Here is an 89,018-nt window from a genome sequence, read left to right on the forward strand (position 1 = left end):
CCGCCCCCCCCCCCCCCCCCCCCCCCGCGCCGGCGATCGCGAAGTCACCGTGGCGGCGGGCGAGCTCCTCGACGGCGTGCCCGGTCCTGCCGCGCCAGGCGGGGAAGTTCACGGCGGTGAGGATCTCGTCGTCGGCGAGGGCGGTGCTCCAGGTGCCGAGGAAGAACTTCTCGGCGGGGATGGTGCGCGCCCCGCGCGGCGAGACGGTCTCCAGCTGCGCGTCGAGGGCGAGCGCCACCGCGGGGAACTCGGCGGCGGGGTCGGCGTGGGCGATCGCGCCGCCGACCGTGCCCCGGTTGCGGATCTGGAAGTGGCCGATGAGCGGGGCGGCGCGGGCCAGCAGCGGGACGGTCCTGGCGAGGTCCGCGGACGACTCGACTGCGGTGTGGGTGGTGGCGGCACCGATGCGGACGGTGTCGCCCTGATGGTCGATGCCGGCCAGCTCGGGTATCCGGCCGAGGTCGACGAGGTGGTCGAAGACGGCGAGTCGCATCGCGAGCATGGGAATCAGGCTCTGGCCCCCGGCCAGGACCTTCGCGCTGTCACCGTGCTCGGCGAGCAGAGCAAGCGCCTCAGCAAGAGTGGACGGCGCATGGTAGGCGAACCGTGACGCTTTCATTGCCGTGGCGGCTCCGGACTTGTCGGGTCGACCTCGATCTCCAGCGAACGGAAGAACCAGGCCATGGTCTAGTAGAGGACGACGGTGAGAACGACGTCGAACAGCTCCGTTCGGCGTCAGGTTCGCTCACGGTGCCGCCGCCGAGGTGTTCGTTCACGGCACGGATCAGTGTGGTCTCCACGGGGTTACTGAACGACCGTACAAGCTTCACCGGAGACCGAGCAAGTAGGCCTGGACCAGCACAGGCCGGTCTCCCGTCGGCCCTACGGAGCGGAGGAGGGACCGGGGACCTCCGAGCGCCCCGCCCCGCCCCGTGAACGGCGATCCTGCCCGCGTTCTGGTTGACGCCACGCAGCCGTGATGCTGAACTAGCGTTTAATGCCCAGGAGGGCTGGCTTCCCGTACCGCTTCGGCGCCGGCGCGAGAGGACGCGATCGAGGCGCGGAGGCGCCGATGACGCGTCTTTCCGGCCTCGACCTCGGCCCCGAGGAACAGTCGGCCAGCTGCGGACCTCCGGCCTCGGCACACACCACGGTCCCGGTACCGCGCTGGCCCGCCTCGAAGCCAGGGTGGCGCTCCAGCAGATCCCTGTCCACCTCCCGTGATGGAAGGTGGACCATCAGCCAAGGAGACGCAGATGGGAAAGCTCGACGGCAAGGTCGCGTTCATCACCGGCGCGGCACGCGGTCAGGGTCGTAGCCACGCGGTTCGGTTAGCGCAGGAGGGTGCTGACATCATCGCGGTGGACCTCTGCGCCCAGATGGAGTCGGTGCCTTACCCGATGGCGACTCCGGAGGACCTCGAGCTGACCGTGAAGGCGGTCGAGGAGACGGGACGGCGGATCGTCGCCCGGCAGGCTGACGTCCGTGACGTGGCGGCGTTGGGGAAGGCGTTCCAGGACGGCGTCGCCGAGCTGGGCCCGGTCGACATCGTGCTGGCGAACGCCGGTATCGGGCCGGGTGGGGCGGCGTCGGAGGACGAGCAGTGGGCGGACGTCGTCGGGGTCAACCTCACGCTGTCGGGCGCGACGCGTCAGGGCGTGTCCGCGGCGCCGGGGGCTGAGGGCACACCGGCGGTGGGTTGACGCCGGTCGAGCAGCCCGGCCAGGACCTCGAGCGCGTCTCTCACCCGCTGGATGTCGGCCGGGTCGGTGCTGCCGATCGCGGCGGCGAGGGTGTCGTCGATGGGCGCCGAGGGCCGGTCCTCGGCACGGCGCAGCGCCTCGGCCGAGGGACGGACGAGTGTCCTGCGACGGTCGTGGGGGTCGCTGACGGTCTCCAGGGCCCCGACCTCGCGCAACCGGGCGACGCACGCCGAGACCTGGCTCTGCGGGAACCTGACCCGCGCGGTGATCTCCGAGATCGAGCTGTCGGGGTTCCCGAAGACGTCGAACACGACCGCGCGCGTCGGACCGGACATCCGGTGGAGCCCCATCTCCGGGATCGCCTGCTCGCCAAGCTTCATCAGCCTGCGACCCAACTGGAAGAGCTCGAATCCGTCCATGGCAACCTTACAGCAACAGCGATGCATCTCTCAGAGATGCATCTATCTTGATGGAGGTGGTCCTGTCCGGCTAGTGTTACAGCCGCTCAGTCCGCGTACGGTCCGCGGCCCACCCGACCGCCCCTGTGAGTCTTCGTGCTGATTCGCCTGCTGCTGCGCTATGCGCGTCCGTACCGACGGGCCACAGCTCTGGTGGCCATCCTCCAACTCGTCCAGACCGCGGCGGCGCTCTACCTTCCCGACCTGAGCGCCGACGTGATCGACAAGGGTGTCCTGACCGGCGACACCGGCCACATCTGGCGGGTCGGCGGCGTCATGATCGCGGTGTCCCTGGTGCAGCTCCTGTGCGCGATCGCCGCCGCGGTGCTGGCGGCCCGGGTGGCGACGTACCTGGCGCGTGACATGCGCGCCTCGCTGTTCGGCCACGTGCAGTCCTTCTCCTCGACCGAACTGCACCTCTTCGGCGCTCCGTCGCTGATCGTCCGGACAACCAACGACATCACGCAGATCCAGGTCCTCGTGCAGATCACCCTCGCGTTCATGATCACAGCACCGATCATGTGCGTCGGCGGCGTCGTCTTCGCGCTCGGCCAGGACGTCCCGCTGTCGCTCCTGCTCGTCGTGATCGCCCCGCTGCTGGGCGCGGCGATCCTGGTCATCCTGCGCCGCATGACACCGCTGTCAGCCACGCAGCAGAGCACGACGGACTCGGTGAACCGCATCATGCGTGAGCAGATCACGGGGCTGCGTGTCGTCCGGGCCTTCGTCCAGGAGGACCACGAACACGCGCGCTTCGCCGCGGCCAACACCCTGCTCACCGACGTGTCCGTACGGGCCGGCCAGCTCATGGCTCTGATGTACCCGCTGGCGACCGCGGTCGCGAGCCTCGCCGGCGTCGCCGTCGTGTGGTTCGGCGCATTGCGCATCGACTCCGGGGCGATCGGCGTCGGGACGCTGTCGGCGTTCCTCGGCTACGTCATGCAGATCCTCGGAGCGGCCATCATGGCCACCTACCTGCTGCGCATGCTCCCCCGGGCGGAGGTCTGCGCCGGACGCGTCCGCGAGGTGCTCGGCACCGCGAGCACCGTCGTCCCGCCCGCCACAGCCGTCCCGCCCGCCACAGCGGTGCCGGCTCTCACCCGGCGCACGCACGTCGAGCTGCGTGGCGTGGGATTCCGGTATCCGGGCGCGGAGGTGGCCGTGCTCAGTGATGTGAACATCACCGCGGGCCCCGGCGAGACAGTCGCGATCATCGGCAGCACCGGCAGCGGCAAGAGCACGCTGCTCAGCCTGATCCCCCGGCTGGCCGACACGTCCGAGGGCATGGTTCTGGTGGGCGGCGTCGACGTCCGCGCGCTCGACCGGGCGCTGCTGAGCCGGACGATCGGCTATGTCCCGCAGCGGCCCTTCCTGTTCTCCGGAACCGTCGCCACGAATCTGCGTTACGGCGACCCCGAGGCCACCGACGACGAGCTGTGGCGGGCCCTCGGCATCGCCCAGGCCCGGGCGTTCGTCGAAGCGCTCTCCGAAGGTCTGGACGCACCGGTCTCGCAGGGCGGCACGAATCTCTCCGGCGGCCAGCGCCAGCGGCTCGCCATCGCACGCGCCCTGGTCGGGCGGCCGGCGGTGTACCTGTTCGACGACTCCTTCTCCGCCCTCGACAACGCGACCGACGCGCGGCTGCGGTCGGCGCTGGCCCGCGAGACGGCGGAGTCGGTGGTCGTCATCGTGGCCCAGCGGGTGAACACGATCCGCGGTGCCGACCGCATCGTCGTGCTCGACGAGGGACGGGTGGTCGGCGTCGGCACCCACCACGCACTGCTCGCCGGGAACGCGACCTACCGCGAGATCGTGCTGTCACAGATGACCGAGGCGGAGGCCGCATGAGTCGGAATCGCGCCGCCCGGAATCACCCCGCCCAGGGCCTCGGCGCCGCGACGGGCGGCCCGCGCCGGCCCGACAGGTCCGCGGACTCCCGCGGCACCGTGCGCCGGGTGTGGCAGGCGATATCCCGGCAGCGAGGACTGCTCGTGGGCACGGCCGTCTCCGGTGTCGCCAGTGTCGTCCTGACCGCTTCGGGCCCATGGCTGCTCGGCCGCGCCACCAACCTTGTCGTCGAAGGCACGCTGGGCCGCCAGCCCGACGCGGCGCGGTCTCCGGCCGGTGTCACCGACGGCGCCGCGGCAGCCGGTTCCGGCATCGACTTCGACGCGGTCGGACGGGTGCTGCTGTACGCGACCGCGGTGTACGTGGCCGCCGGGTTGTGCGCCGTGGTCCAGGCGTGGACGGCCAACCTCGCCGTGCAGCGGGTCACCCGGCAACTACGCGAGGACGTCGCCATCAAGATTTCCCGGGTGCCCGTCTCCTATTTCGACCGCCAGCGCCGCGGCGAGATCCTCAGCCGGGTCACCAACGACATCGACAACCTCGGTCAGAGCCTGCAGCAGGTGTTCGGGCAGTTCGTCATCCCGCTGTTCAGCATCGCGGGAATGCTGGCCGCGATGTTCTGGATCTCATGGCTGCTGGCGCTGATCGCGCTCGTCACCGCCCCGCTGTCCCTCGTCGCGGTGACGGCGCTCGGTAAACGGGCCCAGCCCTTCTTTCTGGAGCAGTGGAAACAGACCGGGCGACTCAACAGCCACATCGAGGAGATGTACACCGGCCACGCCCTGGTCAAGGCCTTCGGGCGCGACCAGCAGGCGATGGACGTCTTCATGGAGAGCAACGACGAGCTGACCGGGGCGACCTACCGGGCGCAGGCGGTGTCGAGCGCCATCCAGCCGGCCATGATGTTCATGAGCAACCTGAACTACGTCCTCATCGCGGTCGTCGGCGGGGTGCGGGTCGCCGCCGGCGCGCTGACGATCGGCGACATCCAGGCGTTCATCCAGTACTCCCGCCAGTACAGCCAGCCGCTGGCGTTCCTCGCCAGCATGGCCAGCACCGTGCAGTCCGGCGCCGCCTCGGCCGAACGGGTCTTCGAGATCCTCGACGCGCCCGAGGAGTCACCGGACCCCATCGAGGCGAACCAGCCGGCATCGACCGTCACGGGTCGGGTCGCGTTCGAGAACGTGTCCTTCCGGTACACCCCGGACAAGCCACTCATCGAGAACCTGTCGCTGACCGCCGAGCCCGGTCACACCATCGCCATCGTGGGCCCGACCGGCGCGGGCAAGACCACGCTGGTCAACCTGCTCATGCGCTTCTACGACGTCGGCGAGGGTCACATCACCCTGGACGGCGTCGACATCGCCACGATGGCGCGGGCCCGCCTGCGTTCCAGAGTCGGCATGGTCCTGCAGGACACCTGGCTGTTCAGCGGAACCATCGCCGAGAACATCGCCTACAGCGCACGGGGAGCGACCCGCGACGAGATCGTCGCCGCGGCGACGGCCGCCCACGCCGACCGGTTCATCCGGACCCTGCCCGACGGCTACGACACAGTGATCGACGACGAGGACTCCGGGCTCAGCGCCGGCGAGAAACAGCTCCTCACCATCGCCCGGGCGTTCCTCGCCAGACCCGCGATCCTCATCCTCGACGAGGCCACCAGCTCCGTCGACACCCGCACCGAAGTTCTCATCCAGGAAGCCATGGCCCGGCTACGGGAAGGGCGCACGGCCTTCGTCATCGCCCACCGGCTGTCCACCATCCGTGACGCGGACACGATCGTCGTCATGGAGGACGGTGCCATCGTCGAGCAGGGCACGCACGATCGCCTCGTCGACGCCGACGGCGCCTACACCCGCCTGTACGCCGCGCAGTTCGCCGATGCGGCGGCCCGGATCGGCTCGGACTGACCTGGGCCTACCGGCCGCTGGAGCCAGTGGTCCGGGCCAGCAGGCCGCCGGTACGGCACACACCACGCCTGGTTCAGGGCCAGGCGATGAAACCTTCGTGGCGGATGGTCCAGCTGCCGTCACGGGGGAAGCCCGGGAGGTCGGTGCCGGCGCCCTCCCAGCCAGCGACCATGAGCGACACGGCCGCGAGCAGGCCGCCGTTGGCGGGAAGATAGACGGGGAGGAAGCTGCCCATCTGCGGGCAGTGGCCGGTGGGCAGGTACCGGTTCTTCGGACGGTCCATGAGGAGCGCGTCCACCGCGAGGTCGGGGCGGCCGATGCGCGTCGCCGTCATCGCCATGACCGGGAAGTCCCAGCCCCACGCGGAGTCCCACTGCCAGGTGTCCCGGACGGCGAGGAGCGTCGTCTCCATGGTGGCGGCGTCGATGAGGGGGGTCACGGGCACGACACCGAGAGCGCACAGCATCGAGGGATGGTCGTCGCGCCGCAGATAGGGCTCCGTGGCGATCGCCGAGTAGACGCCCGCCTCCTCGCGGGGCGGCGCCATGCCGTCCTGGATCTGCTGCCACTGTGCGTTTCTTCCCAGGCCGAGGCGTTCGCGCCACCGCTGGGCGATTTCCAGGCCCCACCACCAGTAGGCCAGCTCGAAGGTGGGATCTTCGGTGGTCCTGGCGTCATAGAACTCCTGGGCGGGGACCAGCGGGGCGGGCAGGTGGTAGGTGCCTGAGCGGTCCTCGACGAAGGAGGCCATGAACAGAGCCGTCTCCTCGACGAGCTCGGCGAAACGAGCCACCAGCCGTTCGCGTTCCGGCCCGGTGCGGCTGCGGTGGAGCAGCTCGAGGAGGTAGAGAAGATGAGGCTGCTGCCAGATGAGCAGCGCCCCGATCTCGGAGGGGCTCTCCCTGCCGTCCGGACCTACCTGCTTGGGCCAGCGCGCCCCGGCGTAACTCTGTCGCTGTGCGGTTGCGCGGGCCGAATCCAGGATTGACAGATACCAGTCCAGGCTGCGTTCCAGGAGATCGGGACGGCCCCACGCGGCGAAGTGCGCGGCATGCCACCAGTGCATCTCGAGGTGGAACTTGCCCTGCCAGGAGTTGGTGACCAACCCGGTTTCCTGCGGCGGGACGGTACCGGAGCAGTTGACCGCGGTCAGGTACTGGGACAGCACCACCCGCCGTTCCAGCTCGGCCGCTCTGGGATCGGTGCTGCCGGCGACATCGATCGCCGCCCCCGACGTCCAGAAACGGCGCCACGAATCCGCCGCCGCGCTCCGGACGGGCGCGAACTCCGCGCGCTCGTGCGCCCAGCTGTCGCCGGGAGCGAAACCGGCCACGAGCTCCAGCGCGGCGGACGACGCGGTCAGCACGAACTCGTGCGGCTCACCGGTCGGGCTGATCCGGCCCTCCGACCAGTCCAGGCGCAGCGTGTACGCGGTGTCGTCGAGTGTCCGGTCGAGGCGGCAGGACTGGTCGCCGAGCAGGTGCAGAGCCGTTGTGTGCCGCTCGGGTGCGCTCCAGTCCGAGGTCCGGAAGAAGTCGTCGCTGGCGTAGGGGAACCGGAGGACGACGGCGGCCCGGCCGTCGGCGAGCAGCTCGGATTCGATGCGGAACGCGACGCGGGAGTCGCGCGGATCGGCGACCGTGCTGACCCGCACCTCGTGCCCGGCGTACTCGAAGACACTGGCGAGCTCGCCCGACCACAGGTCGAGGCGCTGACGCGGATTCGTGAGCGCCCCGGGATCGCTCTCGGGAGCGGCGTCGGGATCCGGCCGCAGGACGAGTCCGATGCGGCCCAGATCGAGGCGCTGGGGATTACAGTGCAGCCAGGTTCCGGCGCGGTGCTCCTCGGCGATCTCGCCGGTGAACATCGCCATCATGTCGAACTTGTCGGGGTACTCCACCGGCCCGCGGGCGGTCTGGTAACCGGTCATCGCGTCGGCGAGCACGAACCCCTCGGGGTTGGGCATGGAGTGCCAGCCCCACGTCGACATCGTCGCGGTGTTCACGGCCAGGCGTTTCTCCGGGTGGGCGGCGGCCTGGTCGTGAAAGGCCGGGAAGGTCTGCATGCCGGTGATGTCGGCGGTGAAGGCAAAGTCGCCGTTGCCGACCGTGATCGCCGCCGCCGCGTCGGCCCGCACCAGCTCGACGTTGTGACGGCGGACGACAGCCTCTCGGTCAATCATGCTCAGCCTTTCCGCCCATGCAAACCCAATCGCGGGCCCCAGGCGCGCGACCCGTCGATACTAGCTCGCGCTAGTTTCCGTAGGCCACGCTATATTGGTGTCCTAGCGCACGCAAGCTGTCCATAATCCAGTAGGCGGCACGGCACCGCCAGGGACCCTCCTGCCGTCCGCCACGAGAAGCAACCCGTCCGCGCCCGGATCTTCTACCCTGGTACAGGGAGAGCATGAGACGGCCCTCCACAGCAGCCGCATCCGGTGCCGGGGTTGACGTGATCCTCGGCGTCGACGTCGGCACGACCGCCACGAAGGTCGTGGCCTTCGACCCGGACGGTCGCGAGCACGCCAGTGCGAGGGTCGGCTACCCCCTGCTCGAACCCCACCCCGGCGAGGCCGTGCAGGACCCCGACGTCATCAGGGGGGCGGTGACCGAGGCGGTCAGAGGGGCGGCGCGGCAGGCCGGGAACGCCGGTCACCGGGTCAGCGGCCTCTCCTTCTCCGCCGCGATGCACACGCTCATCGGCATCGGCGACGCCGGCCGGCCACTGACCCCGTCACTCACCTGGGCGGATGCCCGGGCGGCGACACAGGCCGAACGGCTGCGCGCCACCCACGGCCTGGAGCTGCACCGCCGGACCGGCACGCCGACGCACCCGATGTCCCCGCTGGCCAAGCTCGTGTGGTTCCGCGAGCAGGACCCGGAGACCTTCGCGGCGGTGCGCCGCTGGGTGGGGATCAAGGAGTACATCCTCGCCGACCTGTGCGGCGAGTGGCTCGTCGACCACTCGGTGGCATCCGCCACCGGGCTGCTCGACCTGGCCGCCCTCGACTGGGACGGCGAGGCGCTGGACGTCGCCGGCATCGACCCGGCCCGACTGTCCCGCCTCGCCGCGACGACCGAGGTCCTCCCCCGCCTCACCCCGGCCGCGGCCGCGGCACTCGGGCTGCCGGCCGCGACGCCGGTGGTTGTCGGCGCGAGCGACGGGGCACTGGCATCGCTCGGGGTGGGAGCGGTGCACGGCGGGGTCGCGTCCTGCTCGATCGGGACGAGCGCCGCGATCCGGGTGATGGTCGACCGGCCGACCGTCGACCCGTCCGGGCACCTCTTCTGCTACGCCCTCGCGCCGGAGCGCTGGGTGGTCGGCGGGGCCATCAACAACGGCGGGCTGGTGCTGCGGTGGGCACGTGACGCACTGGCGCCCGACCTGGAGGACGAGCCGGCCGTGCTGGACATCGCGGCCCGGGCCCCCGCGGGGTCCGACGGGCTGCTGATGCTGCCCTACCTGACCGGGGAGCGGGCGCCGCACTGGGACTCGCTCTCCCGCGGGGCCTACGTCGGGCTGACCCGGGGGCACCGCCGCGAGCACCTCGTCCGGGCGGCACTCGAAGGGGTCTGCCTGCAGCTCGCGCTGGTCGCCGAGTCCATCCGGGCCGCCGGGATCGAGGTGCGCGAGACGCGGGCCACCGGCGGTTTCGCCCGCAGCGCGCTGTGGCGGCAGATCCTCACCGACGCCCTCGGCATGGACGTCGACTTCCCCTCGACCCGTGAGGGCACGAGCTTCGGCGCGGCACTGCTGGGGATGGACGCCCTCGGCATGGTCGAGAACCTCGACGTCGCGGCCGACCTCGTGCAGGCCGGTGAGAGCCACCGCCCCGAGCCGGCGTCCGCTGCCACCTACCGCGCGCTGCTCCCGGTCTTCGAGTCGCTCCATGAGGCCCTCGTCCCGGCGTTCCGCACGCTGCGGGACGTCGCCCAGCGCCCGTCTTCTGCCTCGGCGAGCTCTGCCTCAAAAAGCTCTGTCCCGGAGAACCAGGTCTCGGAGAACTAGGTCGACTCGCGGCGGATGAGGGTGGCGCTCACCGGGGGCCGCCAGTCCGGCAGGGGCCGGCCTTCTGTCTGGTGGATGGCGTATTCGGCGAACCCGCGGCCGAGGGTGGCGGTGTCGAACCGGACAGTGGAAAGCGCGGGAACGAACATTGTCGCTATGGGGCTGTCGTCGTGACCGATGACGGCGAGGTCGTCGGGTATCCGTATCCCGATGCGGATCGCGGCGCTGACGACGGCGGCGGCGACGTCGTCGTTGAAGGCGACGACGCCGGTCACTCCGGCGCCGTGCCAGGCACGGACCGCGTCGTCGGCGGATCCGTCGCGGTAGTCGATGTACCTGATGTCGACGGGTGGCAGGTCGAGGCAGTGGGCTCGTTCCCGGGCCGCGTCGTGGCGGGCCTGGACGAGGGAGGACGGGAGGGGGTCGGCAAAGGCGGCGTAGGCGAGCTGGCGGCGGCCGTGTTCGTGCAGGTGCTCGACCTGGAGGCGGGGTCCCGCGCTGACGGCCAGGGAGAGGTCGAGGGGTTCCTGTCGGGCGGGGTCCGGGAAGATCCGGCGGATCCCGCAGCCGCGCATCGAGGCGATCTCGTCCGGGCTGAAGGAGGTGAACCCGAAGACACTGTCCGGGGTCAGGAGCTCCCAGAGGGGACGGGTCTCGCCGTGGGGCCGGCGGGTGTAGGTGACGAGCGAGTAGCCGGCCTCGTCCAGGACGCGGGACGCCTCGTCGAGGTAGATCCGGAAGCTGTACTCGACGGGCCAGTCCGGCAGGACGAACAGGACGATCCTGCTGCGGCCGCTGGCGAGGGCCTGGGCGGCGCTGTTCGGCCGGTAGCCGAGGCGCAGTGCCGCTTCGAGCACCCGCTCCCGGGTGCCCTCCGAGATCGTCTGCCCCCGGGTCCGGTTGAGGACGAAGCCCACCGTCGCCCGCGAAACCCCTGCGACCGCGGCAACATCCGTGGCGGTGACCCTTCGCTTCGCCGTCGCCTCTGACACGGCCACCGCCCCCCTCACTCAAGCCCACTTGCGCGCGCTAACAGCACGATGTTAGCTTGTCTACCCACGACGCTAGTACGTGCTAGTGGCCTGGGGCACCCGCCTTCGCGACCTCGGGTCACCTTTCGCGCGCAGGTGCCATCCGCCCGAATCCACGACGAACAAAGACTGCGTTGCCAGGGAGAGCTCGGTTGATCCGTTCATCCTTCAATGACGGCTGGTCCTTCCGCCGGAAGACCGACGCGTTCCTGGAGATCCTCGGCCGGGCCGACGCCCCCTGGCAGGACGTCCGGCTGCCCCACGACGCGATGGTCGGGCTCGAGCGCGACGGAGCCGATACCGAGGCGGGTCAGCGCGGCTACTACCCGAGCGGGGCATACCAGTACAGAAAGACGTTCTTCGCGCCGGAGGAGTACCGGAACCGACGGGTCACCCTCGAGTTCGAGGGTGTTTACCGAAATGCCCGGGTCTTCATCAACGGTGATTTCGCGGCGCAGTGCGCCTACGGCTACTCCAACTTCTACGTCCGCACCGATCACCTGCTGAAGTACGGCAGCGACAACGAGATCGTCGTGGAGGCGCACAGCGGCAACGACACCCGCTGGTACTCGGGTGGCGGGGTCTACCGCAACACGAAGCTGATCGTCGGCGATCTGGTGCACCTCGCACTGGACGGGGTGAGGATCACGACTCCGGCCGTGGACGACGACCTCGCGGTGGTCGCGGTGGCGACCGAGATACAGAACGAATCCCCGGTCACCCGGGCCCTCGAGGTGCTCACCGAGATCGTGGACGCCGACGGCACGGTCGTCGCCGGGGACACCGCTCCGGTCACCACGTTCATCGGCGACACACTCACCCTGCGCCAGCGGCTGCCCGTGCCACGACCGGAACTGTGGGGGGTGGACCGGCCCTACCTCTACCTCTGCCGGACCAGCGTCATGGCGGACGGCGAGCTCCTGGACCAGGAGACCACGCACTTCGGCATCCGTACGCTCACTGTTGATCCGCTGCGGGGCCTGCGCATCAACGGCGAGACGGTGAACCTGCGCGGCGCCTGCATCCACCACGACAACGGGGTGATCGGCGCCGCGACCATCGACCGCGCCGAACAGCGCCGGGTCGAGATCCTCAAGCAGGCCGGCTTCAACGCCATCCGCAGCTCCCACAACCCGATGAGCAAGGCGCTGCTCGACGCCTGCGACCAGCTCGGCGTTCTCGTGATCGACGAGCTGTTCGACGCGTGGACCCGCTCGAAGGTGAGCCAGGACTACGCCCTCGACTTCGCCACCTGGTGGGAGTCCGACGTGCGGGCGATGGTCGGCAAGGACTTCAACCATCCCAGCGTCATCCTCTACTCGATCGGGAACGAGATCCCCGAGACGGGCACCGCCGCCGGCGCGGCGATCAGCCGCCGGCTCGCCGAGACGATCCGCTCGATCGACAGCACCAGGTTCGTCACGAACGGCGTCAACGGACTCCTCGCCGGCGGCCCCGACCTGCTCGCCTCCTTCGCCGGCGAATCCCGGAAGAAGGACAGCGAGAGCCTCGACGTCAACGGCTTCATGACGCGGTTCCGTGAGTTCATGCCAATCCTCATGAGCTCCGAGGTCGTCGGTTCGAAGACCGCCGAGTCGATGGCCTGCCTCGATGTCGCCGGCTACAACTACCTCGAATCACGGTACGAGCAGGACGGGGCGCAGTTCCCCAACCGGGTGATCGTCGGAACCGAGACCTACCCCGCCGACATCGACACGAACTGGCGGCTCGTCCAGGACCACAGCCATGTCATCGGTGACTTCACCTGGACCGGCTGGGACTACCTCGGCGAGCCGGGGACCGGCCGGATCGAGTACGAGGGCGACAGCGAGACCACGAACTCCGCGCTGAACCACCAGGGCGGCTACCCGTGGCTGACGGCGTGGTGCGGGGACATCGACATCACCGGCCACCGCCGGCCCGCCTCCTACTACCGCGAGATCGTGTTCGGCCTGCGCGGCGAGCCCTACATCGCCGTCCACCGCCCCGAGCACTTCGGGCGGGCGGTCAGGGTCGCGATGTGGTGGTCGTGGAGCGACTCGGTCTCCAGCTGGAGCTGGAACGGCCACGAGGGCAGGCCCGTGCGGCTCGAGGTGTACTCCGCGGCGGACGAGATCGAGCTCCTGATCAACGGCCGGCGGGTCGGAACGGCCCCGGCGGGTGAGAAGAACCGGTTCAGGGCGGAGTTCGAGACCGTCTACGAGCCCGGCGAGATCGTGGCCGTCGCCTACACCGGCGGCCGCGAGACCGGCCGCACCTCGCTGCGGTCCGCGACCGGCGAGGTCCACCTCGACGCCGCGACCGACCGCACCCGCATCACCGCCGACGACACCGACCTCGCCTACGTCGCCCTCACGCTCGTCGACGGGGCCGGCAACCTCTACAACACCGCCGACCGCAAGGTGGCCGTCGAAGTGACGGGACCCGCCGTGCTCCAGGGCTTCGGCAGCGCGGACCCCAGGACGACCGAGAACTTCTTCGACACGGTCCGCACGACCTTCGACGGCCGGGCGCTCGCCGTCATCCGCCCGACGGCACCCGGCTCGATCACCGTCACCGCCACGGCGGAGGGCTGCGAGCCGTCCACCGTGCGCATCGAAGCCGAACCCTCGGGCCCCTCCGCCGAATGACCGGCTGACGCATCAGTGCTGATCACATCAGTAAGGAATCGACGATGACGTACGACGCCCCATTGACGCCTGAGGCCCGGGCGGACGCGCTTCTGCGGACCATGACGGTGGAGGAGAAGGCGCAGCAGGTCACCGGGCTGATGCCGATCGGGCTTCTCGGCGTGGACGGCCTGGTCCAGGCGCAGGCCGAGCGTCTTCTGGGCACCGGGATCGGCCACATCGCGCCGCTCGGGATGCTCAGCCACCGCACGCCCGCGAACCTGGCCAAGGGTGTCAACGAGATCCAGCGATTCCTCGTCACCCAGACCCGCCTCGGCATTCCCGCGCTCTTCCACGTGGAGGCGCTCAACGGTGTGGTGTCCCCTGGTCTGACCACGTTCCCGACCGCGATCGGGCTCGCCGCCACGTGGAACCCCGCCGGGGTGGCGGAGATGGCGGACGTCCTGCGCCGGCAGGCCCGGGCCATCGGTCACCCGTTCGTCCTGTCCCCGGTGATGGACGTGGCCCGCGACGCCCGCTGGGGCCGGGTGCACGAGACCTACGGCGAGGACCCGTACCTGGTGTCCGCGATGAGCGTCGCGTTCGTCCGCGGCATCCAGGGCGGCGACCCGCGCGAGGGTGTGATCGCGACCGGGAAGCACTTCCTCGGCTACGCCCTCACCGAGGCCGGGCAGAACATGGCCCGCACAGCCATCGGGGCCCGGGAGCTGTACGAGGTGTACGCCCGCCCGTTCGAGGCCGCCATCAAACTGGCCGGTCTCGCGGCGGTCATGAACTCCTACAGCACCGTCGACGGCGTCCCCGTCGGTGCCAACCGCGAGATCCTCACCGGCCTGCTGCGGGACCGCCTCGGCTTCGCCGGCACCGTCGTCTCCGACTACGAGACCATCCGTCACCTGTACAAGCGGCTCGGTGTCGCGCGTGATGCCGAGGAGGCCGGCCGGCTCGCCCTCGCCGCGGGTCTCGACGTCGAGCTTCCTGTCGCCGACGGCTACGGCCCCACGCTCGCGCGGGCGGTCCACGCCGGCACGGTTCCCGTCGATCAGCTGGACCAGGCCGTGTGGCGGGTCCTGCGGGACAAGTTCGCGCTGGGCCTGTTCGACCGGCCCTACGCCGACGAGGACCCCGTCGTCGTCAACGAGGTCGCCCGCCAGGGTGTCGACCTCTCCTACCGGCTCGCCCAGCAGTCGGTGACCCTGCTGGCGAACGACGGCACCCTGCCGCTGTCCCGGGACCTGCGCCGGATCGCGGTCGTCGGCCCGCACGCCGACGGGATCTCCTTCGCGTTCCCGCCCTACACCTACCCCGCCGCGCTGGAGATGCTCCGGGCCCGGTTCACCGGCGAGCGGGCCCACATACCCGGCACCGAGAACATGGCCGGTGACATCACCCCCGAGGCGGCCGCGCTGATGCGCCAGGAACTCGCCGGCCCCATCGGGACACCGATCGACGACTACATCCGCGACGCCTACGGCGCGCTGTCCCTCGCCGACGCCGTCCGGCAAGCCGCCCCCGGCGCGCGGGTGACCGTGGCCGCCGGCTGCGGGGTCCTCGACGAGGAGCCGACCGACATCCCCGCCGCGGTCGCCGCTGCCGCGGACGCCGACGTGGTGATCCTCGCCCTCGGCGGGCGGGCCGGCTGGTTCACCCCCCGGATCACCGAGGGCGAGGGCTGCGACACCGCCAACATCGACCTACCGGCGAACCAGGTCGCGCTCGTCGAGGCCGTCGCCGGCACCGGAACGCCGTGCGTGGGGATCGTGTACACCGGCCGGCCGATGGCCCTGACCCCGATCGTCGGGCTGCTCCCGGCGCTGCTCTACGGCTACTACGGCGGCCAGCACGCCGCCACCGCCATGGCCGACGTGCTGTTCGGCGACGTCAACCCGGCCGGCAGGCTCCCGATCTCCATCCCGCGGCACTCCGGGCAGGTGCCCGTCTACTCCGGCCAGCCCACCGGCACCGGCTACCGGCGCACCGACCAGGACATGCACCAGGGCTATCTCGACCTGCCGTCCGGCCCGCTGTTCCCGTTCGGCCACGGGCTGAGCTACACGACCTTCGACTACACCGACCTCACGGTCAGTTCGCCCGAGGTCGACAGCGAGGGCACGGTCACCGTCGGGCTGACCGTCCGCAACACCGGCGCGCGCGCCGGCGACGAGGTCGTGCAGCTCTACTTCTCCGACCAGGCCACCGGGGTCACCCGACCGGCCCGGGAGCTCGTCGGCTTCACCCGGATCAGCCTGGACGCCGGCGCGGCGGCGACCGTGGCGTTCACCGTGCCCATGAGCCAGCTCGGCTACGTCGCCCTCGACGGCGGATTCCTACTCGAGCCCGGCCCCGTCCAGGTTCTCGCGGGCAGCTCCTCCGACGACATCCGCCTGCGCGGCAGCTTCGACGTCGTCGGAAAAGTCGCCGAGCTGGACGGCCGCCGTTCCTTCCTCTCGGACGTCACCGTCAGCGACACACGCCCTTGAACCACCGGCCGCACCTATCAGGAAACCCGACCGCCGCCTTTCCGGGCCGGGTTCTCGCCGGGTGCCAGTCGCTGACCGAGGTCAGCGGATTCTTACGGAGATCTCCATGCTCACCTGCATTACCTGTGCACAGTTAACTGACCGGTGTTTGTCGTGAGCACGCCCACCGATCCGATGACGGCTGACGGTGCCGCCGAGGCCGGTGCTGTGCCGCCGCTGCCTGCGGCGGCGTCTGCGGCAGCGCCGGTGACGGCGGCACCGGAAGCGGCGCTGGCGGGGGTCGCGGCAGGGCTGGCAGCTGGGCTGATCGAGGCGGAGGCGCAACGGCGGGCGCAGCAGGCGGACTCGCGGCGTGAGGTGTTGTTCGCGGACGAGCTGCTGCCGGGTGTGGGCGGTGAGCGGCTGTCATTGCGGCAGGGGCTGACCGCCGGTGGTTCGGTGACGTTCCTGACGTTGATGACGCTGTCGGCGCTGGACGAGCTGGAGTCGGCGGCGCTGACGACGCTGGCGCCGGACATCCGGGACGCGTTCGGGTTGAGCGACGGCGCGATCGTGTTCATCTCCGCGGCCGCCGGGGCGTTCCTCGTGCTCGGTGCGCTGCCGATGGGCTGGCTGGCGGACAAATGCCGGCGTTCCCGGGTCATCGGCTGGGCGGGCGTCGTCTTCTCGGTGATGGTGCTGGCGAGCGGACTGGCGGCGAACGCGTTCCTGTTCTTCCTGGCCCGCTTCGGTGTCGGGGTGGCGAAGTCGAGCAACAACTCGGTACACGGATCGTTGCTCGCCGACACCTATCCGATCGGGGTCCGGGGACGGATCTCCGCGGCGAACTTCGGTGCGGCGCGTACCGCGGGCGCGCTCAGTCCCCTGGTGGTCGCGGGCATCGCCACGCTGGCGGGCGGGGCTGACGGCTGGCGTTGGCCGTTCCTGATCCTCGGCCTGCCGGCCCTGGCGGTGGCGGTTTTCGCCTTCCGCCTGCCGGAGCCGCCGCGCGGCCAGCACGAGATGAAATCGGTGCTGGGCGAGGTGGTCGAGGACGCCGAGCCGATGCCGATCTCGGTGGAGGCGGCGTTCGCCCGGCTGCTGCGCATCCGGACCGTCAAGACCGCGATCGTCGCGTTCTCCGCGCTGGGTTTCAGCCTGTTCACCACGAGCGTGCTGGCGAACCTGTGGGCTGAGGACCACTACGGGATGTCGACGTTCCAGCGGGGCCTGATGGGTTCACTCGGCGGCGCCGCTCTGCTCGTGGCCCTGCCGATCGTCGGGCCGCGGTATGACCGGCTCTACCACCGGGATCCGGCCCGGGCCGTGGCTCTGCTGGGGCTGTGCATTCTGCCGGGTGCGGTGCTGCTGCCGGTCCAGTGGTTCATGCCGAACTGGGTCGGTTTCATGCTGGCCAGCATCCCGGGCGCGGTGTTCTCCTCGGTCGCGTTCTCGATGGTGGGCCCGGTGATGCAGTCGGTCACGCCGTACCGGCTGCGCGGGCTGGGCCTGGCGCTGGCGGCGGTCTACATGTTCTTCATCGGCGCGACCGGAGGCGCCATCCTCTCCGGGCTGATCAGCAACGCCTACGACCCACGGGTCGCCGTGCTGGTGATCGGCATCCCCGCCACCGCGGTCGGCGGCCTCATGATGATCCGCAGCGCGTCGTTCGTGAAGAACGACCTTTCGCTGGTGGTGGCGGACCTGCGCGAGGAGCTCGCCGAACGCGACCGGCAGCGCGAGAACCCGGACAACGTCCCGGCGCTGCAGGTCAACAACATCGACTTCTCCTACGGGCCGGTGCAGGTCCTGTTCGACGTCGCCTTCGACGTGAAGAAGGGCGAGACCCTGGCGCTGCTGGGCACCAACGGCGCGGGCAAGTCCACCATTCTGAAAGTCATCTGCGGCCTGGGAACCCCGTCGCGCGGGGTGGTCCGCCTCGGCGGGCGGACCATCACCTACGTCTCGCCGGAACAGCGCGGGAAGTACGGGGTGCACCTGCTGCCCGGCGGCAAGGGCGTCTTCCCCGGGATGACGGTGCGCGAGAACCTGGAGATGGCCGCGTTCCGGATGCGCCGCGACGCCGCCGGCCGGGAGCGGCGTTTCGCCTACGTGCTCGGCCTGTTCCCCGACCTCGAGAGCCGGCAGGGCCAGCGGGCGGGGTCGCTGTCGGGTGGGCAGCAGCAGATGCTGGCGCTCGCGATGGTGCTGCTGCACGACCCCGAGGTCCTGCTGATCGACGAGCTCTCCCTCGGGCTGGCCCCGGTGGTGGTGCAGGACCTGCTGGCGATCCTCGAACGCCTCAAACAGGACGGCCTGACGATCATCGTCGTCGAACAGTCCCTGAACATCGCCCTCGCCATCGCCGACCGGGCCGTGTTCCTGGAGAAGGGCCAGGTCCGTTTCACCGGCCCGGCCCGCGAACTCGCCGAACGCGACGATCTCGCCCGCGCGGTGTTCCTCGGCCGGGAAGGCGGCTGACCCGTCATGGAACTGCCCACCACCCAACTGCTCTTCGACGGCGCGGTCACCGGGCTGGTCATCGGCCTGCTCGCGGTCGGCATCGTCCTGGTCCACCGCTCCACCCGCGTCATCAACTTCGCGGTGGCGAACATGGGCCTGGTCGGCTCGGCCCTCTTCGCGCTGCTCACGGTGCGTTACAACGTGCCGTACTGGATCTCGCTGGCCATCGCGCTGCTCGTAGGTGTGCTGTTCGGCGCCCTGGTCGACCTCACGGTGATCCGCCGGCTGTTCGCCGCGCCACGGGTGATCCTGCTGGTCGCGACCATCGGCGTCGCCCAGCTCGCGCTGACCGTCGTCACCTCGCTGCCCGACCTCGACGACTACCCGCGCGAGTCCTACCCGGTGCCCTGGTCGGGGAGCTGGTCGCCGGTCGGTGACCTCACGATCAGCGGGGCACAGCTCAGCGTCCTGGTCACGGTGCCCCTCGTCGCGCTCGGGCTCAGCCTGTTCCTCGGCCGCACCGTGCTCGGGCGGACGGTCAAGGCCGCCGCGGACAACCCCGAGCTCGCCCGCCTGCAGGGCATCAGCCCCAAGACCGTGTCGACCGCGGTCTGGGCGGTGGCGGGGCTGATCGGAACGCTGTGCCTGATCCTGGTCTCCGCGCAGAACCAGTCCCTGACCCAGATCACCACCCTCGGCCCCACCACCCTGCTGCGGGCCCTGGCCGCCGCAGTGATCGCCCGGATGACGTCGTTCCGCGTCGCCCTGCTCGCCGGGATCGTCCTGGGCCTGGCCCAGTCGTTCATCCAGTTCAACTGGCTCGACCAGCCCGGCCTCACCGATCTGACGATCTTCGTCGTGGTGCTGGCCGCGGTGTTCTTCGTCAGCCGCGGCCGTGACACCGAGTCGTCGTCGTTCTCCTTCGCCCCGAAGATCAAGCCCGTGCCCGACCGGCTACGCGGGCTGTGGTGGGTCCGCCATCTCGAACGCGCCCCGCTGGTCCTGCTCGGCCTGCTCGCCGTCCTCCTGCCCCTGATCGTCGCCCAGCCGTCGCGGCACCTGCTCTACACGGTGATCCTCGGCTACGCGATCTGCGCCGCCTCGATCACGATCCTGACCGGCTGGGCGGGGCAGCTCTCCCTCGGCCAGATGGCCTTCGCGGGGCTGGGCGCGCTGCTCGCCGCCGCGCTCAACCGCGGTCTGCGCCTGCAGGTCGGCGGCTCCGTCGTGGAGCTGAACGCCCTGCCCTTCCCGGCGGCCGTCGCCATCGCCACGGTGTTCACCGCGGCTCTGGCCGCCGTGGTCGGAGCGGGCGCGCTGCGGGTGCGCGGACTGCTCCTGGCCGTCAGCACCTTCGCGTTCGGGATCGCGGCCGAGCAGTACCTCTACCGCCGCGACGTGTTCCACGACGAGGGCGGCAACACCGCCTCGTTCCCGCGAAGCACCGTCTTCGGGATCGACGTCACCACCCAACGGGCCTACTACTACCTGGTCCTGATCGTCCTGGTCCTGGTCCTGCTCGTGGTGGCCCGGCTGCGCAGGTCCGGGATCGGGCGGACCACCATCGGCGTCCGCGACAACCCCGCCACCGCGGCCGCGTACACCGTCGCCCCCACCCGGGTGAAACTGCGCGCGTTCGCGCTCGCCGGCGGGATCGCCGGGCTCGGCGGCAGCCTGCTCGCCGGCGCCGTCCAGAACGTCCCCTACGCCGACAGGTACTTCCTCAGCCCCGACTCGCTGATCCTGGTCTCCATCGTGGTGATCGGCGGCCTCGGCTCGGTCACCGGCCCCCTGCTCGGCTCGCTGTGGGTCATCGGCCTGCCGTCCTTCTTCCCCGACAACGACATCGTCCCGCTGCTGACCTCGAGCCTCGGCCTGCTCATCCTGCTGCTCTACTTCCCCGGCGGCCTGGTCCAGATCGGGTACAGCGCCCGCGACGCCCTCCTCGCCTGGGCGGACGGCAGGCTCGGCACCACCCCACCGGTGAAGAGCGTCTCGACCGTGCCCCCGGCTCTCACCCGCACCACCCGCCAGCCACTCCCGGAGAACACCCCCGTCCTCGAGACCAGCGACATCCGGGTGCGCTTCGGGGGCCGGGCCGCCGTCGACGGCGTCTCCCTCACCGTCCTGCCCGGCGAGATCGTCGGGCTCATCGGCACCAACGGCGCCGGCAAGTCGACCCTCATGAACGCCATCGGCGGCTTCGTCCCCGCCACCGGCACCGTCACCCTGCTCGGCCAGGACGTCTCCACCGCCAGCCCGGCGGCCCGGGCCCGCGGCGGTGTCGGCCGCACCTTCCAGGCCGCCGCGCTGTTCCCCGAGCTCACCGTCCGCGAGACGGTCCAGATCGCGCTGGAGGCCCGCGGCCGCACCGGGCTGCCCTCCACCGCCCTGCACCTCCCGCACACCTTCCGCGCCGAACGCGCGAAACGCTCTGCCGCCGACGACCTCATCGGCTTCCTCGGCCTCGGCCGCTACGCCGACGCCTTCATCGCCGACCTGTCCACCGGCACGCGCCGCATCGTCGAGCTCGCCGGCCTGCTGGCCCTCGACGCCCAGGTCCTGTGCCTCGACGAACCCACCGCCGGCGTCGCCCAACGCGAAACCGAGGCGTTCGGCCCGCTCATCCAGGAGATCCGCCGCGAGCTCGGCGCCGCCATGCTCGTCATCGAACACGACATGCCACTGATCATGAGCATCAGCAACCGCGTCTACTGCCTCGAAACCGGCCAGATCATCGCCAGCGGAGCACCGGACGCCGTCCGCAACGACCCCAGGGTCATCGCCAGCTATCTCGGCACCGACGAACGCGCCATCGAACGCAGTGGAAAAGCCCCGGCGGCACCGGACCCCGAGGACCACCACACGCCGACCGACGCGGTCGTGCCCTCGTAACTCCGCCGATCCACCGGCGGCATCTCCCGTACCCATACCTCCAGAAATACGGAGCACCTCTGACATGACCTCGCACCACCGCTGGCGCCGTCCGCTCATGCTGATCGCCGCGGGAGCCGCACTCGTCTTAGCCGGTTGCAGTGTCGAGTCGGACGACCCGCCGGCCAGCAGCCCCACCTCGAACGCGTTCCCGGCCCCGCCGGCGCCGGCGATCTCGCCGGGTGTCACGGCCGACAGCATCAAGATCGGCTTCGTCTACCCCGACCTCGAGGTCGTCAAGCAGTACGTCAACATCGACCACGGCGACTACCAGGCCACCTTCAAGGCCCTGGTCGACAAGGTCAACGCCGCGGGCGGCATCAACGGCCGCAAGATCATCCCGGTGTACGGCGCGGTCGACGTCATCTCCCCCGCCGGCGCCCAGGAGACCTGCGTCAAGCTGACCCAGGACGAGAAGGTCTTCGCGGTGCTCGGCAGCCTCAACGCCGAGGACTCGATGTGCTACGTCCAGACCCACAAAACGGCGCTCGTGGGTGGTGATCTCACCGCGGAGCGCTACGCCAAGGCGCAGGCGCCGTGGGTCTCCGACCTGCGCGGCGGCGACGAGCTGGCCGACGGCATCGAGCTGTTCACCGCCGACAACGCCCTGGCCGGCAAGAAGCTCGCGGTCGTCGCCTACCGGGACGACCAGGCCTCCGTGGACAAGGTCGTCCTGCCGGCCCTGAAGCGTCTCCAGATCCCGGTGACCGAGACGGGCATCCTCGACGCCGACATCAGTGACGCGGCCGCGGTCTCCCAGCAGTTCAACGTGTTCATCCAGAAGTTCCGGGCCGCGGGCGTCGACACCGTGCTGCTGGTCGGCGGCTCGCAGACCCAGTTCCCCGCCGAACTCGAGAAGACCGACTACCGCCCCAGGCTGCTGTTCGCCAGCACCAGTCAGGCCCAGGCCTACCTGTTGAGTCCGGGTGACCATGACCCGGCCGTCGTGACCGGTGCCGCGGCCCTCGGGCTGGTCAACGACTACTCCGAGCCGGCCAACGCCGCGTGCATCGCCACCATCGAGGCCGCGCTGCCGGCGCTCACCGGCAAGCTGGTCGACCCTGCGACCGTGCCCTCAGGTCAGCCCGGACCTGGAACGTCCGAGGGTGTCGCCTGCCGTTACCTGACCCTGTTCCAGGCGATCGCCGAGAAGGCCGGCGAGGACCTCACCTACCAGTCGTTCCAGCAGGCCGCCTTCTCCCTCGGTTCCTTCCAGATCCCCAGCTACCGGGACAAGGCCACCTACGGCCGCGAGACCCCGCATGGCGCGATCCCGCCCCGCCTCTACACGTTCGATCCCGCGCGGAAGAACTTCTTCCCCGCCGCCGGCTGACAGCCGTCCTCGTCCCACGACAGCATCTGGCTCAGGAGATCCAACGACCATGAGCACATTCCCCGAGGGCTTCCTCTGGGGTGCGTCGACCGCGGCGCACCAGGTGGAGGGCGGCAACGTCAACTCCGACATGTGGCGCAGCGAATGGGCGAAGAACTCGACGTTCACCGAGCCGTCGGGAGACGCCTGCGATCACTACCACCGGTACCCGGAGGACATCGCGACCCTGGCCGGTCTCGGCCTGAACGCCTACCGGTTCGGGGTCGAGTGGGCGAGAATCGAGCCGGAGGAGGGCTATTTCTCCCGGGCCGCTCTCGACCACTACCGCCGGATGGTCGGCACGTGCCTCGAGCACGGAGTCACCCCGGTCGTGACCTACAGCCACTTCTCGACACCGCGGTGGTTCGCCGACGCGGGAGGGTGGAGCAACCCGGCGGCGGCGGACCGGTTCGCCCGGTACGCGGGCCGGGTGACCGAGCACATTGGTGACCTGGTGCCCTGGGTGTGCACGTTCAACGAGCCGAACGTCATCTCCCTGATGGTGCATCTCGGTGTCATCCCGGCCGCGTCCCGCGACGAGACCCTCGGCCTGTCGACCGGCAACGAGGGCCAGGATCCCGGCGAGGCGCGGTCAGGCGAGGCACTGTCGGGCGCGGCGTGGGCCGCCCCCAGCGTCGAGGTGATGGCGAACGCGCACCGCAAGGCCGTGGAGGCCATCAAATCCGGTCCAGGGAACCCGGCTGTCGGCTGGACGCTGGCCCTCATCGACCTCCAGCCCGCCGACGGCGGCGAACAACGCTGGCAGGCCGTACGCCAGGCGGCCCTCCTCGACTGGCTCGACGTCTCCCGCGACGACGACTTCGTCGGCGTCCAGACCTACACCCGGGAGCGCATCGGCCCCACCGGCGTCCTGCCCGTCCCCGCCGACACCCCCGCCACGCAGACCGGCTGGGAGATCTACCCGCAGGCGCTGGGCCACACCGTCCGTCTCGCCGCCGAACAGGCCGGCGTGCCGGTTCTGGTCACCGAGAACGGCATGGCCACCGACGACGACGACGCCCGGATCGCCTACACCACCGCCGCACTCGAGGGACTCGCGGGCGCCATCGCCGACGGCGTCGACGTCCGCGGGTACCTGCACTGGACGCTGCTCGACAACTTCGAGTGGACCTCCGGTTACGAGATGACCTTCGGGCTCATTGCCGTCGACCGCACCACCTTCACCCGCACCGTCAAACCCTCCGCCCGCTGGCTCGGCAAGGTCGCCCGCGCCGGCGGACTCATCTGAATCGAGGACGTCTCATGTCGTTGCGCTGGGCGATCGCGGGCACCGGCTCCATCGCGAACGGTTTCGCGCAGGCGCTCGGCCGGCTGCCCGACGCCGAGCTGGTGGCCGTCGGCTCGCGGCACCAGCGGACGGCCGACGAGTTCGGCGAGAAGTTCGGCGTGCCACGCCGGCGCAGGTACGGGTCGTACGAGGAGCTTGCCGACGACGACGGCGTCGACGTCGTCTACGTGGCCTCCCCGCACTCCCACCACCACCGCCACACGCTGCTGTTCCTGAATGCCGGGCGGGGTGTGCTGTGCGAGAAGCCGTTCGCCCTCGACGCGGACCAGGCCGCCGACATGGTGGCCACTGCCCGCGCGCGCGGGCAGTTCCTGATGGAGGCGATGTGGAGCCGTTTCCTGCCCGCCTACGTCCGGATCCGGGAGCTGGTCGCCGACGGCGCGATCGGCACCGTCCTCGCCGTCGACGGTGACTTCGGCTTCCGGCTCCCGATGGACCCGTCGCACCGGCTGTTCGATCCGGCCCAGGGCGGCGGCGCCCTGCTCGACCTGGGCGTCTACCCCCTGTCGCTGGCCAGCATGCTGCTCGGCGAACCGGACCGGGTCGCCGCGTTCGCCCAGCTCGGCGAGACCGGCGTCGACGAGCACACCGCCGTCATGACCGGCTACGACACGGGGGCGGTGGCGCTCGCCAAGGCCTCCCTGCGAACAGGTCTCGCCTGCACCGGCCGTATCACCGGCACCGCCGGCAGCATCGAGCTTCCCGCGATGATGCACTGCCCGGACGAACTGGTCCTGCGCGGCCCGTTCGGCACCGAGCACCTGAGCCTGCCCGCCGCCCTCGACCCCGCCGCCCTTACCGGAACCGGCCCCGGCGGCCCGGGCCCCGGCGACAGGGCCGGAGGCGGCCTGCACCACCAGGCCCGTCACATCCACGACCGGCTGCGCGCCGGGCAGCTGGAAAGCGACGTCATGCCGCTCGCGGAATCCGTGTCGGTCATGCGCACCCTCGACGCCGCCCGGGCCCAGATCGGCCTGCGCTACCCGACCAGCGAAGAAGGAACCCCGAGGTGACCCGCAGCACCCTGAGCCCCGGCAAGGTCCCGGACCTGGTGTCCCGGCTGACGCTGGACCAGAAGATCGCCCAGCTGACGGGGTTCGCGGTCACCGATCTCATCGTCCGCGGCGAGGGACCGCGCCCGGCCGGTCCGGACATCGACGTCAGCCGGGTGCCGTCACTGCGCCCGCACGGGGCCAGTCACCTGTCCCTGTCCTGGTTCCTCGGCCACGACGCGGCGAGCCTGCGGTCCGCGCTCGACCGGATCCAGTCGGCGGTGCGTGCGGTCGCCCCCTTCGGCATCGGGGCCCTCGCGCACAACGAGGCCGTCAACGGCTTCCTGCATGTCTCGGGCTCGCAGTTCCCGACCGCCTGGGCGCAGGCGGCGACCTGGGACCCGGCGCTGGTGACCCGCGCGGCGGCCGTGAGCGCCGCCCACATGCGGGAGACCGGCATCCACCTCGCCTTCTCCCCGGTCATGGACCTCGCGCGGGACCCGCGGTGGGGCCGCGTGCACGAGACCTACGGTGAGGACCCCGAGCTCGCCGCCCAGTTCTCGGTCGCCTTCGTCCGGGGTGTCCAGGGCCCCGAGGGCGACTCCGGCCTGCTCACGACGGGAAAGCACTTCGCCGGGTACGGCGCCTCCGAAGGCGGCCTCAACCAGGCGGTCACCCAACTGGGACACCGCGCCCTGATCGACGAGTACGCCGAGCCGTTCCGCCGCGCCATCACCGAGGCCGACCTGGTCGCCGTCATGAACTCCTACAACGAGCTCGACGGCGTGCCCTGCGCCGCCGACCGCTGGCTGCTCACCGACCTGCTCCGCGGCCAGCTCGGCTTCGACGGCATCGTGGTCAGCGACTACAGCGCCGTGGACATGCTGCGGACGATCTACCACACCGCGTCCTCGGAAGGGCAGGCCGCCGTCCAGGCGCTCAGCGCCGGCCTGGACGTCGAGCTCCCCGGCGACGTGAACTTCTCCCACCTGGCCGACGAGGTCACCAGTGGCCGTCTCGACGAACACGTCCTCGACACGGCGGTCGCCCGGGTCCTCACCGTCAAGGCCCGCGTCGGACTCATCCCGGGGATGGCGGCGCCACGCGCCGCGTCCGCCGCGGCGCCCCCGGACCGGCTCGACGACGACGCCCCGCTCTACGCCTTCGGGCACGGCCTTTCCTACAGCTCCTTCGACATCGCCCTCGACGAGTCAGCCGGACCGGCGGTCGAGGAGATCGACGGACTGCTGCGGGCGCGGCTCGTCGTGTCGAACACCAGCGCCGCCGACGGCGAGACCGTCGTACAGCTCTACGCACGGGACGAGGCCGCGACTGTCGTCCGCCCCGTCCGCCAACTCCTCGGTTTCACCCGCCTGGCCCTGGCCGCGGGAGAGACGCGGCGCGTTCTCCTCGAAGCCCCGGTCGAGCGGCTGTTCTACACGATGGCCGACGGCACCCGCGGCCTCGAGGCCGGCGACGTCACCGTGCTGGCCGCGCTCAGCAGTGACGACATCCACTGCTCGCGGACCGTACCGCTGTCCGCCCGCCGCGCCTGACGGCGCACGCCGGATCCCTTTCCCGTATCCCGACCGCGGAGGAAAGGCCGGCGTCGCCCTGGCCTGGCGACCACCCGGGATCTCCGTCGTCCTCACCAAGTACCGCTAAAGGAAACCCGCATGCGTTCACGCACCTTGGCCAGATCGTCCGTGGCAGCGGCGGCGGCCGCGATCCTCCTCGCCGTCACCGCCTGTTCCGCGCCGGGAACCCGGCCCGACGCGGCCGCGGCCTGCGACTCCCCCGGGGTGACACCCGACCGGATCACGCTCGGGTTCGTGTACTCCGACTCCGGAGGGGCCGGCAGTGCCTTCTCCTCCGCCCGCGCCGGTTTCGACGCGAGAATCAGCCTGGCCAACGCCGAGGGCGGCGTTCACGGCCGCCGGATCGTCTACCAGTGGCGCGACGACGAGAGCTCGGGCCCGGTCAACGCGAAGGTCACCGAGGGCCTGATCCGCACCGACTCCGTCTTCGGCCTGGTGATGAGCAGCGCCGTCACCGGCGACTCGCTGGACTACCTGACAGGCCAGGGGGTGCCGGTCACCGGGCTCGCCGCCGAACCGGCCTGGGCCGGGCACGCGAACATGTTCTCCTACATGTACTCGGCCTCACCCGAGATCATCGGCCGGTACATCCAGGCCGGTGGCGGCAGGAAGGTCGCCCTGGTGACCTCGGGGCAGTCGGCCTTCAGCTCCGACATCGTGGCCACCTACTCACAGCACCTGCAGGCCCTGGGGCTCACCGTCGTCGCGGTGCTTCCCTACTCCGCCACCATCGACAACCCCGACCGGACAGCCCGCCAGATCGCCGAGTCCGGTGCCGACAGCCTGCTCGGCATCACCGCGGCGAACGACTTCGCCGACGTCGTCCAGGCGACGCGCAGGAACGGCCTGCACCTCGCTGTCAGCGTCGCGCTCTCCGGCTACGACCGTAGCCTGCTGGCCGCCTCCGGCCCGGCCCTCGCCGGCGTCTCGCTCCCGGTGTTCTTCCGCCCCTTCGAAGCCGGCGGGCCCGCGATCGAGCGCTACCGCGCCGCGATGACCCGCTACGCGCCGGAGACCGTGAACCCGGAACAGCAGTTCGCGATGTTCACCTACATCTCGGCCGACATGTTCCTGCGCGGACTCGACCTGGCTGGCCCCTGCCCCACCCGTGCGGGGTTCATCAAGGCGCTGCGCGCCGTCCCCGACTACGACGCCGGGGGCCTCGTCGCACCCGTCGACCTGCGCGACAACGCCGGCAAGCCGATCGCCTGCCATGCCTTCGTCCAGGTCGGCCCTTCGGGCACCACGTTCGACGTCATCCAGGAAGAGCTCTGCGCCGAGGGCTCCAACGGCTGACCCGGCCCGGGGTCACTTCGCCGCGGCCTGGTAGGCGGCGACGACGTCGTTCGCGGACTTGTGGAGATGACGGATGAGAATCTCCTGGTCGTTAAGGGGGAAATTCCGGACCGCGCGGGACTCGAGCATGGTCTGCGTCGCCTCGAGGGTGTTGCAGTCCTGCAGCGCGAACTCCTTGAAGGTGACCGCGGCCAGTTCGTGCCGCAGGCGCTCCGCCGCGTTCTTCGGCGGGACGAAGTACAGCGTTCCCTCGAAGATGTGCTGGTTGTACGCGGTCGGCCAGTAGTGGTAGGTGAGATACCAGCCCGGCGCCCAGATCAGGATCATGAAGTTCGGGAAGAACACGTACGAGTCGTTGCCCCACGCCCGGTGGCCCGACGGGTTGACGCCCTCGGGCAGCGGGTCGAGCCCCGTGATGTCGGGACGGTCCCACGGCCCGAAGTTCCCGCTGCGCAGAACCTGTTCGATCGGCTTCACCATGGAGAGGTCCTTGGGCGGTGACATGCCGCCCCACGCGGACTGCATCGAGTGCCGGCCGTCGAGGTCGTAGTGCAGCCCCTCGTAGCCGTAGCCGATGAGCTTGCGGGACTCGTCGCCGACGTACTGCTTCGCGTGCAGGACGGGCGCGTGGTAGAACTCCGCGAACGCGTCGACGTAGAGCTTCCAGTTGCTCTTGACGTGCGCCCGGTACCGGTAGACCTCGGTCATCTGGTCGAACGGGTAACCCTCCATGCCCTTCGCGAACCGCCCGAGGTACTCGCGCACCGGGGTGGTGTCCTCGTTGTCGAGGTTGACGAAGACGAAGCCCTCCCAGACCTCGCAGCGCACCGCCGCGAGACCGAGCTTCGACTTGTCGAGGTCGAAGAACTCCGTCTCCTGCTGGACGAAGGTGCACGCGCCGTCGAGCCCGTAGCGCCAGGCGTGGTACTTGCACTGGAACTGGCGCGCGGTGCCCTCGACCTCCTCGTGCGGGAAGTCGTTCCACACCAGCTTGTTGCCGCGGTGACGGCAGACGTTGTGGAAGGCGCGGATCTGGTCCTCGTTGTCGCGGACGACGATGATCGAGGCTCGGGCGGCGTGGATCTCCCTGGTGAAGTAGCTCCCCCGCTTCGGGACCTGCTCCACGCGGCCGACGCTGAGCCAGCTCCGCTCGAAGATCGCCCTGCGTTCCAGCTCGTAGTGCTCCGGTGAGATCGAGTCCTCGAACGAGACGAAATCGGTTCCGAGGTCGGGGAAGTGCTCTGTCCAGCTGCCTTCGACGGGCTTGGTGAAGTGCGCCATCAGAGTGCCTCCAAGGTACCGCGCCGACATGGGACGACGAGGCAGAACGCTACGATGCCGTATGGTTTCGGTCAACCGCCGGCAGGGACGCCTCTGGCCGGTGGCCTCCAGTCCGCCCAGGCGAGGGCCATCACCAGAGTGAACGGTCCGGCTGCTTACCGGCAGTTGTCTGCTCGGTCGTCCGCGCGGCGGCGCGGGCACCCGCCAGTAACCGAACGGATCTGTCTGGTTTCTGGGCGCGCCGGCTGATCTCATCGCCCGTCGGCTCCGGCCGGTCTCTCCCTACCGGGACCCGCGGGGACGGCCGTCCCCGCGCCGCTCCTCAGCCGCTACGCAGTTCCATGTCCCGGGCCGCCGGCCGGACGGTCCAACGCGCCGGGTCGGCGATCACCGCCGCCAGCTCGGCGAAGGCCGCGCCGGTGGCACCGGGGGCGGCGCCGGGCTCGGCCGCGACGATCGCCGGCGCGGCCCAGCGGGCCGACAGCACGCGGGCCCGCATGGCCGGGTCGAGGTCCGCGCGCAGCAGGCCGGCGATCTGACCGAGGTAGCCCCCGAGAACGACGGTGGGAACGTCGAACATGTTGATGACGCTGGCCAGCGCGATCCCGAGGGCCCACGCGGCCACGGCCACGGCCTGGCACGCCTGCTGATCGCCGGCCGCCACCCGCTCGCGCAGCAGCTCGGGCGACACGGTGTCGGCCAGTCCGGCGGCGGCGAGCAGCGTGTGCCGTCCGGCATAGCGCTCCAGGCAGCCGGTCGACCCGCACGGGCAGCTCGGGCCGTTGGGGTCGACGCACACATGCCCGACCTCACCCGCCCAGCCGTGGCGGCCGGTGATGACCGCACCGTCCCGGACCACGGCGCCGCCGATGCCGATCCCGCCCGAGAGGTAGACGAAGTCCGGCAGTGGGCCCGCGCGGCCCGGCGCGCTCTCGGCGACCGCCCGCGCGGCCAGGTCGGCCTCGTTTCCGATCGTCAACGGCAGCTCGGCGAGCGTTCCGGCGCCCAGCACGTCGACCGGTCGCAGGTCCGACCAGCCGAGGGTCGGTGCCCGCAGCAGCCGCCCCTCCCCCACGGCGACGATGCCGGGCAGGGCGAGCCGGGCTCCGATGAGGCGGGACCCGACGGGCAGCCGGGCCAGGAGGCCGTCGATCGCGGCGTCGAGGCGGCGCAGCACCACCTCCGGCGGGCTCGCGGCGGGATCGCCGCTCTCGACCCACTCAGCGAGCACCTGGCCGCGCAGGTTGATCACCCTGGCCGCCAGGAAGCCGGCGTCGATCTGGAGCCCCAGCGCCGCGACCCGCGAGCCCGGGGCCAGCGGCGTCCCCGGCCGGCCGCGGCGGGGCGCGGGGCGGTCCAGCTCGTCCACCCCCAGCTCGTCCACGACACCGCCGGCGACGAGCTCGTCGACGAGGCGGGACGCGGTGGCCCGGGTCATCGAGGTCGCCCCGGCGACGTCCGCCCGCGAAAGGTACGCCGGCGCCGCGGCGGCGACGGTGCGGGCTACCAGGGCGAGGTTGCTCTCACGCAGGGTTGCCTGCCGGGCGCCGTTTGTCGGTCGAGGTCCGGACAGTTCCAGGGGCACCCGTTGACGCTACCGCTACCCAGGATTATGTTTTATCGAAATACTAAAGATGCGGTTTCGGAGCAGCACGGATCGGAGCAGTCATGCCACGACAGCCCACCCCCGAGGACAAGTTCTCCTTCGGCCTGTGGACCGTCGGCTGGACTGGCACCGACCCCTTCGGCCTGCCGACCCGGACGGCCCTCGACCCGTGGGAGTACGCCGACCGGCTGGCCGAGATCGGTGCCTGGGGCATCACCCTGCACGACAACGACCTCTTCCCCTTCGACGCCGACGACGACGCCGCCGCGCGGGCGTCCCGCCGGCTGAAGGAGGCCACGGACGCCTCCGGCCTGGTCATCGAGATGGTGACCACGAACACCTTCACCCATCCCGTCTTCAAGGACGGCGGCCTGACCTCGAACGACCGCGGCGTGCGCCGGTTCGGCCTGCGCAAGGTGCTGCGCGCGGTCGACCTCGCGGCCCAGCTCGGCGCGACCACGTTCGTCATGTGGGGCGGCCGGGAGGGCAGCGAGTACGACGGGTCGAAGGACGTCTTCGCCGCGCTGGAGCGCTACCGGGAGGGCCTGGACACCGTCGCCGGCTACATCAAAAGCCAGGGCTACGACCTGCGAATCGCGCTCGAACCCAAGCCGAACGAGCCACGCGGCGACATCTTCCTGCCCACCGTCGGGCACGCGCTGGCGCTGATCGCCGAGCTGGAGCACGGCGACCTCGTCGGGGTCAACCCGGAGACCGGGCACGAGCAGATGGCCAACCTCAACTACACCCACGCGCTCGGCCAGGCGCTGTGGAGCGGGAAGCTCTTCCACATCGACCTCAACGGGCAGCGGGGCCTGAAGTACGACCAGGACCTGGTCTTCGGGCACGGCGATCTCGTCTCGGCGTTCTTCACCGTCGACCTGCTCGAGAACGGCTTCCCGGGCTACCCGGACGGCCCCCGGTACACCGGTCCCCGCCACTTCGACTACAAGCCGTCGCGGACGGAGGGCATGGCCGGGGTCTGGGAGTCGGCGCGGGCGTGCATGTCGACCTACCTGCTGCTCGCCGAGAAGGCGGCGGCATTCCGCGCCGACCCCGTCGTCCAGGAGGCGATGGCCTACGCCGGGGTGTTCGAGCTGGCCGAGCCCACCCTCGCCCCCGGCGAGACCGCGGCCGACCTCCTCGCCTCGGACGACGGCTTCGACCCGGCCAAGGCGGCCGAGCGGGACTTCGGTTTCGTGCGGCTCCAGCAACTGGCGATCGAGCACCTCGTCGGCTCGCCCGCCCCGGGCGCGGCAGCCGCCCGTTCGGCCGGCTGAGCCGGCCCGCCGTCATGGCGCTCGTCGCGGGGATCGACTCGTCCACCCAGTCGTGCAAGGTGGTCATCCGGGACGCCGACTCCGGCGCTCTCCTCCGCCAGGGAACCGCGCCCCATCCCCCCGGGACGGAGATCGACCCCGAACACTGGTGGACGGCCCTGCTCACCGCGGTCGAACAGGCCGGCGGCCTCGGCGACGTCGAAGCCGTCTCGGTCGCCGCCCAGCAGCACGGGATGATCGCGCTCGACCGCGACGGGCGGGTCATCCGGCCCGCGCTGCTGTGGAACGACACCCGGTCCGCCCAGGCGGCGGACGACCTCGTCGCCGAGCTCGGCGACGGCGAGGCCGTGCAGGGAGCCAAGCCGGGTGCTGAGCACGGCGGCGGGCGGGGAGCCGAGCGGTGGGCAGCCGCGGTCGGCCTGGTCCCGGTCGCCTCGTTCACCGTCACCAAGCTGCGCTGGCTCGCCGACCACGAGCCCGACGCCGCGGCCCGGATCGCCGCGGTCGCGCTGCCCCACGACTGGCTGACCTGGCGCCTCTCCGGCGCCCAGTCGTTGGACACCCTGCGGACCGACCGCTCCGACGCCTCCGGCACCGGCTACTTCGACGCCGTCAGCGGTGCCTACCGGCGAGACCTGCTGGCCCTGGCGCTGCGCCGCACGCCCGGCGACGTCGAACGGATCGTGCTCCCGACCGTCGCCGGCCCCGAGGAGATCGCGGGACGGGGCGACACCTCCGCCGGCTGGGGCCACCTGCTGCTGGGGCCGGGATGCGGCGACAACGCCGGGGCGGCGCTCGGGTTGGACCTGCGGCCGGGCGAGGCTCTGATGTCTCTGGGAACCTCCGGCGTCGTCGCCGCGGTCGCCACCGCCGCCACCCGGGACGCCACCGGCGCGGTGGCCGGCTTCGCCGACGCGACCGGTCACCACCTGCCGCTCGCCTGCACCCTCAATGCCAGCCGCGTCCTCGACGCGACGGGAACCCTGCTCGGCGTCGGCCACGACGAGCTCAGCCGGCTCGCCCTGAGCGCCCCGCCGGGAGCCGCGGGCCTGGTGCTCGTGCCCTACCTCGAGGGCGAGCGCACCCCGAACCTGCCCACCGCCACCGGCTCCCTGCACGGCCTCACGCCGGCGTCGATGACCCCGGCCAACCTCGCCCGCGCCGCCGTGGAGGGCGTGCTCTGCCTCATGGCGGGCTGCCTCGACGCCCTGCACGACCAGGGTGCACGCATCGACCGGGTGTTCCTTGTCGGCGGCGGCGCCCGGTCACGCGCCGTCCAGGAGATCGCGCCCGCGATCCTCGGGGTGCCCGTCGCCGTGCCCGCGCCCGGCGAGTACGTCGCCGACGGTGCCGCCCGGCAGGCCGCGACGGTCCTGGCCCGCTCGGGCGGCGCCGCACCGCCGTCCTGGCACCGCCCCGACGCCGTCACCCGCACGGCCGAGCCGCTCCCCTCCGTCCTCGACCGGTACCGGGAGGTGGCGGCGACCGTCGCCGCCACGGTCGAGAGCCGGCGCGGCTAGCCGACGTGGGTTGCCGACGTCCGGCTCGCCACTTGCGCGCACTAGTAACTCTGCATTAGGCTCCTACACGTTCCGCGGTGGGTGCACAGGCCAGGGTTCAGTCCCGCAGACATGCCGATTGTCGAGCCGTGTCACCGAGCCGCGCCGATCAGTGGTGGACGCGGATTCCGAGTTGCCGCCGGCCGTTTCCTGACGACGTTGAGTCTCGAGCATCTTCGGCGTGTCCCGGCTTTTCCGCGGCACGAATCGACCCGAACACAGAAGATCAGCAAGATGCTCGCCGGCGGCACACTCCGACGGGAGAATCGTCATGCCCATCGCCCTGGATCGCCGTACACGTCGCGATGCCGACCTGCGCCACGTCGACATCGAGGATTTTCTCGCGCGGGAATTCCCGGGACTCGTCTCGCGCCATGGCCCTCTCGTCGCGCGGGGGATCGTCTTTTTACAGGCACCACCACTCTCCATCGAGATCGGCGCGTCCTCCTGGTCGTTCTCGAGCGACGGCACGACCCTGACCGCCTCCCGCGGCACCGTCGGGGGCGCGCTTGTCGTGACGCTCAGCGAGGCAGAGTTCTCCGACTGGGCGCAGAACCAGCGATCGTTCAACGCGATGCTGACCGCGCGCGAGCTGCGCTACCGCGACGGGTCCGAGGTGGACGTCTCCGCGTGGGACTCGCTCTGGCTGACGCTGCTGGAGGGCTGGCCGGTCGTGGACGACACGATCGAGTTCGTCGATCGTCACGGGACCCCGCTCGACCTCGGGCGTGTCTTCACCCCGGCCGACGATCCGGCGGACGTCGCACATTTCCTGCGCGAGGCCGGTTACCTTCACCTGCGCGGCTGGCTGGACCCGGCGGACATGACCGAGGTCTCCTCCGACATCGACCGGGCGCTCCCCCACTACCGTGAGGGTGACGGTCGTTCCTGGTGGGCGACCCTGGAGGACGGCAGCCGCCGCTGTGTGCGGCTCCAGGAGTTCATCGCTCACTCCCCCGCGACCTCGGCGATCCTGCGGGGCGAACGCTGGGAGCATTTACGCGGTGTTCTGGCCGGCGGCGACCTGCTCGAACGGCGTCCGGTGGACGGTCGCGGCCTGGAAGCGCTCATCAAGCCGATCGGTGTCACGGTCGGCGCGTCGGACGTGAGCTTTCACCGCGACTGCCACTTCGGCCGCCACGCCTACAACTGCTCGAACATGGTCGTCGGGATCGCGGTCACCGGCAGTGGCGAGACCAACGGCCAGCTCCGCGTCATCGCCGGATCCCACCGTGTTCTGATGCCGGTGGAAATCGCCAAATCGCGACCGTACCTGCCCGTCGTCGCCGTGCCGACCGAGCCGGGCGACATCACGGTGCACCTGACCTGCACCCTCCACGAGTCGACTCCGCCCCTCGTCGAGGAACGGCGCGTCCTCTACACCGGGTTCTCCCTCGCTCCGCGCGCGGACGACGCCGACGCCAACGGCGAGAACAACAGCAACAGCGGCGGCCACGCCCTGGCGGCGCTGCGCGAGCGGATCTCCCAGATCCTCCTCGACGAGGCGACCCGAACGTGATGGTGGGCAACGGGCGTCCTCATGACGCGTAAGTCTCCGGGGAGGAGAGCGCACGCCCTGCGCACGTTGTTCAGTCACGCCGGCGACGGCGGGCGGCTGCTCGTCGGCGGCTACGCGCTCATCCTCGTCGACGCGGTCGCGCAGAGTCTCACGCCCGCGGTGTTCCGGGTCGTGCTCGACCGCATCCAGCAGGACCCGCGACGGTTCCTTCACGACGGCTGGCAGGGACCCGCGACTGCCGCGGTCGTCGTCTCCGCGACCTTCCTCGTGGCGGCCTACTTCGCCCACACCTGGTGCAGGCGTGGTGCGACGCGATGGGCGAACAACCTGCGGCGGGCCCTGTACGAGCACGTCCAGCGGCTGTCGATGGACTTCTTCCACCGTTCGCGGGTCGGCGACGTCGCCGCCGCGATCAACCAGGACATCGAGCGCCTCGAAGTGACGGTCTGGCAGGGCCTCACGGTGTGGTGGGCGCTGGCAGTCCTGGTCATCTCGGTGGGCCTCATCGCCTGGGTCGACGCCTGGATGACCCTGCTGGCGCTCGGCCTGCTCGCGGTGGCCGTCGGGTGGACGCTGCTGGTGCTCCCGCGGCTCCGCCGCCACAGCCGCGACATCCGCGACGAGCTCGGCCGCACCTCCGGGACGCTCGCGGAGATGCTCGGCGTGAACACGCTCCTCAAGGCGTTCAACGCGGAGGACGACGCCCTGCGCCAGGTGCGGGGCGGTACCGACCGGGTGCGGGCCGGGTCCGAGGCCCTGGCGCGGCTACAGCACCGCTACGCCGACCCGCTCGGCTTCCACCTCTCGTTCGTCGCGCCGTTCCTGCTCCTGTTCGTCGGCGCGTGGCGGGCCGCGTCGGGGACGCTCTCCCTCGGCGACGTCGTCGCCGTCTGGGGCTTCTGGCTGCGCGGGTCGAGCTCGTTGACCGTCGTCATGACCAGCCTCCCCGAGGTGCTGGCTGGCCTGGCCGCCGGCGAGCGGGCCGCGAAGCTGTTCGAGGAGCGACCCGCGGTCAGCGATCTCCCTCGGGCCCCGGCGCTGGCCGTCGCCCGGGGCGGCATCACCTTCGAGCGGGTCTCGTTCGCCTACCCCGGACGGCAGTCGCACCTGGTCCTCGACGGGTTCGACCTGACGATCGCCCCGGGGCGCAGCGTCGCGCTCATCGGCTCGTCCGGCGCCGGCAAGTCCACGGTCGCCCAGCTGCTGCTCCGGCTGTTCGACCCCGCCGAGGGCCGCGTGACCATCGACGGCCAGGACCTCCGCGAGGTCACCCAGGCCTCGGTGCGTGCCGCGGTGGGTGTGGTCTTCCAGGAGTCGGTGCTGATCAGCGGCTCGCTGGCGCGCAACCTGCGACTCGCCCAGCCGACCGCCACCGACCAGGACATCGAGGCGGCGCTCGAGGCGGCCAACGCCTGGGAGTTCGTGCGCACCTGGGAGAACGGCATCCACACGGAGCTCGGCGAACGCGGCGTCATGCTCTCCGGCGGGCAGCGCCAGCGTCTCGCCATCGCCCGGGTGATGCTGAAGGATCCCCCCGTCGTCGTGCTCGACGAGGCGACCAGCGCGCTCGACGCCGGCAGCGAACGCTTCGTGCTCGACGCCCTGGACCGGCTCCTGTCCGGCAGGACGTCACTGATCATCGCCCACCGGATCGCCACCGTCCGCCACTGCGACCAGATCGTCGTGATGGAACGCGGCCGGGTCGCCGACGCCGGCACACACGCCTCGCTGCTCCAGTCCTCGACGACCTACCGCTTGTACTGCCACGAACAGTCGGTGGCCTGAGTAGGAGGATCCGCTGACAGCCGGTCCGTCGCGATGCCTATCTGGTCCGGAGACCGGAGACCGCGTCAGGGAACGTCGATGTGGCCTTGGTCCAGGTCCGCGATACTGGCCGCGCCCAGGAGGGCCAAGGTGCGGTGGACGTCGGCGGCGAACCAGGCGAGCAGCCGGTCGATCCCCCGCTCCCCTCCGGCGCCGAGCGCGTAGAGGTAGGCACGGCCGGCCATGGCCGCTGTCGCGCCGGCCGCGACCGCCTTGACGATGTCGCTGCCGCGCCGGACCCCGCCGTCGCAGATGATCTCGCTGCGGCCGCCGACCGCGTCGGCGACCGGGGCGACGAGCGGCAGCGTGGCCGGTGCCCCGTCCAGCTGCCGGCCGCCGTGGTTCGACAGGACGATCGCGTCGACGCCGGCCTCGGCCGCGAGCTTCGCGTCCGCGACGGTCTGGATGCCCTTGACGACGATGCGGCCGTCCCAGACCGAGCGCAGCCAGGTCAGGTCCGCCCAGGAGAGGCCGGGGTCGAACTGCGTGTTGATGTAGTCGGACAGCGTCACCGGTGACGCCCCGTCGCCCACGTCGCGGCCCGCGACGTTGCTGAACCGGATCGGTTCGCTGCGGACGAACTGCCAGGTCCAGCCGGGATGCAGCAGGCCGTCGAGGATCGTGCCCGGACCGATGGTGGGCGGCAGGGAGAAGCCCCTGCGGACGTCGCGCTCACGGCGGCCGAAGACGGCGGTGTCGACGGTGAGGACGATCGCCTCGTACCGGGCCGCGGCGGCGCGCTCGATCATCTCCTTGACCAGGCCGCGGTCACGCCAGGCGTAGACCTGGAACCACAGCCGCCCGTCGCTGACCGCGCGGACCTCCTCGATCGAACGCGTGCTCAGGGTGGACAGGGTGTAGGGAAGTCCGGCGTGGGCGGCGGCACGGGCCACCGCCAGCTCCCCCTGCGGATCGGCGATGCGGGTGAAGCCCGTGGGCGCGAGCACGAGCGGGTACGCCGCCGGCGCGCCGAGGATCTGCGTGCCGATCGAGACCTCGGGCAGGCCGCGCAGCACCCGCGGGCGGAAGGTCATGGCGGCGTAGGCCCGCTCGTTCGCGGCGAGGGTGCGTTCGTCCTCGGCGGCGCCGTCGATGTAGTCGAAGACCCCACCGGGCAGCCGCCGGCGCGCCATCCGCCGCAGGTCGTGCACCGACGCCGCCCGGGCCAGCCGCCGCTCAGTCGGGTTGGTCTCGACCGGGCCGAACCGCATGACGGAACGCAGTGTCGCCAGGGGCCTCATGACGGCTCGTACCTCCGGAGGGTCGATGCGCGCGCGAGCTGCTCGCGCAGGTCTTCCAGGGTGGCCGGCGCGGCGCCGTGGGCCCGAGCCTGGACGAGGACGTTGCCGAGCGCGGTCGCCTCGACCGGCCCGGCGACGACCGGCACCCCCGCCGCGTTCGCGGTGAGTCGGCACAGTAGCTCGCCGCGGGAGCCGCCACCGACGAGATGGATGACCTCGACCTGTCGCCCGGTCAGGTCCGCGGCCCGCCGCAGGGTGCGCGCGTAGGCGAGGGCGAGGGAGTCGACGACGCAGCGCGCGAGCGCGGCCGGCGTCCGCGGCACCGGCGTCCGGCGCACCCGGCCGTCGCCGTCGCGCGCGGCCGCCGCGATCCGGGCCGGCATGTTTCCCGGCGCGATGAGCGCGGGGTCGTCGACGTCGATCACCGGGCCGCCGGGTGGCAGCTCCGCGGCGGCGGCGAGGAGATCCTCGAGGTCGGGGTTGTTCCACTCCCGCAGACATTCCTGGAGCAGCCACAGCCCGCCGACGTTGCGCAGGAACCGTACCCGGCCGTCGACGCCGATCTCGTTGGTGAAGTTCGCCGCGCGGGCGTCCGGGGTGAGGACCGGCGCCGGCAGCTCCAGGCCCACCAGCGACCAGGTTCCGCACGAGACGTAGCCGAAGCTGTCGGTCGTCGCCGGGACCCCGACGACGGCGGAGGCGGTGTCGTGCGAGCCCACCGTCGTCACCGGGACCGGCGGGCCGAGTGCGTGCGTGACGCCGCGGACGGTACCGGGCTCCTCGAGGTCCGGCAGGAGCCGGCGCGGGATGTCGAGCCGCCGCAGTAGCTCCTCGGACCACTGGCGCGTCCGGACGTCGAGCAGGCCGGTCGTCGAGGCGTTCGTGAGCTCGGCGCGCAGCTGCCCGGTCAGCCGGTAGGCCAACAGATCGGGTATCAGGACGACGTGCGCGGCCCGGTCCCACAGGGGGCCGCGCCGCTGCGCGGCGAGCTGGTAGAACGTCGTGAACGGCAGGAACTGCAGCCCGTTGACGGCGAACAGCTCCTCGGGTGGCACCGTGGCGTGCACGTCGTCGACGACCTGCGCCGCGCCGCCGTCACGGTAGGCGACGGGGGGCGCGAGCAGCTCACCGGCGGCGTCGAGCAGCCCGAAGTCGACCGCCCAGGTGTCGATGCCGATCGACTCCAGCTCGGGGCAGGCCCGGGCCAGCCGGCGCAGCCCGCGGAGCATCTCGCGGTGCAGGTGGTCGAGGTCCCAGCGCAGCGATCCCGCGGCCTCGACGAGCGGGTTGGCGAACCGGTGGACCGGCCGCAGGGACACCGAGCCACCCTCGACCAGCCCGGCCATCACCCGGCCGCCGGACGCCCCGATGTCGACGGCGGCGAAAACCCGGGCGGCCATCGTCAGCGCAGGAAGGCGGCCGCGACGCCGGCGTCGACGGGGACGAGCAGGCCGGTCGTGTGGCTGAGCTCGCCCGAGCACACGGCCGCGACCGCGTTGGCCACGTGCTCGGGCAGTACCTCCCGCCCGAGCAGGGTCCGCCGGGCGTAGAAGGCGCCGAGCTCCTCCTCGGGAATGCCGTAGACCGCCGCGCGCCGGGCTCCCCAGCCGCCGGCGAAGATGCCGCTGCCGCGCACGACGCCGTCCGGGTTGACGCCGTTGACCCGGATCCCGTGGCCGCCGAGCTCGGCTGCCAGCAGCCTGACCTGGTGCGCCTGGTCGGCCTTCGCGGCGCCGTAGGCGACGTTGTTCGGCCCGGCGAACAGCGCGTTCTTGGAGACGATGTAGACGATGTCGCCGCCGAGCCGTTGCGCGATCATGGCTCGCGCCGCGGCCCGCGCGACGAGGAAGCTCCCCTTCGCCATGACGTCGTGCTGCAGGTCCCAGTCCCGCTCGGTGGTTTCGAGCAGCGGCTTCGAGATGGACAGGCCCGCGTTGTTGACGACCAGGTCGATCCCGCCGAACGCGAGAAGCGTCGCCTCGACGGCGGCCTCGACCTCGTCCGCCTTCGTCACGTCGGCACCTACGCCGACCGCGACGTCGGCGCCGCCGAGATCGGCTGCCGCCGACACGGCCATGTCCGGATCGAGGTCGGCGACGACCACGCAGGCGCCGTCGGCGGCGAGCCGCGCCGCGGTGGCCCGGCCGATGCCGCTGGCCGCGCCGGTGACCAGCGCGACCCGGCCCGCGTGCCGCTTCGGCTGGGGCAGGCGGCGCAGCTTCGCCTCCTCCAGCGCCCAGTACTCGATCCGGAACTTCTCGCTCTCCGGGATCGGCGCGTAGGACGAGACCGCCTCGGCACCGCGCATCACATTGATCGCGTTGACGTAGAACTCGCCGGCGACCCGCGCCGTCTGCTTGTCCCTGCCGTAGGAGAACATGCCCACGCCCGGCACGAGGATGATCGCCGGGTCGGCGCCGCGCATCGGCGGCGAGTCGACGGTCGCGTGCCGCTCGTAGTACGCACGGTAGTCGTCACGGTAGGCCTCGTGCAGCTCCGCGAGCCGCTGGACGCACTCCTCGGGTGAGGCCGAGGCCGGCAGATCGAGCACCAGCGGGCGGACCTTCGTGCGCAGGAAGTGATCGGGGCAGGACGTCCCGAGCCGGGCCAGCGCGAACAGCTTCTCGCTCGCCAGGAACTCCAGGACGGCGTCGCTGTCGGTGAAGTGGCCGATCATGCGGTGGTCGCGGGACGCGACCGCGCGCAGGTGGGGTGCGAGCGCGGCGGCCCTGGCGCGCCGTTGCGCGGCCGGCAGCGCGCGCCGGTCGTCGACCTCGGCACCGAAGGGCCGCGGCCGTCCGTGCCGTTCGAGGTGGAGTCGCGCCCGCTCGATGATCCAGGTGGAGTTGCGCTCGGACTCCTCGCTGGTGTCGCCCCACGCGGTGATGCCGTGCCCGCCGAGGATGCAGCCGACGGCGCCGGGGTTGTCCCGCCGCACGGCCGCGATGTCGAGGCCGAGCTGGAAGCCCGGCCGCCGCCACGGCACCCACACGACCTTCGTGCCGAAGACGTCCTTCGTGAGCCGTTCGCCGTCGGCGGCGGTCGCGAGGGCGATGCCGCTGTCCGGGTGCAGGTGGTCGACGTGCGGCGCCTCGACGAGACCGTGCATGGCGGTGTCGATCGAAGGCGCGGCACCGCCCCGGCCGTGCAGGCAGAAGTCGAAGGCGGCGACCATCTCGTCCTCGCGGTCCTCGCCCGGGTAGACGTCCACCAGCGCGCGCAGCCGGTCCAGCCGGAGCACGGCGAGACCGGGCTCGGTCAGCGTGCCGAGGTCGCCGCCCGACCCCTTGACCCACAGCAGCTCGACGTCGCGGCCCGTGACCGGATCGATCTCGACGCCCTTGGCGGAGGTGTTCCCGCCCGCGTAGTTGGTGTTGCGCGGGTCGGCACCGAGCCGGTTCGACCGGGCGAGAAGCTCGGCGACGGTCCGGTTCCCGCTCACGCGCCCCACCCGGCCTGGGTGCCACCGACCCGCTCGGCCGCGACGCGCTCGGCGTAACCGCTGGCCCGGAAGGCCGCTGTGGGGTCGGCGGGCAGCCCGCGCGACTCACGCCAGGCGGCGAGGTCGGCGCGCACGTCGGTGTAGAAGGCGTCCATGAGGACGGCGTTCGCGGCCAGCACGTCCCCGGCGCGCTCCGCCTCGGCGAGCGCCGCCCGGTCGACGAGCAGCGCGCGGGCCGTCATCTCCTGCACGTTGAGCACGGACCGGATCTGGCCCGGGATCTTCGCCTCGATGTTGTGGCACTGGTCGAGCATGAAGGTCACCTCGCTGCCCTCGTCGTAGCCACCGCCCCGGACGACCTCGGTCATGATCCGGAACAGTTGGAAGGGGTCGGCGGCGCCGACGATCAGGTCGTCGTCGGCGTAGAAGCGGGAGTTGAAGTCGAACGCCCCCAGCCGCCCCAGCCGGAGCAGCTGCATCACGATGAACTCGATGTTGGTGTGCGGGGCGTGGTGGCCGGTGTCCAGGCACACCACGGCGCGCTCGCCGAGCGCGAGGCAGTGGACGTAGGCGGTGCCCCAGTCGGGGACGTCGGTCGCGTAGAAGGCCGGCTCGAACAGCTTGTACTCGAGCACGAGCCGCTGGTGCCCCGCCAGCCGGGCGTAGATCTGGCCCAGCGCGTCGGCGAGCCGATCCTGCCGGTCGCGCAGGTCGGCCTGGCCGGGGTAGTTCAGCCCGTCGGGCAGCCAGATCTTCAGGTCGCGGCTGCCCGTGGCGTCCATGATGTCGACGCAGTCGAGGGCGTGCCGGATCGCCTTCGCCCGGACGCGCTCGTCGACGTGGCAGAGGCTGCCGAGCATGTAGTCGTCGTCCTGGAACGTGTTCGTGTTGATCGTGCCGAGCCGGACGCCGTTGTCCCGCGCGTGTTCGCCCAGCTTGCCGAAGTCGTCGACGAGGTCCCAGGGGATGTGCAACGCGACCGACGGCGCGAGCCCGGTCAGCCGGTGCACCTGTGCGGCGTCGGTGACCTTCTCGAACGGATCACGCGGGATCCCGCGCTGCGGGAACACCTTGAACCTGGTCCCGGAGTTCCCGAACGCCCACGAGGGCAGCTCGATCTCCTGCCGAGCAAGATCCTCTGTCGCCTGGCTGAATGCCCGCATCATCGCCAGCCCTTCCGGTCGCCAGCACTTCCGACCACTGTGAGATCTTGTAAATTGTCACACAATCTCGCACGGCCGGCAATCGTGAAGCGAGGATCGAGACGGGAAGGCACTCAGGGACACAACGGCAGGCACACCGGCAGGCGCGGCGGCGTCACCGGAGCCGCGTCACCAGACCCGCGTCACCCGTCGGTAGGGCGCCAGCCGGTCGTCCTGCGGGTCGAGTTCGGTCACCAGCCAGTCGACGCGGTCCCAGTCGAGCCAGCGCGCGACGGCCCGCGTGCCGAGCTTCGAGGAGTCGACGGCCAGGACGATCTGCTCGGCACCCGCGGCCAGCGCGCGCTTGACGTCGGCCTCCTCCGGGGTCTCCTCCAGCGGGCCCGCCCGCTCGTCGAGGGCCGCCGCCGAGGCGAACAGCCGCCGCACGGTGATGTCCGCCGCCGCCCGGCTCGCCAGCGGGCCGACCAGGCTGCCGGTCCGCGGATCGAGCCGTCCGCCGGTCAGCAGCACCGAGATACCCGGCCTGTCCCGCAGCACGCCGAACGTGTCGGGCCCGTTCGTGACGACGAGCAGATCGTCCGCGCTGGTCAGAGCGCCGGCGAGCCGCATGACCGTCGAGGACGCGTCGAACGCGACCGCGCCCCCGTCCGGGACGAGCTCGGCGAGCTTCGCCGCGATGCGCGACTTCGCCGCCGCCATCCGGTCCCGGCGCTGGGCGAAGCTGCGCGGGCCGACGGAGCGCGCCCCGCCGCGCACCCGGCGGGCCACCCCGCGTTCCTCCAGCTGGAACAGGTCCCGCCGGATCGTCATCTCGCTGACGTTGAGCGCCGCCGCCGCGGCGGTGATGGTGACCGCTCCCTGATCCCTGAGCTGGTCACTCAGCCAGGTCAGGCGGTCCTCGCCGGGAACGTTCCGCTGGGGCAGTGACACAGGCACCTCGCCGGGCGCGGCGTTACGTGTGAGAACGGTGTGCGAAGCAACGTCAGACTAACAGCCCGTTGCACGGAGATTGATCAGCTGCGATGTGCCGTGCCCTGATCGAGTGTTCCGCGGGACACCAGAACGGAAGCGAGTCACGCGGATCTAGCCCGTGAACGGTTGCACCGGCTGGCCGCGAACTCCCGGGGCGAGGGCGAACACAGCACCCGCCGCCGGATACCGGGTGAGATCGGTGCCGACCTGGGAGGTGGTGATGTAGAGCGTGTCGAGGCGGTCGCCACCGAAGGTGCACGCCGTCACCCTGGGCACGGGCAGCGGGACGATCCCGTCGAGGCGGCCGGCGGGTGAGTAGCGGCGGACCGCGCCGCCGCCCCACAGCGCCACCCACAGGTAGCCGTCGGCGTCGACGGTGAGCCCGTCAGGCACGCCCGCGTCGGCAGGGACGGTGACCAGGGCCCGACGGTTACTCAGCCCCCGTTCCGAGTCGTAGTCGAAGACGTCCACCCGTGACGTCGGGGAGTCGACGTAGTACGCCCTCGCCCCGTCGGGGCTCCAGGCCAGCCCGTTGGAGACGGTGACGCCGGTCAGCACGATGCTGACGGTGCCGTCGGGTGCGAGCCGGTAGAGCGAACCGGCGCCGGCCGTCTCGGCGTAGGCCATGGATCCGCAGTAGAAGCGGCCGTCGGGGTCACAGCCGCCGTCGTTCATCCGGACACCGGCGTCGGCGTCCCACAGGTCCCCGAGGTACCGGCGGACTCCGCCGGTGAGGCCGGAGAAGTCTTCGGGGCCGGCGGGGCCGATGAGCGCGAAGCCGCGTTCCAGTGCGAGCACCGTCCCACCCGCGGCTCGTGGTCGCAGCGCCGCGGCCACGGCGCCGACATGGTCGCGGCGGACGGCGCCGCTCGTGGTGTCGACGGCGAGGACGTCACCGGCCAGCAGGTCGACGCAGCGCAGGCCGCCCCAGTCGGGGCTCCAGACCGGGCCCTCGCAGTGGAAGGCCACCGGGTCGGTGATCTGCTCGGGGCGGTCGGTGGCCACCGGTCAGCCGCCGTGCCGGTTCTGGGGGATCCCCCAGGGATTGTCGTCACGCAGGGGCTCGGGCAGCAGGCGCTCGGGCAGCGACTGGTACGTGACGGGCCGCAGGAACCGGGAGATCGACGTCGTCCCGACCGAGGTGTGCAGGGACGTCGTCGCCGGGTACGGGCCGCCGTGGGTCATGGCCGGGCTGACCGACACGCCGGTCGGCCAGCCGTTCCACAGCACCCGCCCGGCCCGTTCCCGCAGCTCGGCGAGCAGCTCCGCGGCGAGGACGTCGTCGACGTCCTCACCGTGCACGGTGGCGGTGAGCTGCCCGCCGAGGGCCCGGGCCGCCGCGAGCAGGTCGACCGGATCGTCGTAGGCGACGAGCAGCGACGTCGGGCCGAAGCACTCGACCGCCAGCGCGCCCGGGTCGCGCAGCCAGTCGGCGACACCGGTGGCCAGCAGAGTCGGTGTCACGCCGGTCGTCATCCCGGCGCCGGCGGCCAGCGCCCGAACCGCGGGATGGCCCGTGAGCCCGCCGAGGGCGTCCCGGTAGCCGGCCGCGATCCGCTTCCCCAGCAGCGGGGTGGCCGGCCGCGCGGACACCAGCCGGACGAGGTCCGCCTCGGCTGATCCGGCCGGGGCGAACAGGAGGCCGGGCTTGGTGCAGAACTGGCCGGTGCCCAGCGTGTAGGACTCGACGTAGCCGGCCCAGATCTCCGGCCCGCGCCGGGCGGCGGCGGCCTCGGTCACGAAGACCGGGTTGACGCTGCCCATCTCGGCGTAGAACGGGATCGGCTCGTCGCGGGCGGCTGCGAGGTTGAAAAGGAGCCGGCCGGCGTGCTCCGAGCCGGTGAAGGCACCGGCCCGCACGCGCGGGTCGACGAGGGCGGCCCGTGCCGGCTCGTCACCTTCGATCAGGGCCAGCGTCCCCGCGGGCGCACCGGCGGCGGCCAGCGCGGCCGTGACGACGGCGGCGGTGAGACGGGACAGCTCCGGATGGCCGGGGTGGGCCTTGAGCAGCACCGGACAGCCCGCGGCGAGCGCGGCGGCGGTGTCCCCACCGGCGACGCTGAACGCGAAGGGAAAGTTCGAGGCGGCGAAGACGAGCACCGGCCCGACCGGGATCAGCATCCGGCGCAGGTCGGGACGCGGCCCGGTGGGCCAGGCCGGGTCGGGCGGGTCGATCGTCGCCTCGAGGTATCGGCCGTCGTCGAGGAGCCCGGCGAACAGGCGGAGCTGGAACGTGGTGCGGACCAGCTCACCGCGCAGCCGCGGTTCGGGCAGCCGTGTCTCGCGCATCGCGACCGGGACCAGGGGCTCGGCCGCGGCGTCGAGGGCGTCGGCCACCGCGCGCAGCATCGACGCACGCGCGGCCGGCGCGAGCGCGCCGAACGGCCGGGCCGCCGCCGCCGCGGCGGCGAGCAGCGCTTCGGTGTCGGTCGTGACGGTGTGCACGGCCATCCTTCCGTTGACGAGGCGGGGTGTCACGAGGCGGTGCCGCTGCGGGACGTGGGATGCAGCAGGATCTTCACGGCGGTGCCGGCGGCGTCGTCGAGGAGCCGGAACGCCTCGCCGACGTCGTCGAGCGGCAGCTCGTGCGTGACCAGCGCCGCCGGGTCGAGCTGGCCGGCGGCGAACGCGCGTACCGCGTGGGTCCAGGCCCGCGACGGCGCCCCGAACACGGTGTGCACCGTGAGCTGGGGGAGAACGAGGTCGATGGCGCGCAGCGGGTGGTCGCCGTCCGCGGCGAGACCGGCGAGCACCACCCGCCCGCCACGGCGGGCCAGCCCGCAGGCCAGCGCCGCGCTGCCGGGCGCGCCGGCGGCCTCGACCACCACGTCGAACCGCCGCGACCACCGGCCGGCGGCGGCCTCGTCCGGTGACAGCAGCGTCGCGGCGCCGCACCGGGCGGCGAGCTCGGCGCGGCCCGCGCGGGGATCCACGGCGACCAGCTCGGCCGGGCCGCCCGCCGCCAGCAGCTGCGTGGCCAGCAGGCCGAGCGTGCCCGCGCCGACCACGGCGACCCGCTCGCCGGGAACGGCACCGGCTTGCAGGCAGGCTGCCGCGGCGCAGGCGGCTGGCTCCAGACCGGCGGCCGCGCGCAGGTCGGCGCCGAGCGGCAGGACGTGCAGGAGATGGCCCGGTACGACCAGGTGGTCGGACCACGCGCCGGGACAGGTGAAGCCGGTCTCCTCGTAGGGGGCGGTGCACAGGTTGGTGTCGCCGCGCCGGCAGGCGGCGCAGACCCGGCAGGAGCGGAAGCCCTCGGCCACCACCGGCCGGCCCACGAGCGCCTTGTCTCCCGCCGGGCCGACCGCCGCCACCGTGCCGGACCACTCGTGCCCCGGGACGACCGGGTACCGCACGAATCCGGCGGGCCGGGTGCCGCGCAGCACCTCGCGGTCGGAGCCGCAGATACCCGCCCGGGCCACCCGGACCAGCACCTCACCCGGCCCGGGAGCGACCGGTTCGGCCGGGCGGATCTCCAGCCGTCCCGGCGCGTCGATCCACACCGCGCGACCGGTCACGGTCAGCCGCGGCCGGGCGGGCGGGAGCCGCGCAGCTCCCAGCCGTCGGCGTAGAGGTCGAAGTGGGCGCCGCGGGACGGGTGGGCGGCCACGACGTCGACGTCCAGCTCGACGCCGAGGCCGGGCGCGGTCGGCAGGGCGAAGTAGCCGTCGACGACCGGCGGCAGGCCCGGGGCCACGAGCTTGACCTCCTCGTCGGCGAAGTCGTTGAAGTGTTCCTGGATCATGAAGTTGGGGGTGCAGGCGGCCAGGTGCAGGTTGGCGGCGGTGAGAACCGCGCCGCCGACGTTGTGCGGGGCGACCAGCGTGAAGTGGGTCTCCGCGGTCGCGGCGAGCTTGCGGGTCTCGCTGATGCCGCCGAGATGGCCGATGTCGGGCTGGATGATGTCGGCCGCGCCGAGGTCGAACAGCTCCCGGAACTCGGTGCGGTCGTGGATGCGCTCCCCGGTCGCCACCGGGGCGTCGATCCCGGCGGCGGCCTTGGCCAGCGCCCGCAGGTTCTCCGGTGGTACCGGTTCCTCCACCCAGCCCGGCTCGAACTCGGCCAGCGAGGCGGCGATCCGGATGGCCTCGTGCGGTGCGAACCGCCCGTGCATCTCCACGAGGATCTCCACGTCCGGCCCGACCGCGTCGCGCACCGCCTCGACCAGGGAGATCGAGTGGCGGCGTTCGGCCCGGTCCAGCTCCCACCGGCCGGCGCCGAACGGGTCGAGCTTGAGCGCCCGGTAGCCCCGGGCCACCACCGCCCGCGCCGCCACGTGGAACTCCTCGGGGGTGCGCTCCACGGTGTACCAGCCGTTCGCGTACGCCTTGATCCTGTCCCGGACCTTGCCGCCCAGCAGCCGCCACACCGGCTGCCCCAGCGCCTTGCCCACGATGTCCCAGCAGGCCATCTCGACGCAGGCGATACCGGACATGACGATCTCGCCGGCGCGCCCGTAGTCGCCGCGCTTCATCCGGTCCACCAGCGACTCGATGTCGAACGGATCGGAGCCGAGCACATGGTTGCGGGTCGCCTCGGCCAGGTAGCCCAGCAGCGCCTGGGTGTGGCCGAGCATCCGGGTCTCCCCCACGCCGACCAGGCCGTCGTCCGTGAAGACCTGGACGTAGGTCAGATCCCGCCATGGGGTTCCGTACACGTGCGTCCGCACGTCGGCGATCTTCATGACAGTGCCCCCGGTGCTCCCTCGACAGCGGCGACCGGCGGAGTCGGCGGCGGAGTCGCCGGTGGGGCCGGCGAGGCCGGTGCGTCGCCGGGTGGCGCCGGGACGGCCAGCCCGGCCGGCCGCCGTCCTGACCCGACGGCGTCCGGGTAGTAGCGGCGCAGCAGCTCCAGGCCGATCTCGGCCCGCCGGACCCGTTCCCGCCCGAGGGCCACGGCGGTGGCGGTCAGGTGGGTGCCGCTGGGATAGATGTTCGGCGCGTTGCGCAGCCCGAACTTCAGGTAGACCGGCGTGGCGACCCGGACGATCTCGGCGATCTCGAAGTGGCGCACGAAGCCACCGAGGTCGTCGGGCGCCTCGACGTAGAGGTCGATGGGGATGTCCACGGCCGCCCGGACCGCCGCGAGCTGGGCCAGCGACAGGTCGGTCGGCACGTTGTAGGTGTCGGCGCCGAGCTGCTCGGCCAGGCGGATCGACGCGGGGTTGGCACAGCCCATCTGCACGCTCACCTTGAAGATCAGCTCCGGTGGCAGCTCACCGGCCGTCCGCATCCGGCCCGCGACCGACAGCACCCCGACGTCGGTGACCAGGACGCTGCGGATCCCGGCCTCGGTGGCCCGGCGGATGTCCTCCAGCACGTGCACGAGCTGTTCGGTCCCCCGCGCCTGCGCGGCCAGGCCGGCACCGCCGGGGGCCAGGGCGGCGGCCCCGGTGTCCCATCCGGCCAGCGGCCGGGCGAACAGACTGACCTCGACGTCCGCCGCCGCCCCGGCGGCCGCCATCGCCGCCAGCTCCCCGGCGGTCAGCAGCAGCCCGCCGCTGCCCTGCGAGACCCGGTGGACCGGGACGCCCCGGCGGTCCGCCTCGGCAAGCACCGCCGCCAGCGCCTCCGGCCCTTCCACACTCGGGATCTCCACCCGGTACTGGGCGCCGTCCGGGAATCGCTTCCCGCTGGACGGCAGGTCGGAGGGATCGGCGCCCGGCAGCCCGAGCGAGCGGAGGAAATCACGCGTCTGTCGCACCCGCGCCTCCCGTTCCTGTTCATGGCTTCTGATGCATGGCCAGGGTGGCCGGCGGGGCGGAGGTGATCCGGTGCCGGCGCGCGGCCGTCCGTGCGTGACAACGGCCGCGAGGACAAATGTTAGCGCTAACATTTCGTCGGTCAAGCCCGGCGGCGCGACGCGTCCAGCCCGGCGCCCAACGGCCAGCAGGTGCAGGCCGGCTATAACGGAACGGGCGGACCGGTCGCGGCGCGGCCGACGAGAACGCCATCCGCCCGGTGACGCGATACGAAGAGCGGCACGTCAAGAGCGACGAAGGTGGACCGAATTGGACGGAGCGGACCGGGGCGGCGAGCCAGCGCCGCAGGTGGTCCCCGGCGCGTCCGAGCCAGGCGGACAGGGCGAGCAGGGCGGACAGGGCGAGCTGGCCGGGCCGGGCGAGGTGGGCGAGGTGGGGAGCACGATGCCCGCGTCCGGTCGGCCGCCGGCCCTGACCGACGTGGCCCGCCTCGTCGGCGTCTCCCACCAGACCGTGTCCCGCGTCGTCAACAACCACCCGGGTGTCCGGCCACGGACCCGGGAGCGGGTCCTGGCGGGCCTGCGCGAGCTCGGCTACCGGCCGAACCCGGCCGCCCGGGCGCTCGCCACCGGCCGCTCCCGGACCCTCGGTGTCCTGGCCCTGACCGGCACGCTCTACGGGCCGACGTCCACGCTGTACGCCGTCGAACAGGCGGCGCGGGCGGCCGACTACCAGGTCACGGTGGTCAGCCTGCACTCCCTCGATCCGGGCGCGGTCCGGCAGGCCCTCGGGCGTCTGCTCGCCGGTGGCATCGACGGGGTCGTGGCGATCGCGCCGCTTCTCGACGCGACCGACGCGCTGAGCGCGGTCGCGACCCGCCTGCCGCTCGTCGCCGTCGAAGGGCGCCCCGACGGAAACATCGCCACCGTCTCGGTGGACCAGGAGCACGGCGCCCGGACCGCCACCGAGCACCTGCTCGCCGCCGGCCACCCGACCGTCCGGCACGTGGCCGGACCGTCCGACTGGTACGAGGGCGCCGGACGGATCGCCGGCTGGCGCGCCGCGCTCGAGGCGGCCGGCGCGGCCGTCCACCCGCCGCTGGCCGGTGACTGGACCGCCCGCGCCGGCTTCGCCGCCGGCCGCCAGCTCGCCCACGAACCCGACCTGACCGCCGTCTTCGTCGCCAACGACCAGATGGCCCTCGGCGTCCTGCGCGCCCTGCGCGAAGGCGGCCGCCGGGTACCCGAGGACGTCAGCGTCGTCGGATTCGACGACATCCCCGAAGCCGCGTACTTCTCACCGCCGCTGACCACGCTCCGGCAGGACTTCACCGAGGTCGGCCGTCAGAGCCTGCGCTCGCTCCTGGAGCAGGTCGAGACCGGCGCGACCGGCCGGGCTCACGTCGTCATCCCGCCGGAGCTGGTCCTGCGCCGCAGCACGGCACCGCCACCCTGACGTTCGCAGTCAGCGCGGGTCCACCAGCGAGGTGCCGCCGACCGGCACACACAGGTGGATCACGGCATCCCTCCCGGTCCTCCGGCGGTAGGGACCGACCACCGCTCGGGCGAAGCCGGCCGCCGAGTCCGCGTCGACCAGGGCGATGACGCAGCCGGCGAAACCGCCGCCGGTCATCCGCGCGCCGTGGCAGCCGGGGGCGTTCCGGCAGACCTCGACCGCGGCCTCCAGCTCAGGACCGCTCACCTCGAAGTCGTCCCGGATCGACCGGTGGCCGTCGAGGAGCACGGCGCCGGCCCGTGGCAGGTCCGCGCGGCGCAGCGCGTCGGCGAGCTCCCGTACCCGCGTGTTCTCGGTGACGATGTGACGCGCCCGGCGCAACGCCACCGGGTCGAGCCGGCGGGCCGCGTCGGCGGGCAACCGGTCGCCGAGGTCGCGCAGGCTCGCGACGCCCAGCCCGGCCGCCGCCCGCTCACATTCGGCCCGGCGCTGGGCGTAGGCGCTGGTGACCAGCTCCCGGCGGGTGCCGGTGTCCACGACCGCGACGACCACCGAATCCGGGACGGCGACCGCGGTCACCGTCAGATCACGAAAGTCGATCTCCAGAGCGTGGCCGGCCGTCGCCGCGGCGCAGGCGATCTGGTCGAGCAGACCGGTGGCGACGCCCACCCAGCCGTTCTCGGCCCGCTGGGCGAGCCGGGCCGCCCCGATCGGATCCCAGCCGGTGTCCCACACCACCGCGCAGGCCCGGGCCACGGCAAGCTCCAACGCGGCCGACGACGACAGCCCGGCGCCGAGCGGCAGGTCGCTGGCCAGCGTCCCGTACCAGCCTCGCGACGCGGCGGCTCCGGCGACCGACGCCGCCATCACGACGACGCCCTCGACGTACCCGGCCCATCCGGACTGCGCGGCACCGGCCCGGCCGGGCGACCCGGGCTCAGGTGGCGGAGGAGGCGGCAGGCCGATCCGGGCCGGTGCCGCGCGATGCTCGGAAAGCACCTCGACAGACCCGTGGCCCGAAGTCGCGCGCGGGGACGGGGAGAACGCGAGGCACAGCTCGAGGTCGATCGCCACCGGCAGGCAGAGCCCGCCGTTGTAGTCGGTGTGCTCGCCGATCAGATTCACCCGGCCAGGCGAGCGGACCAGGTAGGCCGGCCGGGCACCGTGGCACCGGACGAAGGCCGCGACGGCCCGCTCCGCCGCGCCCGGGGTGCCCGGGCTGCCTGGGTCGGGGGTTGCGCCGACGCCCCCGGCCGTCGCGGAAACCTCACCACGCTGGCTCATCGGACCCGGTCCGGTCCGGCGGCCGGGACGTGGGCCCGCAGCATCGCCGCGGCCTGCTCCGGGGTGATGTCGCGCTGCGCGCCGGCCAGCATCTCGTAACCGACCAGGAACTTGCGGACGGTCGGCGAACGCAGCAACGGCGGGTAGAAGTGGGCGTGCAGCTGCCAGTGCCCGGCCCCGGCCGGCGCGGCCACGCCGCCGCCGGGCGGCCCGGCGGCGGCCAGCCCGGCACCGTCCGGTCTGGCACCGTCCCGTCCGGCGGCGGCCGGCCCCGGTGCGCCGTGCCAGCCCATCGAGTAGGGGAACGGCACGCCGAACAGCGCGTCATAGGCCGTCAGCAGGGTCCGCAGCATCCCGACCAGGCTCTCCCGAAGGGGTCCGTCCAGCTCGGGGAGGCTGGCAACCGGGCGCACGGGCATCAGCATCGTCTCGAACGGCCACACCGCCCAGTAGGGCACGACCGCGAGCCACTCGCCGTTGTCCGCCACCACCCGCTCCCCGGCGGCGCGCTCGATTCCGGCGTAGTCGACCAGCAACCGGCGGCCGTGCCTACTCAGGTAGTCACGCTGGCGGACGTCCTCCGCGGCCGGCTCGTCCGGCAGCGAGGCGCTCGCCCACACCTGGCCGTGCGGATGCGGGCTGGAGGCACCCATCGCGGCCCCCCGGTTCTCGAAGATCTGCACCCACCGCCACACCCGGCCCAGCTCGGCGGCCTGGCCGATCCAGAGGTCGACAACGGCCGCCAGCTCCCCGTCGCCCATCGCCGCGAGGTGCCGGTCGTGCCGCGGCCCGAAGCACAGCACCCGGCAGACACCGGCCTCGGGCTCCGCGCGCAGCAACTCCTCGGCGCCTCCGGCCCGGCCGGGCGGGATTCCTGGCTCCGCCCGCACCTCCAGGCGCTCGTCAGACAAGGGGGGTCGCAGCGCCGGGAAGTCGTTGGCGAACACGTACGGCCCGGCATAGTCGGGATTTCGGATCCGGTCCCGACCAGCCGACACCAGAACCCACCGCCCCCGCAGCGGATCGAAACAGCGGTGTGGAGTGGACGGGACGCCACTCCCCCGGGCTGTTCCACTCATCGAGGTCCACTCATCGAGGTCGAATGTTAGCGCTAACATTCCGATGGTCAAGGGTGCCCGCCATCCGTTCACGGGAACAGACGGCCACCCGGCCACCCGAGCTCACCGGCCCCGAACCGGCCCGGGTCAATTCCTGCTGGGGGCCTCGGCGAGCCCGGTCTGGTAGGCGATCACGACGAGCTGGGCGCGGTCGCGGGCCGCCACCTTGGTCATCGCGCGGTTCGCGTGTGTCTTGACGGTCAGCGGCGACAGGTAAAGCTGTTCGGCGATCTCGTCGTTCGTCAGCCCGTAGGCGATGAGCCTGACGATCTCGTTCTCCCGCTTGGTCAGCAGATCCAGCCCCGCGGTGACCGCGGGTGCCGGTGTGGCCGGCTGCCGCAGGTACTGCTCGATGAGGTGACGGGTCGCCTGCGGGGACAGGAGCGCGTCGCCGCGGGCGACGACTCGGATCGCGGCGACCAGCTCGTCGGGTTCCACCCCTTTGCCGAGGAAGCCGCTGGCCCCGACCCGCAGCGCCTCGAAGACGTGCTCGTCGAGCTCGAAGGTGGTCAGGACGAGCACCTTCACCTCGTTGAGCGTCGGGTCGCCGGTCAGTTCACGGGTGGCGGACAGACCATCGACGCCTGGCATTCTGATGTCCATCAGGATGACGTCGGGACGGGTCTCCCGCGCCAGCCGCACCGCCTCGGCGCCGTCGGCAGCTTCGGCGACCACGGTGATGTCGGCGGCGGTCTCGACGAGGACGCGGAAACCGGCGCGGATGAGTGCCTGGTCGTCGGCCAACAGGACACGGATCACTGGGGTGTCACCTTCACAAGTGCGGTGCGGGGGGTGGCGGTAGCCGTCTGCAGCGTGGCACTCCCCCGTCTGCCATTGAATGTGGAGGCGGCCGGGGCCGGTGGGGGCGCCTCCGGGACCGGCAGCGTCGCGGTGACCACGAAGCCACCCTCGCCGTCGGAACCGGCCTGCATGTGGCCGCCGACCGCGGCGGCCCGCTCGCGCATGCCGAGCAGGCCGTGCCCGCCGCGGCCGCGCTGCGCCGCCGGGTCCCGCGTAGGGCCGGTGGCGGGCTGTTTCCGGGTGGGGCCGGTGCCGGGGAACCTGCGACCAGGACCGGTGCCGGGCGACTGGCCGGTACCGCCGGATGCGGGAGGAGACATACCCGCGGTGTTGTGGATGCGAAGGCGCAACTCGCCGGAACCGTAGCCGACCGCGACCGAGGTCCGGGCGCCCCGGGAGTGCTTGTGAGCGTTCGTCAGTGACTCCTGCACGATCCGGTAGGCGGCCAGGTCGGTGAGCGCCGGCAGCTCGCGGGACTGCCCGGTCACGTCGAGTGCGACGGACATCCCGCCTGCCGTGAAGCCGGACAGCAGCGTGGGGAGTTGGGACAGGCCTGCGGGCGGCTGGGTCGACACCGGCTCGGAGGTGTCCCGCAGCGCGTAGAGCAACAGTTTCAGCTCGTCCAGGACGGTGGCGCTGGCGCGGCGGATGTGGCCGAGCGCCTCGTCGGCGCCGGCCGGCTGCACGTAGAGCATGTGGGAGGCGACGGCCGCCTGCACCTTGACAAGAGTGATGTGGTGGGCGACCACGTCATGCAGCTCCCGGGCGATGCGTAACCGTTCCTCGGCGACCTGCCGCCGGGCCTCCTCCTCACGGCTCTGCTCCGCCCGCCGTGCCCGGTCCTCGACCGCGGCGATGTAGGCACGCCGGCTGCGGACCGCGTCCCCGGTGGCGGTCGCGGAGACAACCCAGGTGGACAGACCCAGGACCACAGCCACAACCTCCTGCTTCTGCAGCAGCGCCGGCGGAATCAGAACGATCATCGAGGCGAGAGCCGAGATCCATGCTGCCTCGCGGGACCGGTAGACCGCCAGGCTGTACAGGGCGACCCCGGCGGCGAAGGTGAGCGGCGGGCTGTCGTCGGGCGTCAGGTTGAGGACGAACACGAGCACGGTGCAACCGAGGACGACACCGAGGACCGCACCCGGCCATGATCGGCGCACCACCAGGGCGGCACAACCGATCATGCTCATGACCAGACTGGGCCCGGTCGGCCTGAGGTGGCTGGGAGCGCTCTGCGCGGCCAGCCACAGCCCCAGGGCCAGAACCACGACAGCGAGCAGGCCGTCGGCCAGCCAGGGGTACCGCCGAGCCGTACGCCGGCACACATTCCAGAACTGCGCGATCTTTGGTGCCACCGCAACCACGGTACCCAGCGGATGCCGATTGTCTACCTGCGGCGATGGTAGTTCCCCGTCTACTGCGTCCGTAGTAGACGAGGCGACGCCGATCGGTCGCGGACGGCATCCGCCGGCGGATCGGCGACACGGCGTGTCGATTCCGACCGGACAACGCGCCGGGGAACGTCCGCCAGATCGGGAGGTGAGTACTTTCGCCGCTCCTGCGGAGTGGCGATCGCCGATGTGGTGAACAGGGAGCTGTGGATCGGACGGGCACTTACGTGACAGTCCTCGGCCTTCGGCGGACCGGTAAAGCAGCTGGCTACTACCGGCGCGGTAGTCAGAAATGACTTCCCCTGGCCGATGGAAAGACCTGACCGACGGTGCACAGTGGTCCGAATCCCAGGTTCAGCCCAGGACCGGAGGTCTGAGTGACAACAGCCGGGCGGTCAGCTCTCACAAGGCGGTGCGATGCCGGGGACCTTCCACGGTGACCACGCAAACCGGAAACATCCAGTGGACGATCAACGTCCAGCGCGGCGACGCGCTCCTCCGTCCGGTCCGCCAGTGGACCTGAGCACGCTGAGCGTGGTCAGCCCGGCGGGCCGGACCACGCTGGCAGGCAACGCGTCGTACCTGGTCGGCCGGGCGCGCGGCGCCGACATCGTGGTCGGCGACGGGAGGGTCTCCCGGCACCACCTCGTGCTCGAACCGGTCGCTGACGGCTGGCACGTGCGGGACATCAGCGCGAACGGTCTGTGGCAGGACGGGCGCCGGATCAGAGGCACCACCCTGCGTCTGGGTGAGGTGCGGCTCAGGCTCGGTGCCGTCGACGGTCCGGAGGTGGTCCTTTCTCCGTGGCAGGTCGAGCCTCCGTGGCAGGTCGAGCCTCCGCGGCCGAGCGAGGCGGTTACCGGCGCGACGGCAACCCGGCCGGCGGCCGGCGCCGTGGCACATGCCTGCCGCCGACGGCACCCGCTGCGTCCCGGGACGCTGCGCCTGGGCCGCTCCTACGACAACGACATCTCCGTCGCCGATCTGCTCGCCTCACGCCGTCACGCCGAGCTGCTGGTCGACGCCGACGCGGTGGAGGTCATCGATCTCGGTTCGGCCAACGGGACGTTCGTCAACGGCCAGCGGGTCGAGCGCGCTCCGGTCGGGCAGCGCGATGTCATCGCGATCGGGCACCATCTCTACCAGCTCGAGGACGACGCCCTCGTCGAGTACGTCGACTCCGGCGATGTGGCGCTCGAGGCACAGGATCTGTCCGTGTGGGCCGGGGCCAAGCAGCTGATGCACGACCTGACCTTCCGGCTGCCCGGCCGGTCGCTGCTCGGAGTGGTCGGTCCCAGCGGGGCGGGCAAGTCGACCCTGCTCAACGCGCTGACCGGCTTCCGCCCCGCCGACACCGGCTCCGTCCTGTACAACGGGCTGGATCTCTACGCCGAGTACGACGAGCTGCGCCGGCGCATCGGCTGCGTCCCGCAGGCCGATCCGCTGCACGCCCAGCTCACCGTGCGTGAGGCGCTCGAGTACGGCGCCGAGCTGCGGTTCCCCGCGGACACCACGGCGCGGGAACGGCGCGCCCGCGTCCAGGAGGTCATCGGCGAGCTCGGCCTGACCGCGCACGCCGGCACGCCGGTGAGCCGGCTCTCCGGTGGGCAGAAGAAGCGGACGTCGGTGGCCCTGGAGCTGCTCACCCGGCCGTCGCTGCTGTTCCTGGACGAGCCGACGTCGGGGCTGGACCCGGCGAACGACCAGTCCGTGATGGAGACCCTGAAAGGGCTCGCCCACGGCGGCGGTCCGGGCTCGGCGGACGAGAGCGGCCGCACGGTCATCGTCGTCACGCACAGCGTGCTCTTCCTGGACCTGTGCGACTACATCCTGGTGCTCGCCCCGGGTGGGCACGTGGCCTATTTCGGCCCGTCGGACGGGGCGCTGCGCTTCTTCGGCAAGGAGGACTTCCGCGAGTTCGCGGCCGTCTTCCGGGAGCTGGAGAACACGCCGGGTGCGGAGATGGCGGCCCGGTTCCGTGCCTCGGAGTATTTCGTGCCCTCCGCGGTCGTGGCGCCGGTCGCGCGCAAGGCTCCGGCCGAACTCCCCGGCGTCCGTCAGCAACCAGTAGTCGCGCAGCTCGTCACGCTCACCCGGCGATATCTGCGAGTGGTGCTCGCCGATCCTTCCTATCTTAGGATGATTATCGCGTTCCCGTTTCTGCTGGGCATCATCCCCCGGGTGATCCCAGCTCCGGACGGACTGAAATCACTGCCGGACGCGCCTAATCCGGACGCGACGAAGGTGCTCGTCGTCCTGGTCCTGTGCGCTTGTTTCATGGGCATGGCGAACTCGGTCCGCGAGATCGTCAAGGAACGCGACATCTACCGGCGGGAACGAACGATCGGCCTGTCCCGGACGGCCTATCTCGGCTCGAAGATCATCGTCCTCACCGGTATCACGACCCTGCAGTGCGTGATCTTCACGCTGATCGGGCTGGTCGGCCGCACGCCGCCCGATGCGTCCCTGCTGGGCTCACCACTGATCGAGTGCCTCGTCGCCGTCATCGTCGCGGCGCTGGCATCCATGATGATCGGTCTGTTGGTCTCGACTCTCGCCGACAACGTCGACAAGATCATGCCCATCCTGGTTCTGGTCACCATGGCCCAGCTCGTGCTCTCCGGCGGCCTGGTGTCGCTGTCCGGCCGTCTGGTGATGGAGCAGGTCGCCTGGATCGCCCCCGCCCGGTGGGGCTTCGCGGCGCTGGCCTCCACCGACGACCTCAACGAGGTCTCCAAGCTCGGCAACGGGATGCTGCGCACCGACCCCGCGGACAGCCTCTGGGAGCACAGCGCGGATGCCTGGCTGCTCGACATCGTGCTGGGCGTCGGACTTGCCGGCGCGGCGCTCGCGCTGACGTCGGTCCTGCTGCGTCGCCTCGACCCCAGGATGTCCCGTCCGACCACACGTCCGGTGTCCGCCGTCTCCACATCAGTTCCTGTGGAGCCACGCCCGGATCCTCCGGTCCGCGGCACTGCGGGCCGGTAGCAGTCACCGCCGGCCCGCAGTGCCGGCCAGGGCCCGACGCCGACCGGTCTCGCGTCACCCCGCGGTCGAAGCAGTCGTCCCCCAAGCCCTCAGACCTTCAGAGCTCCCGGGCCGCACGGCGTTTCGGCAGTATCAGGGCCAGTGCTGTCCCGGTCGCGGCGACACCGGCGGTGAACAGAAGACCGTTGGAGTACCCGGCGTCCCGGTAGAACCGGATTCCGTGGACGACCTGGCTGTCCCGGGCGAGGATGACGAACGCCAGCTGGCCGAGGACGGTCTGGGTGACCCCCTGCGCCATTGACTGGGCACCGTTGGCCAGCGCCTGTTCGGCCGGGTGCACCGCCTGGATGACCAGGATGGGAATTGTGGCCACCACGAGGCCCATGCCCACCGCGGTCACGGCACCGAAAAGCATCAGCTGCGGCACAGTGTGGTGGTACACGGAGATCAGTCCATATCCACCGGCGACGAGTAGGCCGCCGGCGGCCAGGAGGAACCAGGCATCGAATCTACGGGCCAGCATTCCGGCCGCGACCGCACCCGTGAGGATCAGTACGCTGCTGGGTGCGCCGACCAGCGCATTCCTGGTTGCGGAGAATCCCAGGCCGTCGGAGACACCCGGAATGGTCGGCATGAGGGCGAGCAGGAACATCACCGTGCCGACGGCGTACGCCGCGCCTCCGACCAGGGACGTCGTCAGCAGCATGGTCCAGACCGGCCGTCGCCTCAGCAGGGGCAGTGGGATCATCGGGTGCGGGACCCGGCTTTCGGTGAAGACGAAGCCCACCACGGCGGCCAGACCGCCTCCGATGAAGAGAAGAGTGCGAGCACTGGTCCAGCCCCAGCCGGCGCCTTCACCGATCCCGTAGACGACCGCGGTCAGGCCACCGCCGAGCAGGAGCCCGCCCAGCCAGTCGATGCGGGTGCGTTCCTCGCGCACGGGACTCTCGGGCACGAGGACCACGAGCGCCACGAGGCTGAGCGCGCTGGCCGCGGCCATGAACCACAGCGCGCCACGGAAGCCGGAACCGTCCACGAGCCACGCGGACAGGAACGGGCCCCCCAGCGCGACCAGCCCGACGCCGCCGCCCAGCAGGCCGCTGGCGGGACCGATGAGCCGGCGCGGGAGGACGTCACGGACCATCGAGTAGGCCAGTGCCCCGATCGGGCCATAGCACCCGGCGATGCCGCGTCCGATCAGCAGCATGGAGTAGTTCGTCGCAAGGGCGGCGATCAGGTCTCCCACCAGCCCGAGGACGGTGATGACCACCATGACCCGCTTCTTGCCGTACATCGCCGCGGCCTTGATCGCGAAGGGCGTGGCGAAGGTGCCGACCAGGCCCGTGATCAGCGTGAACCACGAGATCCTGGCGGTGTGAAAGTGTACGGCGATCTCCGCCTGAACATTGCCGGAAAGCAGGCCGACCAGCCCCAGAAGCTGCGCGGCCCACATCAGCGCTATCAGGATCAGCGCATTCCGCGCGGTGAATCTGGACCGCCCTGGTTCCGTCCGGGACGGCACCGCGGTTACTGTCATGAACGGCTCCTGTCCTTTGGAATGGCCGAACCCCGGTTGCACGGGGCACGTCGACAGCGCCGCACAACATCAAAAAAGACGAAGAAGTGCTGTTCGGGACGGGCGCGAGTTCCGGCTACAACGGAATGAGAACGCCGCTGCCGGTCGGGCTGTCATGGAGCTCCAGCCGCCGCAGCGCGGCGCCCCGCGGGATATCGAAAACCAGCGTGCCGTGGATGGAGGCACCCGGCCCGGCGGGATTCCAGATCGTCTCGCCGGGCAGGTAGAGACGCGACAGGTAGTCGGCGGTGCGCCGGGCGCCGGTGCTGTCGTACGCGTACTGGTAGGCGTTCTCCAGTGCGCCCGAGGATGCACCGGTGTTACGAACCGTCATGGTGACCAGGCAGAACTGACCGTCCGGATGGCGGGCCAGGAACCCGAGGCCGAGCTGCTCGACCCCACATTCGACACCGTCCACGGCGAACAGCAACGGCCCGTCCCGGAAGCCGCCGGGACTCGGTGGGGTACTGGGGCCGGAGACCGGCGCGGCCGAGGATTCCACGGACCTGGCCGTGGATGCCCCCGACCTGGCTGTGGGCGCGGCCGGTCGCGCCGACGTCCCGTCATCACGGTTCGCCGCCGCCAACCCGATCGCTGTGAGACCCGCCAGTACCAGCGTCAGGCCGGAGGTCAGCAGAGCGCGGCCACGGCTCCAGCGCAGCCGCCGCGCAGGTGCGGACCCGTCCGGGGAGTGCGCGAGCTCCGCGGTGAGCCCGAGCAGTCGGACAGCCGGATCGGCGGACCGCTCCCCCGGCCGGCGCTCGACCAGGCGCAGCAGCAGGCCCCGGGCATCAGGCCGGCTGGCCGGCTCTTTCGCCAGAGCATCGCGGACGAGATCCTCCACCTGCGGGGGAAGGCCGGTCAGGTCCGGTTCGGCCGTGGTGATCCGGTGGGCGAGACCGACATCGTGGCCGTCCCCGAAGGGATGCCGTCCGGTACCCGCGTACGCGACGAGGACACCCCAGGCGAACACGTCAGCCGCCGCACTGATCGGCTGGCCGTTGATCTGTTCGGGTGCCATCCACCCGGCCGAGCCGAACCCCCAGTCGGTCGGCCTACCGCCGGTGCTGTCCAGGGCCAGGGCGATACCGAAGTCGATGACCCGTGGACCGGACAGCGACAGGATCACGTTGCCGGGCTTGAGATCCCGATGCACAAGCCCGGCGTGGTGGATCGCGGTCAACGCCGTCGCGACCCCGACCGCCAGCCCGGTAAGGGTGGACGAGTCGAGCGGACCCCTCTCGGCGACAGCCTGATCCAGCCGGAGGCCGTCGATGTACTCCGTCACCAGGTACGGCGCGAACGCGTCCGGGTCGGCGTCGAGAACCTCGGCGGTGCAGAACGAGGCGACGCTGCGAGCCGCCTCGACCTCCCGACGGAAACGGCGGCGGAACTCCTGGTCCCTGGCCCGATCCGGCCTGATCACCTTGACCGCGACCGGCCGCCCCCGCTGGTCGCGCGCGTAGTAGACGGCGCCCATCCCACCCACGCCCAGCCGGCTCAACAGGACGTACGGGCCGATGGCGGTCGGCTCGTGCGACAACAGGGGCTCACCGGGGACGAACGTCTCGGCCGCGGGAACCGTGCGCCCCTCCGGGTACGGCACCATGCCAGAAGGCAGCGTCAGCCCTTGATCCATCCGGTAGGTGAGCCGGCGGGCGGGCAGTCACGTGGCGGTGCCGGCGCGAGGTCGAACTCCAGGTGCAGGGCGGTCAGCCCACGCAGGATGAAGGTGGGCATGTACTCGTAGCGGCGGTTGCCGGCCGGGCCGTGCACCCGCTCGTTGACGCGGATGTCGGTGGTGCGGTCCAACAGCCGTTCAAGACTCGCCCGTGCCTCGGCCCGTGCCAACGGCGCGCCGGGGCAGCTGTGGATCCCACGCCCGAAAGCCAGATGCTGGCGGGCGTTGGAACGGGCGACGTCGAACGTCTCCGGGTTCTCGAAGCGGCGTGGGTCGCGGTTGGCCGCCCCGTTGACCACCATCACCGTGGTGCCGGCGGGCAACTGCACCCCACCCACCGTGACCGGCACCCGGGAGAGCCGGAAGTCGCCCTTGACCGGGCTCTCCCAGCGCAGGGTCTCCTCGATGAAGGCCGGGATGCGCTCCCGCTCGGCACGAAGCCGCCGCTGGAGGTCGGGCCGCTCAGCCAGGATCTTCAACGCCGAACCGAGCAGGCGCACCGTGGTTTCCTGACCGGCGGAGAAGAGGTTCGCGGCCACCCGCACCACGTCGATGACCTCGGGTGTCGATCCGTCCGGGAACGTCGCGCCGGCCAGACCGGTCAGCACGTCGGCGCGGGGGCTGCGGCGACGGTCCTCGATGTAGCCGGTGAACTTCCCGTAGAGAAACTCCAGCGGACTGTGGGCCAGGGTCTCCGCTCCGGTGCCGCCGACGCCGCCGGTCTGTGCCGGCTGGCGCTGCAGTTTGTCGAGAAACTCGTCCTGGTCCTCCTCGGGGACGCCCAGAAGGTCCGCGATGACGAGCAGTGTGAACGGTCCGGCGAATCCGCTGATGAACTCTCCCTCACCAGGAGTGAGGAACGGGTCGAGCATGCGGTCGGCAAGGTCCCACATCAGCGCCTCGTTCTCCTTGAGGCGCTTGGGGGTGATCAGCCGCATCAGCAGCGCGCGATGATCGGTGTGGGTGGGCGGGTCCATCGTCGGGAGCTGGTCGTTCATCGGCAGCTCATGGCGATGCCGCTCGATCAGCGCGGAGACGTCGTCACCGTCGAGCGGGACCGGGAAGCCGGGGAACGGACCCGTCACCGAGATGCAGGACGAGAACGCCTCGGAGTCGTGGAAGACCTCCACCGCCTCCTCGTAGCCGGTCACCATCACCACGTCGTGGTGGCGTTCCCGTTGTACGGGGCATTTCCGCCGCAGGGCGTCGAGGTAAGGGTACGGGTCCGCGACGAGGGTCTCGTCGCGGAAGAAGTCCATCGCCTCGAATTCGCGCACAGTCTCTACAGATCCCTTCATACGAGCCGGAGCCGGTGGTCGTTCTGTCTGGTGGACGACCGTGCCCGCAGATCTGACTTCCCCGCACAAGCGTGTCCGAACAAGCCCTGCCCGTCGTCCTCCCCCCGCAGGCAATACCGGCTACGTATGGCGCGGTACACGCTGTCCGCCGTACTACAGCCGGAGTAGACGACGTCCCCGCTCGCCTTCGACGCCCTTGTCCGGCATGGACTTTCCCGCCACCCGCTCAGTCCTCACCCGATGTCGGCGCCGACCAGGGCGAGGCGGCGCGCGCCCGGTAACCCGCATCCGCGGCGGCAGCCGCGTCCAACGTCAGCACCATCGGCACGTACACCTTCACCGACGGATCATCCGTAACCGGCTCCAGGTCACCGACCACCACGAACCCGTGCCGCTCATACACCCGCCGGGCCGGCCCGTTCGACGGCACCACCCACAGCCGGGCCCCGGCCGCGCCAGCCGCCCGGGCCCAGTCCAGCACCGCCAGCAACAAAGCGTCCGCCGTGCCCGAGCCTCGGGCCACCGGCGCCACCCACATCGCCGCCAGCTCCCGCAGGTCCCGCGCCGCCGACGGGGTGTGCGCCGACACCGAACCGACCACCGCGCCATCCCGCTCGGCCAGGAACGTCACGTCCGCGTCTCCGGACGCGCCCACCCGGGCTCGCTCCACCCAGTCCGCTCCCGGCCGGGTCGCTTCGTCGGCATAGGTACGCCAGAACACCCCCGGCGCGTCGGCCAGGGCCGCCAGCCGCACCGCCCGCAGAACCTCGGCGTCACCGAGCCCGATCCGCCGCACCCGCGCGCCACCGAACTCGCTGCCCCCACGATCCATCACCGGCAAGTCTGCCAGCCCAGACCATCGGACGGGAATCCGGCGAACCGGCCGGACCTGGTGCGGCATGGCGCCCGCGTCGGGTCATCCAGGGTCGCGTCGTCTCCGAGGACGAATCCCGTCTCCTCGCCGCCGGAATTCAACGGCGCTGCTTTCGCGCGCGTCGAGGACTCCGGACACCGCACCCGTTCGAGCCTCCGCTGGGGTCACCGCCGTAGGTCGACGCGGACACGCACAAGTTCCGTCGCAGCAATAAGTCCGGTATGTTCTCGCCGAGCATTCCCCGCCGGAGAGGACCCAGGTGCCCGAGGTCCCCTGTGTGCCGGTCCGCCGCGGCGCGGTCCCGGTCCGATGACCGCCCTCGAGCTGGCGGTCGTGCCCCGCGACGTCCGCGCCGCCTCCCTCGGCCTGCTGCTCGGCGCGCCGAGCCCCGCGTCGCTGGCCAGCGTCGACCTGCACGCGCCGCACGGCATGCTGACCCTGGCCGTCCTGGGCGCCTCGCACGCGGTGAGCGCCTCCTCGGGCACACGTCGACTGACCGAGGAGGTCTCCTGTGACGCCGTCGCGGCCGGTGGCTGCCCGCTGCCGTCGCGGGCGGAGCAGGATGGCTACACCCTGAGGGCGCAGGTGCGCACCGTCGATCGCCGCGAACTCGACGCGCTCGCGGCGAGTCTGCGGACCCGGGCGGCCGGGAGATCCGACTGGTTGTGCGCCGCCTTCCCCGGCGACGAGCGGGCGGTGACCGCCCTGACCGGCGCGCCGATGCCGCGCGGCTGGCAGTGGCACACCTGGCACCTCTACCCGGGCTCCCGCACGCACGAGATCGTGACCACCCACAGCCGCTGGGAGCCGCGATGACCACCGCCCGCGTCGCCCGCGTCGCCCGCGTCGCCCACGTCGCCCACGTCGCCCGCGTTGCCCGCAGCGCCCGCGTCGCGTTGGCTGTCCCGCTCGCCCTCGCCGTCGCGGTGCTACCCGCCTGCGGTGGCGACAGCAACGTCCGGGGCTGGCTCGCCGACAGCTACCGTCACACCGACACCCGGGGCGACACCGAGAGCTACCTGTCGACCGAGCCGGTCGACCGGACCGCCGCGGCCATCGCCGGCGGGGTCGCGCCGGCCGCCCGGGCCAGCGACGGAGGCAGCCAGTACCTCCGCTTCGCGGACGACATCGTGATCGTCAGCGCGGCGGCCGCCGGGGCCGGCAGCACTGTGCGGGTAGAGGATCTCGACGACGGGTTCAGCCATGGCCAGTACGCGCGCCTCGGCAGCGGGTTCACCCCCGGCTCGCCGGCCGGGAAGGACGGTGGTCCCGGCGATGGGAAGTGATCCGGGCCGGGGCCGCCGGGGCCCGGCCACGCAGCACCGTCCCCCCGTCCCCCCGCACACCACCGGGAGAGCCTCGTGACCTTCGGCAGCCTGGACGCCGGCGACCTCGGCGAGGGCATCGCCGCCACCCTGCTCTACTTCCTGGTCGGCGTCGGTGTCCTCGCGCTGGGTTTTCTGGTCCTCGACCTGCTCACGCCCGGCAACCTGCGCCGGCAGGTCTACGTCGACCGCCGGCCGAACGCCGCCGTCCTGCTCGCGGGCAACCACCTGTCGCTGACGGTCATCGTCGTCACGGCCATCCTGACCAGCTCGGACTCGCTGGCTCAGGGCCTTGTCGACTCGGCGGTCTACGGCCTCGTCGGGGTCGCGCTGCAGGCGCTCGCGCTCCGCGTGCTCGACGCCGTCGTGCCCGGGCACCTGCGCGCGATCGTCGACGAGCCGACACTCAGCCCGGCGGCGTGGGCGGTCGCCACCAGCCTGCTCGCGATCGGCGCGGTCAACGCGGCCGCGCTGTCCTGACGCCATCAGCTTCCTGACGCCATCAGCCGTGGCGACGGACACCCCCAGGGCCACATCGGCGGACAGCCCGCTGCCCGCCCGTACCCGCCCGCTCCTGCTCGCCGCGGTCGCGGTCTGCGCCGCCTGCGGCCTGGTGTACGAGCTGGTCCTGCTCACCCTGTCGACCAGCCTCGCCGGCGGCGGCATCACCCAGACCTCACTGATCGTCGCCGGATTCGTCGCCGCCCTCGGCGCCGGGGCGCTGCTGGTCAAGCCCTTCCTCGGGCACGCGGCCGCCGCCTTCGTCGCCGTCGAGACCCTGCTCGGAATCCTCGGCGGGCTCAGCGCCGTCACTCTCTACGTCACCTTCAGCTTCTACGCGACGAGCGGACCGGTGCTCGTCCTCGGCACCGCGCTGCTCGGCACGCTGGTAGGCGCCGAGCTGCCGCTGCTTGTCACGCTCCTGCAGACCGGCCGGACCGACGTGGACGCCCGGGCCAGCGGCCGGCTGCTCGCCGACCTCAACGCAGCCGACTACGCCGGCGCCCTCGTCGGCGGGCTGGTCTGGCCGTTCGTCCTGCTCCCCACGGCCGGCATGATCCGCGGAGCCGCGCTGACGGGGCTGGTCAACCTGACAGCCGCGACCGTGGTCGCCACGTTGCTGCTGCGGCGGTGGCTGACCAGACGTGCCCTCGTCACCGCGCTCGGCGCGCTCCTGGCCGCCGCCACCCTGCTCGGCACGCTGCTGCTCCGCGCACGTGACATCGAGACCGACGCCCGCCAGCGGCTGTACGCGGACCCGATCGTGGTCGCCACCCGGTCCGCGTACCAGGAGATCGTCGTGACCCGCCGAGGCGGCGACCTGCGCCTCTACCTGGACGGCGACCTGCAGTTCTCCAGCGCCGACGAACACCGGTACACCGAGGCGCTCGTCGCCCCCGCACTCGCCCGTGATCCCGCCCGTGTCCTGGTCCTCGGCGGCGGCGACGGGTTGGTCGCGCGCGAGCTGCTGCGCCACCCCACGGTCCGGCAGGTGGTGCAGGTGGAGCTGGACCCGCGGATGATCGAACTCGCCCGGACGACCTTCGCCCGACTCAACCGTGCCGCGCTCAACGACCCGCGGGTGCGTGTGGTGGTGGCCGACGCCTTCCGCTGGCTGCGCGACCCACCGCCGGAGCCGTTCGACGCCGTCGTCGTGGACATGCCCGATCCGGACACACCCGCGCTCGGCCGGCTCTACTCGCAGGAGTTCTACGGCCTGGTGCGGGCGGTCCTCGCGCCCGGAGGCCTGCTCACCGTGCAGGCCGGCAGCCCGTACGCGACACCGAGTGCCTACTGGCGCACGGTGAGCACGGTCAGGGCCGCGGGCCTGGCCACCACGCCGTACCACGTCGACGTCCCGAGCTTCGGGGACTGGGGCTTCGTGCTGGCAACCACCGGGGGGACACCTGCGCCGCTCGTGCTTTCCGAGCGGGCCACCCCGGCCCGGTTTCTCGACCAGGCCGTGCTCACCGCCGCCGGGGTCTTCCCGCCGGACCGGCCTCCGCGCACCCTCGAGCCCTCCACGCTCGACCGCCCACGGATCGTCGACGACCTGCGGACCGGCTACCAGCGTTAGGACTTCACCCCGGAGAAGGCGGTGGAGTCATGGAAGACCTCCACCGCCTCGTCGTCCTCAGCGTGGCCGGAGGCCGTCGAGCAGCAGGCGAACGGAGAACTGGATCCTCTCGTCCAGTTCGTTCTGTGTCGGCATGTGGCCACTCACGATCGTCCTCACCGGACCGCTGACCAGCATGCTCATGAAGACGGATGCGGCGAGTCTGGGATTGGTGGGCGCGATCGTGCCGTCGGCGACCGCACGCTCGAGCACGCCGGCGACGAACTCGATCACCGGCCTGCCGCTCTGCTCGAAGCTGATGGTGAAGATCTCGGGGAAGCGGTAGCTCTCGGTGTTGATGATCCGCTGCAGGCGCAGGCCGTTGGGTGTCGCCACCTGAGTGATCCGTAGTCGGGCGATCCCCTCGAGCGTTTCGGCCAGGTCGCCGTTGTCCAGGCCCTCGAGCACGGCCTGGGGCACGATCTGGCGCTCGATGGCGCGCTGGACCGCCGCGCGGAACAGCGCGGCCTTGTCGGGGTAGCGGGCGTAGACCGTGCGCTTGGTCATGTTGACCCGGGCGGCGATCATCTCGATCGTCGCCAGCTCGAAGCCTCGCTCCAGGAACAGGTCGAGCGCGGTGTCGAGGAGCTCCTCGTGGCGCGCCTCGGCCTGCTCGCGGGTGGGGCGCCCCGCCCCGCGCCGGGTGGGTGCGACTCCGTTCTGCATGTCGCCTCGCTCGACTTCCCTCTTGCGCCGCCGCCAGGTTCGATTAATGATACGCATCAGGTGCCGTTCTCCGGACCCGGCCACCAACACGAACAGTAAGGATGCCCTGTGAGCTCAGCCATCGAGACACTGACCCGGCTGGTCGATGCCGAGGATCGGTTCGATCACTCCCCCGCCGAGCTGCGCGAGACGCAGTTAGCCGCTCTGAACGAGCGGTTCCAGGAGCGCAGGGAGCGCATCAGGCTGCTCGCGCACCGGGCCCGCGAGGCCGGCACCACCGAGATCCGCAGCCGCGAGGACATGGTCGCGCTGCTCTTCCCGCACAGCGTCTACAAGAGCTACCCGGAGAGCTTCCTGATCGAGGAGAAGTGGGACCGGCTCGGCAAGTGGCTGGGCACCGTCTCGCCCTACCCGATCAGCCCGATCGAGACCTCCGACATCACCGACATCGACGACTGGATCGGACGTCTGCAGGCCAAGGGCCACTACGTCTCCTGCTCCAGCGGCACGACGGGCAAGTCGGCGATGCTGCTCGCGTCGGAGCAGGACATGACCTGGTCGCGCGTCGACACGGTCAACGTGTTCTCCTGGGGCTCGGGAGTGAAGCCGGCGCGGGACCGACGGATGATCGGCGTGGGGGCGACCGCCGCCGTGCCGAAGAACATGGTCATCGCGGAGGCGCAGCAGGCGGCGTTCAGCGATCCCGCCAGGGAGCGTTTCAGCCTGCCGATCCCGCCGATCACGGTCGGGTCGCTGACCAAGATGGTCGTGCTCCGCAAGAAGATCGCCGACGGCACCGCGCTGCCCGGCGAGCTGGCCGACTTCGAGCGGACCTCCAGGGAGCGGCAGGAAGCCCTCGACAAGGCGATGATCACCGGCGCCGAGGCGCTCATCCGATACCGCGACGAGAAGCTCTACATCGCCGGCATGTGGAACTCGCTGTACCAGGCGGCCAGGATCGTGCGCGACATGGGCTATTCGGCGAAGGACTTCCACCCCGACAACTGCCTCTACGTCGGCGGCGGGCTCAAGCGCGCGCAGCTGCCGCCGGACTACCAGGAGTTCGTCCACGAGACGTTCAACATCCCGGCCAGCCGGGATTTCCAGAACTACTCGATGCAGGAACTCAACTCCGGCATGCCCAAGTGCCAGAAGGGCAACCGCTACCACGTGCCGCCGTGGATCGTTCCGTTCATCCTCGACGAGGCGGGCGAAACGCTGCTGCCGCACGAGAGCGGCGAGGTCGAGGGCCGGGCCGCCTTCTTCGACCTCTCGCTCGACGGACGCTGGGGCGGGATCATCACCGGCGACAAGATCTCGCTCGATCTGAGCCCCTGCGCGTGCGGCCAGAAGGGGCCCTCGGTGCGGAACAACATCACCCGTTACGCCGACCTCAAGGGCGGCGATGACAAGATCGGCTGTGCCGGTACCGTCGACGCGTACGTGCGAGGCCTTTCATGAGCGTCACCGACATTCGGCCCCAGTCCGCCGACGCGATCGTCTCCGCGCCGTTCTTCCTTCGCGGCGAGCTTTCCGAGGGCCGGGACGTCACGCACCGCTCGCGCGACCTGGGCGTCACCTTCGCCACGCCGCGGATCGCCATGGACAAGGCGGTGCACCCGCGCACCGAGGTGCCGCCGCTGCTGAACGTCCCGCTCAAGGAGATCATCGATTTCCTCGTCGAGACGGGCGAGCGGATCCGCGATCCCCGGAACACCTTCATGCAGGACTGCATCGATCGCATGGCCGGCACCCACGTGCTGCCCCGTGCGGTGCTGGAGGGGCAGGTCAAGGGCGCCGCCGCCTATCTCGACAAGCGCCTGCTCGAGACTGTGGTGGAGCAGAACTTCCCCGACCCCAGGGCCCTGGACGAATGGGTGCCCAAGCAGGACTTCACCGGCCGGAAGAGCTACATCCGCGCCTTCGCGCCCCGACTGATCCACGTGTTGCCGGGCAACTCGCCGGGCGTCGCGGTGAAGTCCATCGCCCAGGGCGCGTTGGTGAAGGCCGTCAACCTGTTCAAGATGTCCTCCAGCGACCCCTTCACCACGGTGGCGGTCCTGCGGACGATGGCGGACATCGACCCCGGCCACCCCATCGTGAGATCGATGTCGGCGGTCTACTGGCGCGGCGGCGACGACGCGGTGGAGCAGGTGCTCTATCGCCCGCAGTACTTCGACAAGATCGTGGCCTGGGGCGGCGGCGACGCGATCAACAACGTGATCAAGTACCTCGGGCCGGGCTTCCAGCTTGTCTCGTTCGACCCCAAGACGTCGGTCTCGATGGTCGGCAGGGAGGCCTTCGCCTCCGAGGAGGCGCTCGACGTCGCCACCGAGCTCGCCGCCGGCGACGTCATGATCCTCAACCAGGAGGCCTGCGTCGCCAGCCGTTTCGTCTTCGTCGAGGCGGACCAGGCCGACGCGGACCGCTTCAGCGAGCGGCTCCACGCGCGCATCGTCGAGAAGGCGGCCGCCTCGGGTGACGCCCGTCCGCTCGACGCCGACCTGCGCGAGCAGATCGACGTGCTGATGATGCTCGACGACGAGTTCGGCGTCTGGGGAAAGACCGACGGCCGGGGGCTGGTGATCCGTTCGGACGAGCCCGTGGACTTCCACCCGATCAACAAGACCGCGAACGTGGTCCGGGTGGACTCGCTCGACGAGGCGATGAGGTACGTCAACGTGGCAACCCAGACGGTCGGCTTCTATCCCTTCGCACGGATGGCCGACTACCGCGACCGGCTGGCCAGTGGCGGCGCGCAGCGCATCGTCCGGCTGGGCGAGGCGGGGCCGAGCACGATCGGCAACCCGCACGACGCCATGTACCCGCTGCACCGCTTCGTCCACTGGATGGCCCACGAGGACGGCGCCGGACCACAGTAGGAACACGTTCCCGCCACCGGTGACCGGCAGTCCCGGCCGGCAGGACAGCAGAAGCTCTCGGCCCACAATCCGATGCGGCTGTACTGGACCAAGGCATGATCAGCCTCTGCCGGCGAGGTTGATGGAGCGTAGTGCCAGTTCCGGTGCCGTCTTCTCGGCCCGCTCGGGAGGCTCGCCGCAGACGAGGACGGGAACGTCGCGGATGACGTCGATCCTCGCGGTCGCTGCCGCGGGTCCGGTCGGTCCACCCCAGGCCAGCTGCACGGTGGCCGACCGTCCCCCGGCGGCGATCTCGGTGCGTGCGGAGGTGAGCTGGTGGTCCAGCCAGGCCCAGCCGAACCGCTCGAACAGCTCCCGTTCGGCCACCTGGCCCCAGGTGTCCAGCGCGGTGTCACCGCGGTAGTGGCCCCGCAGCGGCGGCGGCCCGGACCGGCGCACGATCGCGTCGAGGGTCTCGGCGTCGAGGAACCCCCAGGCCCGCCCGTCCGGCAGTGTGAACCCGGTCGGCGCGAAGCGGTGTCCGCCGGTGTGGCTGCACCGGCGGACACGCACACCCGGCCAGGCCGTGGCCACGTCCAGCGCCAGGCGAGTCCCCAGCCGCGCGCAGCAGCGGTCCCGCGCGCCGTGCCCACACAGCAGCACCTCGGCGGGTGCGATCCGGCTCGTCGGGTCCGCCTGCGGCGCCTCGAGCAGCCGGGCGACCTCGTCGGCGATGCCTTCGGAGGGCACGAGGTGGTCGGTACCCACGAAACGGCCCGAGTCCACCCGGCGCCAGATCGTCACCCGCACGCCGCACCCGACGCTCGGTCCCGGCTGATCGCTGGCGACCGCGGAGCCCAGCGGGACGCCGGCCTTCCCGATCGGGTCGTTGAGGTCGTCCGCAGGGGGTCTGACCGCCAGCACCCTGGTTCGGCGAAGGTTACGCCGTTGGAGGTCGGCGAAGGCCGGTATCTCGCCGACGTCCCTGGGCCAGGGCGGTGACACCTCGATGAGCACGAGCGTGTCGCAGGTCAGCGCGGACCCGACCGGGTCGACGCCCTGCGCGTGCGTCCAGGGCGCACAACGGTAGGACAGTGCCGGGGACGTGGTACGGAGGCTCACGAAGGCCACCTTCCGCTATGACTGCGGACTGTTTCGGGCAACTGGTGGACGAGTGTCAGGCAGAGATCACGCCCGCCAGCTCGAGGATCTTCGCTGGGGGAAGGTACTGGTCGACCACCCGAGCTCCGAAGGGCAGCAGAGCGTCCGCCACGGCGTTGGTCAGCGTCGCCGGGGCTGCCAGCGCCCCGCCTTCGCCGACACCGTGGAAGTCGAAGTCGCCGAGGCCTGCGGAATCGATGTGTTCGATCTCGATGTGCGGGATCTCGGCAGCGGTCGGGAGCAGGTAGTCCATGAACGTGGCGGCGAGGAAGTTGCCGTCGGCGTCGTAGGCGGCGTTCTCGTACAGCACCTCGCCGATGCCCTGCGCGATACCGCCGCAGATCTGACCCTCGACGATCGCGGGGTTGACCACCCGTCCGCAGTCCTCGACAACGACGTAACGAAGTATCCGGACCTGCCCCGTGGCGATGTCTACCTCGACGGTGCAGACATGCGCGCCGCCCGACCAACCGCTGCTGGTGACGGCGGACCCGTCGAAGCGCTCCTGCGCCGTCAAGGACACGTCGGTGCCCGGCGGGAGGAACATGGGCGCCATCATCGCCAGCTTCGCCACGTCGGCCAGCGGGATCGCCTTGTCCGGCGCCCCCTTCGGTGTCACCATCCCGTCGACGATGTCGAGGTCGCCAGGATCGATCTGCAGCCGGTGGGCCGCGATGTCCAGCACCTTTTCCTTCAGCCGCCTGGTCGTCACGATCACGGCACCCGTCGCCCACGTGCCGGCCCGGCTGCCGCCGGTGCCGATGAGGTTGAACGGGGTCTGACGGGTGTCGCCGTGGACCACCCGCACGTGGTCGAGCGGAATACCCATCTGGTCGGCCGCGACCTGGGCGAGCGTCGTCTCGTGGCCCTGGCCGTGCGGGGCCTGACCGGTGGTCACGAGGAGATGACCGTCGGCCTGGAGCGCCGCCTTCGCCTGTTCGCCGCCGAAGGGCGCACCTTTGCCGCGCAGCTCCGGCGGCCCGGGCGCTGCTTCCATGAAGATGGCGAACCCGATGCCGAGGTAGCGGCCCGCGGCACGGGCGGCTACCTGCTCCTTGCGGAACCCGTCGTAATCGACGAGGTCCAGGGCCTGCTCGAGGGAGCGGCGCGAGGTGATGCCCTCGAGGCCGCGGCCTGTGATGATCTGGTCGCCGGGCTCGCCGGCCACCAGGTTCCGGCGCCGGATGTCGGCGGGGTCGAGCCCCAGCTCGTGGGCCGCGATGTCAAGCAGCCGTTCCCGCGTCCACACCTCCATCTCCCACGGGCCCCGGTAGGCGACGTACGTAGCCTTGTTGCTGGCGACGACGGCGCTTTCATATTTGTAGGCTTTGATGTGGTATGGGCCGGGCAGCGACGTACAGATCATCTCAGGGTAGATCGTGCAGCTGAACGGCACCGCCGGGTAGGCGCCGCCATCCAGGACGAGCTTCACCTTCAACCCGAGCAGCGTGCCGTCGGCCTTCAGCGCGAGTTCCGCGTCGATCTTCTCTTCTCGGGCGTGGCCGGACGCGAGAAGGTGCTCGTTGCGGTCCTCCACCCATTTGACCGGACGGCCGAGCCGCTTACTGGCCAGCGCGATGCAGAAGTCCTCGCGCCCCACCACACCCTTGAGGCCGAAGCCACCACCCACGTCACCCGCAAGCACCCGCAGCCGTTCCAAGGGATGGTCGAGAGCCTGGGCCAGTGCCTGACGCAGGCCGTGCGGGGTCTGGGTCGATGCGATGAAGGTCAGCTCCCCCGAGGCCGGGTCGTAGTCGGCGATCCCGCCCCTCGTTTCCAGGGGGACGTTGGCGACACGGTGTTGGCGCAAGGTCGCCCGCACCACCTGGTCGGCCTCGGCGAAGGCGGCATCGATGTCACCCAGGGTGACGGGCGGGCTCGTCGCCACGATGTTGTCGCCGAGTTCGTCGAAGATGGCCGGTGATGCGGGGTCGAGGGCGGTCTCGTAACCGGTCACCGCCGGAAGCGGCTCGTAGTCGATGTCGACCAGCTCGCACGCGTCCTCGGCTATGTACCGGCTGTCGGCCACGACCATCACGAGCGGATCGCCGACGAACCTCGCCTTGTCCGTGGGCAAAGCACGGAACGTCGGCCATTTCGGTCCATTGCGCAATCCCGTGAGGGGATTGCAGCCTGCTGCCAGGTCGGCGCCGGTGAACACCGCCACGACGCCGGGCACCGCTCGCGCCGCCGAGGTGTCGATGCTGTTGATCCGAGCGTGGGCCATGGGGCTGCGCACGAAAGCGACATGGAGCATGCGCGGCAACGTCACGTCGTCGACGAACTTTCCGCGGCCCGTCAACAACCGCGGGTCCTCGACTCTCGCCACCCGCTCGCCGACGAATCTCATCGGTACGACACCGGCTCAGGTACCGCCGCGCCACCGAACGCCGGCGCCGACCTTCCGCGTCGCTCCGCGAGTCCGCAGCCGGGGCCGGGGACCGGAACGGGTGAGCTCCGATCTTCACGTGCGCCTATGCATAAGAACCGTGACAAGGCTCGTGACCTCCTCCGCGCGATTAGCTATGGGGACTTGCTGGCGGCTTCGAACCGGACGTCGACGACACGCCGCCAGCCTTGGGAGGCATAGGTCGCGTCGATGATGGCCGCCGCCGCCGTCGCCGCCCGAGCGGGATCGCGGTCAGCCATCGCATCGACCATTTCGCGAACGAGCTTCGCCCGGAGGTTCCGCGTCTCCTCCGGAATCTGCTCGATGAGCTCGATTGAGGTGGCCCACTCAATCTTGAAGCGCACGACACGCATCAGTGCGATCAGCGTGCTGTTCCCGGACGCCAATGCCAGGTGCTCGTAAAGCTGCCCCTTCACCGTGCGGGTGTCCTCGGGCCGCCGCTCCCGGAACGCTCGGTCACCCTCGTCGAGGAGCCGACGGAACGTCTCGAGGTGCTCGGGGGTGCACCGCATCGCCGCCTGCGCCGCGGCCAGCGGCTCCAGGACCGCCCGCACATCGAGCAGGTCATGGGCGGCCTCGGCGTCCAGGGTGGCGACGAAGGTGCCGCCATAGCGTTCGGACCGGACGAATCCCTCGGACGCCAGCGCCCGCAGCGCCTCCCGCATCGGGATCCGTGACACACCGAACTCGGCGGCGAGCCACTCCTCCTTAAGACGCTGGCCGGGCGCGAACTGGCCGCGGATGATCCGTCCACGGATGGTATCGACGAGTGCCTGCACGTTGCCGCGAGCGGGCGAACCCTGGGTCGGCGTCGGCTGTGTCACCGCCCTTATTCTGCCCTACCGGAATGTTGATCAAGGAGTTCGAACCGCAGCCCGTTGTGCAGATGGTAGGTGAACCTTTTCGGGGTCTTCCCGTCCGCGCCGACACCATGGATCTCGATCGGGCACGGCCCGGCCAGCCGGCCGCTGTCCGCCGCCAGGTCGCCCGTGTAGTAGGCGAGGTGGTGCAGGAGCATGCCGCTCTCGACAAGCGCCCACGGTGAGTCCGGAATCGTCTGGATCAATTCCAGGCGCGGGTACTGCGCCGTGACGGCAATCCTGAGCTGGACGTCGCGGGTGCCGTGCTCGTCGTCGCGCATCACCAGCGTGGGCTCGAAGATCCCCATCCACTCCAGGCCGAGCTGGGTGGACAGCGCCGCCATCGCCGGCTCGAGCTCCGGCACCACGAGGCCGACGTGGTCGAGGTTCGGGTCGATCACGCGAGGTTGAACACCCGCACGGCGTTCCCCGCGAGGATGGCGTGCTTGCGGTCGTCGTCGAGGCCTGGGGTCAGCTCGGCGATGTACTGCTGGGTCTTCGGGAACAGCGTCCCGCTGTGCGGGTAGTCGATGGAGAACATGGCGGCCGACGCCACGAGCGGGTCGCGCTTGGCGTCTTCGAAGCCGACGAAGTCGTCGAGCACACTGACGAAAAGGTTCTTGCCGATGAACTCGTGGGGCGGGGTGTGCAGCGGCGGGTTGGCCCAGTGCTTCTGGCGCTCGAACTCCTGGTCCATCATCAGGGCCCAGAACCGCAGCCACCCGAAGTTGACCTCGGCGTCGACGAACTTCAGGCCGGGGTGCCGTTCGAACACACCGGTGAAGGTCAGCTGGGAGAACGGCGCGACGCCGGTGAAGAACCGCTGGACGATACCGGCGAGGTTGACACCCGCGGCGGCCTCCGGCCTCGGGGTGGCCTGCCCCGCCGGTTCCTTCCCGCCCATGGTGCGGTGGATGCACAGCGTCACCGGCGCCTGCTCGGCCGCCGTCCAGAGCGGCTCGTAGTAGCTGTCGTAGTACGGACGCTCACTCCAGTAGGGGAGGAAGGCTCCCTTGGCACCCTTGGCAGCCACCCGCTCGAGTTCGGCGAGCAGGACGTCCATGCCGTCGTCGACCGGCAGGAGCGGCAGACCGATGAGCCGCCGCGGGTTGACGGCGCAGAACTCGTCGAGCAGCCAGTCGTTGTAGGCCCGCAGGATGGCGAGGGCGAAGGGTCGATCGTCGAGCGTGTACGACGTGAGAGAGGCCATCGGGTAGATGGTGGCGGCGTCCACGCCGTCGGCGTCCATGTCCTTCAGGTGGGCGGCGCCGTCGTAGTTGCCCGGGAGGATCTCATCGACGGTCAGGCCGCTGGCCTTGTAGTCCTCGAACGGGCGGCCGGCTACGGCGTTCAGCCCGAACGTCTTGCCCGGCGGCTTGCCGTCGAAGCTCCAGCCGTCACCACCGTCCGCGCCGCGCAGGATGCGCGGCGCCCGGTCCCGGTACTCCTTGGGTAGGTAGGTGGTGAACGTGTGCGGCGCCTCGATGATGTGGTTGTCCGCCGAGATGACCTTGTAATCCATGGTGCGTTCCCCTCTCAGATGATGGCGCCCTGCTCCTTGAGGGCGGTGATGTCGTCCCACGAGTAGCCACACGCCAGGAGGACCTCCTCGGTGTGCTGGCCGTGCTCGGGCGCCCGCCGCATCGCGGTGAGCGGCTGCCCGTCGAACTGCGCCGGCGATGCCACGAACGACAGCGGCGGCCCGGGATCCTCCCCCGGGACGAGGTAGCCGTTGGCGAGCACCTGCGGATCACGCACGACCTCGGCGGGTGTCTGGAGCACGTCCCACACCCCGGTGAACGTGGCCAGCGCTTCGCGCCACTCGTTCACGGTGCGGGACGCGAACACCTCCTCAAGCAGGCCGATCAGCTCGGTGTTGTGGGTCATGCGGGCGTGGAAGTCCACAAAACGCGGGTCGTCGGCCAGTTCCGGTCGGCCGATGTGCTCGCAGAAGCCGCGCCAGTGCGGGTCTGGCTGGATGACGACCATCGACAGCCAGCGGCCGTCCTTCGTCTGATAGCTGTTCGACAACGGATTGCGGACCGTCCGACGGTCGGCCCGTTGCATCAGCGGGCCCTCCGGCCCGGCGTTGGCCTCCGTCATCAGGACGGTGGCGTTCATCCACATGCCGCCGGCGAGCAGCGAGATGTCGACCTCCGACGGGACGCCCGTGCTCGCCCGCTTGAACAGGGCGGCGGCGACGGCGCCGGCGCCGCCGAGCCCCCCGACGCAGTCGCCGATGCCGCCCGGCGGATGGGTCGGTTGGCGGGCGTCCGGCGGGGTGAGGAACTGGGCGATGCCGACGCGGGCCCACGCGACCGCGGCGTCGAAGCCGGGGGTCTCGGCATCCGGGCCACGAGGCCCGTAGCCGCTGGCCCGCACGTAGATGATCGAGGGATTGGCCGCCCGGATGTCGGCGATCTCGACGCCGAGCCGCCCCCGCGGATCGGGCAGCAGGTTGGTGATGAACACGTCGGCGTCCGCGACCAGGCGTAACAGCACCTCGTGGCCAGCGGGCGTCGACAGGTCGACGGCCGCGCTGCGCTTGCCCCGGTTGGCCAGCTCGATCGTCGGATTCACCGGGCCGGTGTGGAAGAACCCCCGATAAGGATCACCGCCGTTCCGCGTCGGCTCGATCTTGATGACGTCGGCGCCCCAGTCAGCGAGGATCGCCCCACACGACGGCGCGAACAGCCACGCCGCCACCTCGACCACCTTCACGCCCGCCAGCAGGTCGTACCTGAGCTGATCCGGCACGGGCTCGTCCTCCCGTCTTCGGTGTCGCCCCATCCGGTCTTCGGCATGAGACTTGTATACAACATTACCCCAGCAGTTGTATACACCTGGGACGACGTCCGGTCGCTTCCTCACGCCTGGCCCCGTTCCGTCCCGACTTCCCGAGGACGCTCCAGACGTCACTCGGCCGCCGCGAAAGGTCACGACGGTGCGGCGAAAACTCCCCACCGGCCCGTCGTCTCATCGCCGCCTGGGCAGCGGCCCGTCAGGTCCGCACACACCACGCCAGAGAGGAAGACGAGATGGCGACAACGACGGCTCCGGACGTACGACCGGTGACGCCGGTGGTGGGAGCGACCATCAGCGGTGTCGATCTCCGCGAGCCGCTCGGCCCGGACACGGTGCGGGCCATACGGCAGGCGCTGCACGGAAAGCCCTGTTCCTCAACGAGGCATGGACCACCCGCATCGTGGAGCTGCAGCCCGCCGAAAGCGCCCACCTGCTCGCGCTCCTGTTCGAGCACGTGAAATCGCCCGACTTCACCATGCGATACCGGTGGGCCCCCAACGACCTGGCGATCTGGGACAACCTCGCCGCCCAGCACTACGCCGTGCCCGACTACGACACCTCCCGGGTAATGCAGCGCGTCGTCCTCGCTGGCGATCGGCCGTACGGCCCCTCGCGCCGTATTTTGGTGTAGGTAGGGAGAGCAGCGACCGCTACTCCCTCAGTGGGCGTTGTGCCTGGAGTTCAATGAGCTGCCCGAACGGGAAGAAACCCAGACCGACGACATCGGTGTAGACGAAAACCTGGAGGACCTCGGTGGCGAGCGCTCGAAGCTCGATCGGAAAGGGCGGGTAGACGGTCACACGACCGGCGAGTTCGGCGGGAAGCTCGTGCTCGAGGCGGTGGATCACCGTCTCGAGCTCCTCGAAGCCCGGGTACCGCAACCCGAAATGCATGACATGGCCAGGTTTCGTCCGCGCCAGGTCGTACTGCTCGAGTGCGGCGCGGAGCTCGTCGTCGTCCTGCATCCGGCGCCCGAGGACGTCTTCGAACTGGTGTTGAGGTTCGCGGATCTCGGAGACGTACAGGACGTTGTTGAGCGAATCATGTTGGCTCGCTCCCCGGAAGACACCCAGGTACGCCGAACTCGACCCAAGCTCTCTTGTGATGTCTACGACGGTGCAATCCAGCGTCTCGAACAACGTGACCGCGAGCTGGCCATCTCCAGGCCGGTGCAGCAGCTCGACATGGTTAAGGAAGAGACCGTCGTGCTCGGTGAATGTCCCCATCGCTTGCGATCCTCTCACGTTTCTCGAATCATGCGGGAAGCAACCGACGGCCCCAGATGACCCGACGTCACGCGACGGCACCGCCATTGACACCGAACAGCTGCCCCGTGATGTAGCTGGCCTCCTCAGAGCACAGGTACAGGCAGGCAGCGGCGATGTCGTCGCCGGTGCCCAGCCGGCCGACGGGAATGCGGCTGGCGCCTCCGTCGCCCGTCGGATCACCGAGCTCCGCGCGGGCCTGGCGGAGCATCGGGGTATCGATGATGTGAGGCGCGATGGTGTTCGCCGTGATCCCCAGCTGCGCGTACTCGGAGGAAACCGCTCTCGTCAGCGCGACCACGCCGCCCTTCGACGCGACGTAATGCGCATGATTGGAGGTCATGATCTGGACAGCCGACGACGTGATCGTGACGATGCGGCCCCAGCCGGCCGCGACCATGTCGGGGATCGCCGCCTGCAGGCAGTGGAACGTGCCGGTGAGGTTCACCGCGAGGACACGTTCCCACGAGTCAAGGGGAATCTCGCCGAACGCCTCCCACCGCGAGATCGCCGCCGAGGTCACCATGATCTCGACTGGCCCGAGCTCGCCGCGTACCTGGGCCAGCGTCTCCTCGACCGCCGCACGGTCGGAGACGTCCACGGCACACGACATGGCCTGTGCGCCACGTCCCCTCAGATTCTCGGCCATCTGCTGCGCCGCGTCCCCGTTCACGTCGAGCACCGCCACGCGGTCCCCGCGCCGAGCAAGATGCTCGCAGATGGACGCCCCCATCCCCGATGCGCCACCTGTCACGACTGCCACTCGGCCCACGTACATCACCACTTCCTTGCACTTGGAAAATCCAGCCCTTGGAGGAACTCAACGCGTCAGCGCCGCGGCGGTGCGCGCCAGCTCCAGGAGATGGACACCGCCGGCGCCGCCGGTGATCTCGGGCACCTTCGCGGCAGGCTCGACGAGCAGGACGTCGCCCTTGACGAACTCCGTGTCGCCGACGGTCATCGAGCCGTCGAGGACGAGCGTGCCGCGCCAGTCGTCGACGGACCCGGACGGGAGCGTCGCGCCCGCCGCCAGCTTCCGGTCGAAGACGATCCCCCGCTCGGGATCACCCGGGTCGCCCAGGTCCCACCAGGCGTTGCCGTCGAGGTGACCCTTCTGCAGACCAGGCGTTGCGTCGACCGGAACGACCTGCCGGCTCCCGTTCTCCACCCGGGCCGGCGGCCGCGGGACGAAGTCGATCGCCTCGAGACCCTTGAGATACGCGAGGGTGGGATGGTCGCGGTACTCCTCGCCGTAGCCGCCGGGCGAGAGGATGTCACGGGCGAAGATCTCGAGCAGCTCGCAGCCCTTGGGACCGTTCAGCAGGAGCCCGTACTCGACGCCCGGCGCGGCGATGAGCACGTCGCCCCGCTTCATCCACCAGTCCCCCATCAGGACGCTGCCGTCCAGCACCACCACCGCGGTCCAGCAGTCGTGCCAGTGCAGCGGCCAGAGCTGGTTCGGCGCCATCCGAATGTCGGGCAGCATCATGCGCCAGGAGTCCTCGGGTCGCCCTAAGAACCACATCTGGGTCCACGTGCAGCCCCCGGGCTGATCCGAGTCCCGCACGATGCCGCCCGGGCCGTCCTTGCCGCCCGGCTCCAGCCGCGAACGCGTCACACCCGGCGCCACCTCGTCGGACGGCGCATCCTTAAAGACAGTCACTGGCATGTGGAACTCTCCCTCGTCGATGCGGTCTGAACTCTCGCTCCACCGTTGCGGGACGTGCCGGGCACCGGCGACCGGTCACCGGGGCGCCGTCAGGTGCGCCGCCTCCAGAGGAGCAGGAGGGCTACCAGCAGAACTGTTCCGGCGACCGAAGGGCCTACGCGCTTGAGAACCCCGCCACCGGCCGTCCCGAGCAGGTCGATCGGCTCGGCTGCCCGGTGGGAGGCGCCCTTTTGGCGGGAGTCGGCCGCCCGCACCCGCGGTGGGGTCGCGGGCGAGAACGGGATGCAGTCGTTTACGGGCGCGGGTGCGGGTGTCGCCCCGTTGACCGCGGACTTACCACCGGCCGTCTCACCCAGTACGGGCGCGGCGGCACCGGTGATCTCGCTGGCCAGGTTCGCCGCGAACTGGCCGATGAGGATGGCCGTGACGTCGGCGAGAGCGGCGCGGCCGAACTGGGCGGGTTTGCCAGTGATCGCGAGGTCCGTCTCGACGAGGACGTCGGTCGCGCCCCCGGTGTCCACGAGCCGGCAGGTGACGACCGCCTTGGCGGTTCCGCCGCCGCGGGTCTCCCGGCCACTGGCCTCGATGACCGCGACCTTGGCCGCCTCGTCCAGGGAAAGGAACGTCGCTGTGCCGCCGTAGGTGAGACCGATCGGCCCGAGCTTGACCTTGACCTTGCCGCTGAAGCTGTCGCCGTCACGCGAGGTGAGGGTCGCTCCGGGCACACAGGGCGCGACCCGCTCGATGTCGAGCAGGACCCGCCACGTGTCGTCGACAGGCACGGGGACACTGAAGGTGTTCTCCAGTTTCATCCGATCTCCTTCAAACTCGCGGTGCCATGAATCGATGCGGTCCCTGCGGAAACGGCGGTCGGCGTGCCACCATCCCGGCTGACCGCCATCCGCGCACCTACTCAGCGAGCTCCCGCACACCTACCCCGAGGTTTCGGCGCGTTCCTCGCGGCGCAGCCGCGCCGCAAGCCGGACGGCGTGCACAATGCCCTGGTAGCCGGTGCAGCGGCAGAGGTTTCCGCTCAGGCCGTCCCGGATCTGCTCGTCGGTCGGATCCGGCACATCCTCCAGGAAAGCCGTGACCGATATGACGAACCCGGGGGTGCAGAAACCGCACTGCAACCCATGTGTCTCCTGGAAGGCGCGCTGCACCAGGCTGAGCGATTCCGGATCGCCCGCCAGCCCCTCGACGCTGGTCACCTCGCTTCCGTCCGCCTGCACCCCGAACATCAGGCAGGACCGGACAGCCAGGCCGTCGAGCAGCACTGTGCACGACCCGCAGACCCCGTGCTCGCACCCCAGGTGGGTGCCGGTCAGCCCGAGGTCCTCCCGCAGCAGGTCGGCGAGAGTCTTGCGCGGCTCGACCCGGGCGCGACAGCGTTCGCCGTTCACGATCAGGTTCACATCCATCTCGGTCATGCGGCGCCTCCCGCCTCGGCCTGGGCCTGGCTCTGGCCTGGGTTCCGTTCCTGTCCCTGGGCCTCCGCGAGGGCCCGGCCAAGTGCTCGCGCAGTCATCTGAGCGCCGAGGTGGCGCCGGTAAGCGGCGGAGCCGTGGGCGTCCGAGGGCGGGTCGAGTGCCGCGACCGCGTCGCGCCCGATCGAGGCGAGGTCCACCTCGTGGGCGTCCGCACCGATCAGGGTCTGCTCGGCCAGCCGGGCCCGCACCGGAACGCTGCCCATCCCGATCAGCCCGACCGCCGCCCGTACGATGCGCCCGCCATCGACCTGCACCCCACACGCGGCACCGGCCAGCGCGAAGTCGCCGTGCCGACGCGCGAACTCCGCCACGGCGAAGCCGCAGCCACGCCCCCACACCGGAAGGTGCACCGCGGTCACCAGCTCGTCGGGCTCCAGCGCCGTCATGAAGATCGACACGAAGAAGTCGGCGGCCCGGATGCGCCGGCTCCCCCGGGTGCTGCGCACCTCGATCTCGGCGTCGAGCGCGACGGCGACCGCGGGCAGCTCCGCGGCCGAGTCGGCGTGGGCGAGCGAGCCGCCCACGGTGCCACGGTTGCGGATCTGGAAATGCCCGATGTGGGGCGCGGCACGGGCCAACAACGGCACCGAGTCTCGAATGAGCACGTCGGTCTCCAGAGCGCGGTGCCGCGTCAGCGCTCCCACCCGCAGCGTGCCGTTCGACCGGGTGGCGCCGGCAAGCGCCTCGATGCGGTTGACGTCGACGATGTGCTCGGGCCGCCCGAGCCGCATCGCCATCACCGGGACAAGGCTCTGGCCGCCGGCGAGGACCTTCGCCTCGTCTCCGAGCTCGGCCAGCAGGGCCACCGCCGCGTCAACAGACTCCGGCACGTGGTAGTCGAATGCAGCGGCTTTCAACGGCGGTTCTCCGTCTCGTCCAACCCGGCGGACGCCGGCTCGGCGTCCCCCTGGGGATCAGGGCCAGCGACACGGGAGTCCCGCCGTCGCACCGGTCGTCGATCATCCCGTGCTGGTAGGCGGATGCACGCGGCCGCCGGGTCGCGGTCGTCAGGCAAGGCGCGCCGACCAGCCGCCGTCGACCGCGATGATCACCCCGGTGACGAACGAGGCGCGGTCGGAGGCGAGGAACGCCGCCACCTCGGCCTGCTCACGCGCCTCCCCCGCCCGGTCGAGCGCCGCCTTCGCGCCCAGCGAGCGCATCGCGTTCGCCGGCGCCTCCCGGTTCTTCTCCGTGAGTGTGAACCCCGGCGCGATCACGTTGGCCCGGATACCCCGCGGCCCGTACTCGGTCGCGGTCGCCTTCTCCTCCCCGCTGATGTCCGCGGCGAGCACCCTGGCGCCCTCGCGCACGAACACCGCCGCCGAGGCCTTGCCGATACCCCGCCCCGCACCCGTGATCACGGCGACCTTGCCGTCGAGGATGCCCATCAGTCACCTTCGGCGATGCCGTGCTGAAGGAAGACGTGCCGGGCGACGTTCATGGCGTTGTGCCACCCCGACCCACCGTCGTAGATGCCGGCCTGGGTGATCGCCTCGCCGACCGCCTCGGGCGTGATCCCCAGGTTCAGTGCATTGTTGACGTGGATGTGCAGCTGGTCGTTCTGATACTGGACCTGCAGGACGCTCACGGTGATGAAGCTCCTGGTGCGCAGATCGAGCCCGGGCCGGCCCCACACCTCGCCGTAACCGTAGTCGGCGGTGATCCCGGCCAGTTCCTGCTCGAAGGCCAGCCGGCCTGGTTTGGCGGCCGGGAAGGGGCTGCCGGGCAGCGGCTCGAGCAGGGGGGCGTCGGGACCGAGGCCGATACGCCCGACGCCCAGGGCGGCGACCACCCGGTTCCTGGCCGCGCGCCGCTCCTCGTGGTCCATCGCGGGCTTCGGCTCCACCGGGGCACCCGAGCCCGCCGGCACCAGCCCCCGAGCGACGAACACCTCACCCGCGACACCGGCCGCGTTCTCCCAGGCCGGCAGGCCGCTGTACACACCGGCGTGCAGCAACGTCTCGTGGATCTCCTCCGGAGTGATCCCGATGTTCAGCGCGCTGTTGACGTACCGGTAGAGCTGGTCTTCCCGGCCCAGGGCCGTCAGGACGGCCACAGTGATGAAACTCCGCGTCCGGAGGTCGAGCCCCGGCCGGCCCCAGATCTCGTACTCGTACAACTGGGCGCCGTGGATCTCGGCCTCCACGGGTAAGGCATACGCCGGCCGCGCGGGCGCACCGCCCTGGCGGGATCGCAGCACCGGTGCGTCGGGCGCGGTACCGACCCGGTCGATGCCGAGCTCTCGGCGGACCCGTTCATAGGCCGCCTCGCGCTGCGCCTGGGTCATCATCCCGACGTACCTCCCTGGGTGAACGGAGCTTCGAATGGTTGGACCCCCGTGCCTGCGGACTCCCTTGTCTGGAGCACGGCGATCTCGGCGGTCGGCAGCACGTTCGCGATCCGCCACAGCCCGATCCAGCTCTGCGGGAAGACAGCGGCGTCGACGAGCGCGGCGTGTGCCTCCGGTTCGGGGTCGTCGCACGCGTCCGAGCAGACAATGACCTGGTAGCCGACGTCGAACGCCCACCTGGCGGTGGACAGGACGGTCCCCGCGGTCGCCACACCCGCGATGACGATCTGCCTGATCCCCGCTCGCTGCAGCAGGTCGTGCAGGCCGGTGGTGGCGAAAGCGCCGATGGTCGTCTTGCTCAGGACGGGCTCGCCGTCGATCGGCGCCAGCAACGGATGGATGTCGTCCACCATCGACTCCGGCACCACATGAAAGACCGGCACGCCGGCCCGCCGGGCCAAGGTCATCGCATGGGAGGCCCGCTCCGCGACGGCTGGGTCGTGGCTGAAGCGCTCGACGATGTACCCGGTGAAGTCCAGGGCGACGAACGCGGTCAGCTGCGTCGTCGGTGCGCTGGCGGCGGCCATCGACTCCCCCTTCACATTGCTTGTATACAACTTTCAGATCAGGTTGTATACAAGTTTGCGGAAATGCGCAAGGGGTGAACTGTCGGCCCGCCGGCGGCTCTGGGCGTCGGGCGGCGCGCGCCAAACAGTGGCGGGCCGAGGTTAGCCTGCCGATGGACGCAGTGGCGGGGACCCATCGGCCGTCTCCTCTTTCCAACGCGACCTAGGGCTGTGCTGGCAGGGGGCGTGTCCATCCGGTGTCAGGGCTCTCAAGCGCCGCATACGAAGGGTCATTCCGGTCGCGGGAGCCGAGACCGGGCCGCGACGGCCGCATCAGGCCGCTCGCCGGGACGACATGTGTCAGGTCGACAATCACAAGCCGGTGCGCGATCTTCCATTCGCCCTCGCGGCGTTCGAAGCGGTCGATGTACCGCCCGATCGCGAGGAGGACGCGGTCCTCACCTTCGGTCTCGATGCTCCGCCACACCGTGAAGTACGTCTCGCAACCCGCCGTCCTGTCATCGTGCAGCGTGATGAGCTGGTTCGTGACCTGGTTCATCGAGACCTTCGCCGAGCGCACGAGGTCGGCGACACCTCGGCCTACGGTTCTACCCGAGTAGCGCTGGTCGCCGTGATCGTCGATCGCATCAGGGTGGTACGCGGAGCTGATGAGGTCCGGATCGCAACGGTCCACACCGCGGCAGTACCGCATGGTCGCCTCGCGGATCGCCTGCTTGTCGAGCAGCTGCTGGATCGCCGCCTGCTCGGTACCCGCGATGTCCCTCATAGCGCAGCACCGTCCTCAGCGTGGTCAGGATGTTTTCTCGGCGGGCCGGTAGAAGCGATCCATGGGCTCATGGGAGGAGGCTCTCGCCGGCTCAGCGGTCGTTGGTGAAGAGAAATGCCTGGGCGAGCGGGCCGCCGCCGCCCGTGACGAGGCCGACCTCGGCGTCGGTGACCTGCCGAGTGCCGGCCTGGTTCCGTAACTGCAGGAAGGTCTCGTAGGCCAGACCGAAGCCGAGGTAGCGGCCCTCTGACAGTTGCCCACCGGAGGTGTTGAGTGGCAGCTCACCGTCACGGGCGATGCGGGTGCCGCCTTCGACGAACGGCCCGGACTCGCCGCGGCCGCAGAACCCGAGCGCCTCCAGCCAGTACAGGACGAAGATGCTGAAGCCGTCGTAGAGACCCGCGACGTCGACGTCGCCGGGCCGCAGCGAGGTACGTGACCACAGCTGCTCGGCGGCCTTCGTCGCGGCCATGACGTCAAGGTCCGGCCAGAACTCCCAGCTCGACGTCATCGGCCGCCCACCACCCAGCGCTTCGAAGAAGACGGGCCGGTCGACGTCACGGCGGTGGTCGGCGCGCGAGACGACGAAGGCGATCGACCCGTCCGCCGGGATGTCGCAGTCGAACAGACACAGCGGTTCGCTGATCATCCGTGCCGCGAGGTAGTCGTCGATCGTCATCGGGTCGCGGTAGACCGCGTCCGGGTTACCGGCGGCGTTCCGCCGGTCGTTCACGGCGACCCAGCCGAGCTGCTCCCGGGTGGTGCCGTAGCGGTCGAAATGGTGCTGGGCCCACAGGGCCGCGAACTGCACCGGCGAACCGACCCCGTAGGTGGCCTTCCACGGCGCGGCCCCGGGGTCGGCCATCACCGCCGGGCGGCGGCCGGTGCCCTGGCTGGTCGCCTCGCCGACGGTCCGGTAGACCAGCACGTGCCGGGCGAGACCGGCGGCCACCGCGTGGGCGGCGATCCCGAGGATTCCGATGACGTTGGCGCCGTCCCCGCAGCCCAGGATCCACGACAGGTCCAGGCGCAGGAGCGTGTGCAGCTCACCGACCCGGGGGCCGCCGAAGCCGTGCGGGGCGGCGTGGTCGGGCCAGGAGGTGAGCCCGTCGACGTCGCGCGGGGTCAGACCGGCATCAGCGATGGCCGCCAGACAGGCGTCCAGAGTCAGATCCATTGCGGACCGGTTCAGCCGCCGCCCGGACGGTGACCGCCCGATGCCGGAGACGATCGCCTGGCGCTCGACGTTCACGGGACCGGCGGAGTTCATACGACCGGCCGGAACATGGGTACGAACACGTCCCCTCGCTGTTCGAAGGTCACCTCGACCTCCATACCGGTGCTGACCGCCTCGACGTCGCAGTCGACCACATTGGTCAACAGGTGCAGGTCGGGCTGCTCGGCGAGCACCACCCGGGCCACGACATAGGGCGGCTCGTAGCCGGGCACCCACGGACGGCGCACCACCGTGTACGACTCGACCGTCCCGCGGCCCGAGACCCGCCGGGACGCGATCGACCGGGAATAACAACCGGGGCAGATCCGCGCCGGCGGATGGAACAGCCGTTCACACACGGTGCACCCGCTGATCAGGAGCTGCCCGGCGGCCCCGCCGCACCAGAAATCGCGACTGTCGTCGTCGACCACGGGTACGGGCCTGTCCTCACCGGTCACCCGACCGCCACCTGTATGAGGGTGCTCCATAGGTCAGCGCTCCTACTCGTCGACGACGTGCGGGAATGGGCCGGTCGGTACGGGCCGGCGGCGTCGCACGCCGTTCTTGCGCACGGTGACGTCGCCGGTTGCCTGCGCTCGGCAGGCGAGCCGGAGCCGGGTGAGGTCACGGCGGTGTGCGCCGGGAAGTCGGTGTTCGAGGGCGTCCTGTTCGTCGTCGTCGGGGGGTGTCAGGTGTTCGATGCCGCCGAGTACCTCGAGGTGGCAGACCGTGCAGGTGGCCTGGCCGTGGCAGACGGTGGGCCAGTGGTACCCGAGTCGCCACGCGGCCTCGATGATCGTCTCTCCGGGTTCGAGTTCGAGGTCGGCGCCGACGGGGTCGATGCGTACCACTGGCCCCCGGGGCCGTGCGCTCCGTTCTGCGGTCACGTGACCGCTCGGTCCCCGGAGGCGGCGTGTGCGGCGTGTTTCATGCCGATGTAGGAGAAGACGCAGCTGTTCCCGATGCTGGCGCCCGCACCGAGATAGGTGCGTCCCATCACCGAGGCGGTGCAGTTCCCGGCGGCGTAGAGGCCGGGGATCGGGTCGTGGTTGGTGTCGAGCACACGAGCATGTTCATCACACAGGAGACCGCCGCTGGTGCCGACGTCGCCTGGATAGAGTTCGACGGCGTAGAATGGTGCCTTCTCGACGGGCGCGAGCGACGGGTTCGGTTTGTTGCCGTAGTCGCCCTGGTACTTTTCATGAGCGCCTTCGCCGCGGTGGAAGTCGGGGTCGGTGCCCTGCTCCGCGAACGTGTTGAACCGGGCCACCGTGGTGGCCAGCCCCGCGGGGTCGATGCCGCACGCCCGCGCGAGCTCGTCGAGCGTGTCGGCTTTCTTCATGTAGCCGCTGGTGAGCCATTCCTCGGGGGTGTTGGGACGGAACGCGAACAGGTAGCGGGCGCGGTGGCGGGAGTCCATGACGAGCCAGCTCGGGATGGATTCACCGTCGACGTTGTGG

Annotated in this window: 70 protein-coding genes and 1 pseudogene; 26 read left to right on the top strand and 45 right to left on the bottom strand. The window is 71.1% G+C overall.

The genetic code is table 11. The annotated features are described in order from the left end of the window. A partial coding sequence (locus tag AC559T_RS14185; protein ID WP_498868996.1) for an FAD binding domain-containing protein occupies positions 1–619 on the bottom strand: 619 nt, incomplete at its 3' end. Positions 620–1,256: 637 nt separating this feature from the next. On the opposite strand from AC559T_RS14185, the pseudogene AC559T_RS14190 reads away from it, so the two are divergent. Further along, positions 1,257–1,673 (top strand): annotated as a pseudogene (locus AC559T_RS14190) (SDR family NAD(P)-dependent oxidoreductase); the annotation flags it as partial. On the opposite strand, the gene AC559T_RS14195 reads toward AC559T_RS14190, so the two are convergent. Then, on the bottom strand, positions 1,652–2,122 hold the full coding sequence (locus AC559T_RS14195) for a helix-turn-helix domain-containing protein (protein WP_112106726.1): 471 nt from the start codon (positions 2,120–2,122) through the stop codon (positions 1,652–1,654). The pseudogene AC559T_RS14190 and the gene AC559T_RS14195 sit on opposite strands and share 22 nt — an antisense overlap. A 135-nt stretch (positions 2,123–2,257) precedes the next feature. Here AC559T_RS14195 and AC559T_RS14200 point away from each other — a divergent pair, with 135 nt between their 5' ends. Then, a complete protein-coding gene (locus AC559T_RS14200; protein WP_498868997.1) occupies positions 2,258–4,009 on the top strand; it encodes an ABC transporter ATP-binding protein in 1,752 nt (583 codons plus the stop codon). Beyond that, a complete protein-coding gene (locus AC559T_RS14205; protein WP_498868998.1) occupies positions 4,006–5,922 on the top strand; it encodes an ABC transporter ATP-binding protein in 1,917 nt (638 codons plus the stop codon). Before AC559T_RS14200 ends, AC559T_RS14205 begins: the two co-directional genes overlap by 4 nt. 73 nt (positions 5,923–5,995) lie before the next feature. On the opposite strand, the gene AC559T_RS14210 is transcribed toward AC559T_RS14205, so the two are convergent. Beyond that, positions 5,996–8,104 (bottom strand): hypothetical protein, encoded by a 2,109-nt coding sequence (locus tag AC559T_RS14210; RefSeq protein WP_498868999.1) that lies wholly within the window; start codon positions 8,102–8,104, stop codon positions 5,996–5,998. A gap of 224 nt (positions 8,105–8,328) precedes the next feature. Here AC559T_RS14210 and AC559T_RS14215 point away from each other — a divergent pair, with 224 nt between their 5' ends. After that, on the top strand, positions 8,329–9,930 hold the full coding sequence (locus AC559T_RS14215; protein ID WP_498869000.1) for a gluconokinase: 1,602 nt from the start codon (positions 8,329–8,331) through the stop codon (positions 9,928–9,930). On the opposite strand, the gene AC559T_RS14220 is transcribed toward AC559T_RS14215, so the two are convergent. Continuing rightward, positions 9,927–10,928 (bottom strand): LacI family DNA-binding transcriptional regulator, encoded by a 1,002-nt coding sequence (locus AC559T_RS14220; protein WP_498869001.1) that lies wholly within the window; start codon positions 10,926–10,928, stop codon positions 9,927–9,929. The genes AC559T_RS14215 and AC559T_RS14220 overlap by 4 nt on opposite strands. Positions 10,929–11,113: 185 nt before the next feature. On the opposite strand from AC559T_RS14220, the gene AC559T_RS14225 reads away from it, so the two are divergent. The 9 genes from AC559T_RS14225 (at position 11,114) to AC559T_RS14265 (ending at position 28,014) form a co-directional block, all read left to right on the top strand. Further along, positions 11,114–13,591 carry a glycoside hydrolase family 2 TIM barrel-domain containing protein gene (locus AC559T_RS14225; protein WP_498869002.1) on the top strand — a complete coding sequence of 826 codons (2,478 nt, stop codon included), beginning with the start codon at positions 11,114–11,116 and terminating at the stop codon, positions 13,589–13,591. A gap of 44 nt (positions 13,592–13,635) precedes the next feature. Then, complete coding sequence (locus AC559T_RS14230; RefSeq protein WP_498869003.1) at positions 13,636–16,071, top strand: glycoside hydrolase family 3 N-terminal domain-containing protein; 2,436 nt, start codon at positions 13,636–13,638, stop codon at positions 16,069–16,071. Positions 16,072–16,245: 174 nt separating this feature from the next. Further along, on the top strand, positions 16,246–18,531 hold the full coding sequence (locus AC559T_RS14235; protein ID WP_498869052.1) for an MFS transporter: 2,286 nt from the start codon (positions 16,246–16,248) through the stop codon (positions 18,529–18,531). A 6-nt stretch (positions 18,532–18,537) separates the two neighbouring features. Beyond that, positions 18,538–21,408 carry an ABC transporter permease subunit gene (locus tag AC559T_RS14240; protein WP_498869004.1) on the top strand — a complete coding sequence of 957 codons (2,871 nt, stop codon included), beginning with the start codon at positions 18,538–18,540 and terminating at the stop codon, positions 21,406–21,408. A gap of 64 nt (positions 21,409–21,472) precedes the next feature. Beyond that, entirely contained in the window at positions 21,473–22,780 is a 1,308-nt protein-coding gene (locus AC559T_RS14245; RefSeq protein WP_498869005.1) for an ABC transporter substrate-binding protein, read from the top strand. Between the two features lie 49 nt (positions 22,781–22,829). Next, on the top strand, positions 22,830–24,068 hold the full coding sequence (locus AC559T_RS14250; RefSeq protein ID WP_498869006.1) for a glycoside hydrolase family 1 protein: 1,239 nt from the start codon (positions 22,830–22,832) through the stop codon (positions 24,066–24,068). A 14-nt stretch (positions 24,069–24,082) separates the two neighbouring features. Further along, on the top strand, positions 24,083–25,141 hold the full coding sequence (locus AC559T_RS14255; RefSeq protein ID WP_498869007.1) for a Gfo/Idh/MocA family protein: 1,059 nt from the start codon (positions 24,083–24,085) through the stop codon (positions 25,139–25,141). Next, a complete protein-coding gene (locus AC559T_RS14260) occupies positions 25,138–26,676 on the top strand; it encodes a glycoside hydrolase family 3 protein (protein WP_498869008.1) in 1,539 nt (512 codons plus the stop codon). Before AC559T_RS14255 ends, AC559T_RS14260 begins: the two co-directional genes overlap by 4 nt. Before the next feature lie 120 nt (positions 26,677–26,796). Then, positions 26,797–28,014: an ABC transporter substrate-binding protein gene (locus AC559T_RS14265; RefSeq protein WP_498869009.1), complete on the top strand. Its 1,218-nt coding sequence runs from the start codon at positions 26,797–26,799 to the stop codon at positions 28,012–28,014. Positions 28,015–28,026: 12 nt separating this feature from the next. Here AC559T_RS14265 and AC559T_RS14270 read toward each other — a convergent pair whose 3' ends face one another. Beyond that, positions 28,027–29,295: an aromatic ring-hydroxylating oxygenase subunit alpha gene (locus AC559T_RS14270; RefSeq protein ID WP_498869010.1), complete on the bottom strand. Its 1,269-nt coding sequence runs from the start codon at positions 29,293–29,295 to the stop codon at positions 28,027–28,029. 322 nt (positions 29,296–29,617) lie between these two features. Then, positions 29,618–30,880 carry an ROK family protein gene (locus AC559T_RS14275; protein ID WP_498869011.1) on the bottom strand — a complete coding sequence of 421 codons (1,263 nt, stop codon included), beginning with the start codon at positions 30,878–30,880 and terminating at the stop codon, positions 29,618–29,620. An 83-nt stretch (positions 30,881–30,963) separates the two neighbouring features. Here AC559T_RS14275 and xylA point away from each other — a divergent pair, with 83 nt between their 5' ends. The 4 genes from xylA (at position 30,964) to AC559T_RS14295 (ending at position 37,044) form a co-directional block, all read left to right on the top strand. Then, positions 30,964–32,181, top strand: coding sequence for a xylose isomerase (gene xylA, locus AC559T_RS14280; RefSeq protein WP_498869012.1), 1,218 nt, complete (start codon positions 30,964–30,966; stop codon positions 32,179–32,181). Between the two features lie 14 nt (positions 32,182–32,195). After that, positions 32,196–33,701 (top strand): xylulokinase, encoded by a 1,506-nt coding sequence (locus tag AC559T_RS14285; protein WP_498869013.1) that lies wholly within the window; start codon positions 32,196–32,198, stop codon positions 33,699–33,701. A gap of 310 nt (positions 33,702–34,011) precedes the next feature. Continuing rightward, positions 34,012–35,259: a phytanoyl-CoA dioxygenase family protein gene (locus tag AC559T_RS14290; protein ID WP_498869014.1), complete on the top strand. Its 1,248-nt coding sequence runs from the start codon at positions 34,012–34,014 to the stop codon at positions 35,257–35,259. A 21-nt stretch (positions 35,260–35,280) separates the two neighbouring features. After that, positions 35,281–37,044, top strand: coding sequence for an ABC transporter ATP-binding protein (locus AC559T_RS14295; RefSeq protein WP_498869015.1), 1,764 nt, complete (start codon positions 35,281–35,283; stop codon positions 37,042–37,044). A 65-nt stretch (positions 37,045–37,109) separates the two neighbouring features. On the opposite strand, the gene AC559T_RS14300 is transcribed toward AC559T_RS14295, so the two are convergent. The 10 genes from AC559T_RS14300 to AC559T_RS14345 all read right to left on the bottom strand — a co-directional run bounded on the left by AC559T_RS14300 (position 37,110) and on the right by AC559T_RS14345 (position 49,604). Next, positions 37,110–38,324, bottom strand: a complete 1,215-nt coding sequence (locus AC559T_RS14300; RefSeq protein WP_498869016.1) for an alpha-hydroxy acid oxidase — start codon at positions 38,322–38,324, stop codon at positions 37,110–37,112. Next, entirely contained in the window at positions 38,321–39,724 is a 1,404-nt protein-coding gene (locus AC559T_RS14305) for a rhamnulokinase (RefSeq protein ID WP_498869017.1), read from the bottom strand. Before AC559T_RS14305 ends, AC559T_RS14300 begins: the two co-directional genes overlap by 4 nt. Before the next feature lie 2 nt (positions 39,725–39,726). Continuing rightward, a complete protein-coding gene (locus AC559T_RS14310) occupies positions 39,727–41,766 on the bottom strand; it encodes a bifunctional aldolase/short-chain dehydrogenase (protein ID WP_498869018.1) in 2,040 nt (679 codons plus the stop codon). Continuing rightward, positions 41,763–42,932 (bottom strand): L-rhamnose isomerase, encoded by a 1,170-nt coding sequence (rhaI, locus tag AC559T_RS14315; RefSeq protein ID WP_498869019.1) that lies wholly within the window; start codon positions 42,930–42,932, stop codon positions 41,763–41,765. The genes AC559T_RS14310 and rhaI overlap by 4 nt, the downstream gene beginning before the upstream one ends. 165 nt (positions 42,933–43,097) lie before the next feature. Further along, on the bottom strand, positions 43,098–43,859 hold the full coding sequence (locus tag AC559T_RS14320) for a DeoR/GlpR family DNA-binding transcription regulator (RefSeq protein ID WP_498869020.1): 762 nt from the start codon (positions 43,857–43,859) through the stop codon (positions 43,098–43,100). A gap of 153 nt (positions 43,860–44,012) precedes the next feature. Further along, entirely contained in the window at positions 44,013–44,906 is an 894-nt protein-coding gene (locus AC559T_RS14325; protein ID WP_498869021.1) for an SMP-30/gluconolactonase/LRE family protein, read from the bottom strand. A 3-nt stretch (positions 44,907–44,909) separates the two neighbouring features. Beyond that, entirely contained in the window at positions 44,910–46,352 is a 1,443-nt protein-coding gene (locus tag AC559T_RS14330) for an aldehyde dehydrogenase (NADP(+)) (RefSeq protein ID WP_498869022.1), read from the bottom strand. Positions 46,353–46,375: 23 nt separating this feature from the next. Continuing rightward, positions 46,376–47,419 (bottom strand): zinc-dependent alcohol dehydrogenase, encoded by a 1,044-nt coding sequence (locus tag AC559T_RS14335; protein ID WP_498869023.1) that lies wholly within the window; start codon positions 47,417–47,419, stop codon positions 46,376–46,378. A 2-nt stretch (positions 47,420–47,421) separates the two neighbouring features. Further along, a complete protein-coding gene (locus tag AC559T_RS14340) occupies positions 47,422–48,585 on the bottom strand; it encodes a mandelate racemase/muconate lactonizing enzyme family protein (protein ID WP_498869024.1) in 1,164 nt (387 codons plus the stop codon). Next, on the bottom strand, positions 48,582–49,604 hold the full coding sequence (locus AC559T_RS14345) for a U32 family peptidase (RefSeq protein ID WP_498869025.1): 1,023 nt from the start codon (positions 49,602–49,604) through the stop codon (positions 48,582–48,584). Before AC559T_RS14345 ends, AC559T_RS14340 begins: the two co-directional genes overlap by 4 nt. 307 nt (positions 49,605–49,911) lie before the next feature. Between AC559T_RS14345 and AC559T_RS14350 the strand changes: the two genes are divergently transcribed. After that, positions 49,912–51,057, top strand: a complete 1,146-nt coding sequence (locus AC559T_RS14350; protein ID WP_498869026.1) for a LacI family DNA-binding transcriptional regulator — start codon at positions 49,912–49,914, stop codon at positions 51,055–51,057. A gap of 9 nt (positions 51,058–51,066) precedes the next feature. Here the strand turns inward: AC559T_RS14350 and galK are convergent, their stop codons facing one another. The 4 genes from galK to AC559T_RS14370 form a co-directional block, all read right to left on the bottom strand. Further along, positions 51,067–52,341: a galactokinase gene (galK, locus tag AC559T_RS14355; RefSeq protein ID WP_498869027.1), complete on the bottom strand. Its 1,275-nt coding sequence runs from the start codon at positions 52,339–52,341 to the stop codon at positions 51,067–51,069. Beyond that, on the bottom strand, positions 52,338–53,420 hold the full coding sequence (gene galT, locus AC559T_RS14360) for a galactose-1-phosphate uridylyltransferase (RefSeq protein ID WP_498869053.1): 1,083 nt from the start codon (positions 53,418–53,420) through the stop codon (positions 52,338–52,340). Before galT ends, galK begins: the two co-directional genes overlap by 4 nt. Before the next feature lie 126 nt (positions 53,421–53,546). Further along, complete coding sequence (locus AC559T_RS14365; RefSeq protein ID WP_498869028.1) at positions 53,547–54,218, bottom strand: response regulator; 672 nt, start codon at positions 54,216–54,218, stop codon at positions 53,547–53,549. Beyond that, on the bottom strand, positions 54,215–55,618 hold the full coding sequence (locus AC559T_RS14370) for a sensor histidine kinase (protein WP_498869029.1): 1,404 nt from the start codon (positions 55,616–55,618) through the stop codon (positions 54,215–54,217). The genes AC559T_RS14365 and AC559T_RS14370 overlap by 4 nt, the downstream gene beginning before the upstream one ends. A 549-nt stretch (positions 55,619–56,167) precedes the next feature. Here AC559T_RS14370 and AC559T_RS14375 point away from each other — a divergent pair. Next, the gene (locus AC559T_RS14375) at positions 56,168–58,642 is read left to right on the top strand and encodes an ATP-binding cassette domain-containing protein (protein WP_498869030.1); all 2,475 of its coding nucleotides are present in this window, start codon (positions 56,168–56,170) and stop codon (positions 58,640–58,642) included. Between the two features lie 97 nt (positions 58,643–58,739). Here AC559T_RS14375 and AC559T_RS14380 read toward each other — a convergent pair whose 3' ends face one another. The 4 genes from AC559T_RS14380 to AC559T_RS14395 all read right to left on the bottom strand — a co-directional run bounded on the left by AC559T_RS14380 (position 58,740) and on the right by AC559T_RS14395 (position 64,029). Beyond that, entirely contained in the window at positions 58,740–60,179 is a 1,440-nt protein-coding gene (locus AC559T_RS14380; RefSeq protein WP_498869031.1) for an MFS transporter, read from the bottom strand. 115 nt (positions 60,180–60,294) lie between these two features. Next, positions 60,295–61,827 carry a protein kinase domain-containing protein gene (locus tag AC559T_RS14385; protein WP_498869032.1) on the bottom strand — a complete coding sequence of 511 codons (1,533 nt, stop codon included), beginning with the start codon at positions 61,825–61,827 and terminating at the stop codon, positions 60,295–60,297. Positions 61,828–61,841: 14 nt separating this feature from the next. Next, complete coding sequence (locus AC559T_RS14390) at positions 61,842–63,197, bottom strand: cytochrome P450 (RefSeq protein WP_498869033.1); 1,356 nt, start codon at positions 63,195–63,197, stop codon at positions 61,842–61,844. Between the two features lie 226 nt (positions 63,198–63,423). Continuing rightward, positions 63,424–64,029, bottom strand: a complete 606-nt coding sequence (locus AC559T_RS14395) for a GNAT family N-acetyltransferase (protein ID WP_498869034.1) — start codon at positions 64,027–64,029, stop codon at positions 63,424–63,426. A 351-nt stretch (positions 64,030–64,380) separates the two neighbouring features. On the opposite strand from AC559T_RS14395, the gene AC559T_RS14400 reads away from it, so the two are divergent. The 4 genes from AC559T_RS14400 (at position 64,381) to AC559T_RS14415 (ending at position 67,473) form a co-directional block, all read left to right on the top strand. Continuing rightward, on the top strand, positions 64,381–64,887 hold the full coding sequence (locus AC559T_RS14400) for a DUF2617 family protein (protein ID WP_112106692.1): 507 nt from the start codon (positions 64,381–64,383) through the stop codon (positions 64,885–64,887). Beyond that, positions 64,884–65,357, top strand: a complete 474-nt coding sequence (locus AC559T_RS14405) for a DUF4247 domain-containing protein (RefSeq protein ID WP_498869035.1) — start codon at positions 64,884–64,886, stop codon at positions 65,355–65,357. Before AC559T_RS14400 ends, AC559T_RS14405 begins: the two co-directional genes overlap by 4 nt. Positions 65,358–65,432: 75 nt before the next feature. Continuing rightward, positions 65,433–65,876 (top strand): DUF350 domain-containing protein, encoded by a 444-nt coding sequence (locus AC559T_RS14410; RefSeq protein ID WP_071065098.1) that lies wholly within the window; start codon positions 65,433–65,435, stop codon positions 65,874–65,876. A gap of 28 nt (positions 65,877–65,904) precedes the next feature. After that, positions 65,905–67,473: a polyamine aminopropyltransferase gene (locus AC559T_RS14415; protein WP_498869036.1), complete on the top strand. Its 1,569-nt coding sequence runs from the start codon at positions 65,905–65,907 to the stop codon at positions 67,471–67,473. 57 nt (positions 67,474–67,530) lie between these two features. Here AC559T_RS14415 and AC559T_RS14420 read toward each other — a convergent pair whose 3' ends face one another. Continuing rightward, positions 67,531–68,178, bottom strand: coding sequence for a TetR/AcrR family transcriptional regulator (locus AC559T_RS14420; RefSeq protein ID WP_112106688.1), 648 nt, complete (start codon positions 68,176–68,178; stop codon positions 67,531–67,533). Between the two features lie 108 nt (positions 68,179–68,286). On the opposite strand from AC559T_RS14420, the gene AC559T_RS14425 reads away from it, so the two are divergent. Both AC559T_RS14425 and AC559T_RS14430 read left to right on the top strand, forming a co-directional pair. Further along, positions 68,287–69,639, top strand: coding sequence for a long-chain-fatty-acid--protein ligase (locus AC559T_RS14425; RefSeq protein ID WP_498869037.1), 1,353 nt, complete (start codon positions 68,287–68,289; stop codon positions 69,637–69,639). After that, positions 69,636–71,060 (top strand): acyl-CoA reductase, encoded by a 1,425-nt coding sequence (locus AC559T_RS14430; RefSeq protein ID WP_071065102.1) that lies wholly within the window; start codon positions 69,636–69,638, stop codon positions 71,058–71,060. Before AC559T_RS14425 ends, AC559T_RS14430 begins: the two co-directional genes overlap by 4 nt. A 99-nt stretch (positions 71,061–71,159) precedes the next feature. Here the strand turns inward: AC559T_RS14430 and AC559T_RS14435 are convergent, their stop codons facing one another. The 6 genes from AC559T_RS14435 to AC559T_RS14460 all read right to left on the bottom strand — a co-directional run bounded on the left by AC559T_RS14435 (position 71,160) and on the right by AC559T_RS14460 (position 78,227). Beyond that, positions 71,160–72,161 carry a ferredoxin family protein gene (locus AC559T_RS14435; RefSeq protein WP_498869038.1) on the bottom strand — a complete coding sequence of 334 codons (1,002 nt, stop codon included), beginning with the start codon at positions 72,159–72,161 and terminating at the stop codon, positions 71,160–71,162. 55 nt (positions 72,162–72,216) lie between these two features. Beyond that, positions 72,217–74,550, bottom strand: coding sequence for a xanthine dehydrogenase family protein molybdopterin-binding subunit (locus AC559T_RS14440; RefSeq protein WP_112106685.1), 2,334 nt, complete (start codon positions 74,548–74,550; stop codon positions 72,217–72,219). Between the two features lie 173 nt (positions 74,551–74,723). Beyond that, the gene (locus AC559T_RS14445) at positions 74,724–75,434 is read right to left on the bottom strand and encodes a GntR family transcriptional regulator (protein WP_498869039.1); all 711 of its coding nucleotides are present in this window, start codon (positions 75,432–75,434) and stop codon (positions 74,724–74,726) included. Between the two features lie 5 nt (positions 75,435–75,439). Beyond that, positions 75,440–75,871 (bottom strand): VOC family protein, encoded by a 432-nt coding sequence (locus tag AC559T_RS14450; protein WP_498869040.1) that lies wholly within the window; start codon positions 75,869–75,871, stop codon positions 75,440–75,442. Next, complete coding sequence (locus AC559T_RS14455; RefSeq protein ID WP_112106682.1) at positions 75,868–76,992, bottom strand: amidohydrolase family protein; 1,125 nt, start codon at positions 76,990–76,992, stop codon at positions 75,868–75,870. Before AC559T_RS14455 ends, AC559T_RS14450 begins: the two co-directional genes overlap by 4 nt. 14 nt (positions 76,993–77,006) lie before the next feature. Beyond that, complete coding sequence (locus AC559T_RS14460; RefSeq protein ID WP_498869041.1) at positions 77,007–78,227, bottom strand: CaiB/BaiF CoA transferase family protein; 1,221 nt, start codon at positions 78,225–78,227, stop codon at positions 77,007–77,009. A 187-nt stretch (positions 78,228–78,414) separates the two neighbouring features. Here AC559T_RS14460 and AC559T_RS14465 point away from each other — a divergent pair, with 187 nt between their 5' ends. Continuing rightward, positions 78,415–78,906, top strand: coding sequence for a TauD/TfdA family dioxygenase (locus tag AC559T_RS14465; RefSeq protein WP_498869042.1), 492 nt, complete (start codon positions 78,415–78,417; stop codon positions 78,904–78,906). 19 nt (positions 78,907–78,925) lie between these two features. Here AC559T_RS14465 and AC559T_RS14470 read toward each other — a convergent pair whose 3' ends face one another. The 14 genes from AC559T_RS14470 to AC559T_RS14535 all read right to left on the bottom strand — a co-directional run. Beyond that, positions 78,926–79,501, bottom strand: coding sequence for a hypothetical protein (locus AC559T_RS14470; protein ID WP_498869043.1), 576 nt, complete (start codon positions 79,499–79,501; stop codon positions 78,926–78,928). Between the two features lie 67 nt (positions 79,502–79,568). Continuing rightward, positions 79,569–80,318, bottom strand: a complete 750-nt coding sequence (locus tag AC559T_RS14475; RefSeq protein WP_498869044.1) for an SDR family NAD(P)-dependent oxidoreductase — start codon at positions 80,316–80,318, stop codon at positions 79,569–79,571. Positions 80,319–80,360: 42 nt separating this feature from the next. Continuing rightward, on the bottom strand, positions 80,361–81,209 hold the full coding sequence (locus tag AC559T_RS14480; RefSeq protein ID WP_112106678.1) for a cupin domain-containing protein: 849 nt from the start codon (positions 81,207–81,209) through the stop codon (positions 80,361–80,363). Between the two features lie 89 nt (positions 81,210–81,298). Then, positions 81,299–82,021: an SRPBCC family protein gene (locus tag AC559T_RS14485; protein WP_498869045.1), complete on the bottom strand. Its 723-nt coding sequence runs from the start codon at positions 82,019–82,021 to the stop codon at positions 81,299–81,301. A gap of 120 nt (positions 82,022–82,141) precedes the next feature. Then, positions 82,142–82,639, bottom strand: a complete 498-nt coding sequence (locus tag AC559T_RS14490; RefSeq protein ID WP_020462199.1) for a (2Fe-2S)-binding protein — start codon at positions 82,637–82,639, stop codon at positions 82,142–82,144. Next, positions 82,636–83,556, bottom strand: a complete 921-nt coding sequence (locus AC559T_RS14495) for an FAD binding domain-containing protein (RefSeq protein ID WP_498869046.1) — start codon at positions 83,554–83,556, stop codon at positions 82,636–82,638. Before AC559T_RS14495 ends, AC559T_RS14490 begins: the two co-directional genes overlap by 4 nt. 150 nt (positions 83,557–83,706) lie before the next feature. Then, positions 83,707–84,087: an SDR family oxidoreductase gene (locus tag AC559T_RS14500; protein WP_498869047.1), complete on the bottom strand. Its 381-nt coding sequence runs from the start codon at positions 84,085–84,087 to the stop codon at positions 83,707–83,709. Continuing rightward, entirely contained in the window at positions 84,087–84,989 is a 903-nt protein-coding gene (locus AC559T_RS14505) for a carboxymuconolactone decarboxylase family protein (protein ID WP_498869048.1), read from the bottom strand. The genes AC559T_RS14500 and AC559T_RS14505 overlap by 1 nt, the downstream gene beginning before the upstream one ends. After that, entirely contained in the window at positions 84,986–85,591 is a 606-nt protein-coding gene (locus AC559T_RS14510; protein ID WP_498869049.1) for a cysteine hydrolase family protein, read from the bottom strand. The genes AC559T_RS14505 and AC559T_RS14510 overlap by 4 nt, the downstream gene beginning before the upstream one ends. 187 nt (positions 85,592–85,778) lie before the next feature. After that, complete coding sequence (locus AC559T_RS14515; RefSeq protein ID WP_020462204.1) at positions 85,779–86,342, bottom strand: nuclear transport factor 2 family protein; 564 nt, start codon at positions 86,340–86,342, stop codon at positions 85,779–85,781. Positions 86,343–86,433: 91 nt separating this feature from the next. Next, a complete protein-coding gene (locus tag AC559T_RS14520; RefSeq protein ID WP_498869050.1) occupies positions 86,434–87,612 on the bottom strand; it encodes a thiolase family protein in 1,179 nt (392 codons plus the stop codon). Beyond that, positions 87,609–88,016 carry a Zn-ribbon domain-containing OB-fold protein gene (locus tag AC559T_RS14525; protein WP_235014054.1) on the bottom strand — a complete coding sequence of 136 codons (408 nt, stop codon included), beginning with the start codon at positions 88,014–88,016 and terminating at the stop codon, positions 87,609–87,611. The genes AC559T_RS14520 and AC559T_RS14525 overlap by 4 nt, the downstream gene beginning before the upstream one ends. Positions 88,017–88,058: 42 nt before the next feature. Next, the gene (locus AC559T_RS14530) at positions 88,059–88,409 is read right to left on the bottom strand and encodes a 2Fe-2S iron-sulfur cluster-binding protein (protein ID WP_498869054.1); all 351 of its coding nucleotides are present in this window, start codon (positions 88,407–88,409) and stop codon (positions 88,059–88,061) included. Between the two features lie 32 nt (positions 88,410–88,441). Beyond that, positions 88,442–89,018: FAD-binding protein (locus tag AC559T_RS14535; RefSeq protein WP_498869051.1), on the bottom strand; the 577-nt coding region annotated here is incomplete at its 5' end.

Origin of the sequence: Frankia sp. Hr75.2 (assembly GCF_949319125.1) — a bacterium.
GTDB lineage: Bacteria > Actinomycetota > Actinomycetes > Frankiales > Frankiaceae > Parafrankia > Parafrankia soli.

Coding starts and splice junctions, on each gene's coding strand:
- AC559T_RS14195 (WP_112106726.1), bottom strand. CDS start 2,122: ATGGACGGATTCGAGCTCTTCCAGTTGGGTCGCAGGCTGATGAAGCTT.
- AC559T_RS14205 (WP_498868998.1), top strand. CDS start 4,006: ATGAGTCGGAATCGCGCCGCCCGGAATCACCCCGCCCAGGGCCTCGGC.
- AC559T_RS14210 (WP_498868999.1), bottom strand. CDS start 8,104: ATGATTGACCGAGAGGCTGTCGTCCGCCGTCACAACGTCGAGCTGGTG.
- AC559T_RS14215 (WP_498869000.1), top strand. CDS start 8,329: ATGAGACGGCCCTCCACAGCAGCCGCATCCGGTGCCGGGGTTGACGTG.
- AC559T_RS14230 (WP_498869003.1), top strand. CDS start 13,636: ATGACGTACGACGCCCCATTGACGCCTGAGGCCCGGGCGGACGCGCTT.
- AC559T_RS14235 (WP_498869052.1), top strand. CDS start 16,246: ATGACGGCTGACGGTGCCGCCGAGGCCGGTGCTGTGCCGCCGCTGCCT.
- AC559T_RS14240 (WP_498869004.1), top strand. CDS start 18,538: ATGGAACTGCCCACCACCCAACTGCTCTTCGACGGCGCGGTCACCGGG.
- AC559T_RS14245 (WP_498869005.1), top strand. CDS start 21,473: ATGACCTCGCACCACCGCTGGCGCCGTCCGCTCATGCTGATCGCCGCG.
- AC559T_RS14250 (WP_498869006.1), top strand. CDS start 22,830: ATGAGCACATTCCCCGAGGGCTTCCTCTGGGGTGCGTCGACCGCGGCG.
- AC559T_RS14255 (WP_498869007.1), top strand. CDS start 24,083: ATGTCGTTGCGCTGGGCGATCGCGGGCACCGGCTCCATCGCGAACGGT.
- AC559T_RS14265 (WP_498869009.1), top strand. CDS start 26,797: ATGCGTTCACGCACCTTGGCCAGATCGTCCGTGGCAGCGGCGGCGGCC.
- AC559T_RS14270 (WP_498869010.1), bottom strand. CDS start 29,295: ATGGCGCACTTCACCAAGCCCGTCGAAGGCAGCTGGACAGAGCACTTC.
- xylA (WP_498869012.1), top strand. CDS start 30,964: ATGCCACGACAGCCCACCCCCGAGGACAAGTTCTCCTTCGGCCTGTGG.
- AC559T_RS14285 (WP_498869013.1), top strand. CDS start 32,196: ATGGCGCTCGTCGCGGGGATCGACTCGTCCACCCAGTCGTGCAAGGTG.
- AC559T_RS14290 (WP_498869014.1), top strand. CDS start 34,012: ATGCCCATCGCCCTGGATCGCCGTACACGTCGCGATGCCGACCTGCGC.
- AC559T_RS14295 (WP_498869015.1), top strand. CDS start 35,281: ATGACGCGTAAGTCTCCGGGGAGGAGAGCGCACGCCCTGCGCACGTTG.
- AC559T_RS14300 (WP_498869016.1), bottom strand. CDS start 38,324: ATGAGGCCCCTGGCGACACTGCGTTCCGTCATGCGGTTCGGCCCGGTC.
- AC559T_RS14305 (WP_498869017.1), bottom strand. CDS start 39,724: ATGGCCGCCCGGGTTTTCGCCGCCGTCGACATCGGGGCGTCCGGCGGC.
- rhaI (WP_498869019.1), bottom strand. CDS start 42,932: ATGATGCGGGCATTCAGCCAGGCGACAGAGGATCTTGCTCGGCAGGAG.
- AC559T_RS14330 (WP_498869022.1), bottom strand. CDS start 46,352: ATGGCCGTGCACACCGTCACGACCGACACCGAAGCGCTGCTCGCCGCC.
- AC559T_RS14340 (WP_498869024.1), bottom strand. CDS start 48,585: ATGAAGATCGCCGACGTGCGGACGCACGTGTACGGAACCCCATGGCGG.
- galK (WP_498869027.1), bottom strand. CDS start 52,341: ATGAGCCAGCGTGGTGAGGTTTCCGCGACGGCCGGGGGCGTCGGCGCA.
- galT (WP_498869053.1), bottom strand. CDS start 53,420: ATGAGTGGAACAGCCCGGGGGAGTGGCGTCCCGTCCACTCCACACCGC.
- AC559T_RS14380 (WP_498869031.1), bottom strand. CDS start 60,179: ATGACAGTAACCGCGGTGCCGTCCCGGACGGAACCAGGGCGGTCCAGA.
- AC559T_RS14385 (WP_498869032.1), bottom strand. CDS start 61,827: ATGGTGCCGTACCCGGAGGGGCGCACGGTTCCCGCGGCCGAGACGTTC.
- AC559T_RS14390 (WP_498869033.1), bottom strand. CDS start 63,197: ATGAAGGGATCTGTAGAGACTGTGCGCGAATTCGAGGCGATGGACTTC.
- AC559T_RS14395 (WP_498869034.1), bottom strand. CDS start 64,029: ATGGATCGTGGGGGCAGCGAGTTCGGTGGCGCGCGGGTGCGGCGGATC.
- AC559T_RS14400 (WP_112106692.1), top strand. CDS start 64,381: ATGACCGCCCTCGAGCTGGCGGTCGTGCCCCGCGACGTCCGCGCCGCC.
- AC559T_RS14405 (WP_498869035.1), top strand. CDS start 64,884: ATGACCACCGCCCGCGTCGCCCGCGTCGCCCGCGTCGCCCACGTCGCC.
- AC559T_RS14420 (WP_112106688.1), bottom strand. CDS start 68,178: ATGCAGAACGGAGTCGCACCCACCCGGCGCGGGGCGGGGCGCCCCACC.
- AC559T_RS14430 (WP_071065102.1), top strand. CDS start 69,636: ATGAGCGTCACCGACATTCGGCCCCAGTCCGCCGACGCGATCGTCTCC.
- AC559T_RS14440 (WP_112106685.1), bottom strand. CDS start 74,550: ATGAGATTCGTCGGCGAGCGGGTGGCGAGAGTCGAGGACCCGCGGTTG.
- AC559T_RS14455 (WP_112106682.1), bottom strand. CDS start 76,992: ATGGATTACAAGGTCATCTCGGCGGACAACCACATCATCGAGGCGCCG.
- AC559T_RS14470 (WP_498869043.1), bottom strand. CDS start 79,501: ATGGGGACATTCACCGAGCACGACGGTCTCTTCCTTAACCATGTCGAG.
- AC559T_RS14475 (WP_498869044.1), bottom strand. CDS start 80,318: ATGTACGTGGGCCGAGTGGCAGTCGTGACAGGTGGCGCATCGGGGATG.
- AC559T_RS14480 (WP_112106678.1), bottom strand. CDS start 81,209: ATGCCAGTGACTGTCTTTAAGGATGCGCCGTCCGACGAGGTGGCGCCG.
- AC559T_RS14485 (WP_498869045.1), bottom strand. CDS start 82,021: ATGAAACTGGAGAACACCTTCAGTGTCCCCGTGCCTGTCGACGACACG.
- AC559T_RS14490 (WP_020462199.1), bottom strand. CDS start 82,639: ATGACCGAGATGGATGTGAACCTGATCGTGAACGGCGAACGCTGTCGC.
- AC559T_RS14500 (WP_498869047.1), bottom strand. CDS start 84,087: ATGGGCATCCTCGACGGCAAGGTCGCCGTGATCACGGGTGCGGGGCGG.
- AC559T_RS14505 (WP_498869048.1), bottom strand. CDS start 84,989: ATGATGACCCAGGCGCAGCGCGAGGCGGCCTATGAACGGGTCCGCCGA.
- AC559T_RS14515 (WP_020462204.1), bottom strand. CDS start 86,342: ATGAGGGACATCGCGGGTACCGAGCAGGCGGCGATCCAGCAGCTGCTC.
- AC559T_RS14520 (WP_498869050.1), bottom strand. CDS start 87,612: ATGAACTCCGCCGGTCCCGTGAACGTCGAGCGCCAGGCGATCGTCTCC.